This is a genomic window from Hymenobacter oligotrophus (assembly GCF_003574965.1).
GTDB classification, from domain to species: Bacteria; Bacteroidota; Bacteroidia; order Cytophagales; family Hymenobacteraceae; genus Solirubrum; species Solirubrum oligotrophum.
Genome location: NZ_CP032317.1, coordinates 1,144,519 through 1,259,861 on the forward strand (window position 1 = coordinate 1,144,519; position 115,343 = coordinate 1,259,861).

99 protein-coding genes (1 of these 99 running past the window's edge) are annotated in these 115,343 nt (G+C 61.4%); 49 read left to right on the forward strand and 50 right to left on the reverse strand.

Features of this window, described 5'->3' with window-relative positions:
* Positions 1-642, forward strand: partial view of a citrate synthase gene (locus tag D3Y59_RS04820; protein ID WP_119444018.1) — the 3' portion only. 651 nt of this gene lie to the left of the window's left edge; only the last 642 of its 1,293 coding nucleotides appear in the window; its start codon lies off the left edge, out of view; it ends in the stop codon at positions 640-642.
* A 70-nt stretch (positions 643-712) separates the two neighbouring features.
* On the opposite strand, the gene D3Y59_RS04825 is transcribed toward D3Y59_RS04820, so the two are convergent.
* The 7 genes from D3Y59_RS04825 to lepA all read right to left on the reverse strand — a co-directional run bounded on the left by D3Y59_RS04825 (position 713) and on the right by lepA (position 7,622).
* The gene (locus D3Y59_RS04825) at positions 713-1,084 is read right to left on the reverse strand and encodes a hypothetical protein (RefSeq protein ID WP_119444019.1); all 372 of its coding nucleotides are present in this window, start codon (positions 1,082-1,084) and stop codon (positions 713-715) included.
* 88 nt (positions 1,085-1,172) lie between these two features.
* Entirely contained in the window at positions 1,173-1,547 is a 375-nt protein-coding gene (locus D3Y59_RS04830) for a hypothetical protein (RefSeq protein WP_162910552.1), read from the reverse strand.
* Between the two features lie 342 nt (positions 1,548-1,889).
* On the reverse strand, positions 1,890-3,830 hold the full coding sequence (locus D3Y59_RS04835) for an OmpA family protein (RefSeq protein WP_119444021.1): 1,941 nt from the start codon (positions 3,828-3,830) through the stop codon (positions 1,890-1,892).
* 11 nt (positions 3,831-3,841) lie between these two features.
* Positions 3,842-4,423 (reverse strand): 7-carboxy-7-deazaguanine synthase QueE, encoded by a 582-nt coding sequence (locus tag D3Y59_RS04840; RefSeq protein ID WP_119446330.1) that lies wholly within the window; start codon positions 4,421-4,423, stop codon positions 3,842-3,844.
* Positions 4,424-4,640: 217 nt separating this feature from the next.
* Positions 4,641-5,552 (reverse strand): bifunctional 5,10-methylenetetrahydrofolate dehydrogenase/5,10-methenyltetrahydrofolate cyclohydrolase, encoded by a 912-nt coding sequence (locus D3Y59_RS04845; RefSeq protein ID WP_119444022.1) that lies wholly within the window; start codon positions 5,550-5,552, stop codon positions 4,641-4,643.
* A 13-nt stretch (positions 5,553-5,565) separates the two neighbouring features.
* Positions 5,566-5,742: a hypothetical protein gene (locus D3Y59_RS18205; protein WP_162910553.1), complete on the reverse strand. Its 177-nt coding sequence runs from the start codon at positions 5,740-5,742 to the stop codon at positions 5,566-5,568.
* Between the two features lie 92 nt (positions 5,743-5,834).
* Positions 5,835-7,622 carry a translation elongation factor 4 gene (gene lepA / locus D3Y59_RS04850; protein ID WP_119444023.1) on the reverse strand — a complete coding sequence of 596 codons (1,788 nt, stop codon included), beginning with the start codon at positions 7,620-7,622 and terminating at the stop codon, positions 5,835-5,837.
* Between the two features lie 245 nt (positions 7,623-7,867).
* On the opposite strand from lepA, the gene D3Y59_RS04855 reads away from it, so the two are divergent.
* On the forward strand, positions 7,868-8,734 hold the full coding sequence (locus tag D3Y59_RS04855; RefSeq protein WP_162910554.1) for a carboxypeptidase-like regulatory domain-containing protein: 867 nt from the start codon (positions 7,868-7,870) through the stop codon (positions 8,732-8,734).
* A 128-nt stretch (positions 8,735-8,862) separates the two neighbouring features.
* Positions 8,863-9,720, forward strand: coding sequence for a carboxypeptidase-like regulatory domain-containing protein (locus D3Y59_RS04860; RefSeq protein ID WP_119444025.1), 858 nt, complete (start codon positions 8,863-8,865; stop codon positions 9,718-9,720).
* A gap of 2 nt (positions 9,721-9,722) precedes the next feature.
* On the opposite strand, the gene D3Y59_RS04865 is transcribed toward D3Y59_RS04860, so the two are convergent.
* Positions 9,723-10,391 carry a 4'-phosphopantetheinyl transferase family protein gene (locus D3Y59_RS04865; RefSeq protein WP_119444026.1) on the reverse strand — a complete coding sequence of 223 codons (669 nt, stop codon included), beginning with the start codon at positions 10,389-10,391 and terminating at the stop codon, positions 9,723-9,725.
* A gap of 110 nt (positions 10,392-10,501) precedes the next feature.
* Positions 10,502-13,093 (reverse strand): non-ribosomal peptide synthetase, encoded by a 2,592-nt coding sequence (locus D3Y59_RS04870; RefSeq protein WP_119444027.1) that lies wholly within the window; start codon positions 13,091-13,093, stop codon positions 10,502-10,504.
* Between the two features lie 381 nt (positions 13,094-13,474).
* Between D3Y59_RS04870 and D3Y59_RS04875 the strand changes: the two genes are divergently transcribed.
* The 6 genes from D3Y59_RS04875 (at position 13,475) to D3Y59_RS04895 (ending at position 21,426) form a co-directional block, all read left to right on the forward strand.
* Complete coding sequence (locus D3Y59_RS04875) at positions 13,475-14,077, forward strand: Uma2 family endonuclease (RefSeq protein ID WP_240410536.1); 603 nt, start codon at positions 13,475-13,477, stop codon at positions 14,075-14,077.
* Positions 14,078-14,131: 54 nt separating this feature from the next.
* Positions 14,132-14,647, forward strand: coding sequence for a hypothetical protein (locus D3Y59_RS18210; RefSeq protein WP_162910555.1), 516 nt, complete (start codon positions 14,132-14,134; stop codon positions 14,645-14,647).
* 100 nt (positions 14,648-14,747) lie between these two features.
* Positions 14,748-18,245, forward strand: a complete 3,498-nt coding sequence (locus tag D3Y59_RS04880; protein WP_119444028.1) for a methylmalonyl-CoA mutase family protein — start codon at positions 14,748-14,750, stop codon at positions 18,243-18,245.
* Positions 18,246-18,313: 68 nt separating this feature from the next.
* Positions 18,314-18,829 carry a DUF1493 family protein gene (locus D3Y59_RS04885; RefSeq protein WP_162910556.1) on the forward strand — a complete coding sequence of 172 codons (516 nt, stop codon included), beginning with the start codon at positions 18,314-18,316 and terminating at the stop codon, positions 18,827-18,829.
* A 1,076-nt stretch (positions 18,830-19,905) separates the two neighbouring features.
* Positions 19,906-20,454, forward strand: coding sequence for an REP-associated tyrosine transposase (locus D3Y59_RS04890; protein ID WP_119444030.1), 549 nt, complete (start codon positions 19,906-19,908; stop codon positions 20,452-20,454).
* Between the two features lie 168 nt (positions 20,455-20,622).
* The gene (locus D3Y59_RS04895) at positions 20,623-21,426 is read left to right on the forward strand and encodes an aquaporin (RefSeq protein WP_119444031.1); all 804 of its coding nucleotides are present in this window, start codon (positions 20,623-20,625) and stop codon (positions 21,424-21,426) included.
* Between the two features lie 118 nt (positions 21,427-21,544).
* On the opposite strand, the gene D3Y59_RS04900 is transcribed toward D3Y59_RS04895, so the two are convergent.
* Entirely contained in the window at positions 21,545-23,185 is a 1,641-nt protein-coding gene (locus D3Y59_RS04900) for an amidase (protein ID WP_119444032.1), read from the reverse strand.
* 459 nt (positions 23,186-23,644) lie between these two features.
* Between D3Y59_RS04900 and D3Y59_RS04905 the strand changes: the two genes are divergently transcribed.
* From D3Y59_RS04905 to D3Y59_RS04940, 8 genes are all read left to right on the forward strand, one after another.
* Positions 23,645-24,127 carry a YdeI/OmpD-associated family protein gene (locus D3Y59_RS04905; protein WP_119444033.1) on the forward strand — a complete coding sequence of 161 codons (483 nt, stop codon included), beginning with the start codon at positions 23,645-23,647 and terminating at the stop codon, positions 24,125-24,127.
* Between the two features lie 213 nt (positions 24,128-24,340).
* Positions 24,341-25,777: an APC family permease gene (locus D3Y59_RS04910; RefSeq protein WP_119444034.1), complete on the forward strand. Its 1,437-nt coding sequence runs from the start codon at positions 24,341-24,343 to the stop codon at positions 25,775-25,777.
* A 138-nt stretch (positions 25,778-25,915) separates the two neighbouring features.
* Positions 25,916-27,748 carry a peptidoglycan D,D-transpeptidase FtsI family protein gene (locus D3Y59_RS04915; protein ID WP_119444035.1) on the forward strand — a complete coding sequence of 611 codons (1,833 nt, stop codon included), beginning with the start codon at positions 25,916-25,918 and terminating at the stop codon, positions 27,746-27,748.
* A 107-nt stretch (positions 27,749-27,855) separates the two neighbouring features.
* Positions 27,856-28,263 carry a hypothetical protein gene (locus D3Y59_RS04920; protein ID WP_119444036.1) on the forward strand — a complete coding sequence of 136 codons (408 nt, stop codon included), beginning with the start codon at positions 27,856-27,858 and terminating at the stop codon, positions 28,261-28,263.
* 586 nt (positions 28,264-28,849) lie between these two features.
* A complete protein-coding gene (locus D3Y59_RS04925; RefSeq protein ID WP_119444037.1) occupies positions 28,850-29,830 on the forward strand; it encodes an aspartate carbamoyltransferase catalytic subunit in 981 nt (326 codons plus the stop codon).
* A 153-nt stretch (positions 29,831-29,983) separates the two neighbouring features.
* The gene (locus D3Y59_RS04930; protein ID WP_119444038.1) at positions 29,984-31,261 is read left to right on the forward strand and encodes a dihydroorotase; all 1,278 of its coding nucleotides are present in this window, start codon (positions 29,984-29,986) and stop codon (positions 31,259-31,261) included.
* Between the two features lie 132 nt (positions 31,262-31,393).
* Positions 31,394-31,906, forward strand: a complete 513-nt coding sequence (purE, locus tag D3Y59_RS04935) for a 5-(carboxyamino)imidazole ribonucleotide mutase (RefSeq protein ID WP_119444039.1) — start codon at positions 31,394-31,396, stop codon at positions 31,904-31,906.
* Positions 31,907-31,929: 23 nt separating this feature from the next.
* Positions 31,930-33,153, forward strand: a complete 1,224-nt coding sequence (locus D3Y59_RS04940) for a 5-(carboxyamino)imidazole ribonucleotide synthase (RefSeq protein WP_119446332.1) — start codon at positions 31,930-31,932, stop codon at positions 33,151-33,153.
* A gap of 69 nt (positions 33,154-33,222) precedes the next feature.
* Here the strand turns inward: D3Y59_RS04940 and D3Y59_RS04945 are convergent, their stop codons facing one another.
* Entirely contained in the window at positions 33,223-33,795 is a 573-nt protein-coding gene (locus tag D3Y59_RS04945; protein ID WP_162910557.1) for a DinB family protein, read from the reverse strand.
* A gap of 129 nt (positions 33,796-33,924) precedes the next feature.
* Between D3Y59_RS04945 and D3Y59_RS04950 the strand changes: the two genes are divergently transcribed.
* The 7 genes from D3Y59_RS04950 (at position 33,925) to D3Y59_RS04975 (ending at position 42,923) form a co-directional block, all read left to right on the forward strand.
* On the forward strand, positions 33,925-34,995 hold the full coding sequence (locus D3Y59_RS04950) for an OmpA family protein (RefSeq protein ID WP_119444041.1): 1,071 nt from the start codon (positions 33,925-33,927) through the stop codon (positions 34,993-34,995).
* A gap of 371 nt (positions 34,996-35,366) precedes the next feature.
* Positions 35,367-37,088, forward strand: coding sequence for an OmpA family protein (locus D3Y59_RS18785; protein WP_119444042.1), 1,722 nt, complete (start codon positions 35,367-35,369; stop codon positions 37,086-37,088).
* Positions 37,089-37,289: 201 nt separating this feature from the next.
* Entirely contained in the window at positions 37,290-37,427 is a 138-nt protein-coding gene (locus D3Y59_RS18215; protein ID WP_162910558.1) for a hypothetical protein, read from the forward strand.
* A gap of 336 nt (positions 37,428-37,763) precedes the next feature.
* Complete coding sequence (locus tag D3Y59_RS04960; RefSeq protein ID WP_119444043.1) at positions 37,764-38,390, forward strand: FKBP-type peptidyl-prolyl cis-trans isomerase; 627 nt, start codon at positions 37,764-37,766, stop codon at positions 38,388-38,390.
* Between the two features lie 193 nt (positions 38,391-38,583).
* A complete protein-coding gene (locus D3Y59_RS04965) occupies positions 38,584-39,120 on the forward strand; it encodes a hypothetical protein (protein ID WP_119444044.1) in 537 nt (178 codons plus the stop codon).
* A gap of 106 nt (positions 39,121-39,226) precedes the next feature.
* A complete protein-coding gene (locus D3Y59_RS04970) occupies positions 39,227-41,197 on the forward strand; it encodes a KUP/HAK/KT family potassium transporter (protein WP_119444045.1) in 1,971 nt (656 codons plus the stop codon).
* 154 nt (positions 41,198-41,351) lie between these two features.
* Positions 41,352-42,923 (forward strand): S8 family peptidase, encoded by a 1,572-nt coding sequence (locus D3Y59_RS04975; protein ID WP_119444046.1) that lies wholly within the window; start codon positions 41,352-41,354, stop codon positions 42,921-42,923.
* A gap of 84 nt (positions 42,924-43,007) precedes the next feature.
* On the opposite strand, the gene D3Y59_RS04980 is transcribed toward D3Y59_RS04975, so the two are convergent.
* Together D3Y59_RS04980 and D3Y59_RS04985 are read right to left on the reverse strand one after the other, a co-directional pair.
* Positions 43,008-43,646, reverse strand: a complete 639-nt coding sequence (locus D3Y59_RS04980) for an NAD(P)H-dependent oxidoreductase (RefSeq protein WP_119444047.1) — start codon at positions 43,644-43,646, stop codon at positions 43,008-43,010.
* A gap of 77 nt (positions 43,647-43,723) precedes the next feature.
* The gene (locus D3Y59_RS04985) at positions 43,724-45,529 is read right to left on the reverse strand and encodes a M61 family metallopeptidase (protein WP_240410537.1); all 1,806 of its coding nucleotides are present in this window, start codon (positions 45,527-45,529) and stop codon (positions 43,724-43,726) included.
* Positions 45,530-45,750: 221 nt separating this feature from the next.
* On the opposite strand from D3Y59_RS04985, the gene D3Y59_RS04990 reads away from it, so the two are divergent.
* The 5 genes from D3Y59_RS04990 (at position 45,751) to D3Y59_RS05010 (ending at position 49,374) form a co-directional block, all read left to right on the forward strand.
* On the forward strand, positions 45,751-46,275 hold the full coding sequence (locus D3Y59_RS04990) for a C40 family peptidase (protein WP_162910559.1): 525 nt from the start codon (positions 45,751-45,753) through the stop codon (positions 46,273-46,275).
* Positions 46,276-46,432: 157 nt separating this feature from the next.
* Positions 46,433-47,098: a hypothetical protein gene (locus D3Y59_RS04995; protein ID WP_162910560.1), complete on the forward strand. Its 666-nt coding sequence runs from the start codon at positions 46,433-46,435 to the stop codon at positions 47,096-47,098.
* A gap of 583 nt (positions 47,099-47,681) precedes the next feature.
* Complete coding sequence (locus tag D3Y59_RS05000; protein WP_119444050.1) at positions 47,682-48,125, forward strand: DUF2147 domain-containing protein; 444 nt, start codon at positions 47,682-47,684, stop codon at positions 48,123-48,125.
* Positions 48,126-48,266: 141 nt separating this feature from the next.
* Positions 48,267-48,722, forward strand: a complete 456-nt coding sequence (locus tag D3Y59_RS05005; protein WP_240410538.1) for a DUF2147 domain-containing protein — start codon at positions 48,267-48,269, stop codon at positions 48,720-48,722.
* A gap of 61 nt (positions 48,723-48,783) precedes the next feature.
* A complete protein-coding gene (locus D3Y59_RS05010; RefSeq protein ID WP_162910561.1) occupies positions 48,784-49,374 on the forward strand; it encodes a hypothetical protein in 591 nt (196 codons plus the stop codon).
* A gap of 59 nt (positions 49,375-49,433) precedes the next feature.
* Here the strand turns inward: D3Y59_RS05010 and D3Y59_RS05015 are convergent, their stop codons facing one another.
* The gene (locus tag D3Y59_RS05015; protein ID WP_119444052.1) at positions 49,434-51,452 is read right to left on the reverse strand and encodes a M1 family aminopeptidase; all 2,019 of its coding nucleotides are present in this window, start codon (positions 51,450-51,452) and stop codon (positions 49,434-49,436) included.
* A 181-nt stretch (positions 51,453-51,633) separates the two neighbouring features.
* On the opposite strand from D3Y59_RS05015, the gene D3Y59_RS05020 reads away from it, so the two are divergent.
* A complete protein-coding gene (locus D3Y59_RS05020) occupies positions 51,634-53,871 on the forward strand; it encodes a gliding motility-associated C-terminal domain-containing protein (RefSeq protein ID WP_119444053.1) in 2,238 nt (745 codons plus the stop codon).
* 75 nt (positions 53,872-53,946) lie between these two features.
* Here D3Y59_RS05020 and D3Y59_RS05025 read toward each other — a convergent pair whose 3' ends face one another.
* From D3Y59_RS05025 to D3Y59_RS05035, 3 genes are all read right to left on the reverse strand, one after another.
* Positions 53,947-54,591 (reverse strand): cytochrome c oxidase subunit 3, encoded by a 645-nt coding sequence (locus tag D3Y59_RS05025; protein ID WP_119444054.1) that lies wholly within the window; start codon positions 54,589-54,591, stop codon positions 53,947-53,949.
* Between the two features lie 148 nt (positions 54,592-54,739).
* Positions 54,740-55,078 carry a hypothetical protein gene (locus D3Y59_RS05030; RefSeq protein WP_162910562.1) on the reverse strand — a complete coding sequence of 113 codons (339 nt, stop codon included), beginning with the start codon at positions 55,076-55,078 and terminating at the stop codon, positions 54,740-54,742.
* Positions 55,071-55,313 carry a hypothetical protein gene (locus D3Y59_RS05035; RefSeq protein ID WP_119444056.1) on the reverse strand — a complete coding sequence of 81 codons (243 nt, stop codon included), beginning with the start codon at positions 55,311-55,313 and terminating at the stop codon, positions 55,071-55,073. The genes D3Y59_RS05030 and D3Y59_RS05035 overlap by 8 nt, the downstream gene beginning before the upstream one ends.
* 169 nt (positions 55,314-55,482) lie before the next feature.
* Here D3Y59_RS05035 and D3Y59_RS05040 point away from each other — a divergent pair, with 169 nt between their 5' ends.
* From D3Y59_RS05040 to D3Y59_RS05055, 4 genes are all read left to right on the forward strand, one after another.
* Positions 55,483-56,304 carry a TapB family protein gene (locus D3Y59_RS05040; protein WP_162910563.1) on the forward strand — a complete coding sequence of 274 codons (822 nt, stop codon included), beginning with the start codon at positions 55,483-55,485 and terminating at the stop codon, positions 56,302-56,304.
* Between the two features lie 53 nt (positions 56,305-56,357).
* Positions 56,358-56,855 (forward strand): DUF4920 domain-containing protein, encoded by a 498-nt coding sequence (locus D3Y59_RS05045; protein WP_119444058.1) that lies wholly within the window; start codon positions 56,358-56,360, stop codon positions 56,853-56,855.
* A gap of 122 nt (positions 56,856-56,977) precedes the next feature.
* A complete protein-coding gene (ligA, locus tag D3Y59_RS05050; protein WP_119444059.1) occupies positions 56,978-59,011 on the forward strand; it encodes an NAD-dependent DNA ligase LigA in 2,034 nt (677 codons plus the stop codon).
* Between the two features lie 114 nt (positions 59,012-59,125).
* A complete protein-coding gene (locus D3Y59_RS05055; protein WP_119444060.1) occupies positions 59,126-59,506 on the forward strand; it encodes a rhodanese-like domain-containing protein in 381 nt (126 codons plus the stop codon).
* 277 nt (positions 59,507-59,783) lie between these two features.
* On the opposite strand, the gene D3Y59_RS05060 is transcribed toward D3Y59_RS05055, so the two are convergent.
* Complete coding sequence (locus D3Y59_RS05060; protein ID WP_205590873.1) at positions 59,784-60,716, reverse strand: polysaccharide deacetylase family protein; 933 nt, start codon at positions 60,714-60,716, stop codon at positions 59,784-59,786.
* 124 nt (positions 60,717-60,840) lie between these two features.
* On the opposite strand from D3Y59_RS05060, the gene dapA reads away from it, so the two are divergent.
* A complete protein-coding gene (gene dapA / locus D3Y59_RS05065) occupies positions 60,841-61,707 on the forward strand; it encodes a 4-hydroxy-tetrahydrodipicolinate synthase (RefSeq protein ID WP_119444061.1) in 867 nt (288 codons plus the stop codon).
* 131 nt (positions 61,708-61,838) lie between these two features.
* On the opposite strand, the gene D3Y59_RS05070 is transcribed toward dapA, so the two are convergent.
* The 4 genes from D3Y59_RS05070 to D3Y59_RS05085 form a co-directional block, all read right to left on the reverse strand.
* Complete coding sequence (locus tag D3Y59_RS05070; protein ID WP_119444062.1) at positions 61,839-62,576, reverse strand: (Fe-S)-binding protein; 738 nt, start codon at positions 62,574-62,576, stop codon at positions 61,839-61,841.
* Positions 62,577-62,687: 111 nt separating this feature from the next.
* A complete protein-coding gene (locus tag D3Y59_RS05075) occupies positions 62,688-63,539 on the reverse strand; it encodes a hydroxymethylglutaryl-CoA lyase (RefSeq protein WP_119444063.1) in 852 nt (283 codons plus the stop codon).
* Between the two features lie 74 nt (positions 63,540-63,613).
* Positions 63,614-64,591 (reverse strand): hypothetical protein, encoded by a 978-nt coding sequence (locus D3Y59_RS05080; protein WP_119444064.1) that lies wholly within the window; start codon positions 64,589-64,591, stop codon positions 63,614-63,616.
* 122 nt (positions 64,592-64,713) lie between these two features.
* Positions 64,714-65,334, reverse strand: a complete 621-nt coding sequence (locus tag D3Y59_RS05085; RefSeq protein WP_162910564.1) for a helix-turn-helix domain-containing protein — start codon at positions 65,332-65,334, stop codon at positions 64,714-64,716.
* Here D3Y59_RS05085 and D3Y59_RS05090 point away from each other — a divergent pair.
* Entirely contained in the window at positions 65,306-66,793 is a 1,488-nt protein-coding gene (locus tag D3Y59_RS05090) for a M23 family metallopeptidase (protein WP_162910565.1), read from the forward strand. The genes D3Y59_RS05085 and D3Y59_RS05090 overlap by 29 nt on opposite strands.
* Positions 66,794-66,875: 82 nt before the next feature.
* Here the strand turns inward: D3Y59_RS05090 and D3Y59_RS05095 are convergent, their stop codons facing one another.
* The 3 genes from D3Y59_RS05095 to D3Y59_RS05105 form a co-directional block, all read right to left on the reverse strand.
* Positions 66,876-67,481: a hypothetical protein gene (locus D3Y59_RS05095; protein ID WP_119444067.1), complete on the reverse strand. Its 606-nt coding sequence runs from the start codon at positions 67,479-67,481 to the stop codon at positions 66,876-66,878.
* 142 nt (positions 67,482-67,623) lie between these two features.
* A complete protein-coding gene (locus D3Y59_RS05100; protein WP_119444068.1) occupies positions 67,624-68,343 on the reverse strand; it encodes a hypothetical protein in 720 nt (239 codons plus the stop codon).
* On the reverse strand, positions 68,340-70,127 hold the full coding sequence (locus D3Y59_RS05105) for a S8 family serine peptidase (RefSeq protein WP_162910566.1): 1,788 nt from the start codon (positions 70,125-70,127) through the stop codon (positions 68,340-68,342). Before D3Y59_RS05105 ends, D3Y59_RS05100 begins: the two co-directional genes overlap by 4 nt.
* 158 nt (positions 70,128-70,285) lie before the next feature.
* On the opposite strand from D3Y59_RS05105, the gene D3Y59_RS05110 reads away from it, so the two are divergent.
* Positions 70,286-71,116 carry an OmpA/MotB family protein gene (locus D3Y59_RS05110; RefSeq protein ID WP_119444070.1) on the forward strand — a complete coding sequence of 277 codons (831 nt, stop codon included), beginning with the start codon at positions 70,286-70,288 and terminating at the stop codon, positions 71,114-71,116.
* Positions 71,117-71,189: 73 nt separating this feature from the next.
* Here D3Y59_RS05110 and D3Y59_RS05115 read toward each other — a convergent pair whose 3' ends face one another.
* From D3Y59_RS05115 to surE, 6 genes are all read right to left on the reverse strand, one after another.
* A complete protein-coding gene (locus D3Y59_RS05115) occupies positions 71,190-71,771 on the reverse strand; it encodes a 2'-5' RNA ligase family protein (RefSeq protein WP_162910567.1) in 582 nt (193 codons plus the stop codon).
* A 47-nt stretch (positions 71,772-71,818) separates the two neighbouring features.
* Positions 71,819-73,213 carry a M28 family peptidase gene (locus D3Y59_RS05120; RefSeq protein ID WP_119444072.1) on the reverse strand — a complete coding sequence of 465 codons (1,395 nt, stop codon included), beginning with the start codon at positions 73,211-73,213 and terminating at the stop codon, positions 71,819-71,821.
* Between the two features lie 172 nt (positions 73,214-73,385).
* Positions 73,386-74,252 (reverse strand): universal stress protein, encoded by an 867-nt coding sequence (locus D3Y59_RS05125; protein WP_162910568.1) that lies wholly within the window; start codon positions 74,250-74,252, stop codon positions 73,386-73,388.
* 694 nt (positions 74,253-74,946) lie between these two features.
* Positions 74,947-75,489 carry a SixA phosphatase family protein gene (locus D3Y59_RS05130; protein WP_119444074.1) on the reverse strand — a complete coding sequence of 181 codons (543 nt, stop codon included), beginning with the start codon at positions 75,487-75,489 and terminating at the stop codon, positions 74,947-74,949.
* A gap of 57 nt (positions 75,490-75,546) precedes the next feature.
* Entirely contained in the window at positions 75,547-76,545 is a 999-nt protein-coding gene (locus D3Y59_RS05135) for a DUF1028 domain-containing protein (RefSeq protein ID WP_119444075.1), read from the reverse strand.
* 185 nt (positions 76,546-76,730) lie between these two features.
* A complete protein-coding gene (surE, locus tag D3Y59_RS05140; protein WP_119446336.1) occupies positions 76,731-77,603 on the reverse strand; it encodes a 5'/3'-nucleotidase SurE in 873 nt (290 codons plus the stop codon).
* Between the two features lie 151 nt (positions 77,604-77,754).
* Here surE and D3Y59_RS05145 point away from each other — a divergent pair, with 151 nt between their 5' ends.
* The 6 genes from D3Y59_RS05145 to D3Y59_RS05170 all read left to right on the forward strand — a co-directional run bounded on the left by D3Y59_RS05145 (position 77,755) and on the right by D3Y59_RS05170 (position 83,520).
* Positions 77,755-78,405, forward strand: a complete 651-nt coding sequence (locus D3Y59_RS05145) for a hypothetical protein (protein ID WP_119444076.1) — start codon at positions 77,755-77,757, stop codon at positions 78,403-78,405.
* A gap of 119 nt (positions 78,406-78,524) precedes the next feature.
* Positions 78,525-78,959: a DoxX family protein gene (locus D3Y59_RS05150; RefSeq protein ID WP_119444077.1), complete on the forward strand. Its 435-nt coding sequence runs from the start codon at positions 78,525-78,527 to the stop codon at positions 78,957-78,959.
* A gap of 189 nt (positions 78,960-79,148) precedes the next feature.
* Positions 79,149-80,909 (forward strand): M14 family metallopeptidase, encoded by a 1,761-nt coding sequence (locus D3Y59_RS05155; RefSeq protein WP_119444078.1) that lies wholly within the window; start codon positions 79,149-79,151, stop codon positions 80,907-80,909.
* A gap of 100 nt (positions 80,910-81,009) precedes the next feature.
* Positions 81,010-81,921, forward strand: a complete 912-nt coding sequence (locus tag D3Y59_RS05160; protein WP_119444079.1) for an ABC transporter ATP-binding protein — start codon at positions 81,010-81,012, stop codon at positions 81,919-81,921.
* Between the two features lie 16 nt (positions 81,922-81,937).
* On the forward strand, positions 81,938-82,705 hold the full coding sequence (locus D3Y59_RS05165) for an ABC transporter permease subunit (RefSeq protein WP_119444080.1): 768 nt from the start codon (positions 81,938-81,940) through the stop codon (positions 82,703-82,705).
* Between the two features lie 38 nt (positions 82,706-82,743).
* Positions 82,744-83,520 (forward strand): tetratricopeptide repeat protein, encoded by a 777-nt coding sequence (locus D3Y59_RS05170; protein WP_119444081.1) that lies wholly within the window; start codon positions 82,744-82,746, stop codon positions 83,518-83,520.
* A 70-nt stretch (positions 83,521-83,590) separates the two neighbouring features.
* On the opposite strand, the gene D3Y59_RS05175 is transcribed toward D3Y59_RS05170, so the two are convergent.
* The 6 genes from D3Y59_RS05175 to D3Y59_RS05200 all read right to left on the reverse strand — a co-directional run bounded on the left by D3Y59_RS05175 (position 83,591) and on the right by D3Y59_RS05200 (position 90,449).
* Positions 83,591-84,361, reverse strand: a complete 771-nt coding sequence (locus D3Y59_RS05175; RefSeq protein ID WP_162910569.1) for a hypothetical protein — start codon at positions 84,359-84,361, stop codon at positions 83,591-83,593.
* Between the two features lie 122 nt (positions 84,362-84,483).
* Complete coding sequence (locus D3Y59_RS05180; RefSeq protein WP_119444083.1) at positions 84,484-85,299, reverse strand: hypothetical protein; 816 nt, start codon at positions 85,297-85,299, stop codon at positions 84,484-84,486.
* Between the two features lie 61 nt (positions 85,300-85,360).
* Positions 85,361-86,614 carry a bifunctional 3,4-dihydroxy-2-butanone-4-phosphate synthase/GTP cyclohydrolase II gene (locus D3Y59_RS05185; protein WP_119444084.1) on the reverse strand — a complete coding sequence of 418 codons (1,254 nt, stop codon included), beginning with the start codon at positions 86,612-86,614 and terminating at the stop codon, positions 85,361-85,363.
* Between the two features lie 267 nt (positions 86,615-86,881).
* Entirely contained in the window at positions 86,882-88,075 is a 1,194-nt protein-coding gene (locus D3Y59_RS05190) for a glycosyltransferase (RefSeq protein WP_119444085.1), read from the reverse strand.
* On the reverse strand, positions 88,072-89,265 hold the full coding sequence (locus D3Y59_RS05195) for a glycosyltransferase family 4 protein (protein ID WP_119444086.1): 1,194 nt from the start codon (positions 89,263-89,265) through the stop codon (positions 88,072-88,074). Before D3Y59_RS05195 ends, D3Y59_RS05190 begins: the two co-directional genes overlap by 4 nt.
* 191 nt (positions 89,266-89,456) lie before the next feature.
* Positions 89,457-90,449, reverse strand: coding sequence for a potassium channel family protein (locus D3Y59_RS05200; RefSeq protein ID WP_240410539.1), 993 nt, complete (start codon positions 90,447-90,449; stop codon positions 89,457-89,459).
* A gap of 184 nt (positions 90,450-90,633) precedes the next feature.
* On the opposite strand from D3Y59_RS05200, the gene D3Y59_RS05205 reads away from it, so the two are divergent.
* Entirely contained in the window at positions 90,634-91,809 is a 1,176-nt protein-coding gene (locus D3Y59_RS05205) for a metallophosphoesterase (RefSeq protein WP_162910570.1), read from the forward strand.
* Between the two features lie 65 nt (positions 91,810-91,874).
* Here the strand turns inward: D3Y59_RS05205 and dnaG are convergent, their stop codons facing one another.
* A complete protein-coding gene (gene dnaG, locus D3Y59_RS05210; RefSeq protein ID WP_119444088.1) occupies positions 91,875-93,914 on the reverse strand; it encodes a DNA primase in 2,040 nt (679 codons plus the stop codon).
* A 551-nt stretch (positions 93,915-94,465) separates the two neighbouring features.
* On the opposite strand from dnaG, the gene D3Y59_RS05215 reads away from it, so the two are divergent.
* Both D3Y59_RS05215 and D3Y59_RS05220 read left to right on the forward strand, forming a co-directional pair.
* A complete protein-coding gene (locus tag D3Y59_RS05215) occupies positions 94,466-95,563 on the forward strand; it encodes an Mrp/NBP35 family ATP-binding protein (RefSeq protein WP_119444089.1) in 1,098 nt (365 codons plus the stop codon).
* A gap of 59 nt (positions 95,564-95,622) precedes the next feature.
* Positions 95,623-95,952: a NifU family protein gene (locus D3Y59_RS05220; protein WP_119444090.1), complete on the forward strand. Its 330-nt coding sequence runs from the start codon at positions 95,623-95,625 to the stop codon at positions 95,950-95,952.
* 225 nt (positions 95,953-96,177) lie between these two features.
* Here the strand turns inward: D3Y59_RS05220 and D3Y59_RS18725 are convergent, their stop codons facing one another.
* From D3Y59_RS18725 to D3Y59_RS05235, 4 genes are all read right to left on the reverse strand, one after another.
* A complete protein-coding gene (locus D3Y59_RS18725) occupies positions 96,178-96,633 on the reverse strand; it encodes an agmatine deiminase family protein (protein WP_317127426.1) in 456 nt (151 codons plus the stop codon).
* Positions 96,540-96,938, reverse strand: a complete 399-nt coding sequence (locus D3Y59_RS18845) for an agmatine deiminase family protein (RefSeq protein WP_119444092.1) — start codon at positions 96,936-96,938, stop codon at positions 96,540-96,542. Before D3Y59_RS18845 ends, D3Y59_RS18725 begins: the two co-directional genes overlap by 94 nt.
* Positions 96,939-97,022: 84 nt before the next feature.
* Positions 97,023-97,589, reverse strand: a complete 567-nt coding sequence (locus tag D3Y59_RS18220; protein ID WP_162910571.1) for a hypothetical protein — start codon at positions 97,587-97,589, stop codon at positions 97,023-97,025.
* 153 nt (positions 97,590-97,742) lie between these two features.
* A complete protein-coding gene (locus D3Y59_RS05235) occupies positions 97,743-98,498 on the reverse strand; it encodes a DUF6882 domain-containing protein (protein ID WP_162910572.1) in 756 nt (251 codons plus the stop codon).
* Positions 98,499-98,621: 123 nt separating this feature from the next.
* On the opposite strand from D3Y59_RS05235, the gene fahA reads away from it, so the two are divergent.
* Entirely contained in the window at positions 98,622-99,902 is a 1,281-nt protein-coding gene (gene fahA, locus D3Y59_RS05240; RefSeq protein ID WP_119444094.1) for a fumarylacetoacetase, read from the forward strand.
* A gap of 65 nt (positions 99,903-99,967) precedes the next feature.
* Here fahA and D3Y59_RS05245 read toward each other — a convergent pair whose 3' ends face one another.
* Positions 99,968-101,563 carry a glycerol-3-phosphate dehydrogenase/oxidase gene (locus D3Y59_RS05245; protein WP_119444095.1) on the reverse strand — a complete coding sequence of 532 codons (1,596 nt, stop codon included), beginning with the start codon at positions 101,561-101,563 and terminating at the stop codon, positions 99,968-99,970.
* A 546-nt stretch (positions 101,564-102,109) separates the two neighbouring features.
* On the opposite strand from D3Y59_RS05245, the gene D3Y59_RS05250 reads away from it, so the two are divergent.
* Together D3Y59_RS05250 and D3Y59_RS05255 are read left to right on the forward strand one after the other, a co-directional pair.
* The gene (locus tag D3Y59_RS05250) at positions 102,110-103,264 is read left to right on the forward strand and encodes a zinc-dependent alcohol dehydrogenase (RefSeq protein ID WP_119444096.1); all 1,155 of its coding nucleotides are present in this window, start codon (positions 102,110-102,112) and stop codon (positions 103,262-103,264) included.
* 18 nt (positions 103,265-103,282) lie between these two features.
* Positions 103,283-103,873, forward strand: a complete 591-nt coding sequence (locus D3Y59_RS05255) for a hypothetical protein (RefSeq protein WP_240410540.1) — start codon at positions 103,283-103,285, stop codon at positions 103,871-103,873.
* A 297-nt stretch (positions 103,874-104,170) separates the two neighbouring features.
* Here D3Y59_RS05255 and acs read toward each other — a convergent pair whose 3' ends face one another.
* From acs to D3Y59_RS05290, 7 genes are all read right to left on the reverse strand, one after another.
* Positions 104,171-106,159: an acetate--CoA ligase gene (gene acs / locus D3Y59_RS05260; protein WP_119444097.1), complete on the reverse strand. Its 1,989-nt coding sequence runs from the start codon at positions 106,157-106,159 to the stop codon at positions 104,171-104,173.
* A gap of 86 nt (positions 106,160-106,245) precedes the next feature.
* Complete coding sequence (locus tag D3Y59_RS05265; RefSeq protein WP_119444098.1) at positions 106,246-108,210, reverse strand: propionyl-CoA synthetase; 1,965 nt, start codon at positions 108,208-108,210, stop codon at positions 106,246-106,248.
* Positions 108,211-108,270: 60 nt separating this feature from the next.
* Entirely contained in the window at positions 108,271-108,660 is a 390-nt protein-coding gene (locus D3Y59_RS05270) for a response regulator transcription factor (RefSeq protein ID WP_119444099.1), read from the reverse strand.
* An 83-nt stretch (positions 108,661-108,743) separates the two neighbouring features.
* Positions 108,744-111,527: a sensor histidine kinase gene (locus D3Y59_RS05275; protein ID WP_119444100.1), complete on the reverse strand. Its 2,784-nt coding sequence runs from the start codon at positions 111,525-111,527 to the stop codon at positions 108,744-108,746.
* Between the two features lie 112 nt (positions 111,528-111,639).
* Complete coding sequence (locus D3Y59_RS05280; protein ID WP_162910573.1) at positions 111,640-111,873, reverse strand: hypothetical protein; 234 nt, start codon at positions 111,871-111,873, stop codon at positions 111,640-111,642.
* Positions 111,874-112,039: 166 nt separating this feature from the next.
* A complete protein-coding gene (locus tag D3Y59_RS05285; RefSeq protein WP_119444102.1) occupies positions 112,040-113,545 on the reverse strand; it encodes an MFS transporter in 1,506 nt (501 codons plus the stop codon).
* Positions 113,546-113,632: 87 nt separating this feature from the next.
* On the reverse strand, positions 113,633-115,249 hold the full coding sequence (locus D3Y59_RS05290; RefSeq protein WP_240410541.1) for a hypothetical protein: 1,617 nt from the start codon (positions 115,247-115,249) through the stop codon (positions 113,633-113,635).
* Between the last annotated feature and the right edge of the window lie 94 nt (positions 115,250-115,343).

Genomic DNA, 115,343 nt, shown 5'->3' on the forward strand with positions numbered 1-115,343 from the left:
AACGCCTTGAACAAGCTGCTAATCCTGCACGCCGACCACGAGCAAAACTGCTCGACCTCGACGGTGCGCATGGTGGGCTCGGCCAACGCCTCGCTGTACTCGTCGGTTTCGGCGGGCATCTGCGCCTTGTGGGGCCCGCTGCACGGCGGTGCCAACCAGGAGGTTATCGAAATGCTGGAAGCCATTCAGCAGGACGGCGGCAACACCCAGAAATGGGTTGACAAAGCCAAAGACCCGAACGACTCGTTCCGTCTGATGGGCTTCGGTCACCGCGTGTACAAAAACTTCGACCCGCGTGCCACCATTATCAAGAAGGCGGCCGACGAAGTGCTGGCAGCCCTAGGCCTCGAAGACAGCCCGCTGCTGAAGATTGCCAAGGAGCTGGAGCAAGCCGCCCTCACCGACGAGTACTTCATCAAGCGCAAGCTGTACCCGAACGTAGATTTCTACTCGGGCATCATCTACAAAGCCATCGGCATCCCGACGGAAATGTTCACGGTGATGTTTGCCATGGGCCGCCTCCCCGGCTGGATTGCCCAGTGGAAAGAAATGCGCGAGAACAAAGAGCCGATCGGCCGTCCGCGCCAGATTTACGTGGGCGAAAAAGAGCGTAACTACACCCCGCTAAACCAGCGCGGCTAAGTACTGCTAGCCCCAAAACAGAAACGCCAGCCCTGCCAGGCTGGCGTTTTTGCGTTTCGGCCGGTAGCGGTTAGCGGCTCGACGACGAGTTATCCATTGCCGTCATGTTCGCCTTGGTTTGGCGGTAGGCAACCATTTGGCGCGGCCACAGCACAGAGGCCATGTCCCACTCGTAGCGGTCCTGGAGTTCGGCCAGGGCCACGTCAAGCTGGGCTGGGTCGTTGGCGTATTTCTCTTTGAGGGTTTGCGTGGCCGAAAGCATATCGAGGTTCAGGCGACGCACCTTTACAAATTGGGCTTCGTTAAGCGGCACTTTGTCGGCCAATTGGCGCGTGAGCTTGGTGGCGCGGCCATGTAGCGTGTTGTTGTCGTCGGAGGCGCTGGCCACTTGGGCGAAGCACAGCGGCAATGCAAACGCGAGCAGGTAAACAAGCTTTTTCATAACGGTGGAGATGATCGGGTTGGGAAATGCTGGGTGAGGTCGGCGGGGTGGCTCCGCCCGTGAGCGAGGCGGAGCCCTCCTGCCTGGGTTACTGTTGGCTGATGGAACCTAGGGCGGTCATGGTTTCCTGGCTTTTCTGCATCGCCGTAAGCTGAGCCGGGCGAAGCATCAGGGCCAGCTCCATGTTGTAGCTTACTTGGGCTTCGGCCATGCGCACGTCCCGGATTTCGGGGTCGGCGGCAAAGCGTTCCTTCAAGTCGTCCATGGTGGCGAGCATGCGCAGGTTCAGCTGCTTCAGCTTGACGTACTGGCCCTCGTCGAGACGAATTTTACCGGCCATGGCCCGCGTAAGGGCCGTTGCGCGCGAATTCAGCCCATTAGGGGTTTCGTGCTCCGGATCAGAGGCCCGTACGGCCAGTTGAATTCCGAATGCCAGACCCGCGAGTAAAAGGAGCTTTTTCATGTGGAGTTGGTGAAGTGGGTTTGGTGACTGTTTAAAGAGAAGTGAGTGTAGCGTGTGTGCATGTACAAGGAGTTGATTTGAAAATTCGAGGATGAAAACAGCCGTCACGGATGAGTTTCGACCTGGCCCAAATGTAGATATAAATTTAAAATAAAAAAGAAAAATTATAACTATTCTCGCGTAAGCCTTGCACGTAAGAAGTACATTGGTCTCGTTATTAGATTATTATGCAGCCTTGGTACAATGCCCACTGCAAAGCACAATTGAGCGCGTAACAAACAAAAAAGCCAGCCCCGTTTGGAGCTAGCTTTGGTACTTAACCTAGAAAGTTGAGGATATTGACTACAGAATACTGAGCTCGATGCGGCGGTTTTGTTGCCGGTTTTCTTCGGATGTATTAGGCGCTAGCGGCTTGGTTTCGCCGAAACCCTTGAAACGAAGCCTGTCGGCCTTTACCCCGTGCTCTACCAGGTAGTTATACACCGATTTAGCGCGGTTTTTCGACAGCACGAGGTTGTCCGAGTCGGTACCCACGTCGTCGGTGTGACCCGATATTTCTACCTGAATGCTTGGGTATTGGCCCATGAATTTGATGAGGCGGTTGAGCTCCGTCTTCGAGTTGGGCTTTAAGGCGTACTGCTTGGTATCGAAAAACAGGTTGTTGAGCACAATGCTGCGCCCTGCCTTCACGGGCTCGAGGTAAATATCCAGCGTCAACGGGTCGAAGCTACGCTTGTCGGAGTAGTCGAAGTTCAGGCTTTTCATGAGGTACTTGTCGGCCACGGCGTACATGCCGTACTGGTGGCCCTCGTTCAGCACCACGGTGTAATCGCCCTCAACCGGGTCGCTGGTAACGGACTGCGTTAGCTCGTCGGTGCGCAGGTCGTATAGCTGCACATCGGCTTGCAACGGCTTTTTCGTGACGGCGTCGAACACCCGGCCCTGCGCGTACGTGCTCTGCTCCTGCGAGCGAACTTGCTTGGGTACCTCAAACCCGAACAGTTCCACGGGCCGGTCGCGCTCGGCTACCGCAGCCTCGGCCGGCCGCGTGCGCGAGCAAAACCCGCGGCGGTTATCCGAAGAGATAAAAAGCGAGGCCTCGTTTTCGTAGGTGTTCAGTGGGTACCCTAGGTTTTGGGGCTCCTGCCACTTGCCACCTACCAGGCTGCTCTTGTAAATATCAAGCCCGCCCATGCCCACGAGGCCGTTGGTGACATAGTACAACGTGGTACCGCTGGCATGAATGAAGGGCGCCATGTCCATGCCAGGCGTGTTGACGGGGGCTCCTAGGTTGCGGGCCAGGCTCCAGGTGCCGTCTTCTTGCAGGGTGGTGACGTAGATGTCCTCCTTGCCCTGCCCGCCACGCCGGTCCGATGTGAAGTACAGCGTACGCCCGTCGGCCGACAATGTGGGCTGCGAGTCCCAGTTGGCTGAGTTTACGTTGCGTCCTAGGTTGCGGGGCTTACTCCAGGCGTTGCCCGTGCGCCGCGAAATGTACAAGTCGCAATTGCCGATAGACCCCGGCCGGTCGCAGGAAGCAAAAACCAGCGTTTTGCCGTCGCCGGAAATCGTACCGGCACCTTCGTTGAATTGCGAATTGATAGAAGCCGAAATCAGCGCCGGCTCGCCAAAGGAGCCATCTTTTTCCAGCTTGCTCACCACTATGTCTTCGTCGGAGTCGGCCGTTTTGCGGGCCGTATACACGAAAAAGCGGTTGTCGGCCGTGACGGCGGGGAAATATTGAAACCGAAACGTATTGAGCGGAGCTCCGAGGCGCTCGGGCACCTGCCCCACGGGATTGGCCATGGAGCCAATGGCAAACTCGCAATTCTTGAGTTGAAGTTGAGCCCGGCCAATGTAGCGCTGCCCTTTAGGCGCCGCTTTCAGGTAATTCTCGTATGCCGATTTTGCTACCTGGTACTCGCCCAGCCCAATGGCCAGTTCGCCCAGGTTGAAGTAATCGTTCATACGGGCGGGCGTAAAAGCTAATTTCTCAACGCCTTCGCGGTAAGCTTCGTAGGCTGGGCGCGTTTCGCCCATGGCCTTATACAGCTGCCCCTTCAGCAAATACCCTTCCGCCAAGGAAGGAAACTTCTGGTTCAGGGTGGTGAGCGTTTCCAGTGCCTTGGCAAAGTCCCGGTCCTTGACTTGCTGCTGCGCTTTGTCCCACAAGCTGCGGGCTTTGGTATTGGCTATGGGTACCTGAGCTTGCGCGGCAGCTTGTTGCAGGGGCAGCAGGCTACCGGCAGCTACAACCGCAAGGGGTAGCAGCAAACGGCGCATGGGCAAGGTGGCTATGGAATATCGAGGTACTTGTGCGTTTGCAACGACACCTGCCATTGCGGGTGCTGCTTCACGTAATCGATGATAAGCGGGGTGACGATTGCAGCCTTGCTCCACTCGGGTTGCAAGTACAGGCGGCAGTTGGGGCCCACCATGGCAGCGTGTTGCTCGGCCCAGGCAAAGTCGCTTTTGTTGAACACCACCACCTTTAGCTCATGGGCGTGTTGCAACACCTCGGGCAGCGGCGCTTTGAATTTTTTGGGCGAAACGCAGATCCAGTCCCAGTTGCCGGAAAGCGGATGAGCACCGGAAGTTTCAATCCAGGTTTGGCAGCCGGCCGCGTGCAAAGCCTGCGTCAGGGGGCCTAGGTCGTGCATGAGCGGCTCGCCGCCGGTAATCACCACGTTGCGGCCAGGGTGCTGCTGTACCTCGGCTATCAAGCTTTCAATGCTAAAACGCGGGTGCGCCTCAGCGTCCCACGACTCCTTCACATCGCACCAGTGGCAGCCTACATCGCACCCACCCAGGCGAATAAAATAGGCCGCCCGACCGGCGTTGGCGCCTTCGCCCTGGATGGTATAAAACTGCTCCATCACGGGCAAGGCCAGCGCGGCCGGTGCCAGCGGGGCAGGCGACAAAACGGTAAGCTGCGGGTAAGTCAAAACGGTACGGTAAGCGCAAAAGAAATAAGTCGGGCCGCTGAGTAAACGGAAATCATCCTCTGCGGGATTATCTCGCCACCAAGCGGCCCAACATTAAAATTAAAACAAGCCAACGGCTTTGGCAATTCCCGGGCAGCCCGGGCCGAAGCTATTTTTGGTAAATTTCGCCTTTTGCGGCGCGCAGAGTGTTCAGCAGCAACATGGCAATCGTCATGGGGCCCACGCCCCCGGGTACGGGCGTAATGTAGCTGGCGTGCGGAGCCACCGAGGCAAATTCAACGTCGCCGCGCAGGGCCCAGCCGCTCTTCTTGCTGGTATCCTCAACCCGAGTAGTACCTACGTCAATCACCACTGCGCCCGGCTTCACCATGTCGGCCGTTACAAAGCCCGGCCGACCTAGGGCTGCCACCAAAATATCGGCCGTGCGGGTGATGCTCGGCAAATCCTGCGTGCGCGAGTGGCATAAAGTAACGGTGCAGTTACCAGGCTCCAAGTTCTTAGCCAGCAGTATGCTTACCGGAGTTCCTACAATGTTGGAGCGGCCAATTACCACGCAGTGCTTGCCATCGGTGGTTAGCTCGTACCGACGCAAAAGTTCTACTATGCCCGAGGGCGTAGCCGGCAGCAGGGCCGGCAGGCCCGCCACCATGCGGCCAATGTTCATCGGGTGAAACCCATCGACATCCTTCTCCGGCTTAATGGCCTCTATGACCTTATTGGGGTCGATGTGCTTCGGCAAAGGCAACTGCACGATAAACCCGTCGATTTGCGGGTCGTTGTTCAGGTCGTCTACGAGGCGCAGCAGTTCGGCCTCGGTAATGTCATCCTCGAACCGCAGCAGCGTAGAAGTAAACCCAACTGCCTCACAAGCCAGCACCTTGTTGCGTACGTAGGTTTCGGAGCCGCCGTCGTGGCCCACTAGCACAGCGGCCAAATGCGGCACCTTTTGGCCGGCAGCCTTAAGCTGTTCAACTTCGGTGGCAATTTCGCGCTTGATGTTTTCGGCGGTTTGCTTGCCGTCAATCAGCTTGTAGGTAATGGCGTCGGGGGCAGTGGTCATAGCTATATCTGTACTACCGGGTTTGGGTTAGGGGTTGGTTGTTGAGGGCAATGGCTTCGCGACCGGCTTTAAGGAGGGCTTGCTCCATTACCGGCCAATCGTCGCGCCAACGAAATTTCAGCTCTTGGCCACGGCGGATGCGCTCCAGTTGGGCTTCACTCGTACAGTTCTTGATCAGTGTGTTGTTCATGATGATGGGTTGGTCACACAGCGCTTTTGCAAGAAGTGTATGAAGTGAAAAAGGAAGAAAAAACGCGCCGCAAGTGCGGCGCGTTTTCGGTATTAATCAATCTTGAGGACTGCCAGGAAGGCTTCTTGCGGAATTTCCACGGAGCCCACTTGGCGCATCCGCTTCTTACCTTCCTTCTGCTTTTCGAGCAGCTTGCGCTTACGCGAAATGTCGCCGCCGTAACATTTGGCAATTACGTTTTTGCGCAAGGCTTTCACGGTTTCGCGGGCCACAATCTTCTGCCCGATGGCCGCCTGAATAGCAATTTCGAACATTTGGCGCGGCAGCAATTCCTTAAGCTTTTCGCAGAGGCGCTTGCCCCAGTCGTAGCTCTTGGAGCGGTGCACAATGGCCGACAGCGCGTCGACCTTCTCGCCGTTGAGCATCACGTCGAGCTTCACCATGTCGGACTGGCGGAAGCCGATCAGCTCGTAGTCGAGCGAGGCGTAACCGCGCGAAATGGTTTTAAGCTTGTCGAAGAAGTCGAACACGATTTCCGACAGCGGCAGCTCAAACGACAGCTCTACCCGCTCCGAAGTAAGGTACGACTGGCCTTTGATAATGCCGCGCTTTTCCATGCACAGCGTAATGATGGGCCCCACGAACTCGGCCGCCGTGATAATCTGCGCCTTGATGTAGGGCTCCTCGATGTGCTTGATGAGGTTGGGCTCGGGCATTTCGCTCGGGGCCGATACCATTTTCAGCTCGTCGCGGTTGCTGATGACCTTGAACTGCACCGAGGGCACGGTGGTAATCACCGTCATGTTGAACTCGCGCTCCAGGCGCTCCTGCACAATTTCCATGTGCAGCATACCTAGGAAACCGCAGCGGAAACCGAAGCCCAGCGCCGCGGAGGTTTCGGGCTCCCACACCAACGAGGCGTCGTTAAGCTGCAGCTTTTCCATGCAGGAGCGCAACTCTTCGTACTCGGTGGTATCAACGGGGTAAATGCCGGCGAATACCATGGGCTTTACGTCCTCGAAGCCCACAATCGCCTCTTGGGTTGGACGGGCTACGTGGGTGATGGTGTCGCCTACTTTTACTTCGCGAGCTTCCTTAATGCCCGAAATCAGGTAGCCTACATTGCCGGCCGACATTTCGCCGCGGGGCTCCTGGTTAAGCTTCAGCACCCCGATTTCGTCGGCGCCGTACTCCTTGCCCGTGGCCAGGAAGCGCAGCTTATCGCCCTTGCGCATGGTGCCGTTCTTGATGCGGAACAGCACTTCAATGCCGCGGTAGGAGTTGAAAACCGAGTCGAAAATAAGGGCCTGCAGGGGCGCTTCCGGGTCGCCCGAAGGGGCCGGAATGCGCTCTACAATGGCGTTCAGGATTTCCTCGATGCCGATGCCGGCCTTGCCCGAAGCGTGGATGATGTCCTCGTGCTTGCAGCCGATCAGGTCCACGATTTCATCGGAAACCTCCTCCGGCATGGCGTGGGGCAGGTCGATCTTGTTCAGCACCGGAATGATTTCCAGATCGGCCCCGATGGCGAGGTACAGGTTGGAAATGGTTTGGGCTTCGATGCCTTGCGAGGCGTCGACGATCAGCAGGGCGCCTTCGCAGGCGGCAATGGAGCGCGACACTTCGTAGCTGAAGTCGACGTGGCCGGGAGTATCAATTAGGTTGAGCGTATACATTTCCCCTTTGTAGGGGAATTGCATCTGGATGGCGTGGCTCTTGATGGTGATGCCCCGCTCCCGCTCCAGGTCCATGTTGTCGAGCAGCTGCGCCTGCATCTCGCGCTGACTCACCGTGCTGGTAAATTCCAGCAGGCGGTCGGCCAGCGTGCTTTTGCCGTGGTCGATGTGGGCGATGATGCAGAAATTGCGAATGTTCTTCACTCGGCTTTAAATAAGGCTTTATGCAACCGCGAAGGTAGCGCTTTGAGGCCGCAATTGCTACGGAATGCCCCAACTAGGCCCTGGGCTGCCTGAGGGCAACCGCGTGGTACGGGCCAGAGTTCCGCATAATTGCCGTGATGCAATATTCGGGTGCCAGGGTGCGCCGAAATGCAAAAATCCATTTCGCCTTACCGCACGCAACCTTTTGGCGTGCGCCGTCACTCTTGGCAAAAACATTCCGCTGTATGCTTGGCCGTTCGATTTTGTTTGCAACCCTCCTAGGTGCCGCCATGCCCGCGCAGGCCCAGCAACTCGGGGGCCGGGTAGTGGCCGCGGCGTCGGGCCATGGCGTGGCATTTGCCACTGTTGGCGTAAAAGGCAAAGCCGTGGGCACCACCACCGACGCGGCGGGTCATTTTGCCCTGAAAACCCCAGCCGACATTGCCGACGCCGATTCGGTTATAATCTCCTGCATTGGCTACCACTCGTGCCGTACCACTGTGCAGGCCTTGCGCAACCGCTCCCAAGCGTGGGAGTTGGCGCCGCTAACCCAGCCGTTGCCGGAGGTTCGGGTAAAGCACGGCCGCGTACGCCCCGCCACGTTGGGCGGCAAAATGGAAAGCGGCATGGCCCACTGGAGCACCGCCACCCGCGACATTGGCGCGCTGGCCGACGACGAGCGCGGCTGGGAAGTGGCCACCGTGCTACCGGTGCGGCGCAACAGCTACATCGACGGCTTTCATTTTTACCTCGAGCAAAACGAGTTTAAGCTCGTGCGCCTGCGCTTTATGCTTTACGAGGTAGTCGGCGGCAAACCCACCAAACCGCTCCTGACGCAGGACGTGCAGTTTACCGTGCCCAGCGCCCAAACCGGTTGGGCCAGTGTTGATTTGCGGCCCTACAACGTGCAGCTGCGCAAAGGCCAAACCGTAGCGGCCGGCATACAGTGGCTGCAGGGCGAAAAACTGACGCCCGCAAGCACCAAGTTTGGCGGGCCGGGCGCGTTTCCGTCGGCCCTACACCGGGCCGTGGTGCGCGACAAAAGCGAGGCCACGTGGCACTCCTTTCCCATCAATGCCAGCATGTATTTGGCCGTGCAGGAATACGAGTAGGCCCGCCCCACTATTTTTCGGCGCCGCCGCTTAGGGCCGCGCCCCGGCGGGTAACTTTGCCCTAGGTGGCGCCTGGCCTGCTTACGTGGCGGGCCAGGCGCCACCTAGGGCTTACACCAACCAAGCCAATGAATCTGAGGCTGCTTGCCACCTTATTCCTAGGTGTTTTACCGCTGATGGCCCAAGGGCAGCAAGAGCCTCTCGAAGGCCAGGTGTTAAACGCGCACACCGGCCTGCCCGTGCCGTTTGCCACCCTGGGCGTGCCGCGCCGCGGCCTTGGCACGGTGGCCGACGAGCAAGGCCGCTACCTGCTGCGCCTGCCCGCCGATTTTCGCGACACGGTGGTGGTTACTAGCGTAGGGTTTACCCGCGCGTTGTTACTGCCCGCCCAGCTTGCATCTGGCCAACGCGTGGTGCGGCTCGCGCCGCAAGAGCAAACCCTCGCGAACGTAGTAGTGGCGCACCGCCGGGTAAAGCCCGCTACCCTAGGTCGGAAAAGCGCCAAGGGCGACGTGCGGTGGGTGGCAGGCTCGAGCGGCAAGAACACCGTCGACGATGAATGGGGCTGGGAGCTTGGGGCGGTGCTGCACCCCGCCAAGCCCGCCGTGCTGGAGCAGTTTCACGTGTACCTGCACGACAACAATTACGAGCTGCTGCGCTTCCGCCTGAACCTGTACGCCTACGAACAAGGCAAACCCGGCAAAGCCCTGCTGCAGCAGGATGTACAGCTGAAAGTATGGCCCAAGCAAAAAGGGTGGCTTACGGTTGATCTGCGCTCCTACCACATCAACCTTGCGGCACAACCCGTAGCGGCTACCATTCAGTGGCTGCAAAGCGAAACCGCCGAACCGCAGAAGAAATACTTTTCGGTACCGGTAAAGCGCGAAGCCAAGCAGGTGATGCTGGAGCGCGAAAACAGCGAAGCCGCCTGGACGATTCATGCCTTGCAGCCCAGCCTGTACTTTGAGCTGCTGATGGAAGAGTAGCCCTACCCCGCTGCTATATCCAGCAAGCTCGCGTCGACATCTACAAATAGCGGCGGATGGTTTGCCCACGCGGCCGTCTCGTGCGCTACCGCTGCCGCGTAGCCGGGTGCCGCCGCAAACGAATGTACGGCCCAATTGCGCCCCGCAAAGCCGGGCGAAGGCGGCAAAACCTGCGCACCATCGAGGCTTGGCAGGTGGGGCCAATGTGCGTCGATGCCGGTACCAACGGCCTTCGCCAAGGCTTCTTTGCGCGTCCAGAGTTTGCCGAATGCCTCGGCAGGCACGTCGGCTTGTTGCAACCAGGCGTATTCGGCCGGCGCAAAGCTGCGTTGGGCCACGGCCCGGCAGTGCGGGTCGTAGTCCGCGATTTGCTCCACGTCGATGCCAACAGGCCCGGGCGCCAAGGCCACCAGCACGTACTCGCCCGAGTGCGCCACGTTGAAGTGTTGCCCCTCTTGGCTTTGCTGCAGCATTGGTTTGCCGGCCCTAGGTGCCAGGGCCACGCCCCGCGCTGGCAGGCCCAGGCAATGGGCCAACAGCAGCCGGAGCAGGCCGCGCCCCACTACAAACCGGGCTGCATCGGGAGCTTGCCGGTAGCGCTGCGCCCGGGCCCGCTCGTCGGGCGACAGCACTGCCTCCCAGGCGGGCAAGTGCGGGTGCACAGCAGCCATCGACGCCCGAAAGACCACCAACCCAACTGGCCAGCCTGGCCCGGGGCGGTACGTTGTGGGCTGCCACACCGGTGGCGGCCAGGTGCCGCAGCAAACCTGGGGCGCGTGGCTTAGCACAGCACGGCCTCGGCGGGTGCAGGCACGGCAGCCAGTTGCCGCTTGCCCAGGGCCAGGTCCATCACTTTGGCAAACTCCAAGTGATTAGGCGGTAACAACATACCCTCGTGGTCGCCGCTTACCTCGTGCATGCGCACGCCGCGGCGGGAATACGGTTGCCAGCCGTAGTATCTGGGCTCGAACACCACATGAATGCGGTTTCGGGCCTTAATCACGTCGATTACGCCATCGTAAGGCTTGGGCTGGTACCGATCCCAGGCCTGGTCGTTCTGGGCCCAAATAGCATGAAAACGCTCAACCTCCGTTTCGGGGTGGTTGCTGGGCAATTGCCCTGCCACTCGCTGCATCAGCCACTTGGCGTAGGCGCCGTAATGCTGGCACGCAGCCAACGGGTAGCGCCAAAAGGAGCGTGCTACCCAGCGCAACCGGTGCCACTGGCGCTCCAAGCGGGCCCAGAAAGGCGGCGGCGCTAGCGTTTTGGGCGCATCGGCCTCGCAGTCGATAACGGCCAGCAGCACCACTTCTTTGCCCAAAGCGCGCAATTGGTGAGCCATTTCGAACGCTACCATGCCGCCAAACGAGTACCCTGCCAAGGCGTATGGGCCAGTGGGGTTGTGCTCGAGCAACTCGGCCACGTAGGCCGTAGCCATTTCCTCAATGGTGTCGGGTGGGCTAGTTACGCCGTCGAGCCCAATCGCCTGCAGGCCATACACCGGCTGATCGGGGGGCATAGCTAGCGCGAAGTGCCGGAAAATCACCACGTTCAGGCCCATGCCGTGCACCACGTACAGCGGGGGCTTATCCCCATGGGGCTGCAGCGGCACCAAGGAGCGCCAAGGGCCCGCGTGGGCCTGGGCATCGAGGACGCGGGCCAACTGGCGGGGCGTGGGAGCCTCGAACAAGGCCGATAGCGGCAGCCGGTACCCGGTTGCAGTTTCCACTTGCACCATGGCTTTCAGGGCCAGCAGGGAGTTGCCACCTAAATCGAAAAAGTTGTCATCGAGGGCCACAGCGGGCAACCGCAGCACGTGCGCCCACGCCTGGCAGATGGCTATTTCGCTGGCGCTGCCCACCACCTGCTGGGGCACCTGCGCGGGTTGGGAAGCCTCGGGTTTGGGCAGGGCCTTTCGGTTTACTTTGCCGCTCGAGGTGGTGGGCAACTGCGGCAACCAAACGTACGCGGCGGGATGCATAAAATCGGGCAGGTGTTGCTTGAGCGCAGCGCGCACGGCGGCCAACGCGGGTGGCGCCTTGGCTTCGGCGGGCACCAGGTAGGCCACCAGCTGCTTTTGGCCTGGCTCCTCTTCCAAGGCTACCACTACGGCCTGGCTAATGCCCGGCACTTGGCTTAGCCGCGCTTCTATTTCCCCTACCTCCACGCGGTTGCCCCTGATTTTTACTTGCCCGTCGGTACGCCCTAGGTATTCCAGGTTGCCGTCGGGCAGGCAGCGCACTAGGTCGCCGCTGCGGTAGCGGCGCTGGCCAGGGGCGCCCCCAAATTTGGCGGCCGTCAGTTCGGGGTCGTTCAGGTAGCCATCGGCTACGCCGGCCCCGCCAATGTACAGCTCGCCCACCGTGCCGGGCGGCACCGGCTGGCCCTCCTCGTCGAGAATGTCGAAGGTTACGTTATCGATGGCGCGGCCAATGGGCGGCAACCGCGGCCACTGAGCGGGCGGCCCTTGCAGTTGGTAGCACGAGGCCGAAATGCTGGTTTCGGTGGGGCCGTATTGGTTGTAGAAGTCGCAGCCGGGCAAGGCGTTAAAAAACCGCTCGATTTGAGGAGTGATTTTTAATTGCTCACCCCCGGTTAATACTTCGTGCAGGCAAGTCGGGTAAAACTGCTCGGCCTCGGCCGCTTCGGCCAGGTACTGCAAGACCACGCAAGGCATATCGGCGCGCCGGATGCAGGCCTGCTCCAAAAAACGAAGCAGCCGCGGGGGGTCGAGGCGCAACTCATCGTCGACGAGCACGAGCGTGCCAGCGGTATGGAAGGCGAGAAAAATCTCTTGTACCGAGGCATCGAACGTGAGGGGCGCAAAACACAGCACCGCACTGCCTCGCTGCACCTTGGTGTTGCGCGCCTGCCACAAAATCAGGTTTACTACGCCGGCGTGGCCCACGCATACGCCTTTGGGCTTGCCCGTAGAGCCCGAAGTATATATCACATAGGCCCAATGGGTGGCGGGCACAATGGGCGCCGCATTCGGCACAGCTTCTGAATCTGCATCTACGCATGCAAGCCCGAGCGACGCAAAAAAGGGGGCGTCTTGCCCGAGGGCAACGCAGGCCTGCACTTGCGTGTCGGCAATCATTTGCTGCAACCGCTGGGTGGGGTAGCCCGGGTCGAGGGGCAAATACGCCTTGCCCGCTTTCAGGATGGCCAGCATGCCCACAATGCTTTTCAGGCTGCGCCGGGTACTCAGGCCGATGAAAACGTCATCGGGGTACAAGCGAACAATGCTGCGGGCCAACGCGTCGGCCTGCTCGTTGAGTTCGTGGTAGGTTAACGCTTGGTTTCCGAACCGCACGGCGCACTCGTCCGGAAACGCCTGCGCTTGTTGTTCGAATAAGTTATGGATCAACATAAATGGCAAAAACCACCCAATGAAAGTCCCCCTCAGGGATTAAGTGAGTTTGGGTTTTAAGATATATACCTCTTGCTTTTAAACAATGTTCTTCTTGGTTAAATCTACCATAAAATTATACTCTAGGTGCCGGGGCTGCTGGCAACTGCCAGGAGGTTGCGCGGCTGTGTTAGCCCGCAGAGGGCGCGGAGGTTGGCGCAGAAGGCGCTGAGCACTTGCGCCCGCTGCGTTTCTTTGGCAGTTGGTAACGTTGTTCGGCGCCATCGGTGGGCCTAGGTGCACCGCCGCTGCGGGTGCAGCTGCCACCTAGGGATGCCGCCGCCGTGGCCCGGCCGATTGCCAATGCTGGCCAACCCTGCCTTTTCCGCGTATCTTTAGCCTATGCGTATTTCCTTGGAACATGGTGGCATTCTGCTGGGCGGCTCCTACCTGGGCCGCATGACCGACGACGAGTTCTTCGACTTCTGTCAGCAGCACCCCGACCTGCGCATCGAGCGCACCGCCCACCACGAAATTTTGCTTATGTCGCCCACCGGCAGCCGCTCCGGCAAACGCAACGCCCGCCTGAATGGGCAGCTTTATTCCTGGTTTATCCAACATGCCGAGCTCGGTGAAATATTCGACTCGAACACGGGCTTCACCCTGCCCGATACGTCCATCCTCTCGCCCGATGCTTCCTGGGTATCGGCCGCCAAGTGGAACGCCCTCACGCCGGGGCAACAGGACAAGTTTGCGCCCGTGTGCCCGGAGTTTGTAGTGGAGCTGAAGTCGAAAACGGACGTGCTGAAAGATCTGCAAGCCAAAATGCACGACTGGCTGCGCAACGGCGCCCAACTGGCCTGGCTGCTCGACCCCGACACGGAAACGGCCTATATCTACCGCCCCGGCCAGCCCGCGCCCGAAACCGTGCAGGGCTTCGATAACGAGTTGTCCGGCGAGGCGGTGCTGCCCGGCTTCCGGCTGCGGCTGGCGGAGCTGCGGTAGATTAGGGATATATTCGTGTGTTCTTTATCAACCTTTCAAGCACCCGTTTATCCGTTGTCAATCCGCATTATAAAAGGTCCTGTAACTGGCTTAAGCTTCGCTGCGCCTCTTGCCACCTTATTTGTCTCAAGCTTATTAAGCAACAGGCCATTGTTATCCGTTGGCATTGCCTTGGCCTGCTTTGGCGCGACTCGGCTTGTGCAATCGGGCTTCGAAATAGACCAAGCCCGCAGGCTTCAGCGCACCTGCATTATTGTATTGGGCCATTCTTTGGGGCGCTGGAAATCGCTCGTATCAATCGTAGGTATTACGCTGAAGCATTTCACTTCTGCTCAGCATAACAACACCCCTTCATCAAGTAGCTGGGGTATTTGGAATGATGCATACCGGGTCAAACAGGAAGTTGTCGTAATGCTATCCATTGCTCATTCCAACACGGGCATTATTGTCAAGACCCTCCCTTTGGGCGAGCTACAGGCAACCCAAACATTTGCAGCGGGTTTGGCAGAGCAGTTAGGCATCCCACTGAATGTGTATTTACCAACTTCTTTAACAACCAAGGATCGGTAATTTTTGGCTACCTGCCTAACACCCGTTAGCCCCGGACGCTACCCCCGCCGGGGCTTTTTCGTACTTTAGCCCTCCATTTCCCACTCGTCCGGATTCTACCATGCACCCTGCTCCCGTAGCTCCCTACAAACCCCAGAACCACGTTCGCATCGTAACGGCGGCGGCGCTGTTCGACGGCCACGACGCGGCCATCAACATCATGCGCCGCATTATCCAAGCCTCAGGCGCTGAAGTAATTCACCTAGGGCACAACCGCTCGGTGCAGGAAATCGTGGACTGCGCCATTCAGGAAGATGCCCAGGCCATAGCCATTACCTCGTACCAGGGCGGCCACAACGAGTTCTTCAAGTACATGCACGACCTGCTCAAGGAGCGGGGCGCCGGCCATATCAAAATTTTCGGCGGCGGCGGCGGCGTAATTCTGCCCTCTGAAATTGAGGAGTTGCAGGGCTACGGCATCACGCGCATCTACTCGCCCGACGACGGCCGCGCCATGGGCCTCCAGGGCATGATCAACGACCTGCTTGAAAAGGCCGACTTCCCGACGGGCAAAAACCTGAACGGCGAAGCCAAGCACGTAAAGGAGAAAGACGCCCTCAGCCTAGGTCGCCTCATCTCGGCTGCCGAAAACTTCCCCGAGGAATACGAGAAGGTGAAGCAGTTGTTAGTTGACAGTTATCAGTTGTCAGAACAAGGCCAGAACAACGGCCAACAGAACAACCTGACAACTGACAACTCGCAACCGGCAACTAAAAAAGCACCCATTCTAGGCATCACCGGCACGGGTGGCGCGGGCAAGTCGTCGTTGGTAGATGAGCTGGTGCGCCGCTTCCTGCTCGACTTCCCCGACAAGACCATTGCCATTATTTCGGTTGACCCGAGCAAGCGCAAAACCGGCGGTGCCCTCCTTGGCGACCGTATCCGGATGAACGCCATCAACAACCCGCGCGTGTACATGCGCAGCCTTGCTACCCGCCAGAGCAACCTGGCCCTGAGCAAGTATGTGCAGGATGCCGTGGACGTGGTGCGCGCCGCCGACTTCGACCTGATCATTCTGGAAACCTCCGGCATTGGCCAGAGCGACACCGAAATCATCGAGCACTCCGATGCCAGCCTGTACGTGATGACGCCCGAGTACGGCGCCGCCACGCAGCTGGAGAAAATCGACATGCTCGACTTCGCCGACGTCATCGCACTGAACAAGTTCGATAAGCGCGGCGCCCAGGACGCCCTGCGCGACGTGCGCAAGCAGTACCAGCGCAACCACCAGCTCTGGGACAAGCCCCTCGACGAGCTGCCCGTGTACGGCACCATTGCCTCGCAGTTCAACGACCCGGGCATGAACCGCCTGTACCGCGCCGTGCTGGCTACCATCGAGCAGAAAACCGGGGCCACGTTCAGCTCGCAGCTCGAAACTTCGGAGGCTGCCAGCGAGAAGGTGTATATCATTCCGCCCCACCGCACGCGTTACCTCTCCGAAATCACCGAAACGATTCGTCAGTATGACCAGTGGGTCGATAAACAAGCCGAAACCGCTCAGCAACTCTACGGAATCCAGCGAAGCATCGAAGCCGTTCGAAGCCTCGGCACAGGAGGAGCAGCCGCTAACGGAGCCGGGGGGAGCAGCAGCCACGGACCCCAACCAACCGAACTCGCAACCGGCCTGGAGAAAGCCTTCGAGGAAATCAAGCTCCGGCTGGACGGGCAAAACTGGCGACTCCTGGAGACCTGGCCGCAAAAAGTAGCCGCCTACAAAGCTCCGGAGTTCATCTTCAAGGTGCGCGACAAGGAAATCCGCATCAAAACGCACTCCGAAACCCTCTCCCATTTGCAGGTGCCCAAAGTGGCCACCCCGCGCTACGAAGCCTGGGGCGACTTGCTTAAGTGGATGCTGCAGGAAAACGTACCCGGCGAGTTTCCCTACACCGCCGGCGTGTTCCCCTTTAAGCGTGAAGGCGAAGACCCCACCCGCATGTTTGCCGGCGAAGGCGGCCCCGAGCGCACCAACCGCCGCTTCCACTACGTGTCGGCTGGCTTGCCCGCCAAGCGCCTGAGCACGGCGTTCGACTCGGTGACGCTCTACGGCGAAGACCCTGACCTGCGCCCCGATATCTACGGCAAGATCGGCAACTCGGGCGTGAGCATCTGCTGCCTCGACGACGCCAAGAAGCTGTACTCCGGCTTCAACCTCGCCGACCCGGTTACCTCGGTGTCGATGACCATCAACGGCCCGGCCGCTACGCTGGCTGCTTGCTTCATGAACGCAGCCATCGACCAGCAGTGCGAGCTGTACATTAAGGAGAATGGCCTCGAAGCCGAGGTTGACGCCAAAATCAACCAGATCTACGAGGCCCTAGGTCAGGAGCGCCCCCGCTACCAAGGGCAGCTGCCCGAGGGCAACGACGGCCTAGGTCTGATGCTGCTCGGCGTAACCGGCGACCAGGTGCTGCCCGCCGAGGTGTACGAGCCCATCAAGGCCCGCACGCTCTCGCAGGTGCGCGGCACCGTGCAGGCCGACATCCTGAAAGAAGATCAGGCCCAGAACACCTGCATCTTCAGCACGGAGTTCTCGCTGCGCCTCATGGGCGACGTACAGCAGTACTTTATCACGAACAAGGTGCGGAACTTCTACTCCGTATCGATTTCGGGCTACCACATTGCCGAGGCCGGCGCCAACCCCATTACGCAGCTGGCCCTCACGCTGTCGAACGGCTTCACCTTCGTGGAGTACTACGTGAGCCGCGGCATGGACGTGAACGACTTCGCGCCCAACCTGTCGTTCTTCTTCTCGAACGGCATGGACCCCGAGTACTCGGTGATGGGCCGCGTGGCACGCCGCATTTGGGCCAAGGCCATGAAGCTGAAGTACAGCGCCAACAGCCGCTCGCAGATGTTGAAATACCACATCCAGACTTCGGGCCGCTCCTTGCACGCGCAGGAAATCGACTTCAACGATATCCGCACCACGCTGCAGGCGCTGTACGCCATTTACGACAACTGTAACTCGCTGCACACCAACGCCTACGACGAGGCCATTACCACGCCTACCGAGGAATCGGTGCGCCGGGCCATGGCCATTCAGCTCATCATCAACCGCGAGCTGGGCTTGGCCAAGAACGAGAACCCGCTGCAGGGCTCGTTCATCATCGAGGAACTGACCGACCTGGTGGAAGAAGCCGTAATGGCCGAGTTCGACCGCATTACGGAGCGCGGCGGCGTGCTGGGTGCCATGGAAACCATGTACCAGCGCGGAAAAATTCAGGAGGAAAGCCTCTACTACGAGATGCAGAAGCACACCGGCGAGTTGCCCATCATCGGCGTGAACACCTTCCTCTCGTCGAAAGGCTCGCCCACGGTGCAGCCGGCCGAAGTTATCCGCGCCACCGAGGACGAAAAGCAGTACCAGATTTCAATGCTGCAAAACCTGCACGTCCGCAACCGCGATAAGGCCGAAGACGCCCTGAAGCGCCTGCAGCAAAAGGCCGTGCAGAACGAAAACCTTTTCGAGGAGCTGATGGAAACGGTGAAGTCCTGCTCGCTCGGGCAGATTACCAACGCCCTGTTCGAAGTAGGCGGTCAGTACCGGCGGAATATGTAAGCTGAGGCTGCTTGGGCTGAATGCGAACGGGTGCTACCTTGCGAGAGGCAGCACCCGTTTTTTGTTCTATGGAAACAATTGAAGTTCGTTTCGCCGACTTACGCCGGGCCGCCGAGCAAGTGACAGCCTTCGTTGAGAAGCAATTAGGCTGCGAAGCTGAATATGGCTTACGCACCGGTGTAGAGGAAGATATGGGCAGCGCTGGGCTCGATACTGAACAGTTGCTTTGCGAGTTCTCTGAGCAGTTCAGGGTTGATGTTTCCAAGTTTGATTTCACTGGCTTTATCAGCCCGGAAGGTTTTCAGGATGGAGGCACCCCGCTTTGGATCATTCTAGGGCTGTTCTTCCTGGCCGTTTACGTCATTGCTTGGACAACCAAGTTTCTGATTGGAGCTATCTACTGGCCCTTCAACCCTAAAGCGGCTACCAGTTTCATTAATGAGCCCATCGGTAACCCTTTCCACTCAACACCGGCGCCACCCCGCAAGTCCCAGCATGACATCCTGACCATCGGCGACTTCGTAGCTTCCGCAGCTGCCGGGTACTTCGTGAAGCGGGAGCGGGTACGCTTCGTGTTTATATAGCTATACGTAGCGCATACCCAGTCCTCAAGGAGCTCCAGCCTCCGCAACAGTCCCAGTGGCGTTTATTCAGCTTCCGCTAACCGCTAAGCTTCATGTTATACAAATCCGCCCTTCGATTTATAGTAAACTATATCCGTTACAAATCTCACACAGAGAGAACAATTGCTGTTATTCCCTCAGTATCTCTTTTAGCAGCTAGAACACTGCTAATCAGAATACCTACTCTAATTATTCCTGGCTAGTAATTGGTAATACTTTACCTTCTTATATTAATAGACATAGCTTGTTCATTAGAAAAAGTACTGCACGCATTACCCCCATCAAAAACTGATTTCTTTACTTATTGAAAAATGCATCTAAACGCACTGAAAATGCCTTCCGAATTGGCAAAAGCACCTACTACCGCAAGGAGCCATAACTGAGAATAAATGAAAGTTTTTCTGCTCTTACTATGCCTGTTTCTCAGTCTTGGTTGTTCAAGAAATTATACTGGTGTGTATTATGACTCTTGCTTATTATACCACAGACCGGCGGTACGTCTCACTCTTAATCCAGATAAAACGTTTCATTATAAAATGATTTATTACGATACACTCATTACGGGATATTGGCAAAACTCACATGATACTTTAACCCTGAGGTCAAAGATATTTACCATTCCAAGAAAGCCGCTTTCTCCTAAGATTAAATACATAGATTCCGATAGTGTTGATAGATTTGTAGCCAGCGGAAAAAAGCTCATTCCTATTACTAGTTCTACAGACCCAGTTAAACAGTGTTATTTAAAAAAGCATTAGTAGTAAACATAAATCTTGTACGAGACGGGCCTGCCCCACGCTGGCGCGAGTTTAGCGCAGCGTAACTCGTGACCAGCCATGAGGTGGAGGCTGTGCCTCCACTGCCGCCAACAGCGGCAAACCGGCCACGCGTCGCTCGGATAACTTGCTAATCCGGGCGGCGTTGGTCGTTCTGACGGGGGAGGCACAGCCTCCCGGCAAGGCTGGTCACGAGTTACGCTGCGCTAAACTCGCGCCAGGCAGAGCCAGGCAAAGCCGGCAAACGGCTACCTTATCGGTATGAGTGAGAAGTATAAGATTCAGGATTCGCGGCAGCTCTATTTTGTTTCCTTCGCCACCGTCAACTGGATTGACGTATTTACGCGGCGGCTTTACAACGACCTCTTCGTGGACGGCCTGCGCTATTGCCAGCAGCACAAAGGATTGGAAGTGTACGCCTGGTGCCTGATGACCAACCACGCCCACCTCATCATTAGCAGCGAACAGGACAACCTCTCGGCCATCCTGCGCGACCTGAAACGCCACACCGCCAAAACCCTGCTGCAAGCTATTCAAGAAAACCAGCAGGAAAGCCGCCGCGAGTGGATGCTGTGGATGTTCCGACGCGCCGGGCAGCGCAATACCCACAACGAGCACTACCAGTTCTGGCAGCAGAACAACCACCCCATCGAGCTTTATTCCAACGAGCTGCGCCGCCAGCGGCTGGAGTACCTGCACCGCAACCCCGTATCGGCTGGTTTTGTAGATGCGCCCGAAGACTTTCAATATAGCAGCGCCCGCAATTACGCCGGTCGGCCGGGGTTGCTGGATGTGTTACTAATTGGCTAATCACAACTGCAAGAGGCCCCAGCAGCCAGCCGGTTCCGCGCCGCTTGGTCGCCGACCGGACGGCGCGAGGCGTATACTGCGGCTGCCGCTCGCCCCTCCCCTCGCCGCCTCAGTGCGTAAGGGTGTTTGCGAGTTGAGTCCACGTACTTTTTTTTAAAGTTTCCTCGAATGCCACATCCAAACCCGGGATTCAGCCGAAACCAGCACTGGCCCTACTACCTTACCGAAGCCGCGGGCCTGGCCCTGTTCGTAATCGGAACCGGCCTGCTTTCCATCGCCTTGGAGCACCCGGACTCGGGGCTGCACCAGGCCCTGGCGGCGCGCGGCATAGGCCAGGAGCTGCGCCGAGTGCCGCTGGGCGTGGGGATGGGGCTGCTGGTGGCGGCCATTACCTATACCCCCTGGGGCCAGCGTTCCGGGGCCCACCTCAACCCGGCCATCACGCTGGCTTTCTGGCAGCTGGGCAAAATCAGCGGCACCGATGCGCTCTGGTACGCCCTGGCCCAGGCGGTAGGCGGCTTCGCGTCGGTGTGGCTGCTCAAACTCACCCTCTTCGCCTATTACAGCCACCCCCGTATTGATTTCGGCACCACCCAGCCCGGACCCGACGGCCCCTTGGTGGCCTTCGTTGCGGAATTCGTCATTGCCTTGGTGTTTATGCTGGCGCTGCTGGCGGCGCTGCACTCGGCGCAGCTGCACAAGGCCGCGGGCTGGATCGGGGCGGGGCTGCTGGCCGCGTACGTGATCTGGGAAACGCCCCTCTCCGGCATGAGCCTAAATCCGCTGCGCAGCCTGGCCTCCGCCGTGGCAGCCCGCGACTACACCGGGCTGTGGCTGTACCTGGTAGCGTCCCCGGCCGCCATGTGGCTGGCGGCCATGCTGTTTCAGCGGCTCCGGCAAGCCAGCCCGCGTCGTCGATCAGGCGCCGCAGCGACGGAGCCGCCGCATTACCCGGATGTGGCGGCCGGCTGAGGCTGCTGCGCTGCCACCGCGGCAGCCAAGGCGGCCAAAGCCTAGTGCCCGAAGGGCAGGAACACCTAGTCAAGACCGGCGTTTGGCCGGTGCCCTAACCGCTGGCGCCTGGGTGGCCCTACTGGCCCGCCAGCCCGGCCCGAAACGCCGGCGCCCGCCGGTGGCCGGTGGCCTGCTCGTAGGCGTAGCCCAGCCCCAGCAGGCGGGCCTCGCTCCAGGCCGGGCCCACGAACGAGAGGCCCACCGGCAGCCCGTGGACTTGCCCCATGGGCACGGTCAGGTGGGGGTAGCCGGCCGTAGCGGCAGGCGTGGTGAAGCTCGGGCCCGCGTCGGAGTCGCCGTGCACCAGGTCCAGGCTCCAGGCCGGGCCGGCGGTAATGCCCACCAGGGCCGCGAGCCGAAGGCCGGTAAACAGTTGGTCCAGGCCGCGGCGGCTTGCGTCGTTGGAGCGGGCCAGCGCGGCCCGGTACCGGGCGCTGCCCAGCCCGGTGGTTTGCTCGGCCCGTTCTAGCAGCTCCTGCTCGAAATACGGCATCACGCGGGCCTCGTGCTTCCGGTTGAAAGCAATGACCTCGGCCAGAGACTTTACCGGCGCTCCGGCCGCGGCCAGGTAGCGGTTCACGCTGTCCTTAAACTCGTGGAGCAGCACTTCCATCTCGGCTTCGCCAATGGGCTTGAGCGGCCGCGGCAGCTCTACTTCCACGAGGGTGGCCCCCAGCTTTTTCAGCTCCGCGACGGCCTGCCGCAGCAAGTCCCCGGCGGCGGAAGGGTCGCGCAGGTGGGACTTTTCCACGCCCAGGCGCTGGCCCTGCAGGGCGCTGGCTTGCAGGTAAGCGGTGTAGTCGGTCGGGTCCTGCCCGGCGCGGGCGGCGGTAGCCGGGTCGGCGGGGTCGGGCGCCGCCGAGGGGCCGGCCAGCGCGCCCAGCAGCAGGGCCGCGTCGCGCACGGTGCGCGCGAGCGGGCCGGCCGTGTCCTGGGTGCTGGAAATCGGGATGATGCCCGCCCGGCTCAGCAGCCCCACGGTGGGCTTGAGGCCCACTAAGCCGCAGGCCGAAGCCGGCGACACCACCGATCCGTCGGTTTCGGTGCCCACGGCGGCGGCGCACAGGTTGGCCGCCGCCGCCACGGCCGAGCCGGAGCTGGAACCGTTGGGCGAGCGGTCGAGCACGTAGGGGTTGCGCGTTTGCCCGCCCAGCGTGCTCCAGCCGTTGGAGCTGCTGGTCGAGCGGAAGTTCGACCACTCGCTTAAGTTGGCTTTGCCCAGCAGCACGGCCCCGGCGGCACGCAGCTGCCGGACGATGAACGCGTCCTGCCGGGCCCGGTGGCGGGCCAGCACCAGGGCCCCGGCGGTTGTGAACTGACTGTCGCCGGTGTCGATGTTGTCTTTGAGCAGAATCGGGATGCCGTGCAGCGGCCCGCGCACCCGGCCGGCCCGCCGCTCCTGGTCCAGCGCGTCGGCGATGCGCAGCGCCTCGGGGTTGGTCGAGAGCACGGCGCGCAGGGTGGGGCCCTTGTGGTTTAGCGCTTCGATGCGCTGCAGATACAGCTCCGTCAGCTGCCGGGCCGAGTAGCGGCCCTGCTGCTGGTAGGCTTGCAAGTCCGCCAGCGTAGCCTCATGCAGGGGGCCGCCGGACGCTTCGCCGGCGGGCGGGGCGGCTTCGGACGGGGCGCTTTCCGGGGGCGAACAGACGCTAAGCGGCAGCGCGGCCAGGGCCGTGGTGGCCAGGGCGGCGTGGCGCAGAAAGAGGCGGCGGTGCATAAGGCGGACGCGGCGGGGGCGCGTAGTAAAGCGGCGTTTGACGGATTCAACCGGCTGAGGACGGCCGAGCAAACCGCGCCAGCACCCGGCTCGCCGTAAGTTTACGAAACGCCTAACACTTCGCCGGCGCACGCTTCCGGCACGCGTCAGCGGCGTCGCGGCAAGGTCAGCATGGGTTGCGGGCTGAACGCGCGGCGGCGCTAAACTCGCGCCAGGCAACGCCCGGCCGGTCTTGCTGGATGTTTCACCGATTAGCTGGTCATAACCGCAAGCAGCTCCAGCCTCACTGGCGGCTAACCGGTACCGCGCCGCTGGGAATCGTCTGGGCGGGGCGGCTTTTTAGTGGTTATCCTTGCAGTGGTCCGCTACCCGCAGGTTTTATTCGGGTCGGATTCTGATTTCCCCAAACCTTGCCCCCCGGGGCGAGTTGCTCACTCGTCTCGTCTCTCAAACTACCTCATGATCCTGTACTCCGGCATCGCACCGCTGGCCCAGCTCGACAAGCGCAAGGGCGGCTATTACTACCTGCACTTGCCCGCCGAGCTGGTGGCGCAGTTTCCGCAGCAGGGCCGCACCCGCTTGGTGTGCACCCTCGACGGACGCGTGTCGTACAGCTGCGGCCTGAACCACTTCGGCGACGGCAGCTTTTTCGTCATTGTGGCGGGCAAGCACCTGAAAACATTGGGTAAGCAACTGGGCGACGAGATAAACGCGGCGCTGAGCCTGGATGAGGACCCGCTGGGCGTGGAGGTACCCGAGGTACTGGCCGCGCTGCTGGCCCAGGACGAAGCCTTGCACGCCCGCTTTGTGGCCCTCACCGTGGGCAAGCAGCGCAGCATCGTGCACGCTGTGGCCCGGCTCAAGGACCTGGACAAGCAATTAGCGCTTGCTACGCAGCTGGTGCACGAAGCGGCCCGCCCGCGCCCGCGGCGGGCTGGGTAGGCGTCACGGGGCCGCACCCACCACCGGGCATTTGCTTTAGGGCCTGAGCCACGATCCCGGTTCCACGGCCTAACTTCCTGGCGCATAAATCTTGCGTGCCCAAACCGGGCCGCGCCACGCGCCCGCGGCTGGCCGGTGCATAAGCCAGAGCGGCGCTAGGAGGCATTTGCCGCCCCGGCAACCCGGCAGCGGCAAAACCAGTTAGCTTGGCGCATGAACAGCCCCGAAAAACCCGCCGCGTCCGCACCCGCAACCCTAATTCGTGCCTTTGGCGCCGCGAGCGGCACTATGCTGGTGGCGGGCATCGTGATAGGCTCTGGCGTATTCAAGAAAATCGTACCGCTGGCCCAGAGCGGCTTGAGCGAGGAGTGGATACTGGCAGCCTGGGTAGCGGCAGGCGTGGTTACAATTTGCGGAGCCCTTAATCTGTCGGGCATGGCGTCGCTTACCGAGGAGTCGGGCGGGGTGTACGAGTACCTGCGGTTGTCGTTCGGCAACTTCGCCTCGTTTTTGTTCGGCTGGACGGATTACGCCATCATTGGCTCAGCCTCGGTGGCGGCGCTGGCCTTCATTTTTGCCCAATCGGTAAACTCCCTGCTGCCCTTGCCCAACCCGGCCGAGGCCTGGGCGCAGCTATCCGTTGGGGGATGGATTTACCCCTTTGCCGATTCGGGCATTAAGCTGCTGGCCATTGGCACCACGGCGGCGCTTACCTGGGTAAACTACCGGGGCGTAAGCGGCAGCGGGCGGCTCAGCATTGTATTTACGGCGGCCAAAATCATGGGCATACTCCTGCTGATTCTGGCGGGCATATTCTTGTCGGCGCCAACGCCGGATGGCGCGGCAGCGGCCGCCCCGGCGCCCGTGCGCGAGGTGTCGTTGGCCAGTGCTTTTTTGGGCGCGCTGCTCAGCGTGTTCTGGGCCTACGACGGTTGGGTGGATTTGTCCTTCGTGACGGGCGAAATTAAAGACCCGCGCCGCAACGTACCCAGGGCCATCATCGGGGGCGTAACGGTGGCCATCATCCTGTACGTGCTGGTAAACTACGCCTACCTGCGGGCCCTGCCGTTGGCCGCGCTGGCAGCGGTAGGCCCCAACGAAATAGGCGCCGCCGCGGCGGCCGAGGCGCTGCTGGGCGCGTGGGGCAAAACCGGCGTGGCGGTGCTGATTTTGGTAAGCGTATTTGGAACGCTTAATGCGGTACTGCTCTCGCACGCCCGGGTGCAGTTTCGGATGGCGCAGGAAGGCTACTTTTTTCGGGCCGCCGCCGCAGTGCACCCGCGCTACCGCACCCCCCACCGGGCCTTGCTGTTCACGATGGCCTGGAGTACCGTGCTCATTGTGTCGGGCACCTTCGAGCGGCTAACCGATCTGGTCATTTTCGCCACTTTCTTGTTTTATGGCTTGCTGGCCGTGGCCGTGGTCAACATGAAGCGCCTAGGTCGGATACCGGGCCCGGTGCCGGGGTACCCGTACGTGCAAATTCTGCTCTTGCTGTTTGCCGCTACGTTCACGCTGCACACCCTTGTAACGCAACCGGTGCAGTCGGCCATGGGGCTGGGGCTGATCATGACGGGGTTGCCGCTGTTCGTGTATTTCCGCTGGAAGGTCCGCACGCAACCAACCGAGGCCGTGCAGCAGGGCGCATAGGTCGGGTAGCTCAACGTAGCACCAGGAGCTAGTGCAGCGAAGCGTTGTGGCTGATTCCCAACTCGGCTCGGCATCGGCCGTTCGGGCTGCCTGTGTGAGGCGGTAGCGCACAGCGGGTAATTGTTTAGCTTTACCCTCATGCGCGCAGCCTTCAACTGGTCGAAAAAACGCTTGCTAGCGGTGCTGGTGGGTTTGGCCGCCTGCTCTTCGCCCGATCAGCCCACCGACCAGCCTACCCTCAACCAAAGCCCAAGCGTACGCTACACCGCCAAGCGCGTGGTGCTGCCCGATGTGCCGCAGCGCGGCCGCATTCTCGACCGCCACGACTCCGTGCTGGTTGATACCCGCACGCAGTACTTGCTGAAGCTGCCCCGCCGTGGGCAACTCGATACCCTGGCCCTAGGTGAGCTGCTCGGCTGGGATTCGACCACGGTGCGCCGACGCATTGTCGATGCCCTGTCCTACGGCCAGGCGTCGCGCGGCTACGCCGTTCAGCTTAGCTTAACCAAAGCCGAAGCCGAACGCATACGCCGCGACAGCAGCGCCACGGTGCCGCAGCTCACCTTGTGGGAGCGACCCAGGCGCACTTACACCTCCCCTGCCGCCGCTCCCGTGCTGGGCTACCTAGGGGCCGAAGCGCAAGCCTTCTATAACCAGGCCAAGCGCTACCGGCGCGGCCGGTTTTACCGGCTGCGCAACGGCGGCGTGGAGGCCTACTACAACGGCCTGCTGGCGGGGCACCGCGGCTACCTGCACCCACTGGTTGATGCGCAGGGCAAACAGCACGGCAGTTGGGCCAAGGATACCGCTTTTCAGCAAGGCCAGGATTTGCACCTGACCATTGATGTGAAGCTGCAAACCTACGCCGAGAAGCTAATGGGCGGCCGCAAAGGCTACTTGGTAGCCCTCGACCCGCGCACCGGCGAAATTCTGGCTTACGTGTCGGGGCCGGTGTACCAGGCCAGCACTATCACCGCGCCCGACCAGGCCGGCGTGCGCACGAAGCTGCTGGAGCACGAAGACCTGCCCCTGCTGAACCGCCCGGCCATGCTGGCCAACCCGCCCGGCTCGGTGTTTAAGCTGGTGAATGCGGCCGTGGCCCTGCAAATGCACGCCATCACGCCGGCCTCGGCCTTTCGCTGCGACCAGTCGCTGGTAAACTGCGTGCACCGCCACCCGCCGGGCAAAAACCTCACGGCGGCTCTCAAGTACAGCTGTAACCCGTACTTCTACCGGGTAATGGAAACGCTGATCGACTGCGTGCCCGATACCTTGGCGGGCGACACCATAGCCGCCCGCCACGCCAATTTGGCCCAGTGGCGCCGCTACGCCCGCTCGTTCGGCCTCGACTCGGCCCTAGGTGTCGATTTGCCCCGCGAAGCCAAGGGCCACTTGCCCACCCCCGCGTACTACGACAAAGCCCGCCGCACCCGCGGCTGGACGTACCGCTCCATTTACTCGCTCAGCATCGGGCAGGGCGAAATCAACCTCACGGGGCTGCAAATGGCCAACATGGCGGTCATCATCGCCAACCGCGGCTGGTACTACGCGCCCCATTTGGTGCGCAGCGTGGGCGAGAGCGGTCCGCTGCCGCGCTTCACCCAAAAGCACCGCACCCTGATTGATAGCGTGCATTTTGCCGCCCTAGTGCCGGGCATGGTGGCCGTAATGCAGCGCGGCGGCACCGCCGATGCCTCCAGCCTGGCCGATGTGGGCATTAAAGTGGCGGGCAAAACCGGCACCGTGGAAAACGACGAGGGCGACGACCACGCGGCGTTCGTGGGTTTTGCGCCGGCCGACAACCCCAAAATTGCCGTGGCCGTGTACCTCGAAAACGCCGGTTTTGGCGCTACCGCCGCCGCCCCGTGCGCCGTGTTGGTGATGGAGAAATACCTCCGGGGCAGCATTGCGCCCAAGCGCAAGCGTTGGGAGAAACGCATTCAGAACCGGGCCCGCCGCGAGGACTTTTAGGACCGATGGGAGTCGCTTGTTAAGGTGGCATCTCCGTACTTTACCGCCAAGGGGCTTTCTTTGCGCCTTCAGCATACCCAGCGCCGCGAGGCCTCGTTTTTGACTTCATGTATGAAACCCTGCGCCGCGGCGACGGCAGTATTTTTCTGACGCTTCATTACAACCACGCCGACGAATGGATTCATGCGCATTGGCGCGGCCGGCAAACGCTGAGCACCGTAATGACCGGCGGGCTGACGCACCTGGAAATGATTCGGCAACTGCCGTGCCCTAGGTTGCTAAACGACCACCGCGAGCTAGTGGGCACGTTTGTAGAAGCCAACGACTGGATTCAGCAAATCTGGACGCCGCTGATAATCTCGGCTGGCTTGCGCTCCATCGGGCAGGTTGTTTCGCCCGATGTGTTTGGGCAATACTCCATCGAGGACCTGAAGCACCGCATCAGCGACCAGCTCGACCTGTTTTTGTTCAACGACCTCGAAGAAGCCCAGGCTTGGTTACGGGCGCAGCCGTAGCAGGCAACAGGCATACGCAGCACCGCTTCGGGCCGAGCCTGTGCTGCATCTGATGTAAGAAGCCTTGTGCGAGCAGGCTTGGGTGCACTGCCGGAGCGTTGCGCGTTACTGGTTTAGGCGGGCTGGATAAATGCAAGGGAACAAAAAGATAATATTACCGGTGTGTTACGGATCACAGCAACGCCGTAGTTTTGCATCGTGCTTCAACCAAAAAACCTGTTGCTGAAGCGCGGGCCCCTGCTCGGCAAGGAACCGCGAGTAGACCGGAAGGTCTTCGCCACCGCCGGTTTTCCTGATTTCGCCGCTGCCATTTCCGTTGTTTTTTCTGGGTATTGCCCCGCTACCGTTTCGGATTCCGAAACGGTTTTTTTATGCCCGTTGCGTTCGGCTGCTCCTGCCGCCCAGCCCGTGCCTGGCCCCAATGCCGGCCAGACACCCCTGCTGCACACCGGCCCCCTCACCCTCTCTGGTGGCTCCCGGCACCCAGGCCCGCCCCGACAGCCCATTGCTTCGCTGAAGGTACTGGCAGATAAGATTTTACACCGTGCGTTTTAGCTAGACGACTTCCCTTTTCCTCAACCCCGGTATGGCACGTAAAGACCTGCTCGACATTGCATCCCTTCACCGTGAGGAAATCGAGTTTCTGCTCGACCAATCCACCTCCTTTAAACAAGTATTCACCTGCTCGGTGAAGAAAGTGCCGGCGCTTGAGGGCAAGTCCGTGCTGATGCTGTTCTACGAGCCCAGCACCCGCACGCACACCTCCTTCGAAGTCGCGGCCAAACGCCTTTCCGCCGAGGTCACTAACTTTAACGTCGCGCATTCCTCCGTAACCAAGGGCGAGTCGATCCGCGAAACAGTAGAAACGCTTCAGGCCATGCGCACCGATTACATCGTGGTGCGCCACAGCCGATCGGGCCTGCCCGGCATGATTGCCCGCCAAACCAAGGCTTCGGTTATCAACGCCGGCGACGGGGCGCACGCGCACCCCACCCAGGCCTTGCTCGACGCCTTTACCATCAAGGAGAAATTCCCCGACCCGCGGGGCAAAAAAGTGCTCATCATCGGGGATATTCTTCACTCCCGCGTGGCGCGCTCTACCAGCAACTTGCTGCAAAAGCTGGGCGTGGAGGTAGCCTACCTAGGGCCGGGCTCCTTGGTGCCCAAGTACGGCCCCGAAACCATCCGCCGCTTCACCGACTACGACGCAGCCATGGCGTGGGCCCCCGATGTGGTGTACCTGCTCCGCGTGCAGATGGAGCGCCAGGACGTGCAGTTTTTCCCCAGCCTGCGCGAATACCACCGGCTCTACGGCATCACCACCGAGCGGTTGGAGGAAATCCGCCAGCGCGGCCTCTACATCATGCACCCCGGCCCCGTGAACCGCGGCGTTGAACTGTGCGATGCCGTGATGGACTACGAGCGCAGCCTGATCAACAACCAAGTCGAAAACGGCATTGCCGTTCGAATGGCCGTGCTCGACTGGCTCACGCCGGGCGGCGAATCCCCTAGGTCGGAACCAACTTTTGGGCGCTCGGCTGCTCCGCTGCCGCACTTTACTGCCTAGCAACTAATCCAAGCCCTAGGTAGCGCGGCACCGCGCCAGCGGGCCGGTAGTGGCTTGAGCGCTCAAAACGACGGCTGATTACGTCATTTATTTGCACCTCCAATAGCCAGGTCTTCCCAACACTCCTTGCCGGTTTACAGAACTCAATCATCCATGCTTCTCCTTCAAAACGCCCGCATCGCCTCCGAAAACTCACCCACCCTGCTCGAAGGCGATGTCCTGATTGTCGAAGGAAAAATTCAGGACGTCGGGAACAACCTAGCCATTCCGGAGGGCGCCCGCGTCATCGACGCGCGGGGCCGGATTCTGATGCCGGCCATGTTCGATGCCCACGTGCATTTCCGCGCCCCGGGCTTTGAAAACAAAGAAACCATTACCACGGGCAGCGAAGCAGCCATCAACGGCGGCGTTACGGGTGTGGTGATGATGCCGAACACCCGCCCGGCCATCGACTCGGCGGCGGTGGTAGCTACCGTGCTGGAAAGCGCCGAGCGCAAGTCTCGCATTCCGGTGTACACCTCCGGCTGCGTTACCAAAGACCGCCAAGGCAAGGAGCTGGCCGAAATTGACGGCATGCGCGCGCTCGGGGTGAAAATGCTCACCGACGACGGGGATACCACCAGCGACCCGGCCGTGCTGCTGCGGGCCATGCAGTACGCCACCGAGTTTGGGATGTTTTTCGCCAGCCATTGCGAGGTGCCGGAGCTGGCCGGGCCGCGCTCCCTCAACGAAGGCGTGATGAGCTACCGGCTTGGCATCAAAGGCTCGCCGGCTTGCGCCGAGGAAATCATCATCGACCGCGACATTCGCCTGGCCCGGGCGGCGGGCGCGCACATTCACATCCAACACGTTTCCAGCAAGCTCGGCATGGAAACCATCCGCTGGTGGAAATCGCGCGGCGATGTGAAGGTAACGGCCGAAGTAGCCCCGCATCACCTGTTGTTCACCGACGAACATATCGGCGACTACGACACCAATTACAAGATGAACCCGCCGCTGCGCACGCAGGCCGATTGCGACGCCCTGCTCGAGGGGCTGAAGGAAGGCGTATTCGACCTGATTGCCACCGACCACGCTCCGCACACGCCGTTCGAAAAAGCCCAGGATTTTATCAGCGCGCCTAACGGCATCACCGGTTTGGAAACGGCCTTGGTGTCGCTCTACCACTTCTTCGTACGGCCCGGGAAATTTGGGTGGGACTTGGTGGTGAAGCGCTACTCGGCCGAGCCCCGCCGCCTGATGGGCCTGCCGGTACCCACCATCGAGGTCGGTCAGCCAGCCGACTGCGTCCTGTTCGACACTGAGGCGGAAACTACCTTCACGAAGGAGTTTATGAAATCCAAATCCCAGAACACGCCCTTCATCAACCAAACGCTGAATGGCCGAGTGGACATGGTGATTTTGGGCACGGAAATCCTGCTGGAGCGCTGATAACAATGCGCAAAACAAGAACAATGACACTATAGAACGTCATGCCGAGCGAAGCCGAAGCATCTCTACCGCTTCGTCGAACGAGCCTAGAGATGCTTCGGCTTCGCTCGGCATGACGACTAAATGAATTCAATGAGTACACCTTCCTTCCCCAATACTCTCAAGCCCCTGGTCGGCGTAGTCATGGGCTCCAGCAGCGACTGGAACACCATGCAGCACGCCGTGCAAATCCTTACGCAGTTTGGCGTGGCGCACGAAGCGCGCGTGGTGTCGGCGCACCGCATGCCCGATGACTTGTTTGCTTACGCCGAACAAGCCGGCCCGCGCGGCCTGCAAGCCATCATAGCCGGGGCGGGTGGTGCTGCCCACCTGCCGGGCATGATGGCCGCCAAAACAACTGTACCGGTGTTGGGGGTACCGGTGGCAAGTCGCCATTTGCAAGGGGTCGACTCGCTGCACAGCATCGTGCAGATGCCCAAAGGAGTGCCGGTGGCTACATTCGCTATCGGCGATGCCGGAGCGGCCAATGCTGCGCTGTTCGCGGTAAGCATGCTGGCGTTGCACAACCCAGACCTAGCGACAAAGCTACAGGCGTTTCGCGCCGAACAAACCGAGGCCGCTCGCGCCATGGAACTGCCCCTATGAACGCCGATAAGCACGTTGCAGCCATGACTTCAGTTTTGCCGGGCAGTGCGGACGCAGCTGGCCGTAGGGCCACACTAGGCGTGATGGGCGGCGGCCAGTTGGGCCGGATGTTTGTGCATGCCGCCCAGCGCCTAGGTTACTTCACCGCCGTGCTGGACCCCGACGCGCAAAGCCCGGCCGGCTTGGTAAGCCACCACCATATCCAGACTGCTTACGACGATCCGGCCGGTCTGGCGCAACTAGCCGACCTGTGCCAGGCCATTACCACTGAGTTTGAAAACGTACCCGCCGAGGCCCTGCAAACGCTGGCCCATACGCGCCCCGTGGCGCCGGGCGCGGCCGTGGTGGGCATTGCCCAAGACCGCATGGCGGAAAAAGCCCACTTTGCGGCTTGCGCCGACGTGTCGGGGGTGACGTGCGCGCCCTACGCAGTACTTGAAACGCCGGCCCAGCTGCAGGCCATTCAGGAGAACCGGGCCGATTTGCTGCCTGGCATCCTAAAAACTGCGCGCATGGGCTACGATGGTAAAGGCCAGGTGCGCGTCCGGACCGCTGCTGAACTGGCCGCCCGCTGGGCAGAGTTGGGCGGCACCGCTTGCGTGCTGGAAAAGTTGTTGCCGCTCACCGCCGAGTGCTCGGTGCTGGTGGCCCGCGGCTGCGACAGGCAAGTAGCCAGCTTCGCTCCGCAGCGCAACGTGCACGTCGGTGGCATTTTGGCCGTAACCCACGCGCACGAAGGCAATATGCCGCCTGCCCTGGCAACCAGAGCCCGCGAAGCCGCCGTTGCCATCGCCGAGCACCTAGGCTACGTTGGGGTGCTGTGCGTTGAGTTTTTTGTGGTGGATGATGGCAGCGAGTACGGCAGGTTGGTGGTCAACGAAATGGCCCCGCGCCCACACAACAGCGGCCATTACACCCTCGACGCCTGCGACGTATCGCAGTTTGATTTGCAGGTGCGTGCCATGGCCGGCTTGCCCTTGCCGCAGCCGCGTCAGCATTCGCCGGCCATCATGCTCAACTTATTGGGTGAAGTGTGGTTTGACGCCAACGGCCAAATGCAAGAGCCGGATTGGCACACCGTGCTTAGCCTGCCTGGGACGCACTTGCACCTGTACGGCAAAATGCATGCGCGAGCAGGCCGCAAGATGGGTCACCTCACCATCACGGGCCCTGATGTTGTCAGTGTCAAACGTGTAGCGCGGCGCGCCGCAGAGCTGCTCGGCTTGCCGGGATTGGACGCCATCTAGTTGTCATCTGCTCGACTTGAATAAGCGGCAATCCACTGCTCCTCAACTTTCTGATAGCCAGTAAGCAGGCTACAGTTTGCTTTGCGGCGTTAAGGGCAGCGTTCCGGTTTCGTTATGGGCGCGCTGCAGCTTTAGGAGCAAGCTAATTTGGCCGCGGTGGTAAATCTCGTCCTCAGCAAGGTGAAACAAGACCCAGGCCAGGTTGCAACCGTGTACCGGGTCGTAATCCTCGATGCGGCGGGTGAGTTGCTCTTCGCTGACGCCCTCTAGGGCCGCCAACAGTTGGTGCCGCGACTCGGCCAAGCCGGCTTGGTAACTGGCCAGGTCTTGCCCAGTAATCAATTGCGGCACGTGCACGCCTAGGTCCAGCGCAGGGAGCCAGTGCTGGTTTTCGGCATCGGTTAGGGCCCGGCCTTCCACGTATACGATGCGAAAGTAGTGTTCCAGCGCCGTGAGGTGCGCGAGCAATGCCCCCACCGTGTTCCAACCGGGTTGGTACTGCCAGTGCAACTGCTCGGAGCTAATCCGGGCAATGTGCTGCAGCGTGGTTACGCGGGTATCCTCCAACATGGAACGCAGCAGGTTCAAAGCCTGATCTGGTGCGGAGCCCAGGGTTAGGTGAAAGGTACGCTGAAGAATCATGTCTCGTGAAGTGCAAAGTCCTGTTGCGCCTGGAGGGTAGCGTCGCATCACTGCCCGCACAGTTCACAATACTACACTTCTGACCCGGCATGGCTTGAACCAAACCCCAAACACGGCATACATTGGGGTATGAAACACGGCATGTGGATAGGCTTGCTGGGTTGGTTGCTAGCAAGCAGTGCAAACGCCCAAACGTTGGCAGGCATTTGGCAAGGCGTCGAAACCGACCCCGGCGAGCCGGGTGCTACCTGGCCTGCCCTGCTGCGCGTGCAGCAAGGCAAGGGCAACGCCCTATTTGGCGTATTGTACCAAGAGGCCACCGGCCGCCCCAACGTAACCGTCACGTTTCAGGTACGGGCCACGCGCACGGCCACGGGCATGGCCCTGGAACACGTGCGCAAGCTCAATGAAACCGGTGCCACGCCGTTCAGCTACTGGTGCGATGGCACCATTGCCTTTACTTATGATGCCAAGGAAGAAAAGCTGACCGGCCGCGCCGCCTACGAGCCCGTAGGCGACTGCGACAACGGCAGCTTTACGCTTTACCGCGTGAAGTTGAAATCGGCAGCCAAGGTAACGGCCGGTACGCTTACCACCATTCGGGTATCGGGGCGCGACGTGCGCTGGTACGCCGATGCCGACCTGAAGCAGCTCGTGAACACCGGCAACAGCTACCGTACCAAGCTCAGCAAAACCACTACTTTTTACCTCACGCAAGGCTTTTACCGCACGCGCGAAAGCGCCGTGGTACCCATTACGGTGCAGGCAAGCGGGGCGGCACCCAAGCCTAAACCCACGCCCGCCCCGGCGCCCAAGCCCACCCCGCCCGATACCACCCGCGCCGCCCCAGCGCCGCTTGTCATCAGCCCGAAACCGGTGGTGCTGCCGACGGTGCTGTTTAAACTGGGCACCCCCGAGCTGTTGCCCGAAGCCTTGCCGGCCCTAAACCAGCTCGCCGCCGAATTGCAAGCCCGCCCTACCCTGCGCCTGCTGGTGGCCGGCCACACCGACCGCATCGGTGAGCCCGACAAAAACCAGGCGCTTTCGGAGCAACGGGCCGAGGCGGTAAAGGCATATTTGCTGAAGGCTGGCGGCGTGGCACCGGAGCGCATCAGCACCGTGGGCTACGGCGACACACGCCCGCTTTACCCCTCGCCCGATGCCCGCAACCGCCGCGTGGAAGTATCGGAGGCGCCGTAAGCGCGGGTACTGCGTCTCGGGCAGCCCACCGCATTGGTATTTGGAGCCCAGGGTATTACCCGAGCGTGAGTCGGCTTTCTACTACTTGTTCTGGGCATTCAGCTTAGCGCAACAACAATGTAACGCACTCCCCAAAAAATTACAGAGCCCAGGCGGTAATCAGATCAACACTATCTGCATTTTACCAACTTGTTATTGCATATTATTTATATAATATGTAACATTACTTTCCGCCGCGTGATTTTGCGGCTGGTGGCCGCATTACCTGATGCCTTCCGCACAGTTGGCCGCCCGCTAACCTTTCGCGGTTAGGCGGGTATACGTGCCTACTCGCCATTGCCCAGCCTACTCCTTCACCCCGACCTCCACCGATGAAGCAGTTTGTACAAACAATTCGGTTGCTTGCGCTGCCTGTGGCATTGCTGCCCGCGCTGCCGCACGCGGCCCATGCCCAAACGCCCGACCGACGGGCCAGCCTAGGGCTCAACCTCAGCGCGCTTCAATACCAAGGCGATTTCGGCTCCGATTACTGGAAATTCGACCGCAGCTCGTACGCGCCGGGGCTGGCCGTAAACCTGTACCTCACGCGCGGCCTCGACCTGAACACGCAAGTGTTTTTTGGGGAGCTGACCGGCAACCGCAACCCCCAAACCCGCTTTACCACCACCTTGGTAAATGCCAACCTAGGGTTCAAGCTGAAGCTAAACAACGGCTGGGCCTTAAAGGAAAACGCCTTTTTTCAGCCCTACCTGCTGGTGGGCTCGGGGTGGTCGTATGCTAGCCGCACGGGCCTGAACGACGGCAACCGCATCGACGAAGACAAGGGCTACGTTGATGTGATGGGCGGAGCGGGCATTAACCTGCGCCTAGGTGGCGGCGTGGGCTTGTTTGTGCAGAGCACCCAGCACCTGCCTATGGAGGCCAATTTCGACGGCGTACCCGAAAGCAACGTGCCCCGCTGGGCCGACCGCTTTTTGCAGCACACCGTGGGCCTGACGTTTAACCTGGGCCAGGCAGCCGATGCCGACGAAGACGGCGTAACCGACCGGCAGGACCGCTGCGCCAATACGCCACCGGGCGTGGAAGTAGACGAAAACGGCTGCCCGCCCGATGCCGATCAGGACGGCTTGGCCGACTACCGCGACAATTGCCCCAACGAACCCGGCACCGCCGACCTGCAAGGTTGCCCCGATAAGGACGGCGACGGCGTGGCCGATGGCAACGATACCTGCCCCGACGTGGCGGGCACCGAGGACCTAGGCGGCTGCCCCGACGCCGACCGCGACGGCGTAACCGACCGCGACGACAAATGCCCCGACACGCCCGTGAGCACCCAGGTTGACGCCAACGGCTGCTCGGCCGCTGAAACCCGCAGCACGACCGAACCCGACTCGGACGCCGACGGCGTGCCCAACAGCACCGACCGTTGCCCCAACAGCGCCGGACCGGCCGCCAACAACGGCTGCCCCGAGCTAAAGGCCGAAACCCGCCAGCGCCTGCGGGAGGCTACCCAATTTATCGGGTTCGAGCGCAACAAGGCCACGTTGCTGGCCTCGTCGTACGCTACGCTCGATACCGTTGCTCAAATCCTGAACCAGTACCCCGATTACACGCTCAGCATAACGGGGCACACCGACAAGCAAGGACCGGCCGCCTTTAACCTGCGCCTTTCGCGCGAGCGGGCCGGTGCTGCCCGCAACTATTTGGTGGGCAAAGGCGTGGCCGAAGGCCGCATCCAGCAGCGCGGCTACGGCCCGCTCCACCCCGTGGCCGACAACGCCACCGAAACCGGCCGCGTGCGCAACCGCCGCGTTGAGTTCGACATGTTCCTGAGCAGCTCGGCCAACCCCGCCGACGCCAAATACGGCCCCGAGCCTACCGCCGTAGCTCCGGCCAAACCTACGAAAGCAGCACCAGCTAAAAAGGCTACCATTCGCAAGGCGCCGGCCCGCAAAGCACCGGCCCGGAAGCCTGCCGTTGGGCGGCCGGCTGCCCCGGGCAAAGCGGCACCTAGGGCCAGCGCACCCCGCAAACCGGCTGCCAAGGCTCCGGCCCAAGCGCCCGTTCGCAAGGCCACGCCGCGCAAGCCGTAAGCCACTTGTTAGCACCCAAGCACGGGAGCGAAGTACCAGGGCCGCCAATCAGCGGCAACTGGGTGCTTCGCTCCCGTTTGCATTCAGAGCTTGCGGCACCTAGGGCGTAAGCAAAGAATGATGCATGCATAACAACTAATTAACATTAATGCCGTATCTTTGCACCAAAAAACTGATCATCACTTACATACAACATAGGCTATGAAAAAGACCACCGCCGTTTCGACGTTGTTGCTGCTGGGTGGCCTGGGGTCCTTGGGGCTGTGGGCGGCCCGCGCGCTTAAGTTCAACCTCCACATTGATTCGCTCGACGAAGACCTGAGCGACTACTGCTGCTAGTCGGCCGTACTTTTTGGGTTTGCTACTACTACAAGCCGGCCCCGCATTGCGCGGGGCCGGCTTTTTGTTTTGCTCCGCCGTAATAGCGTTTCGAAGTGGTAGCAACTAGTTGGCGCAGTTCAGAAACTGCGCCGGGCGGGCGCAAAAAGAGGAAATTCAGCTTAGCCTTTCGGCCGACATCATCGTTGATTTTCAAGTTGTTGCTGCTCGCCATTGTGTGTACCAAGCCGCGCTACTTGTGCTTCGGCCCGCACTACCTGCAATTTTTCTGCACCTTCGCCCCGGCAGTCGTATAACGGCTTTTGGCCCGAGTGCCGCTTTACCCAAACCCATACCATGGAACTGACCTCGCTTAAGCAGCAAATCAGCTACATCATTGGCCGCGACCTGGCCCGCAACTTCGCCCAGCAAGGGCTCGACCTCGACATTGAAACGCTGGCGCAAAGCCTGAAAGAAGCCCTCAGCGGCCAGCAAAGCCGCCTTTCGCCGCAGCAAATGCAAGCTGCTATGCAGCAGTTTCAGCAGCAAATGGCCGAGCAGGAGCCCCAGGGCGGCGGTGGCCAATCGGCTGAGCAAAACAAGGAAGAAGGCGCCGCTTTCCTGGCCCAAAACAAAAACAAAGCGGGCGTGCAAACCCTGCCCAGCGGCCTGCAGTACGAAGTGCTGCAGGAGGGTTCGGGCAAAAAGCCTTCGCTGAAAAGCTCGGTAACCACGCACTACCACGGCACCCTCATCGACGGCACCGTGTTCGACAGCAGCTACGAGCGCGGCCAGCCGGCCACTTTCCCGGTGAACGGCGTAATTGCCGGCTGGACGGAAGCCCTGCAGCTGATGAGCGAAGGCGCGAAGTACCGCCTCTACATCCCCTCGGAGCTGGCCTACGGCACGCGCGGCGCCGGTTCGGACATTGGCCCGAACGCTACGCTCATCTTCGACGTGGAGCTGCTGAAAGTAAACAACTAGGTGATTTTTGGAGGTAACGCGTGACGGGTAACAGATAGCAAGTGCCCAGCCCTAGGTGCAGACGAGTGTGCTCAACCCATACCGGCGATGAGCAAGGTTGATTAGCTTAACTGCTTCGGCCGCACTAACTGCCCCCAGCAAACGGCCGCTTTCCGCCCGTTACCTGTCACGCATTACCTGTCGCCTGCTTCTCATGGAACCCGTTTCGCATCCCGGTTTCGCGCCGCCCCAGCTGCCGCCAGCCCGGCCGCCCATGCAGAGCCCGGATGGCCGCTGGCTTCTCACCGACGACGAACTCACCCTGGAGGGCCGCAGCTACAGCCTGTTGGAGTTGGAGCGCGTTTCGGTGCAGCCGGTGCGTTGGCTGCTTTGGATTATGCTGGGCGCGTTGGTATTGGGCGGCTTCACGCTGGCCTTTCTGCAAAACTGGATCCGCACGCCCACGGCCATGCTGGGCATGGGCATTGGGGCCTTGCTGCTGGCCTGGGGCCGGCGCGGCGCCATGCGGGTGCGCTTGCACCACTTGGGCCGCGAGGAAGCCCACCACGCCCTGGGTGGCGAGCTGCAAATCTGGCAGCCCTTGGCCACCGAAACCAACGTGCGCATTTACCTGCGCCACCAACGGGCCGCCGCCGAGGCCATGGCCCTGCTGGCGGCCGAGCAAGCCGCCGCAGCTCCCGCCCCTACCGCGCCCGATGCGGACCTAGGCCCCGGCCCACCCCACTCCTGACGAAAGCCTCCCGCGCAGCAACGTTCTTACGCGGCTGCCCGGCGCTTACTACCTTTGCCCGCCTCTTTTTGAGGGGGTGTATGTTTATCCATGTTGTCGCGATTGTATGAGTGACACCAAAACTTTGTCCGAGGCTCCGACCACAACCTCGCACCACGCACACACCGCCGTATCCACGGCGGGCTTGCTAATTGCCCTAGGCATCATCTACGGCGACATCGGCACCTCGCCCTTGTACGTAATGAAAGCCGTGGTACCGGGCCGCATCACCACCGACCTGGTGTACGGCGGCATTTCATGCGTGCTCTGGACGCTCACGCTGCAAACCACCATCAAGTACGTGCTGCTCACCCTCAACGCCGATAACAACGGCGAAGGCGGCATTTTCTCGCTCTACGCCCTGGTGCGCCGGCGCGGGGGCTGGCTTTCGGCCGTGGCCATTGTGGGCGGCGCCGCCTTGCTTGCCGACGGCGTAATTACGCCGCCCATTTCGGTGTCGTCGGCCATTGAGGGGCTCGAGCGGGTGTACCCCGAAATCCAAACGGTGCCCATCGTTATTGCCATCCTGGTGATGCTGTTTCTGCTGCAAAGCTTCGGCACCCAAATCGTAGGCAAAGCGTTCGGGCCCATCATGTTCCTGTGGTTTTCGATGCTGGCCACCCTGGGCGTGCTGGGCATTGTGCAGCACCCCGAAATTTTGCGGGCCGCCAACCCCTACTACGCCTACAATCTGCTCGTGAACACGCCGGGCGGTTTTTGGCTGCTGGGCGCCGTGTTCCTGTGCACCACCGGGGCCGAGGCCTTGTACTCCGACCTAGGGCACTGCGGCAAGGGCAACATCCGCATCAGCTGGGTGTTCGTGAAAACCTGCCTGCTGCTCAACTACTTCGGGCAAGGCGCATGGCTGATCACCCACCAGGGCGAAATGCTCAACGGCCGCAACCCCTTCTTCGAGATGATGCCCTCCTGGTTCCTGCTCATCGGCATTGGCATTGCTACCGTGGCAGCCATTATTGCCTCGCAGGCGCTCATCACGGGCTCGTTTACGCTGGTAGCCGAGGCCATTCGCCTGAACATGTGGCCCAAGGTAAAGCTGAACTACCCCACCGACGTGAAGGGCCAGCTGTACGTGCCCAGCATGAACCGCCTGCTGCTGCTGGGCTGCATCGCCGTGGTGCTGTACTTCCGCAAGTCCGAAAACATGGAAGCGGCCTACGGCCTGGCCATTACCGTTACCATGCTCATGACTACCCTGCTGCTCTCGATGTGGCTGCGTACCAAGCGCGTGGCCATGCCGCTGGTGGTGTTGTTTTTGGTGGTGTACCTGGCCATCGAGGGCTCGTTCCTGGTTGCCAACCTCATCAAGTTTCCGCACGGCGGCTGGGTATCGGTGGCCATTAGCCTCTGCTTGATTGCGGTGATGTACGTGTGGATGCGCGCCTTCTACATCAAGCGCCGCCTCACCGAGTTCGTGAAAGTTGAGCCGTACATGGATGCGCTCAAGCAGCTTTCGGGCGACGAATCGGTGCCGAAATACGCCACACACCTGGTGTTTATGACATCGGCCGAGCGCCAAACCGAAATCGAGTCGAAGATCATCTACTCCATCTTCCAAAAGCGCCCCAAACGCGCCGATATCTACTGGTTTGTGCACGTGGATACCACCGACGAGCCGTACACCATGGAGTACAAGGTAACCGAGTTGGCCAACGACGACGCCTACCGCATTACCTTCCGTTTGGGCTTCCGGGTCGAGCAGCGCATCAACCTATACTTCCGCAAAGTGGTGGAAGACCTGGTGCGCAACAAAGAAGTGGACATCACCTCTCGCTACGAGTCGCTGAGCAAGCAGCACGTAACCGGCGACTTCCGCTTTGTGGTGCTCGAGAAATTCCTCTCGGTTGAAAACGAGTTCCCCTTCGTCGAGAACCTCGTGATGCAGGCCTACTTCTACATCAAGCAGTTTATCGCGTCCGAAGACAAGTACTTCGGGCTCGATACCTCGTCGGTGAAAATCGAGAAGGTGCCGCTCATCATCACGCCCCCGAAAACCGTCGATCTGAAGCGCGTGTACTAACGCCTACGCTCCCTAGGTACTTGAAAGCCGCTCCGCCTGCCGGAGCGGCTTTTTTGTTTTGCAGCGCAGGCCAAGGCTGCACACAAATCCAACATTACCACGTGTTTATACGTTGCGGCTGATATGTACTTCTTACTTAACCAAACCCTATTCTATGCCCAAATTTACTCTTATAGCGGCTGCGCTTTTGGCGCTGGCTGCCTGTGCCCGCACGCCCGATGCCGAGCTGGCACAACCCAACCCCGCCCTAGGTGGCGAAGCCCTCAGCACCCAACAGCTTGACGAGCAGATTTGGGAAAAGGTGAAAGCCACCAACGCGCCCTTCGACTGGAGCCAGGCCACCGACCACGTGGTGTGGAGCGCCTTGCAGCGCTCTGACCAGGTGCTGAGCGTGGGCTACGCCCCCGCCGACAAATGCAGCCCGCAAGCCGCTTTGCCACCTAGGGCCGGCGCCGATGCTGCCTACCAGCAAGCCCGCGAACAAGTGCTGCGCCTGATCATCAGCAGCGAGCAGCAAGCCGACCCCAGCCTTGCCGCCGAACAAATTGTGGTGTTTGGCGAAGAAACCCTGCCCGTGCTCAACGTGCGCGTGCGGCAGCTGAGCACCGTGCAGCGCCTGCGCCGCTCGCCGCTGGTTCGCTACGCCGAGCCCATGGGCTTCGACCCCTATCGGCCGCGCACCAGCACCGCCGCCCAACGCAGCCTGAGCAGCAGCGGCTGCGGCTCCAACACCGCCACGCCCAACCTAGTAGCCGGCTCCGACTACACCGTGCTCAGCAACGGCAGCAAATCCTCCTGGAACCAGGCCGATGTGTACCACGGCGTGCGCGCGGCGTGGTCGCAGAGCACGGGCCAGGGCGTAAAGCTGGTGGTAATTGACACGGGCGCCTCGGATGCGCAGGAAAACCTCGGCAGCGCATTTAACCAGGGCCTAAGCGAGGGCCGCACCGTGGAGCGGCTGGTAACGCTGCCGCGTACTACCTTTTTCGGCATACCCACGGGCCCGGTAGAAACGCCCAACGACCCGTGCGGCCACGGCACCAGCATGGCCGGCGCCGCCGCCGCCCCGCGCGGCACCGATGGCGCCTCGGTGGGCATTGCTTACAACGCCAACCTCGTTTCTATCCGGGCCGCGGCCGACGTGTTTTTGGATGAAAGCCGCGAGGTGAAGGGTGTATCGGATGCGTTTGTGCTTGCCGGCAACCGCCCCGATGTGCGCATCATCAGCATGAGCATGGGCCGCGTCACGAGCAGCTCGCAAATGGCCGATGCCATTCGGTACGCACATGCCAGAGGCAAGCTGATCTTCTGCGCCGCCGGCACTTCGTTTGATTGGTCGGCGGGCTGGGTTGGGGTAATATTCCCGGCTAGCCTGCCCGAGGCAGTGGCCGTAACCGGCATGAAGGACAACCTTGCCTCGCGCTGCGACGAGTGCCACGTGGGCTCCGATGTAGAGTTTACCGTGGTAATGCAGCGCAGCAACAACCTTCGGCCCCTGTCGCTGGCCATGAGCGGCGATGCACCTAGCACCGTGGGCGGTTCGTCGGTCTCAACCGCCTCGATGGCCGGCATGGCGGCCGTGGTGTGGAGCAAGTACCCCACCGAAACCCGCGAGCAAATAAAGCAGCGCCTGGTAGCCGCCAGCACCAACGCCACCAACCGCAGCCCCAGTTTTGGCTACGGGCGCGTAAACCTCGCCAAGGCCGTGGGCGTGCTGGTGCAGTAGCGCAGGCACCTGTCGTTAATGGCCACGGCCCGCCCCGATGTGTCGGGGCGGGCCGTGGCTTTTGTGCGGGCTGTACCTAGGGCGTTAGAAGATGCGCTTGCGGGTGTCGAGCTCTTGCAGCATGCGCACGAACTCGGCATCGGCCGCGGCGCGCTGCTCGGCCCCTAGGTGCTTGGCGCTGCCGATCATAAATGGCTCGTACACCTCCATGCCGCAAAAAGCAAACGTGCCGCGCAGCAAGTGGCTCAGGGTCGATTCGAGCGTGGGAAGCGTTACGCCGTCCCACAACTCGTTGGGCGTACCCGAGGTCAGCGACACCAGCGCCTTTTTGCCGGCCAGCTCTTTGGTGCCACCGTAAGCAAAGCCCACGGCCAGCACGCGGTCGATCCAGCCTTTCAGGATGGCCGGCACCGAGTGCCACCACAACGGAAATTGCAGCATCAGCAAATCGGCACGGCGCAGCTTATCCATCTCAGCGCTAATGGCCGGCTCGAAACTATCGGCCGCCACGCCTGCCCGTTGGGCGGCCTGCAAGTCAAAGAAATCGGCCGCGTAAGCTGGCTCCAGGTCGGCGGGGCCCGCAATGGCGGCAAAGCGCTGTTGGTACAAGTCCGATACTTCAACGGTGTGGCCGGCAGCGGTTAGGGTTTCAACCGCCAAGCGGGCCAAGTGCCCGTTGTACGACGCCGGCTCGGGGTGAGCCAGCACAAGCAGAACGTTCATTATCAGTGCAATAAACCCGCCGGTACACCCAAGGCGCACCGGCGGGCAGGTATGCGGTGTAGGTTAGGCTAAGCCGCTTAGCTCGGCAATTGCAGCCACTTGCGGCGCACCACCAGCTGCTCGGAAGTGGCGTTGTCGGCCATTTCGATGCGGTATTTGGCAGCCGTGCTGGCCAGCAGCGGGAACGACAACTCGCGCAGCTGCCCATCGCGGGCTACGAGCAGGCGCACGGTGCTGCCCACCGGCCGCGCGGCCATGTAGCGGTTAATGTCGTCGGTTACGCGCATGCCGTCAAGGGCCAGGAGTTCGTCGCCCACGTTCAGGCCGCCCTGCCAAGCGCTGCCGTCGCGCAGCACAGTGGTTACCATGGGCCGCCCGTTGTTGGCCGAAACGCTGGCACCTAGGGCCGCTTCGGGTTGGCCGGTGGTGTTTACGAGGCGCAGGCCGGCGTAACCTAGGGCGCCTTCGTAGTCGAGGCGTACGGTGCCGTACACCGAGCGTTTAAAGAAATCGTCGAAGCGGCGGCCGGCTACCTTGGCCACGGCATCCTGAAACTCCTCGTCGCGGAAGCCGCGCTTTTGCTTCACGTAGTACTCGTCGTAGAGGTAGCGCATCACGTCGTCGAGGCTCTTTTGGCCTTTGGTGGCGTTGATGATCATCAGATCGAGCACGGCCCCGATAACCTCGCCTTTGTCGTAGTAGCTAATGCCCGTGTTGACGGAGTTTTCGTTGGGGCGGTAGTACTTAATCCAGGCGTCGAAGCTCGACTCGGCCGCCGATTGCTCGCGGTTGCCGGGCGTGTTTTCCACGCGCGTAATGCCGGTCGCCAGCTGATCGAGGTACTGCTGCGGCTTCTGGAAGCCAGCGCGCTGCACAATCACGTTCGAGAAGTACTCGGTGCCGCCCTCGCTCAGCCACAGCATGCGCGTGTAGTTTTCCTGGTCGTAGTCGAACGGACCTAGGGCAATGGGCCGAATACGCTTTACGTTCCAGAGGTGAAAGTACTCGTGCGCCGCCAAGCCCAGCAGGCCCATGTAGCCGGCTTCGGAGTTGTAGGCGTTGCGCGACACCTGCAACGTAGTGGAGTACAGGTGCTCCAGGCCTCCGCCGCCGCGCTCCAGGTTGTGCACGATGAACAGGTAACGATCGAGCGGATTGCGGCCCACCACTTTCTGGGAGGTTTCGCAGATGCGCTTGAAATCCTGGGTGATGCGCTGCTCGTCGTAGTTGCCGGGGCCGTACATGGCAATGCGGTGCGGAGTGCCGTTGGCCTCAAATGTCAGCTCCTTGTGGTTGCCAATTTCGATGGGCGAATCGGCCAGCTCGTCGTAATTGCTCGATTGGAACGTGAACGTCGGGCCGTTGCCGGCGGGCTTTAGGCTGGTCGATACTTTGCTCCAGCCCTGCGCGGGGCGCACCTCCAGCGTGCTCGGCAGTTGCTGCAGCTGCGCCGGGTACATAAACACGCTCGAGCCGTTGAGGTAGCCGTGCGAGGCATCGATAAAGCTGGTGCGTACGCTTAGCTCGTTGGCGTACACGCGGTAGCGCACCGTAAAGTTCTTCTGCCCTTGGTGCTCAATGCGCCAGGTGTTCTTGTCGATTTTAGTTACGCCGAGGTTTTTGCCGCCCGCGCTAGCCGCAAAGCCCTCCACGTTTTTGGCAAACTCGCGCACCAGGTACGAGCCCGGCGCCCACACCGGCATTTTCACATCGGTGGTGCGGCCGCCAAAGCCGTTGAGCTGCATTTCTACCTCGAAGTAGTGCGTTTGCGGCGCCGGCATGGAAAGCACGTAGCGCAGTGCCGGCGCAGCCAGCACGGGCGCGCTGCCCAGCAGCACCACAAAGGCGGTGGCACCTAGGCGGCGCTTGGTTGATTGAAGCATGCGTTCAGGGAAAGGTGAGTGAAGTGCGTGCGGAAAGCGAAATGTGCTACAGACAACCCCACGCGTTCGGGGGCTGCAATGCCGGCGTGAATATACCCCAGCTCGGCCGTGCGAAACGCACATTGCCCTTACTCCGTTAGCAACTTCAGCCGCCGCACTTGCAACAACCCCAGTCGGTTGGCACGATTATGCGTTACGTTTGGCTGATGTTTGGAATTTGCATGACCTTGCTGCTAGGCCTGTGGGCTTGGCCGCGCCTCAGCCCCACGGCCCCCGTACCCGCGTCCGGCGATTTGCCCCGCGTGCGCGCCGTGGTATACCGCGCCACCACCGGCGCCACGCCCGTTACCCGCCCCGATAGCGTGGTGCGCTTTGCCCTGCGCCAACTCGGCAAGCCCTACTGCTACGCCGGCACCACGCCCCAAGGCGGCTTCGATTGCTCGGGCTTTCTTACCTACGTGTACAACCAGTTTGGCGTGGCAGTACCGCACTCCTCGGCCATGCAGTACAAAATTGGCCAGCCGGTAGCGCGGCCGCAAGCCCGCAAAGGCGACCTGATCATTTTTACGGGCACGGCACAGGGCAGCACTACGCCTGGGCACGCCGGCATTGTTATTTCGGAGCCCGGCCAGCCGTTGCGCTTTGTGCATTCGTCCTCGTCGCGCCGCGACCCAGGCGTGAAAATCAGCCAGGTCGACGGCACCGATTACGAGCGGCGCTTTCTGGGGGTGCGGAGGGTACTGTAGCCGGCTGCATGCGTAAGTCCTCTCTGGGGGTTGGAATGCGTAATTTACCTCCGTGAAAAAACTGCATGCTTTATGTGTGCTCTTGGGGTTAGCCTCTTGGTCGGCACGCGCGCAGCAAGCTCGCCCTGCAGGCAAGCCTCAGCGTTTGGTGCTACCCGTGTCCCCAGGTACCGGGCGCGTTACATATTCTGACACCGTGCGCGTACCCAACGCTACGGCCAAAAACCTACTCAACGCAGCTGCTGACACCTACGCCAAAAACTTTGCTTTCGCCGATTATCAACCTGGTCTTCCAGACTCGGCTCAGGTGCTGCGCACGCGGCAAAAGGCCGACCCGGGCGAATACCTGATGCTCGGTACGGCAATGATGATGAAACCCGGCGAAGAAATCGTGTACGTAGCTGGGGTAAGTCCTTTGGCCAATTTAGAAGCCCCTACACCCGTTCGTTACTTGCACTTCGTGTTGCGGCTGCGCGCCGAGCCTGGGGTGTGTTACCTCTCCATCACCGAGCTGCACCAACGCACTACCACCATGAAGCGCGAGATGGAGCGGCGCATGGGCGGTTATTCCGCCATGACTCAAGGCCACAAACCAACTACGCCAACGCGCCCTCCGGCCAGCACACCCATCGAAACGCTTTATGAGACTTGGCTACCCGGCTACAAAGTAGCGCCGGCCAGCAAAACGCCCCCTCAGGCTGGCAAGCCCACTTTGCAAGACGCCCAGCTGCTGGACCGCACTGCCCGTGGGGTATTGGCTGAGCTTCGGCGGAACCTCATGCGGCAAGGGCGCTCAGCTCCTGCCAGCGACACGCAAAAATAAGCGCATTGGTGAAGTGGGTAGAAACAGCGAGGCCCGGTTGCCTTCACAGGTAACCGGGCCTCTAATCCTGTGGCCATCTTACCAAGCGACCAGCCCGGGGACACCGGAGTGGTCATCTTAGGCGAAGACCTGCCGTAATGTGGGAGTGCATACGCATCCCCACGACACTTGAGTGTTACGCGCGTCCGGCGGTGAGGCGGACAACATTACTCAGGCTTGGCAGGATGGATTTGGGACTACTGGACATTGTACACCTCCTTTCTCGTTCGTTAAACATCTCCCCAGGGGCGCTACCGACGACATGGGTCCGCTAGCCAGGGGCTGTAGCACTCGCTACGGTCATTAAAGTTATATGTCATACGTTTGGTTCAAAATAAAAAGCGGTTTTTTTGAAGCCCTGGGCAGCTTTTCGCAGCATAAGGCTGAATGTCAGCCGATTTATTTTGCCCGCTTGCCAGCTCGCTCCCGCCGGCCCTAGGTATTGGTACGCTACTTGTCTGGGTAAGCCTAGCCTGCATATTGCAGAGTTAAGTTGCTTTTGTATATTTTTCCCTCCCAACCTCTTTTCACCCCCTATTTAACGATGAAGAAACTGCTCCTGTGCCTAGCGCTCCTGCTGGGCTTTGTAGGTTTAGCCTCGGCGCAAACCCTCTCCCCGCTTGGCGTGTGGACGAACAGCGAGAAAAAGGCCACCTTCGAAATTTACCAGTGCGGCAACGGCAAAAAGCTGTGCGGCAAAATTGTTTCGCTGACCACGCCCAACGACCCCAAAACCGGCAAGCCCAAAACCGACTCGCAAAACCCCAACCCGAAGCTGCGCACCCGTCCGCGCCTGGGCTTGGTTTTTATGGAAAGCTTTGAGTACGACGAGGACAATAAGTGGGACGACGGCAAGATTTACGACCCCGAAACGGGCAAAACTTACTCCTGCTACATGAAGATGCTGAACGCTAACACCATGGAAGTGAAGGGCTACATCGGCATTTCGATGATTGGCCGCTCGCAGACCTGGACGCGCGTGAAGTAAGCCCGCTGAACTTACGGCCCTAGCCGCCCGTTTCGGAGTACCGAGGCGGGCGGCTTTTGCTTTCCGTAGCCCCGCCGTATCTTACCCTTCGCCTTTGACCAAAGCCCTACCCGCGTGAAAGCCTTTTGCCGTGTACTTGCCTTGCTGCTAACTGTAGCGTTGGCACCGTGGGGGCCGCTGTTTGCCCAGCCGGCCACCATGCCCCTAGGTGTGTGGGCTGATGAGCAGGGCGAGAGCCACATCGAGCTGTACCGCTGCGGCGAGCAGCTGTGCGGCAAAATCGTGAATCTGCAGCGCTCCACCGATGCCGAGGGCCACCCCCGCCTCGACGTACACAACCCCGACCCCAAAAAACGCAGCCAGCCACACCTAGGGCTGGTGGTGCTGCAAAAACTTACCTACGACGCCGGCAGCAACCGCTGGGACGGCGGCGAAATCTATGACCCCGAGAACGGCCGCACCTACTCCTGTTTCGTGCGCCAGCTCGGCCCCGATAAGCTCGAGGTAAAAGGCTACATCGGATTTGCCCTGGTGGGCCGTTCGCAGTACTGGACGCGCGTGCGCAAATCGGGCGCCGAAGAAGCCGCCCCGCGCTAAGCCGCCAAAACTATTTGGCAGAGCGGGTGTTTTTGGCCTGTTCGACGTGCTTTATACCAGCTTGTTCCGCTTCCTCCAACAACTATTACACGGCCAGCCTTCGCCTACCGACTGGCACCCGCTCCAACGCTCGGCCGCGGAGCTAAAGGCCTATGCCCAGTGGGTGCAGCAGCAAGTTTACCTCAACTGGCTCAACCCCTACTTCAAAGCCTACCACTACACCAAGGCCGGCCTGCCGCCCGGGCCCCAGGGCTTGCGCGTGCAGTTGGTTGAGGGGTGCGGACAGCACGGCGCCTTGCTGTTCTACGACCCCAGCATCGGACCGCACAACTTTCGGCACTTGTTCGATCTGATCCGCGACCGGACCCTGCCGCTCGGCTACCACCTTGCCACCTCCGACGAGCGCGTGCGCAAGCACCCCCGGTATACCGAAACCATCGCCAAGCACTTCCTAAAGCCCAACCCCACCAGCTGCCCCGCCACCGGCCGCTGCGAGCAGCGCTTTGGCACCGTTGCCGTCGATTTGATTAGCCTGAACGGGCATCCGGGGTTTATTCGGGTGGTGTGCAACCCCATTCAGGACGCCATGTTTTGCCCAGCCGAGTCGTTCGATAAGCTGATGGAGGACGTGTTTCACGTGCCCCTGGCGTAACTAGGCTGGCGCTTACTGGCCCTAGGTGCCGCTTTGGCCCGGAGCCGGACCGGGGCCGATTACTCGACTTTCAGGAAGCGCGCCCACTGGCTGCCAGTGCTCAGGCGCACAAAGTATACGCCGGCTGCCAGGCCCCGCACGTTCACAACGGGGTTGCCGGGCTGCAGCGTTTGGCGCAGGGCTACCCGTCCGCGGGCATCCACCACCAGCACTTCGGCGGGTTGCCGCAACCCCGCTTGCACCACCAGGTTATCGGTGGCAGGGTTGGGCAACAGTTGCAGGCCGTCGGCCTCGGGCTCGGCGGTGCTGGCGTGGTCGAGTATCCACTGGTTGGGGTCTACCTCAACGCCCGTAACGAGCTGGCCGGCGGGTACCGGTACCTCAAAGCTTTGCACCGGCTGGGTTTGGCGCAGTCGTACTACCCCCGATTGCCCCGAGGCGTAGCGAATAAGGTAGTCTACCTCGGTGTCGAAAAACGGCGTTACGCTGGCCATGCTAACGGTTTCGGTTACGCGCAGCGACAGGGTGCTGCCGGCTTGGCGCCACGTGGCCCGGAACGTGGGGTAGCCCTCGCCGCGGTACCACTGGTCGAAAAAGAATTGCAGCGAGCGGCCGGCTTCCTGCTCAAAAACGCGCTGCAAGTCGCGGGTACGGGCCGTGCGGTTGGCGTAGGTGCTTTGGTAAGTGCGCAAAGCCCTGAAAAACTTGGCGTCGTCGTTGAGCAGGTAGCGCAGCATGTGCACCACCATCGCGCCTTTTTTGTAGCTCAGGCGCGAGCTGAAGATGCGGCCGACATTGGTGGTGTCGTTGGCGCGCACCGAGCCGCCGGGCTGAAACACGTTGGCGCGCGTAACCGGGTCGAGGGTAAAGCGGGCGGCGGTGCTGGCCTGGTCGATCCACTGGCGGGCTTCGGCGGCCGAGGCAAAGCGCGACAAGGCCAGGTATTCGCCGTAGCTAGCAAAGCCTTCGTTTAGCCAAATATCTTCCCAGGCGCCGCAGGTTACGTTGTCGCCAAACCACTGATGAAACAGCTCGTGGGCCGTGAGCGTGAAGTTGAAGCGGTCCTGCGTGGTCATGGTTTGGTGCTCCATGCCCCCGCCGATGGGCGCCATGGCGTGCCCGTACTTTTCGGCGGCAAACGGATACAAGCCCACTAAGCCCGAGAAGTGCTCGATGAATCCCGGTGTGCGGTCGATTTCGGCCCTGAAGTTGTCGAGCGTGGCTTGGTTGTAGACGTAGTTGACAACCGGAATGCGCGGCCCGCCCACGGGGTTGGCGTAGTTTACGTACTCCACGTAAGGCGCCACCGCCACCGAAATAAGGTAATAAGCAATGGGGTAGCGCGAGTGCCATTCGTAGCGGCTGCGGCCGTTGGGCAAGGGCGTGATGCGCTTCAGCAGCCCGTTGGAGCCCACTTTGTTGGTGCTGGCCGTGGTAACCCACACCGCGCACGAATCGGCCTTATCGGTGAGCACCTGCTTGCACGGAAACCACTCGTGCGCGCTGTACGGCTCTGATAAGCTCCAGGTAACCCCCGCGCCCGCCACCACGGCCGTGTTCAGGGCGTTGCCAATGGCGGCGGTGTTGCCGTTGGGGGCCGTGCCGCGGTAGTAAATGCGCGCCTCGAACGAGGCGCCCGGCGCTACGGCCTGCGGCAGGGCGGCAGTTACGTCGTGGCCGGCGCGGCGCCAGCCCGCGCTGCGCCGGCCCACCACCACCGAGTCGATAAGGTAGCCGCTGCCGTTGGCGTTGCGGTTGTAAAGCTCAAAGGCCAGCGAATCGAGCGGCTGCGCAGTTTTGTTGCGGGCCCGCAGCACCACATGGCCGCTCACGTCGCGCGAGTTGTTTTGCAGGGCTAGGTCGAGCTTGTAAAACGCCACGTCGTATCGCTCCATTTTCTCGCGGTGGCGCAGCGTGGCGCTCGGCCGGCCGAGCGCGGTGCTCGTCAGGCGCGTGCGTGCGCATGCCTCGCCGCCCGCGGCCAAATCGGCCGCGCTCAGGCGCGTGGCGGCTGTTTGCGCGCCGGCTGGCACCGCAACACCTAGGGCCAGCAACATCAGGGTAGCGGATATGCGCATAGCGTGTGTGAATTAGCGGCGGCGCGGTTGCCGCCCGTTTTCCAACCAATGACCCGCCTCGCCGCGGCCGGGCTGCAATCTTAACGCTCTTAGGCTACGCAATAAGCCACTGATTGTGTTATCTTTTGCTACGCAAGCCGGTGCTGGCCGGCGTTTCGCCACTACCTATTCGCCGCTTTGTATGATCTGGTACCGCTACGCATGGCTTGGGTTGTTGCTGCTGCTGCTGGCACCTAGGGCCAGGGCCACGCATATTGTGGGCGGCGAGCTGGATTTGCAGCACCAATCGGGCAACCAATACCGCCTCACGCTCACGTTGTATTTCGACGCAGTAAATGGCAGCTCCGGAGCGCTCGACAACGACGCCACGGCCGGCATTTTTGAACGCGGCACCAACCGGCGCGTGCGCGACGTGACCCTGCCGCTGGTAGGCAACACGTTTGTGCCGTACACCAGTGTGGCCTGCGCCATTGGCTCGCTCAGCACGCGCAAGCTGGTCTACTCCAGCCTCATCGAGATGACGCCCGCGCAGTACGGCGCAGCCAGCGGTTACTACGTGGCCGTGGAGCGCTGCTGCCGCAACGGCGTCATCAACAACATTGTGCTGCCCGGCGACGCCGGCCAAACCTACTACCTCGAGTTTCCGGCGGTGGTGCGCAACGGGCAAGCGTTTCGCAACTCGTCGCCGCGCATCTTTCCGCCCCTAAGCGACTATGCCTGCATCAACGAGCTGTTCTACTTCGACTTTGGCGGGCAGGACGCCGACGGCGACTCGCTGGTGTACGAAATGGCCACGCCCCTCAACGGCCACGCCAACACCCTTACGCCGCGCCCCGGGCAGGCCCAGCCCGCCCCCTACCGCGAAATAACCTGGCAAACAGGCCTGAGCGTGAGCAACCAAATGCCCGGCGCACCCACGCTCTCGGTTGACCGCAGCACCGGCCGCCTCACGGTGCGGCCCACGCGCCAGGGCTTGTTTGTGTTTGCCGTGAAGTGCCTGGAGTACCGCCGCGGCGTGAAAATTGGCGAAGTGCGCCGCGATTTTCAGCTGCTGGTAATCAGCTGCCCGCGCAACCAAACCCCGCAGCTTACGGTGCGCCCGCCCGGCCCCCCCCGCGGCACCTACCGCGAGGGCCGCGACACGCTGCGGCTGCTACCGGGCCAAAACCGCTGCCTTCGCCTCAACTTCACCGACATCGACCCCGCCTCGGCCCTGCAGCTCGAGTTGCGGGCCATAAACTTTGCCCAAAACCTGGTGCCGGCGCCCACCTTGCGGCAGGGTACAGTGCGGGCGCCGGGACAGCCCGATACGCTCACGTCCGAAATTTGCTTTCCGGCGTGTTTCAGCAGCGGCGGCAAGGTGTTTCTGCTCGATGTGATTGTGGCCGACAACGGTTGCAGCTTGCCCCGCCGCGACACCGTGCGCGTGGCTTTTACGGCCGATGCCCCGCCCAACCAATTGCCCACCGTAGCGCTGGTGGGCGGCCCCGCCACGCTGCCGGTGCAAGCCCAAGTTGGCGACGTGCTGGAGTTTGAGGTGCAGGGCCTCGATGCTGACCTCGACGCCGTAACCCTGGAGCTTACCGGCCGCGGCTTTACGCCGGCCCAGGTAGGCGCGCAGCTGGTGGCCGTGAGCAGCGCCCCCGGGCGCACCGTGGCCCGGTTTCGGTGGCAGGTTGATTGCCGGGCCGTGGAGCGTGGCCTGCACGAGTTTCAGCTGGTGGCCGCGGCCAACCCCTGCCAGCAACGGCAAGCCAGCGCCACCTTGCTGCTGCCGGTGCAGGTAAATTACCGCAACACCGCTCCCAGGCTGGCTAGCACGTTTCCGCCGGCCTCGCCCAACCCCGCCGACCCGCCCGTGCTGATACGCCTGCCCATAGGTGGCGTGTACGAGGCCACCCTCGACGGCACCGACGCCGACCTCGACGGGCTTACCCTTACGGCCGTGGGCACCAACTTCGAGCTGGCGGCCATGGGCATGAGCATGAGCAGCCGCGGCGCGCCGGGCTCGACCACGGGCAAGTTTGTGTGGCAGGCAACGTGTGCCGGCGTGGGGCAAGAGCCGCTGGAGGTTACGTTTACGCTTGCCGACAACACCTGCCGCCCGGTGCCGCAGCAACGGGTGGTGCATTTTGCGGTGGAGCGCCCCACGGCACCCGAGTTTGTGCCGCCCAACGTGTTCACGCCCAACAACGACGGCCGCAACGACTACTTTGAGTTGCCCACCTTGCCCCCCGATTTCTGCGAGCAGCGCTTTGCTTCCGTTTCGGTGTTTAGCCGCTGGGGCAACAAAGTGTACCAGTCGGCCGACCGCGCTTTCCGTTGGAACGGCAAGGGCGTGCCCGAAGGCGTGTACTACTACCTGGTGGAGTACACCGACGGGCGCTCCTTTAAGGGCACCGTTACGGTAATTCCCTAGGTGCCCAAAGCCGCAAACAGCCAAAAGGGCCGCCGGCACACGCCGGCGGCCCTTTTGGCGCAGCCCAAGGCCGCGCTAAAACAAAAATAGAAACAACATAAACAGCGCCACCCACAAGCCGTCGATGAAGTGCCAGTAGGTGTTCAGCAAACGCAGTTGCAGGCGGCGGTAGGGGTTGCGGATAAACACCAGCGTGCGGACGCCGTCGCGGGCGGCGTACACGGTGCGCACCAGCAGCACAAGCAAAAACAGCATGCCTCCGAGCAAGTGCACAATGTGCAGGGCCGAAATCAGGTACACGTACGTGCCCGACGGCTCGCCCGTGAAAAAGATGCCTTGCTGGTTGAGCTCGCGCCAACCCAGCAACTGCAGGCCGGCAAAAATGCACCCCAAAATAAGCGTCGAACTCAGGCAGCGCGTCAGGCCGGCCACGTTGTCCTCGCGGTAAAGGCGCTGGGCTTGGCTGAGCACGTAGCTGCTGGCCACCAGCACCACCGTGCTCAGCGAAAACCACCTAGGGAACGGGTGCACACTGCCCACCGAGCCGTTGTTGGCCCTGTTTTGAATGTAGAGCGCCACCAAAATGGCAAACAGCACCGTTACGCCCACCAGGCTTAGGTACAGCAGCATCATCAGCGGAGGCACTTTTTCGATGCGTGCGAAGGCCGGCGCTGGCCGCCCCGCTCCCACTTTGTCCTTACGTTCCTTGTCTGAATTCATGGCCTGAAGCAGTGGCTAATGCACCGCCTGCCTAAGACCGCCAGAAGCGCAAATGGTTTTGCGGGCGTTTTGCGAGAGGTGCTTCTAACAAGGTACGCAAAAACGAGGGCGGCGGCCAGCCGATTCGGCGCTTTTTCGCCCGGCCGCCTCAGCCCCTGAAAAACGCGCCAATCTTCCCCAGAACGGCGTTTAGCGTGATTTTTGGGCCGCGCCCGGCGCCAAACGTTACCCAAGTTTTGCCCGCCACGCGCAAATCGAGCACCAGCCCAAGGCGCAGCATCAAGTCGTTGAGCTGCTGCAAGGGGTCGGGCGCGCCGGGCGGTTTGGGCTTTTTGGGCCCGCTATTTTTGCCCGCGCCCGTAAGCTCGTCGAGCACCTGCGCGCTGGGTAAGTTGAGGATGATGTACGTGCCGGCGGCGGCCAACTGGATGTCGTTGCCGTTCCAGGTTATCACCAACCGGGCCTCTAGGTCGAGCTCCTTAGCCACCAATGCCGGGGTTGGGGTTGGCGGCGGGCAGCTGCGCAGGAGGCGGGTTGTCGCCTTTGGTGCGGATGCGCACCGAGCCGTTGATGCGCAGCGTGGTGGTGGCGGCGGGGTTTTTGGGGTTGGGCAGCTGCACTTCCATTTGCTCGAAGGTACAGGCCAGCTCTACCCCGCCCGAAAGCTTGGAGAGCAGCGAAGCGGCCATATCGGCCCAATTGGATTGCGAAGAATCGGCCATGCGAAGCGGCAAAAATTAAATGCGTTGATGCGAAACAGCCGCAAGAAAGGAACTGGGCCGCAGACCACCATACGCAAGCCCCGGCCCGAGTGGTGCATTATCCTAGGTCGCGGATTTGCGTATGCAGGCTGGGCCCCAAGCCCATCCGTTGTACCCCACAGCCCCAACCATGCCAAACAACCTATTGCGCCAGCTGCTGTTGCCCGCGGCGGCGCTGGGCCTGCTCGCCGCCTGCACCCGGCCCGATACGGCGCCGCCCGTTGAGGCTGCGGCTGCGTCCCCCGCCGCCGAGGTGCAAACCGCCTCGCCCACTGCCTCGCCCGATTGCGGCCACCCCTTTGGCTTGTACCCCGAAACCGAGCTTACGTACCAGCTCACCAACGAAAAGCGCCAGCCCCAAGGCATTCAGATATTGAAGGTGGCTACGATTGGTGAGAAACCCGCGGAGAAAAAAGCACCGGCTTATACGCAAGTGCTGCTCAAAAGCACGCTCTACGACAACAACAACCGCCTGCAGCTCAACGACGAGTTTCAGTACCTGTGCCGCAACGACACCGTGCTGACCGATGGCCGCCTGCTGCTTGACCCCGGCATGCTGCGCTCCTTCCGCGACCGGCGCTTTGCGTTTGAGCCGGTGCCGCTGGCCTGGCCCAACCAGCCCACCGCCGGCGCGCTGCCCGGCGGCAGCCTTACGGTACAGGTAAGCAGCCCCAGCGTGGACATTGCCAAGGTGATGACCAGCGTTACGAACCGCCGCGTAAGCGGCCCCGAAAACGTAACCGTGCCCGCCGGCACCTTTAGCTGCTACAAGGTGGAGTCGCGCTACGAGTACGTAACGCAAGCCCGCCCCGACCTGATCCGGCGCACCGTAAAGCAAGTTGTGGATTACTACGCGCCCAATGTGGGCATTGTGCGCACCGAAATGCGCGACCCCGACGGCGAACTGGACCACTCGGCCGAGCTGATAAAGCGTGCCCCCGGCCGCCGCTAACGTGCTGCAATTGCGTATGTTTGCGGCACGTTGCTAACCCTTAGTTGCTGCCCATGAAACGCACCCTTTCGGCCCTTGCCATTACCCTGCTTGCCCTAGGTACCTGCCAGGCCCAAACCGCCCCCAGCAAAGCCACCGCCAGCAAGGCGGGCGCTGCAGCGGGCAAAACCTACGGCGCGGCCACCACTGCCGAGGGCGCACAGCCCATTGCGGCGCTGCCCACCGTGCTTGGCACCCGCGACTCGGTGCAGGTAAAGCTGGTAGGCCAGATTAGCGAAGTGTGCCAGAAAAAGGGCTGCTGGATGAAAATGCAGACCGCCGACGGCAAGCAAATGCAGGTGCGCTTCAAGAATTACGGCTTTTTTGTGCCCGCCGACCTGAAAGGCAAAACCGTGGTGGTAGACGGCTGGGCCCGCCGCGAGGTGATGCCCGTGGCCAAGCTGCAGCACTACGCACAGGACGCCGGCAAATCGGCTAAAGAAGTGGCCGCCATTACCAAAGACGAGCAGCAAATCAATTTTGTAGCCACCGGCGTACTCGTGAAAGAGTAAGTACCTGGCCGCCCGGTTTTTGTAGATGATTGTAGCGGTGCCACGGCTTTTACGCCGTGGCACCGTTATTTTTACCCCGGCCCGCCCCGCGCGGCCTTTGCGCCCCAGCTCCCCTAGCGTTTATGACCGATCTGTTCGCCGTTCAGGACAAAATTCGCGCCCTTACCGAGCGCCTCCACTACCTCAACCACCAGTACTACCAGAACGACGTGTCGGAGGTGCCCGACCAGGAGTTCGACCGCATGCTGCACGAGCTGCAGGATCTGGAAAAACAATACCCCGAGTACGCCCAGCCCAACTCGCCTACCCAGCGCGTGGGCGGTACCATCACCAAGCAGTTCCCCACGCAGGAGCACCGTTACCCCATGCTCTCGTTGGCCAACACCTACTCGGAGGCCGATTTGCGCGAGTTCGACGAGCGCGTGCAGCGCGGCCTGGAGGGTGCCGAGTACCAGTATGTGTGCGAGCTGAAGTTCGACGGCGTGGCCATGAGCCTGACCTACGAAAACGGCCAGCTAACGCGCGGCGTAACCCGCGGCGACGGCACCCGCGGGGACGTGGTTACCAACAACGTGCGCACCATTAAAACGCTGCCGCTTCACCTGCGCCCTGCATCAGACCAGCCCGCCGACTTTGAAGTGCGTGGCGAGGTATTCATGCCCCTATCGGTGTTTAACGACCTGAATGCCGAACGCGAGCAAAACGGCGAACCGCTACTGGCCAACCCGCGCAACGCGGCCTCGGGCACACTCAAGCTGCAGGACTCGGCCCTGGTGGCGGCGCGGCGCCTGCGGTTCTACGCCTACTCCTTTCTGAGTTCGCGCCGCGATTTTCCGACCCACAGCGCGGCCCTGGAGGCCCTCAAGCGCTGGGGTTTGCCCGTGTCGGATACGTGGCGGCTGTGCGGCAGCATCGAGCAGGTGCTGGAGTTCATTCATCACTGGGACAAGCGCCGCTTCGAACTGCCCGTAGCCACCGATGGCATCGTAATTAAGGTTGATGACCTGCGCCAGCAGGAGCTGCTGGGCTTCACGGCCAAAAGCCCTAGGTGGGCCATTGCCTACAAGTACCCGGCAGAGGCTGGCCGCACCCGGCTGCTGCGCATCGAGTACAACGTGGGCCGCACCGGGGCCGTTACGCCCGTGGCACACCTCGAGCCGGTGCCCCTGGCCGGTACCGTGGTAAAGCGCGCTTCGGTGCACAACGCCAACCAAATTGCGGCCCTCGATTTGCGCCTGGGCGACATGGTATTTGTGGAGAAGGGCGGCGAGATTATCCCCAAGATTACCGGTGTCGATTTGCTGGCCCGCCCCGCCGATGCCCAGCCTATAGCCTACCCCACCACGTGCCCGGCCTGCGCCACGCCGCTGGTGCGGCCCGAAGGCGAAGCCCACTACCGCTGCCCCAACGAGCGGGGCTGCGCCCCCCAGCTCAAGAGCAAGCTCGAGCATTACGTATCGCGCAAGGCCCTGAACATCGACGGGCTAGGTGCCGAAACCGTGGGCCGCTTTTTCGACCTAGGGTTGGTGCGCACTGCCGCCGACTTGTACGACCTGCCCCAGCGCCGCGACGAGTTGGTAAACCTCGACCGCCTAGGCGAGAAATCGGTGCAGCGCATGTTTGCCGGCCTCGAAACCAGCAAGGAAGTCCCCTTCGATCGGGTGTTATTCGGGCTGGGCATCCGGTACGTGGGCGAAACCGTGGCCGAAAAGCTGGCCGCGCATTACCGTACCATCGACGCCATCCTAGGTGCCTCGGCCGCGGAGTTGGCCGCGGTGCCCGAGGTGGGCGGCGTAATTGCCGACAGCGTGGCCTTGTGGGCCCAAGACCCCGCCAACCGCGAGCTAGTAGCCCGCCTGCAGGCCGCCGGCGTGCAAATGCAGCTTACCGGCGAGGCCCCGCAGCCCCTCAGCGACCGGCTCAACAGCCTCACGTTTGTGCTTTCGGGTGTGTTTGAGCAGCATTCGCGCGAGGAGCTGGAGCAAATCATCGAGCGCAACGGCGGCAAGCTCAGCTCCTCCATCAGCAAGAAGCTCAGCTACCTGGTAGCCGGCGACAAAATGGGCCCGGCCAAGCGCGAAAAAGCCACGGCGTTAAAAGTGCCCATCATCGGGGAGACGGACCTGCTGGCCATGGTGTCGGACGGCGGGCTTTAACGATTAGTTGGTGACGCCACCTGCTGCGGACACAACTTAATATAGCGCGGCACGAATTTGTGCGCCCGCGTTGTTTACCTTGGCAAAGCCTCACTTTCCTTTCCAACTACGGCCATGCAAAAGCTGTTCTCCCTTGCCTTGTTGCTGCTGGTGCTGGGTTGCTCCAGCCCGTCGTCGGCGCAGGCACCGCGCACCACCACGCCCCAAGAAACCCAGCAACTCCTCGCGCAATCGGGTGTGGTGCTGCTCGATGTGCGCACGCCCGTTGAGTTTGGCGCCGGCCACCTCAAAGGGGCCCGCAACGTCAATTTCCTATCTACCGACTTTCCCGATGTGGTAGCTAAGCTCGATCCCAACGCCACCTACGTGCTGTACTGCGCTTCGGGCAACCGCTCAGGCAAAGCCGCCGCCCTGATGCAGGAAAAAGGCTTTAAGAACGTGGTAAACGCTGGCGGTTTTAATTCGCTGAAAGAAGCCGGCCTGCCCACCGAGTAACCCAAGCCTTTGCCCATCTGTCATGTCGAGCAAAGCGAGACATCTGACGGGCTGACGCATAAAACTACCGTCATCCTGAGGCGCCAGCCGAAGGACCTTCCCACGCCTGCTGACACCGGATAGTATCCACTCACCTTCTCCTTATGGGGAAGGGGTCACCACGTGATAAGCTCCTTCCTTCGTCAGGATGACAAGAACAAGCGTTGCCGACGCTGCCTGCCGCACAAAAAAGCCCGGCCACCTAGGTGGCCGGGCTTTTTTGTGCGATGCCCGTAGGCTATTTACCGTCGAAGCTTTGCACCATGCTGTTGTGCAGGGTTTTGGGGCTCCAGTAACCCGAGGCGATAATGCGGCGGATGGTGAACAGCGGGTCTTGCTCGTCGCGCTTTTCGGCCAGCACAAACGCCGACACCATGCCGCGCTTTTTAAGCTCCGGAATGGCTTCCTTGTTCCAGAGGCCGAAGGGGTACGCGAAGTACTTGATTTCCTTGCCGGTAATTTCCTGCAGGGTTTTGGTCGGCTTCTCAATTTGCGTTACCCAATCCTCGCCCTGGTACTTCTTCACGTTGTGGTGGTCCCAGGTGTGCGAGCCGATAACGTGGCCTTCGTCGGAGAGCTGCTTTACCTGCGCCTTGCTCATGTAGTTCGGCCGACCTAGGCTCACCGTCATCACGAAGAACACGCCCTTAAAGCCGTGCTTGTCCATCTCGGGCTTGGCCACGGTAAACTGGTCGAGGTCGGTGTCGTCGAAGGTCAGCATCACCGGTTTTTCGGGCAGCTTGGCGCCGGTGGTCAGGTAGGCGTACAGCTGATCGGGCAGAATGGTGTGGTAGCCCGAATCGGCCAGCATCTGCATCTGCTTCTTGAACTCCGCTACCGGAACAATGTAATCCTTAGCGCCTTTTGAATCCTTGGCGCGCCAGTCGCGAATTTGGTGGTAGCACAAAATTGGCACCTGCGGACGGGCCAGAATTTCGGTTGCCGAGGCAATTTTACCGGCCGGAATGCTACTGGGGTCGGGGGCGGTGGTTTGGGCTGCGGCCTGCTCGGCCTCGGTGGTAGCGGCAGCGCCCGACATGGCCGTGGCCGCGGCCTCGTTCGTGGGCGAAGCACCTTCGGTGGCCGAAGCTTTTTCGGTGTTACAGGCGGGCAAGGCAATGCCAGCGGCTACGGCGGCGCCGAGCAGAAGTGAGGAGAAGCGGTGAGACATGCGGAGGAAAAGCGACCCAGAAGGCCAGAATGGAGGAAATCAAACCCGGAAACCAACCGAACACGGCCGCTTTTGTACCTTCGCGCGGCCGGTTCTACTTACAAAACAACGGTTTCTGCTCCTCATGGACAAATTTCGCGGTACGGGCGTTGCGCTCGTTACGCCCTTCGCTCCCACCGATTTCTCGGTTGATTACCCCGCCCTGCGTCGTCTGCTCGATTTTGTAATCGAAGGCGGCGTCGAGTACATCGTTATTAACGGCACCACGGCCGAGTCGCCGACTACCTCGGCCGAAGAAAAGGCCGAAATCCTGCGCGTAGCCAAGGAGCACGTAGCCGGCCGCGTACCGTTGGTGTACGGCATCGGCGGCAACGACACCGCCGCCGTGGAGCGCACCATCCGCAACACCGACCTTACCGGCGTCGACGCTATCCTGTCGGCCTCGCCATACTACAACAAACCCTCGCAGCGCGGCATTGTGGCACACTACCAGCGCCTGGCCGATGCCTCGCCGGTACCGGTTATCCTTTACAACGTTCCCGGTCGCACGTCATCGAACATGACGGCCGAAACGACCCTTACGCTGGCCCAGCACCCGAACATCATCGGCATCAAGGAAGCCAGCGGCAACATGGAGCAGTGCATGCAGATAGCCGCCGGCAAGCCCGCCGACTTCTTGCTCATTTCAGGCGACGACGTGCTGACTTCCTCTTTGGTGAGCTTCGGCGGCGTGGGCGTCATCTCGGTACTGGCCAACGCCTTCCCCAAGCCCTTCACCGACATGGTGCGCCAGGCCTTGGCCGGCGACTTTGCCGCTTCCACCAAACGCCTGTTTGAGCTGCTCCCGCTGAACCCGCTCATGTACGAAGAGAGCAACCCCGTTGGGGTGAAGGCGGCGCTGGAGTTGCTGGGCATCTGCTCGGGCGCCGTGCGCCTCCCACTGGTAGAGGCTTCGGAAGGTTTAAAGCAGCGCATCAAGCAACTGTTGTAGCCCTCCCTTACTGCCGTTGAGCACCTGTCATCCTGACGAAGGAAGGACCTTATCACGTGAGATAGAATTTTACTATCTGGCGCGATAAGGTCCTTCCTTCGTCAGGATGATAGGCCTGTTGTGTCAGCTGATTACCACCCACTAGCCAGCACATCAGCTACGTGCAGCGTGCGCAGCGGCAGCTTTTCCTTCCGAATGTAGGCATCCAGGTGCATTAGGCAGCTGGTATCGGTGCTGATTAGGTACTCGGCGCCGGTAGCCAGCGCGTGCTCTACTTTTTGCTGGGCCATGGCTACCGAAATCGGCTCGAACTTAACGGCGAAGGTGCCGCCGAAGCCGCAGCAGGTTTCGGTTTCGGCCATTTCGAGGCGCTCCAAGCCGGCTACCGAGTCGAGCAGCTGGCGCGGCTCCTCGCGGATGTGGCACTCGCGTAGGGCCGAGCACGAATCGTGGTAGGTGTACTTGCCCGCTAGCTCAGCCCCCGCTATGCTGGTAACACCCAACACGCCAACCAGAAACTCCGTGAACTCAAACACCCGCCGCTGCAAGGCCGGGAACTCGCCGCACTGCTTCGAGCCTTCGAGCAGCTCGCCGTAGTGGTTGCGCACCATGCCCACGCACGAGGCCGACGGGCCCACCACGTATCGCTCGGGCGCGCCGGCAAAGTCGTTCAGGAATTTTTCGGCTACCTGCTGGCTCTCCTGGCGGTAGCCCGCGTTGTAGGCCGGCTGTCCGCAACAGGTTTGGTTAGGGTTGTAGCTTACCTGGCAACCAACGCTTTCCAACACTTTCACCATGTTCATGGCGGTTTCGGGGAAAAGCTGATCGACAAAGCAAGGCACGAAAAGGTCGACGAGGGCAGCGGGCATAGGTGGTAAGTAGGAAAATCGGTAGGTAAGGGTCTGCCTCACCTAGGGCGCCGCAACTCATGAAGGCATGGGTTGCGCAACGCACGGCAGGTGCAAACGCTGGTTTACGGCTTAATGCCCAACAAACACCCGCTGGCTGAGGCGCTGGGCTTCGCGGAAGGCTTCCATGTGTAGGCCCGTGGGCACGCCGGCGGCTTCGAGGTAAGTCACCAGGTTTTCGGTGGCCATGTTGCCGGTGAGCTGGTCGGCCGCCATGGGGCAACCGCCAATGCCACCTAGGGCGCCGTCGAAACGGCGGCAACCGGCCTCGAAAGCGGCATCTACCTTCTCGCGCCAGGTTGTGGGCGTAGTGTGCAGGTGGGCGCCAAACTCGATGTTGGGGAAAGCCGGTATCAGCTCGCGGAACGGCGGAATGATGGTTTCGGGCGTGGAGGCCCCGATGGTGTCGGACAACGCCACCACGCGCACACCTAGGGCGGCCAGTTTTTCGGTGAACTCGCCTAGCACTGCGGGGTTCCACGGGTCGCCGTAGGGGTTGCCGAAACCCATGCTCAGGTATACCACCAGCGTTTTGCCGCCTTGCTCGCAACGGTTCTGCATGTCGGCCACTTCGGTGAGGGCCTCGGCAATGCTTTTGTTGGTGTTGCGCTGCTGAAACGTTTCGGATACCGACAGCGGAAAGCCGATGTATTGAATTTCGGAGTAGCCCAGAGCGGTTTCGGCGCCGCGCAGGTTGGCCACAATGGCCAGCAGCTTGGTGCGGGTGCTACTCAAATCGAGGCCGGCCAGCACCTCGGCCGTGTCGCGCAGCTGCGGAATGGCTTTCGGCGACACAAACGAGCCGAAATCAAGCGTATCGAAGCCCACGCGCAGCAGAGCGTTGAGGTACTCGGTTTTGGTTTCGGTCGGGATAAACTCCGTCCAGCCTTGCATGGCGTCGCGGGGGCACTCGATTAATTTCATGGGTAGCAGAGCGGGTAGGAAACGTGGGGCAAAGGTAACGGCCCTCCCGACATCTGCCCGCCGCTTTGCCGCCCCTACCGGCGCACCACCCCGAAGCGTTGGCCCTGCACGTCGAGGATAATGGTGCGGCCGGCAAAGGGTTCGTTGCCCAGCATCCCGCCCATGCCGCTGAAGCGCATCAGTGCCGATTGCCACCAGCTGGTGCCCTCGATGTATGTAACTGTGCCGAGCGGCAATGCGGCGGGCCCTAGGTGCAAACGGGCAAGGGTGGGCGCGGTGTAGGCGGTAAGCGTTTTGCCCCACGAGCTTACCGCGCGGGTTTGTACCGGTGCCGCGGGTTGCGCCAACTGTTGCCAGCGGCTTTGGCTGGTGAGCAATGCAAAAGCACTCGTGCCGGTGTCGAAAAGCAGTTTGCTATTCTCGCTCCGCAAGCCCGCGTTCAGCAGCACGCGGCGGCTGTCGAAAGCCAACGGAACGAAATCGGCGCGGCGAGCCAGGCTATCGGGGGTGCGCGGCAGCAGGCTAAACCGCTGGCGGGCATAATCCACGACCAGCACCCTGCCTTCGAGCACGTCGGCCCCGAGCGTACCGATGATAAACGGCTGGGTGCTGTCGGGGGGCAAGGCGCGGGCACCGTAGCGCAGCACCGGCAGCCGGCGGGCCAGCACTTGTCCGTCGCCTAGGGCAAACCGGAAGTTCCGGACCGAATCGGCCTGCAGCAATAGCGCCCGACGCGTGGCGGGGTAACGGGCGCGTAGGGCGGCCAGGGGGTGTTGGTACAGTACCGTGTACGGCGCGCCCGTATCGAATTGCAGGTAGCACGTGCGGGCGCAGCCGGGCAGCCGCACTGGCACCAACTGGTAGGCGTGCGCGGCCACGGGCTTGGCCGAGCTATCGGCCCGCCACACAAACGTGCAGCTTGCCGGCAGGCCGGTTACGGCCAGTTGGTTGGCCCCCGGCTCAAATTTGCTGCGGAAGTACAAGTAGCCGGCCCCACCGCTCGCCAGGAGCAGTAGGGTTAGCAGCAGTAAGGCGGTGCGAAGGGTTTTCATCAGGAGGCAGGCGCTGGTTGTTTGTTGGCCAAACGTACCGGCCCGCCCCGTTCATGCTTGCGTCATTTACCCGCCATTTCGCCGCCACTACTCTTAACTAGCTGAGGAACTTTAATTTGCATTCACAAACCAACAGGGTAAACATCCAGCCGGCCCTGCCGGAGACGCCGGGCGTAGTAGGCTACCACCGTCACATTGAGGACGTAGGATAGCACGAACAAGGCCACAAACCCACCGGCAAAAACCGGGCGCTGGTAGTGCGCCGCTACCCAATTGCCGAACGCCAGCAGCAGGTAGGCAAAAAAGCACCCCACCTGCCACAACAACTGAAAGCCGAGTACGCGACTTCCTACCTCGGCCACGTGGAGAATGTGGTGGCGGCGGGCACGCCAGAGCAGCAACGGCACCACCACATTGAGCAGCGGAAAGATGAGCAGGCTAAGGGCGCTCAGGTTTAGCAATTGCAGAAATTGCGGGTCGGCGCGCAGGGCTGCGGCGGCCGGGGCCGGCTCCCTAGGTGCGTGGCTTGGCGGCGTGGGCAGCAACTGCGGCTCCGAGCAAAAGTCCTCGAGGCTTACGCCCAGCGCCGCGGCCAGGGCCTGCAGCGTGTGGCCCCGCGGCACGGTGTCGCCCTGCTCCACCCGCTGAATGGTGCGCAGGCTCACGCCCGAGTGCTCGGCCAACACCTCTTGCGAGTAACCTTTGCTTTTGCGAATGGCAGCAATGCGGGCGGCAGAAAACATAGCGGGCGGTGAATGGGCCATTAATATTACCGTTTCGGCTGCTGATAACCGCCAACTCAACAGCCGCCGAACCCTGCGCCCGGCTCCGGTGTTGATTTCGGATATGGATATGCGCGCCTTAACCACGCGCCGGCTTTCGGGCTGGCTTTTCTACTGCTGCCTCTCGATCGGGCTGGTTTCCTGCGGCAAGCAGCAAACGCTGCAAGGCATCTTCAGCCAGCCCCGCACCCCCCACGAGGCCTACGCCCGCAAGCTGCGCCAAGCCCGCCTCGACCAAACCGCCCTGGGCAAAGATTGGCTGACCGCTGCCGACCGGGCCCTGCGCGACTCGCTGGTGGTAAGCCTGCCGTTTAAGGAAACCGGTATTTTTCGGGCCGATCAGGCATATGCCGCGTCGTACCGCTACGCCGTGCGGGCCGGCGAAAAAATCAGCATCACGCTTACGTTGCAGCCGGCCTCAGCCGATGTGCATGTGTTTTTGGATGCCTTTGAGCTTGACCCCGACGACCGGCGCCTGCGCCCCTTGGCCTCGGCCGATACCGTGGCGCGCTCCTTTAGCTACGTAGCCGAAGACGACCGCCAGCACTTGCTGCGGGTGCAGCCCGAATTGCTGCGCAGCGGGCGTTTTACCATCCGCATTCAGCGGGCGCCCTCGCTGGCTTTCCCGGTGCAGGGCAAAAACGACGTGGCCGTGGGGTCGTTTTGGGGGGCCGAGCGCGACCGGGGTGCGCGCCGCCACGAGGGCATCGATATTTTTGCTAAGCGCGGCACGCCTGCCGTAGCCGCAGCTCCGGGCATGATTACCCGCGTGAACGAAACGCCCCTAGGTGGTTTGGTGGTGTGGCTGGCCGATGCCCAGCACGGGCAGCACATTTACTACGCCCACCTGGATAAGCAGCTGGTGCAACCGGGGCAGTTGGTAAAAATCGGCGACACGCTGGGCCTGGTGGGCAACACCGGCAACGCCCGCGGCACCAAACCGCACCTGCACTTTGGCGTGTACCGCAGCGGCCGCGGCGCCGTGGACCCCTACCCCTTTGTGCGCCGCCCCGACGCCGAGCCCGCCGCCCCGCGCACCGCGCCCGAGCGCCTAGGTCAGTGGGTACGCCTAACGGCCGGCAACACCGCCCTGCGCCCCGTGCCCACCGAGGCGCGTGCCAAGCAGGCCGCCATGCCCAAAAACACGCCGCTGCTGGTGGTGGGCGCCACCGCCGGTTGGTTGCGCGTGCAGGCCCCAAATGGCAAGCTGGGCTACGTACCCGCCAAAGCCGTAGCCACCGAGGCTCTGCGCCGCGAGGCCCTGGCCACCCACGCCGACTTGCTTACGCACCCCACCCCGGCCGCGGCTCCGCTCGATACCTTGCCGGCCAACACCCGCGTAGCGGTGCTGGGCGAGTGGAGCGGCTACCGCTTGGTGCGCAACGCTGCGGGGCAAATTGGCTGGGTACGGCCTACTTAGGTGGCGAGCTGCTGCCAACGCCAAACGGCCCGCTCCACAACCTAGGTGGGGCGGGCCGTTTGGCGTTGGCAGGGCCGAATAGTTACTCGGCAATTACCACGGCTTTGTTGAGTTTGCGGGCGTAGGCAATGCGTTTTTCGCGGCCCGAAGCATCGGTGTAATCGAAGCCCACGGCGCGCTTGTCGGTTTGCACGGCGCTCCAGCCTTCGGCATCTATCTCGGAGGGCGGAGCGGTAACGGTGCGCGGAATGGCGGGCGAGGTGAATTTGTCTTCGGCGAAAAACATATTCATGCCCTGCAGTATGGCCAGTTCGCGGGCCCGTACCGAGCCGGCCTGCGGGTCGTCTTGCAAGGTGCGCTCATCAATAAGCGACTTGGCCGGCATGATTTCGTTGCGCAGCGTGTCGCCCTTGGCCGAGATGATCAGGAAGCGGGCGTTGGCGTCTAAGATCTTCGGGCCTTGCAGCAGCAGCACAAAGTTGTCTTTGCTTTTGGGGTCGGAAAAGCTGCGCTGCACGGCCACCGTGCGCAGCACCGTGCGGCTGTTGAGGCGGCTACGGCTGGCTTCGGGCTTGGGCGTGTACAGCTTGTCGGCGTTGCTGGAGGTGCCCACTTCGCGGTCGGTCGTGACGCACGAGGCTTGCACCAGCAGCAGCAGTAAGGCAATAGGAGCGACTATTTTTTTCATGGGTGTGGAGTAGAGAGAAGGGAGGCAAACGAAAGTAGGAGCGCCAGGGCCTCGGCGGGCGTCGTAAGCCGAAAATTTCATACCGGCTTTGCTTGCTCCACGTACGCAGGCACGGGGGGGCATGGTTGCACCTCAACAGCTATTAGAAGAGGCCTATTTCGAGGCCCGCCTGCCACGGGGGCAACTCGGGGTATCTGGCTGCCCGCTCGCCCCGGAAAGTACCCGACAGGCGGTAGCGCACCACGGCGGCGTAGCGGTTGGCCCCCACCCGCCCCGCCAGCCCGAAAGCCCAAGGCTGCACGTACGGCAGCCCGTGCGCTACCGCATTCAGGCGCCTCGCGGTGCTGGCGCTGGGTTTGTCCTCGGTACGGTGCGCGGTGCCGATTATGCGCCCGCCCCAGGCACCCGCATCCAGGTACCGGCCCACGATATTACCCCGCCGCCCGGCGTTCAGGCGCAACCAGGCTTCGAGGTCGGCGCGCTGCAGCACCAACGATTCGCGGTGGTGCAGTTCGGGCGTGGGCAGCACTTTATCGGCGTTTTGGGCGAGGCTGTACTGCAGGCGGGCATAACGCGCATCAAAGCCCAAGGCCAGGTGCTCGGCCAGGCGGTGCTTTTGCCGCAAGCCCAAGGTGAGCTCGGCCGAAGCGGCCGGGCGCAGCTCGGCGCCCTGCTGCGCGGGTTGGCCCAGCACAAAGGCGTAGCCCACGTACAGGTGGCGGAAAAGCTGGCGGTTGGGCCCGTACCGTTGCCGCACCGTATCGGCGGCTACATCGGTGCTGAGCAGCGGCCGTTGGGCGGCGGCCGAAAACGCGGCGCCGAGCAGCAGGCCGGTTAACAGCCCGGGTAAAAGGTGCCTCATGGCAAAGGGTAATGAAGCGTGAAGCCGCGGTAATGCACGCGCAGCACGTCGCCGGGTTGCCAGGCACCGGTGGGCAGTTGCAGCACGGCGCGCTGGCTTACCTCCAGCACCTCGTAGCGGCGCAGGCGGCCGGCGGCGTCGGCTAGTTGCCAGTAGCAGTATTCGGGGTTGGGCGGGGGTAGCGGAATGCCATCGGGCGCGGCCGGAGCGGGCTGCGCGGTGGCGGTGCGCTCTTTGCCTGCCCGCGGCACTTCCAGCCGCCCATCGGCCGTCGCGGCCCTAGGTGCCGCGACGGCCGAGTCGGTGCGCAGCGGCAAAGGCCGGAGCACCAGCGTGGCCTCAGGCCGGATAACTACCTCAACGCCCTCGGTCGTGGTTACCGCATCGAGCGTGGGGCGGGCAGTTGCTGCGCTGGGCTGCAGGCATTTGACGGCTTGCGGCAAACCGTAGCCGTGGGCGTAGTCAAAATACGGGTACAACCGCCCCGACTGCTCCAGCACGTGAAACAGCTCCATGGCTTTCAGGCCGCGCTGCTGCTGCCACACGCAGGCGGCCAGGCCTGCCACCAGCGGGCTGGCAAACGAAGTGCCTTCGGTGCGCTCGTAGCGCCCACCCGGCACGGCGGCTACCACGCTGCCAAAGGCCGCCACGTTGGGCTTGCGGCGGCCCCCGGCGGCAGGCCCGCGCGAGCTGTATTCGGTGGCCAGCCAAGTGTCGGCATCGAGGCCGCCCACGGCCAATACCGAGTCGGCATCGGCGGGGGTGCCTACCGTGCGCCAGCGGGGGTCGTCGCCGTCGTTGCCGGCGGCGCACACCACCAGCATGCCTTTGCGCACGGCCATGGCAGCGGCCCGCGCTACCAGCGAGGTGCGCCCGTTCATTTGCTCCCGGAAGTAACGGGTATCGGTGTAACCTAGGGAGGAGTTTAGGATATCCGCCCCGTTGCGGTCGGCCCACTCGGCGGCGGCCAGCCAAGCTTCTTCCTCGCCAAAGGTTTCGCGGCCGGTGCGCTCGGTGCGGGCCAGCAGGTACTCGGCTTGCGGTGCCAGGCCCAGCGGCGTGCCATCGGGCAAAGCCCCCGCCAGGCACGAAAGCACCTCGGTGCCGTGCATGCCGCCGCCGTACACAAACTCGCTTTTTTTGATGAAATCGTAGGTAGCCACCACGCGGCGCTCCTGCTGCAGGTGCGCCAGGCCGGGGTGGCGGCTGGCCCCCGTAAACCCTACATCCAGAATAGCGACCCGAATGCCGCGGCCATTGAGGCCGGCCTTGCGCAGGGCTTCGGCACCTAGGGAGCTGGTTTGGCGGTGGGCCAGCTGCCGGTCATCGGCCGTTAGCTCATCGGCCAAGCCCACTGTGGGCAAACGCCGAGCAGCAGGCCGCAACTCGGCGGCGGGCATGGGCTCTACGGCGCGCACCCCCGGCAAGCGCCGCAGCGCCGCTACTTGGTGGGGCTTGGCCCAGCAGGCCACCGCATTAAACCATCGGCTGCTGCCGGCTACCGAATCAACGCTTTGCTGCACTTGCCGCAAATAGTCGGGGCGCAGCGGGAAGTCGGTGGAGTCGGACAGCGGCAGGCCCTGGCGGCGGCGGCGCGCCAAAGCCGGGGCCGAAAAGTATGCCTCGGCCCGAAAGCTAACGCCCCGTTTGTCGCGCAAAAACACCCAATACTTAGCGGGCTGGGGCGTGGCGGTTTGTGTTGCTGCCGGCTCCGGAGCCGATGCCCCCGGCAGGACCAGCGGCGCGGCGCCAAGCAGGGCAGATAACAGTGGGAGTAGCAGCAACGGAAATGCAGTAGTTGAGGCCCGAAAAATACAGTAGTTCGGGGCTCCCGGCAAACATCGGCCCCTGCGCGGCCATAACAACTTGCCGCGGCCGGGCTGCGTACGCTGCGGCAAGCGCATTGCTGCCGAGCTGCGCTTGTGCCTAAACCTACTCCGCTATGAAAACCACCCTTCGCAACCTATTGCCGGCCACCGCTTTGGTAGCCGCGCTGGCCTTTACCCCGGGCTGCGTTTCGCAGAAAAAATACACCGCCCTGCAAACCCAAAATACCGAGCTGACCCGCTCGCGCGATCAACTTCAGGCCGAAAAGAACGCCTTGGAGCAGGAAAAAAACCGTTCCGAAGAAGAATTGCGCCAACGCCTGGTATCGCGCAGCCAGCAAGTAAACCGCCTGAACGAAACTTTGAGCGGCGCCGAAAAGGAAAATTCCCAGCTTTCGGCCGATTTGAAAGAACGCGAACAACGGCTGGCCGAGCTGCAAACCAAGCTGGCCGAGAAAGACCGCGCCGTGCAAGCACTGCGCAAGCGCGTAGCCGATGCGTTGCTCGGCTTCAACGCACAGGATTTGCAAGTAAACCTGCGCAACGGCAAGGTGTACGTGTCGTTGTCGGAGCAGCTGCTGTTTAAGTCGGGCTCTACCAAAGTCGATCCGCGCGGGCAAGACGCCTTGCGCAAATTGGCCACGGCCCTGAAGGGCAACCAAGACGTAAACGTGCTCGTGGAAGGCCACACCGACAACGTGCCCATCCTGAAAGGCACGGCCGGCATTCGCGACAACTGGGATTTGAGCGTGCTGCGCGCCACCGAAATCACGCGCATTCTCACCGAATCGGGCATGGCTCCGGGCCAGGTTACGCCCTCGGGCCGTTCGCAATACGCCCCCATCGCCCAAAACGACACGCCCCCCAACAAGGCCCTAAACCGCCGCACCGAGATTATTCTCACGCCCAAGCTCGACGAGCTGTTTCAGATTTTGGAGCAAAACTAACCTAGGCAGCTGCCGCAAAAACGCCGCGCGTCCGACAAAGGCGCGCGGCGTTTTTGTGTACCGACCTCCGGGCCTACGGTTGCCCTTGCCCTAGGTGAAACTCCTGCACGGGCTGCCATTGCCGCCCATCGTGCCGAAACAGCACCAGCGCGGTAACCGCAAAGGTGGCCGCGTAGCTGCGCTGCTCGAAATCCTGCTTGAGCGCGGGCACTTGCTCCGGCGGCAAGTCGCGGGTGGCAAGCGTCATGTGCGGCGTAAAGGGCCGCTTTTCGTGCGGAATGGTTGGCAGCTCGGCCTTGCAGAAGCGCACCAACGCGGCGTGCAAATGCTTTAGCGCTTCGGCCTCCGACACGTGCACAAACAAGGTGCGGTTGCCAAACCAAGCAAAATTGTGCAGCCCCACCTCTACCGCCTGGTGCTCGGCCGCGAAGCGGGCCAAGGCCGGCAAGGCTTGGGGCTCGAACTCGGCCGGCACCAGCCGAAAAGGCGGAATAAGCGTGATGTGCGGCGGCAGGCGCACGGCGTTGCGCGAACCGGTGCGGCGGTGCACCTCCTGCTTCAGGGCCCACACTTCCGAAAACACGGGCTCGGGCGGCAAGGTGGCCAGCAGGTAAAGCGACGGCGGCGTGCGACTGGATGTTTGCTGTTCGTTCACAGCCTCTCCAACGCACGCCGCCGGCTTGGGGGTTACAGCCCTAGGTGCTACAGGCCGTATTTGCTCAGCAGGTAAATAAGGCTGGCCATGGCCGCGCCGCCCAGCTCCAGCTCGCGCTTGTGCACCTTGTCAAAGTTATCGGCGGCGGTGTGGTGGATGTCGAAGTAGCGCTGCGAGTCGCAGTCGTAGCCGATTAACACCTTGGCTTGGTCCTTCAGCGGGCCGATATCGGTGCCGCCGTGGCCGGGCTGCAGGTTGCCGGCGTTGTAGGGCTGCAGCAGCGGGCTCCACTTTTGCATTTGCGTTACGGTGGCCTTGTTGTTGGTTTCGAGGCCGAAGCCGCGCGGCGTAAAGCCCCCACCATCCGACTCGATGGCCGCCAGGTGCTTTTCGCCGGCAGCTTTGGCCAGCTCGGCGTACTTAATGCCGCCGCGGTTGCCGTTTTCTTCGTTCATGAACAGCACAGCGCGCACCGTGCGCTCGGGGCGCAGGCCCGAGGCCAGCAGCAGGCGCAGCGCCTCAATGCTCTGCACGCAGCCGGTGCCGTCGTCGTGGGCGCCCTGGGCCAGGTCCCACGAGTCGAGGTGGCCGCCAACGGTGATGATTTCGTCGGGGTATTTGCTGCCCTTGATTTCGCCTACCACGTTGTAGGATTTTACATCGGGCAGGGTTTGGCAACCCATTTCCAGCTCAAACGTCAGGCCGGGGGTTTGCTTTAGCTGCTCGCTGAGGCGGTTGGCGGCCAGGGTGCTCAATGCTGCGGCCGGCACCTGGGTTACGCCGTCTTCGTAGCGCATGGTGCCGGTGTGGGGGTTGTCGTCGAGGGCGCTGGTGAGGGAGCGTACCAATGCCCCTACCGCACCGCGCTTGGCGGCCTCCACTGCGCCGCTGCGGCGCTGGTCGCCGGCGGCGCTGTACGCGGCGCCGGGCTCGATGAGGCGGTCGTCGAAGGGCCGGTTGAAAAACACGAACTTGCCCTTCACCTTTTCGGTGGGCAAATCGCGCAGCTCCTGCATGCTGCGCACCTCAATTACCTCCGCCTTCAGCTTGCCCTTGGTACCCACCGAACCACCTAGGGCGCACACGGCTACGCTTTGGTTGCCTTTGCCGGCCTTAAAGCTACCCTTCTCTTTAGGGCCGCGCACCCAGTGCGGCACCATTACCTCTTGCAGGTACACGCGGTCGAAGCCCAGCTTCTCCATGGTTTGCTTGCCCCACTGCACGGCCTGCTCGGCCTGCGGCGAGCCACTCAGGCGCCCGCCGATGTTTTGGCACAAGTAGCGCAGGTTTTCGTAGCTCTGGCCGCGGAGCAAGGCCTCGTCGTAAATTTTGCGGATGTTGGCCGAGTCGGATTTGGCATCGGCGGTTTGGGCCGTAGCCGGCGCAGCCAGCCCGGCTGCAAGCAGCACGGCCGCCGCGGCGGTAAGAAAACGGTGGAGCATGGAAAGTACAGTGGATGGAAACGCCAACCGGGCGCCACGGGCACAGACACCTTACACACCACCGCAGTTGCGCAGCTGGAGCGGTGGCAGCGGCGGCAACAAATAAAAGCCCGGCGCGGCTCCCAACCAAACCGGTGGGAGCCGCGCCGGGCGCCGGGCAAAGCCGCGTGGGCTATACCAAGGGCACAAACAACTCGTCGGCGGGCTGGGGCTTGCCGGCCACGGCCGCCTCGGTATCGGCGGCGGGCAGCAGCAGCACGGGCACGGTGGTGTTGCGCAGCACGCGCGCCGTAACGCTGCGGTGAAAGAGCTGGCCCAACAAGCTGCGTCGGCGGGCTACCATCACCAGCAGGCTGCCGCGCTGCTCGTTTAGTACGCGCAGAATGCCATCCTCGGGCGCGCTCACCACGGGTTGCTGAAAGCTAAGGCGCTGCTCGCCGCGCAGCAAGCCGCTGGCCTGCACTTGCTGAAGGGCTGCTATACTGGCTTTGGCCGCCGAGCCAACTGTGTTGACCACCGCCAGCTCGGGCGCCCAGGTGCTGAGCACCTCGTTAAACAAACCCGCTGCGGGCGCCGGCACCGCAAAGGCTTCGCCGTCGACGGCCAGCACCACGCGGTACGGCGGCGCAAGGGCCGCCGAGGCCGGCACCAGCATAATGGGGCAGGTGTTGTAGCGCAAGGTGTTCAGGGCGCGGTTGGCCAGCAGCGCCTCGAAGTAGCTGTTGGTTTGGGTGAGGCCCAGCACCAGCAGCATGGGGTTGTAGCGCTCGATGATGGCGTCGATGTCCTCGTCGAAATTGCCGTCGATAATGGCCGCGGAAGTGGGCACCAGCATGTCGTCGGCCAGGGCTTGCAGCTTAGCGGGCAAGGTGCGGCGTACTTCGGCCGAGGTTTCGGTGGCGTTGCTGGGCAACGTCAGCTCTTGGCTAAGGTGCAGCAGCACCACGCGGGCGCCCAGCGGGGCAGCAACTTGGGCGGCGTAACGGCGGGCCTGCTCGGCGGCCGGCGACAAATCGGTAAGAACAACGATGGTGTCCATGGCGGGGTAGTTCCTGGTTTCAGGTATGCCCCAAAGGTGCGGCTCCCGCCCAGCTTGCCCCATGACGGATATCAGCCCCGCGGCATGACATTTCTCAACCGGGACATAGTATCCGCAAGCCCCCAGCAACTTGCCTTTATCGGTCCTGCTTCAGTTGAGTGGGAGTAGAAGTTAGGAGAACGAAGCAATTGGTTAAAAACGCCTCCCCAGAACCGTCATGTCGAGCTTGTCGAGACATCTCGCCGGATGGCATTGTCATCCTGAGGCGTCAGCCGAAGGACCTTATCACGTTGGAACCCCATCCCCCAACCCCTTCCTCAAAAGGAGAAGGGGAGTGGATACTATCCAACGTCAGCAGGCATGAGAAGGTCCTTCGCTTTGCTCAGGACGACAACGCTATGCGGCGTCAGCACGCGAGATGTCTCGACAAGCTCGACATGACATTCAGAGGGTCGGCATGACGAGTAGTAAGGCCAGCTGCTTCAACTGCGCCAAGCAAAACCACCTACGGAAGCTGTGTTTTAACAGCCCCACTCTTCATCCGCCGCTCCCCGCAAGGCAATGCCGGCCAAGCATTCGCACAGCCAATCATGCAAGTACAAAAACAAGAGGCCGCAGATCGGGCATCCCGATCCGCGGCCTCTGCGCTGCTTGGCTCCTTACCCCTTGGCTGACCTAGGGAATTGCTTACAGTTTATTTGCCTCCGCCGTAACGCTTGGCGGTAGCCGTGGCTGGGCCGCCGCTGGCGGGCATTTTCACCTCGAGCAAGTAGCTAAACTCGTCGTCGGCGATGGCGGGCACGGGGCGCGGGGCACCTAGGGCTTCCACGGTTTCGAGGATGGTATTGGAGTGCCCCACTACCAGCACGGCTTTGCCCTGGGGCGTTTGCCGAATGCGGGCTGCCAGCGCAGCCAAACCGGGTCCGTTGGCTTCGTAAGGCTCGATGGTGCGCTTTTTCGCTTCGGCCAGCGGAGTGGCGGTGTCCTTGGTGCGGCGTGTGTTGGTTGAGTACACGGCCACGATGGGCGCTTTGCGCAGCACCTCGGCCAAAGCGCGGGCGCGGGCTTGGCCAGCTTCCGTCAGGGGCGGGTCTTGCGGGTTTTGCTCGGTGGCTTTTTCGGCGTGGCGCACCACGTACACCGTGGTGATTTTGGGCTTGGCTGCCTCGGGGGCGGTAGAGGCTACGGTGCCAAACAGCAGCGGCAACAGGCACAGGGTGCGGAGCGCAGAGAACATAAACGTGGGTTTTCGGCAGTGGAACTCAACAGACGCAACTGCCTAGCGGAAGACGCATTACTTTAAGCTCAAAATTTGTTGCAGCTCCGGCGCCGATACCGTCAGCAGGCCCACTTTAGGCAGGCGCGCGGTGAGGGTGCGCCAGTTGGGGTCTTGTTTGAAAATGGGTTTCAGCATCTTTTTGGCCTCGGCTACCTGGCCTTTGTTGGCCAGCGTAATGGCGTGCCAGTAGCGCATTTCGAGATTTTGCGGGAAAGCCTGCTCGGCCGTTTGGTACTCGCGCACGGCCGTGGGCATGTCGTTTTTCTCCACGGCCAGGTCGCCGGCGTTCATGTGGTCGTAGGCGCGGTGCAGCTTCAGCAGGCGGCGCAGCTCTTTCAACGGCTCGGGGTTGTCGTCCACGCGCAAATCCACGAGGCGGTCGTCCCAGGGCGTTTGGCTGGCACTGGCGCCCACCACCAGCAAAGCAGCCGATTGCCGGCCGCGAATGTCGCCACCTTGGGCCTGGGCAGCATCGAGGGCGGCCAGTACGCGCTCGGCCAGCGGCTGCCCTTCGCTTTGCTCAAAGGCTTTCGCCATGGCTGGCCATACCTTGTCCGAAACCATCATGTTGGCTTGCACCGAAAACTGCTTGCCCGTAATGTGGCCGGCCATATCGACGCACTTTTTGCCGGTGTGCGCGGCCACGTTGCCTTTGCTATCCACGATGGCCACCTGGCGCACGTCGCGGCCTTCGTCGGTCGAGAGCAGCTCGTCGAGGGCTTGCTGAGCCGTTTTGCCGCTCTTCAGCAACGCCAACCCGCGCATCCCGAACGACTTGTTGGTGAACGACTGCGTAGCTACAGCCCCCACCCCAGCCTCGGCCCACGATACGGCCGTGCCCACCGAAAACCAGTGGCTTTGCACGGCCACAGCCATTTCGCCGGTTTTGGGGTCGCGGGCTACAATGGAGTAGGTGTACGCAAACGGCTCTTGTTTAGAGAAGACCTGCTGAGCGTAGCCGGCTACGCTCAGCAACAAAACGCCAAATAAGGTAAGTAAGCTGCGGTGGAACATGGTTGAGGCTGATGAGGGAATGAGGAGGTAAAATGGTAGTTGATGCGGCGCTGAAGATAGAAGCCCGGCGCTCATCGGCAATTACAACGTTGCCTAGGTACCAATCCGGGCCGAAAGCAAGAACACGCGCCTGCCAAGTAAGCAAGCGCGTGCAGTGCCCGAAGTGGCGCGGCCCTAGGTGCCGCTTAGCCTTGCGGGTTGGCCGGGCCGTAGTCGCCGGGGCTCACGGGGTGCGGGTGGGCCGGCTCGGCGGGTGTGGGGCGGCCTGGCAGCTGCATTTCCCAGGCCGAGTTCAGGCTTTGCAGGTGCTGGTGCGCGGTGAGGTCGAATTGGCAAGGCACAATGCTGATGTAGTTATGCGCCAGCGCCCATTCGTCGGTATCCTCGCCTTGGTCTTGGTTGAGGAAGTTGCCAAGCACCCAGTAGTACGGCCGGTTGTAGGGGTCCTGGCGGGTGTCGAACTCTTCCTGCCACTTGGCTTTGGCTTGGCGGCACAGCCGGGCGCCCACAATCGGGTCGTCAGATTTTTTGGGGATGTTCACGTTCAGGGCCGTGCCAGCCGGAATACCCTTAGCTAGGGCTTCGCGGGCAATGTGTTCAATCCACGGCTCGGCGTGCGAGAAGTCGGCCTGATGCGAGAAGTCGCATAAAGAGAAGCCAATAGCCGGCAGTCCTTCAATTGCCGCTTCAATAGCCGCCGACATGGTACCGGAGTAGATTACGTTGACGGAAGCATTGGAGCCGTGGTTAACTCCCGACACCACCAAGTCGGGCCGGCGGTCTTTCAGCACCAAGTGCTTGGCAATTTTGACGCAGTCGGCGGGGGTGCCCGAGCAGGTGTAGGCTTCCAGGCCCGCGAACAGGTAGCTGCGGTCGAGGCGCAGCGGCTCGGCCAGGGTAATGGCGTGGCCCATGCCCGATTGCGGCGAGGCCGGTGCTACCACCACCACTTCGCCCAAGCACTGCATTACGCGCACCAGCACGGCAATGCCGGGCGCGGCGATGCTGTCGTCGTTGGAAATCAGAATCAGAGGGCGAGAAGAGGCATCGTTACTCACGGCAAAGGCTTGGTTGGTCGGCACTAAATACGGCGGCAAAGGTAGGCGCGGCTACCACAACGCGGCATTAAGGCTGGTGTACCGGGCCTAGGTAGTTGCGCGCAGGATGGCCGCAGGCAGGGTAAAGGAGCGGGTTGTGTAGGTTTGCGCCATGCTACGTACTACCACCTACGCTGCAGCGGCGGCGCTCTTGCTCGCCTCCTGCCAGCCCGACCGACAACCCGCCACCGAACAAGCCACGGCGCCTGCCCAGCCAACCGCCCCCAGCCCTACTGCCGATTCGGCCACCGCACCCGCCGGTAGCCTGCCCGCTGCAGCGCCCACGGATAGCTCTTTCCTGATTCGGCGCGGCTACGTGGGCCCCTTGCGGCTGAACATGAAAGAAGGGGCGCTGCTGGCCGCCGTACCCGCGCGCAGCCTCCGCAAAACCACCCGCACCCTCGAGGGCATTACCTACCCCGTGTACGAGTACCGCCCCCCCGGTACGCCCGCCTCCGCCGAGCCCCTGCTGCTCGAAATGGTAGGCGACGAGGAAGAAGGCTACCGGCTGTGGCGCGTGCAGGTGCGCGATGGGCGCTACCGCACGGCCGAGGCTATTGGCGTAGGCGGCACCTACGGCGAGGCGCGCCGGGCCTACGGCATCCAAACCATCGAGCGTACGGAGGCGGGCTTGGTAGCGGTTTCGGAGCGGCTGAACGCCAGTTGGGTTCTCGACGCGAAGAACCTGCCGGCCAGCGCTCAATTGCGCAAAGACGATATTCCGGCGGCTACACCAATCGTCGGGGTTATACTTTTCCGCTAGGGTGCTAGGCCAGGGCGTGAGATTCAGCAAACGATTATGTACTTTGGCGGCGAAGGCTCTGCTTACAGCACGCACAGTCGGGCAGCGCCAACCGTCTACCACACCGCTATACTCCCCTGATGCCGCTGTTTGAAAACCGTTACCGCTACGCCGACCTAGGGTTGCTGATCCTGCGCGTGGGCTTGGGCGTGATGTTCACCATACATGGCTACCCCAAGCTGATGGGCGGCCCCGAAAAATGGGTTGCCGTGGGCGGTGCCATGAAGCATTTTGGCATTACGGTGGCCCCGGCCGCTTGGGGCTTTGCCGCCGCCGTTGCCGAAACCATTGGCGGGCAACTGTTGGCGCTGGGGTTGCTGTTTCGGGTGGCCTGTGCCATGCTGTTCCTTACCATGGTGGTGGCCGCCTTTTCGCACATTGCCACGGGCGAAGGCTTCGGGGGGTACTCCCACGCCGTCGAGTCGGGGATTGTATTCCTAGGTCTGCTGTTCATCGGCCCAGGCAAATACAGCGCCGACCAGGTGTTGTTTCCGCCGCGTCGTCGCTTGTACTAATGCTTGATACCAAAAGCACCAGCTTGTTGCTTTACAAATAATTAAAACTCAACAAAGCCTGCGCGCCGCGTAGGCTTTGTTGTTTCACCGGCCCACGCCATCGGCCACCGAGTTGCTGCACTAGCTGCACTATGTGCATCTGGTTTCGTGCAAGCTTGGCATCTTGCCGCCTCCAACCTCCACTGCCCAATGCTCACCACGCTGCTACTGGCCGCTAACCTACTGGCCTCCTCCCCTGCCGATACCAAGCCCGACTGGCGCACCCCCTTCGAAAAAGGCAACGGAAACACCACCACTACCCACGCCGAGTGCATTGCTTACTACCAGCGGCTGGCAGCGGCCTACCCCGAAATTAAGGTGCGCGAAACGGGCTCGACTGATGTAGGCCTGCCCCTGCACGAGGTGGTGATTTCGGCCGACGGCGACGCCGACCCGGCCAGCACCCGCCAGAAAAACCGGCGCGTGCTGCTCATCCAAAACGGCATTCACCCGGGCGAGCCGGAGGGCATTGATGCGTCGATGATGCTGGCCCGCGACCTGGTGCAGCAGAAAAAGCTACGCCCCTTGCTTCAGAACGTAACGGTGGTCATCATCCCGATCTACAACGTCGATGGGTCATTGAACCGCAACTCCACCACCCGGGCCAACCAAAACGGACCTAGGGAATACGGCTTCCGCGGCAACGCCCGTAACCTCGACCTCAACCGCGACTACATTAAGCAGGATTCGCGCAATGCCCGCTCCTTTGCCGAGCTGTTCCGGAAGTGGCAACCCGAGGTGTTCGTGGACACCCACACCTCCAACGGCGCCGACTACCAATACACCATGACGCTGATTGCCACGCAGAAGGACAAGCTGCACTCGGCCGTAAGCGAGTACCTAACCAAGCGCCTGCTGCCCGCGCTGTACGGCGGCATGGAGAAGAAAAAGTGGCCCCTTACGCCCTACGTCGATTTTGAGGGCCGCACGCCCGATGCCCGCGGCTTGCAAGGTTTTCTGGAAACGCCGCGCTACTCCACCGGCTACACCACGCTCTTCAATACGGTTGGCTTCGTGACGGAAACGCACATGCTGAAGGCTTATAAACCGCGCGTACAGGCCACCTACGACTTCCTGCACTTGCTGCTAAGCCAAGTGAACACCGACGCGGCCGCCATTGCCACGGCCCGCGCCGAAGCCGACCGCCAAACCGCTGCCCAACGGCAATTCGCGCTGGCCTGGCAGCTCGACACTACCCAAGCCGAAACCTTCACCTTCCGGGGGTACCAAGGCAAAACCAAGCCGAGCGAGGTAAGCGGCCAACCGCGCCTGTACTACGACCGCCAAGCGCCCTTCACCAAAGCCATACCCTACTACAACACCTTCCGGCCCAGTGTGCAAGCCAGCGCACCTAGGGCGTACTTGGTGCCGCAGGCCTGGGGCGAGGTAATTGAGCGGCTCCAACGCGGCGGCCTGCGTTTGCAACGCCTCACCCGCGACACTACCCTCACCACCGAGGTGTACTTCATCGAGGACTACAAAACCGGCCAGCGCCCCTACGAGGGCCACTACGTGCACAACCAGGTGCGCGTACGCCCCGAGCAACGCAGCGTGGCCTTCCGCCGCGGCGACTACGTGGTGTGGCTGAACCAGCCCCAAAACCGCTTAGCCGTGGAAACCCTGGAGCCGCAAGCCACCGACTCGTACTTCGCCTGGGGCTTTTTCGACAGCATTTTGCAGCAAAAGGAGTATTTCTCGGATTACGTATTTGAAGACGTAGCCGCCGAGCTGCTGCGCCAAAAGCCCGAACTACGCCAACAGCTCGAAGCCCGCAAAAAGGCCGATCCGGCCTTTGCCAAAAGTGCCGCCGCTCAGCTCGATTGGGTATATCGGCAGTCGGCTAACTACGAGCCTACGCACCTGCGCTACCCCGTAGCCCGTTGGCAAGGCGGCAACCTGCCCGTCGAATAACCTCCTAACCCGCGGCGGTACGCTACTGCCCCACAAGTAGTTAGCTAGCCAGGCTTAGCAGCTCCGAGTTACCTCAACTTACCCTTTCAATTCTCCACCCGTGGTTGCCGAATCTGTTCTTGAGCTCCAGCAGCTTAGCAAGCGTTACGGCCGCACCAAGGCCGTGCAAGATCTTACCTTATCGGTGCCGCGGGGCAGCGTGTACGGTTTGCTGGGGCCCAACGGCAGCGGCAAAACCACCACCCTGGGCATTGCCCTAGGTGTGCTGCATGCCACGGCCGGCACGGTGCGCTGGTTTGGCCAGGCACCCAGCGCAACCGCCCGGCGCCGAATTGGGGCGCTGCTCGAAACGCCCAACTTCTTTCCGTACCTGAGCGCCCGCCAAAACCTTCAAATCGCGGCCGACATCAAAGGCGCTGATGAAGCGGCGATTCAGGCCGCCTTGCAAACCGTAGAACTGGCCAACCGCCAGCACGAGCCGGTACGCGGGTTTTCGCTCGGCATGAAACAGCGCCTTGCCTTGGCCTCGGCGCTGCTCGGCCAACCCGAGGTGCTGGTGCTCGACGAGCCCACCAACGGCCTCGACCCCACCGGCATTGCCGACGTGCGTGCCCTAATCCAACGCTTAGCTGCCCAAGGCAAAACCATTATCCTGGCCAGCCACTTGCTCGATGAGGTGCAGAAGGTGTGTACCCACGTGGGCGTGATGCACCAGGGCCAGCTACGTGCAGCTGGCGCGGTCAGCGCTATTCTGGCTGCCACCGACCGCGTGCACCTGCGCCTAGGTGCCGAGGCTGCACCTGGGGTGTTGGCCCAAGCCCTTGCTGCCCTGCCCTTTGTGCACGATGTGCAAACGTTGGCCAACGGCGCCTGCAGCCTCGCACTCGCCAGCGGCCACTCCGCTGCCGACGTCAATCGGGCCCTTTTTGCGCAGGGCTTGGCACTGGCCCACCTCAGCACCGAGCAACGCAGCCTCGAAGCCGAGTTCCTGCAGATCATCCAGAAATCCTAACCCGGCACCGCTTCCCATGCTCCGAACCGAACTCCGCAAGCTGCTACCCTACCGCACTGCCTGGGTTATTATGTTGCTGTTCACGGCTTTGCTAGCGGCTACCATAGCCGGTGCGGGCGGCGTAACGGTAAATGGCCAAACCCTAGGTGCTGCCCTGTATGCCTTGCCGGGCATGTGGGCCAAGCTTGCCTACATAGCGGGTTATTTCTCCTTGTTGCCCGCTTTCCTGCTGATCATGCTGATTACCGACGAGTTTCAGTACCGCACCTTCCGGCAGCAGCTCATCGATGGCACCCCGCGCGAGCAGTTGTTGCTTGATAAGCTGGTGGTGGCGCTGCTACTCACGCTGTGGGGCATGCTGTCGGTGCTGGTGGCGGGGGTATTCTTCGGCCTAACGCGCAACCCCGAGGCAACTTTTGGCAATGTGTTTAGCGGGGCTGCCGAGCCCCTGCTGCTCTACGGCATCCAACTGCTGGGTTACCTTTCGATTGCGGCGGTGCTGGCCTTGCTCATCCGCAAAAGCACTCCGGCTATTGTGGCGCTGCTGCTGTACGTATGGGTAGTAGAGCGCCTGGTCCGGTACTTTCTGCCCGATGCCATTGATCGGTTTTTGCCGATCAAGGCGCTTGATATGCTCACGCCCTCCCCGTTTGCGCAGGCTCTCGATACCATGCTTGGGCCCACGGGCGCCTTGCCTCCGGCGCAGGCAGCGGTGGTGGCCCTAGGTTATATTGGGCTGTGCTGGCTGCTGGGCGCATTTTTACTGCGCACCCGCGACCTTTAGACCCTACCTTTACGGCCTCACTATTCCTTTTTGTTGGTATGCGTTTAGCAGCTTTACTCACGGGCACTTTGCTCTCCGTTTCGCTTGCAGCGGCTGCGCAGGCCCCCGGCACGCCCGAGGCCGACCTGAGAGCGGGCCGCGAACTGCTGGCTGCCAAAAACTTCGACAACGCGGCCCGCCGCTTCGAAGCCGCGAGCCGTAGCTCGCCCAACAACGCCGAAGTGCAGCTGCTCTTAGGCCAGTGCTACACCGAGCTCGGCCGCTACGCCGAGGCCCGCACGGTGCTTAGCAAAGCCACGGCCCTCGACGCCGCCCTTAAACCCCGGGCCGAGGAATACCTAGCCTTGGCCGACACCCGCGAGAAGGCCGCCTTGGGTGCGCGCAGCAAGGCCGAAACCGAAGCCGCCGCCGTGCGGGCCCGCGCCGCCGCCGCCCTCAAGGCCCGCGCCGAAGCCGAGTCAGCCGCCAAAAATGCGGCTTTCAGCGCCCCGGTGGCCGCGGCCCCGCTGGTGTACGGCGTGTACACCTGCTCCTTCGATAACTGGGACGCCGCCAGCCAGCGCTTCACCTCCGTGCCCAAGGGCGCTTTCGAGCTGAACGCCAACGGCACCTACCGCTACCTCGATGGCAGTGCCAGCGGCCGTTACACCTACAACGCCCAAACGCGCCAGCTTAGCTGGATAACCGGCTACTTTGCCGAAGCCGGCAAACCCAAAACCACCTTCGCTCCCGGCGACAAGGTGTCGCAGCTGAACATTGAGTTCGGTGCCGACAAAGGCTCGCAACGCTGGTCGTGCGGGTGCAACAGCAAGTAGCCCCCAATCAAAAGCCCTAGGTTATTTACCTAGGGCTTTTGATTGGGGGCTACTTGCTTACTAGCTTTTGCTAATCGTTCTTGGCGCTGGCTGCCAGCGAGTTCGAGTAGGCTATGATTTGCGCCAGGTGGTGCGGGAATACAAAGGTTAGTTTGTTGGCCCGGGCGTACTGAATCAGCTGCTTGGCTTGCTGGCCGTAGTGTTTTTTTAGTTGGCTTTTGGGGTGCACCAGCTGCACAAATTTATCCTTGGTGTAGAGGTACAGCTTGGGCCTAGTACCGCCGGCCAGCGCCAGAACGCCGCGGGCATTTGTTCCGGAGAGGCCCGGGCCACCAAGCACCAACGTTTCGCGCTGCAACAAGCTTACCGGGCCGGTCGTCAGCTCCTCGAAAAACATGGGCATGGGCCGCGGGGAGTACGCCGTTGGCTTTTTTTGCCAATAATACGTGCGGTAAATGCGTACCTGCGTAGTATCAAACTTGCCCAAATGGTGCCTCGGTATGAATGCCGAATGGGCAACCCCCATCCCCCACTGCGAGCCACCAAATGCCGGCCGGTTAATCTGGGTGCCAGTCCGACCGGGGGCGTAATGCGACAGGTTACCCTTTACCGCAAATACCGAAATGGAAGAGGCCGGAAAGGTTTTGATGGCACCGTCGGGCATGGTTACCATCAGCACATTTTTGTCGACGTGCAGCACCAACGGGCCGCGCAGGGTGTCGCCGGTGGTGGTGATTACCGTGGAGCCGGCAAAGTGCTGTATCAGCTGCGTTTGGGCATAAACCCGAGCGCTGCATAAAGCCAAACCGCTAAGCAATAATAAAGTAACTATTTGACGCATACGCTGGCTTGGTATTGAGGTATTGAAGGTAAAAACGTAATTATACCAAGCTCAACAATAATGCCATACCGCGTGGCGGTAAGCTTTGCGCGGCTGCTGCGTTGCCAAATGGCAGTGTGCACCTAGGGAGCCGGCTGCCGCAGGGCGTTGGCGTAATTTACAATAAACGCCAGTTCGTGCGCATCGCCGAAACTGAGGCGGTGCTCCTTGGCATACCGCTCGATGCGCTCGGCCTCGGGCTTGAAATACGCCAGCAAATCGCGCTTCGGGTTGCGCAGCATCAGCAGGTTGCCCTCGGGCGTGCCCAGAAAGAACTGGTCGCGGATGGTGGTGTAATAGCCCATGGTGCCGCGCGGCAAAGCACCAATGGGCGCGTTGGCATAGTACGGCCGAAACATGGGGTCGGCGGCCGATACGGGCCGTTCCATCAGCGATTCGCGGCGCAACAGCAGCACCGGCCCGCGGCTTAGCTGCTCGAAAAACGCGGGCGAGCGGAAATCGGAGTAGTCGTTGCCGCGGTTCCAGCGAAACGTACGGAACTCGCGCACCCGGGCGGTATCGGGGCGCTGGCGGCGGGCTTGCATGGGCAGCGGCCCCCAGCTCGGGTTGCCGAAGAAATACCCCCGCCGGGCGTCGTAAAAATCGTAGTACTGATCGAAATAGCCGGCCGGTTGCTGTTTTTCGCCGCGGGTGGCAAAGCCGGCCACCGCCAGGGCGGGCACGGTGCGCACGGAGTGGTCGGGCAGGTTCACGAGCAGCACGTCGCGGTCGGTGTGCAGGGCGGCGGGCCCGCGCAAGGTGTCCCCCGACGTGAGTACCACTGTGGCGGCCTCGAACTGCTGCACCAAATTGCGTTGGGCCTCTGCGCCTTGCGCAGCAAACAAGCCAACGGCACTAAGCGCCCCCAACAGGCGCGCGGGTAGGCGAAGCGTTTTCATAGCCGTATTAAGATACGCAGAAAATGCTTCGCCTACCCGCGCCGGGGTTGCTTGCTCGGGCTTACTCGGCCGGCAGTGCCTCGGCCGCCGTTTGGGCCGGGTGCGGGCCGCGGTCCTTGGTCAGGATGGTGTGGCCGAGCTTGTCGCGCTTGGTGGTGAGGTACCGCTCGTTGTGCTCGTTGGGCGCCACTTCAATGGCCACGGTATCCACAATCTCGAGGCCGTAGCCGATAAGGCCGGTGCGCTTGCGCGGATTGTTGGTGAGCAAGCGCAGCTTGTGCAGCCCTAAGTCGCGCAGGATTTGGGCCCCCACGCCGTAGTCGCGCTCGTCCATGCCAAAGCCCAGCTCCAGGTTGGCCTCCACGGTGTCGCGGCCTTGCTCCTGCAGCTTGTAGGCCCGCAATTTGTTGAGCAGGCCAATGCCCCGGCCCTCCTGGTTCATGTACAGCAGCACGCCCTTGCCCTCGCGCTCAATTTGCTGCATGGCGTGGTGCAGTTGCGGGCCGCAGTCGCAGCGGCACGAGCCGAAGATGTCGCCGGTTACGCACGAGGAGTGCACGCGCACCAGCACCGGCTCATCGCCCGAAATATCGCCTTTTACCAGCGCCAGGTGCTGGGCGCCGGTGCTGCGCTGGGTGTAGGCAATCAGGTCGAAGTCGCCCCACTGGGTGGGCATCTTCACCGAAATTTCGCGGTCGATGAGGCTTTCCTGCTTGAGGCGGTACTGAATCAGGTCTTGCACCGAAATCAGCTTGAGGCCCCAGCGGTTGGCAATTTCGCGCAGCTCGGGCAAGCGGGCCATTTCGCCGTCTTCCTTCAGAATTTCAACCAGCACGCCGGCCGGCTCAAACCCAGCCAAGCGGGCCAGGTCGATGGCTGCCTCGGTGTGGCCGGCGCGGCGCAGCACGCCGTCTTTGCGGGCTTTCAGCGGAAAAATGTGCCCCGGTTTGCCCAGCTCCTCGGGCTTGGTGTCGGGGTCGATGAGGGCCAGAATGGTTTTGCTGCGGTCGGAAGCCGAAATGCCGGTGGTTACGCCGTTTTTCAGCAAATCGACCGAAACGGTGAAGGGCGTGGCGTGCAGGGCCGTGTTGCGGCCCACCATTAGCTCAAGGCCCAGCTCTTCGCAGCGGTCTTCGATAAGCGGGGCGCACACCAGGCCGCGGCCGTGGGTGGCCATGAAGTTGATGACTTCGGGCGTGGCGCAACGGGCCGCACAAATAAAGTCGCCTTCATTTTCGCGGTCTTCGTCGTCCACAACTACTACCACTTTACCGGCGCGGATGTCGGCAATGGCGTCTTCGATGGGGTCAAGCATGGCTTGCTAAATATGAGCGGCCGGCCTCGGAGAACCGGTCGGAAGTTGGTTTCGGGCTGACAACTATCAGCGGCCGGGCGAAGTTACACAGGCGCCGCCTTTGTCATCGTTTGCCGCCTGGTTTCGGTTCCCGAAAACGCCTCGGGGCGAGGCTTTGCTTAGGAGCGTGTGGGCTGTAGCGCGAAAATCCGTTGCCTACGCCGACCTTCGGTACCGCGCCACTTCTTCGCGCCCTAGGTGCCCGGCAGCTTGCCACCGCAAACACCCTCAGCGGGCCTGCTGAAAGCGCTGCGTAGGCTGCCACACCGTGGTGCGAATGCCGCGCAGGTAGCGCCAGAAACCCAAAGCCAGCGCGGCGTTCATGCTGTAGAAGTGCGTGATAAAGCGCAACAACCGCAGGTGCACGCCCGCGCGTTTCAGGGCTCTGTCGAGCAGCAGCAAGGTGGGCAGTGCCAGTTGCCCCAGCAGCATGAGGGCGTAAACCCAATGTGCCCCCCGGGCCACCAGCAGCGCGTTGGCACCTAGGGCCAGCAACAGCAGCAGCGGCGTAAGCCAGCGCAATACTTTGTGCGACCAGAACGCAAACGGAACACCGCGCCACACCGGCCACAGCAAACTGGCAAACTCGCCTAGGTTCTGAAAGTTGCCGGCTGCAATGCGGGCCTTGCGCCGAAACTCCTCGGGCAGGTGGTCCGACACGTCCTCGTAGCACACCGCGTTTAGCTCGTTAATGGCTTGGTACCCATCGCGCAGCACGGCCATGGTAATGTAAAAGTCATCGACCAGAAACGCCGCCGGGGCTGGGTGGTAGCAGGCGCGGCGCACAGCAAAGCAGCCGCCAAATGCCCCCATCATGCCGCCCCACACCACGCCCTCTTGGTACTTGATGAGGTTTTCGCGCTCGAGGTACGCCTTCTCCTGGCCCGAAATACCCTCGGCGTGGTGCTCGGGGTTGATGATGTTGCCGCCCACTAGCCCGATGCGCGGGTTGTGAAAATGCTTTACCAGGTGATAGAGCGTGTCGGGGGCAAAAAACACGTTGGCATCGGTGAGCACCAGCACGGGCGCCGTGGCCTGCCGCGACAGGGCATCGATTACGCCGGGTTTGCCTTGCCGTTGGGTGTACGCTTCGAAGCGCAGCTGCGGAAATTCACCTTGAAGCTGCCTTACCAGGGCATTGGTGCGGTCGGAGGAGCAATCGGAACCGATGTAGAAGGTGAGCCGATCGAGCGGATACGTGGTCCGGAAGGTACTGCGGATCTTTTCTTCGATTACCTGCTCCTCGTTGTGCACGGCCAGCAGCACATCCACCGCCGGCAGCTCGTGGCTTAGCGGAGCATACACCTCTTGGTTTTGCTTCCGGCCTTTAGCGAAGCGGTTCAGCAGCAACGGAAACAGCACGTAGGTGTGCGCCACCAACACGATGCTCGCCCACAACAGTATGGCCAGGGCTAGGTTCATGCCGGAGTTACGGGCGCAAGCACGCGCTGGTACAGCTCCACAAAACGCTGTACCACGCGGTCGTTGTCGTAAATGGTGGTGGCGGTGCGGCGGGCTTCGGCGCCGATGCGCTGGTGGTCTAGGTTGCCTTCGGCGTACCGGCCAATGGCTTCAATCCATTGCTGCGGCGTGTCGCACACCACAATGTCGTGCTCGTGCTGGCAGGCAATGCCCTCGGCACCTAGGCCGGTGCTCAGGATGCACTTGCCCATGGCCATGCCCTCGATAATTTTCACGCGCATGCCGCCGCCCGAGAGCAAAGGCACAATCATCAACTCGTGCTCCTGCATAAAGCGCGCCGCCGAATCGACGAAGCCGCGCATGTGCACGCCCGGCAGCTGCCGCCGCATTAAGGGCTCGGGGGCATTTTTGCCGGCTACGTGCAGCTGCAGCGCGGGGTAGCGGCGCTGTACCTCGGGCCACACCTGCTCCAAAAACCACAGCAGCCCCTCCTGGTTGGGCATCCAATCGAGCGAACCTAGGAAAAACAAGGTGTTGGCGGCGGGCCGAATGCTGGCATCGGGGTTGAGGCGCAGCAGGTTTACGCCCGCCGGCACAAAGACCACCGGCTCGGGGCAGCCCAGTTGCAACAGGCGGTTGCGGTCGGGCTCGGTAATGGAGGCAATGGCCGAAAACCGGGGCAGGTAATTTTGCTCGAAGCGGCGCAGGCGGCGGGCCAGGTGGCGCAGGTAGCCGGCCTTTAGCGTCGAACGCTCGTTGGTGGCCAGCTGGTGCCAGATTTCGTGCTCCACGTTGTGGGCCCGCAGCACTACCGGCACCTGCGGCGCCACGCGCCGCACGGCCTCCACGTACCACGACACGAACGTGCCTTCGATTTGCACCACATCGAACTGCTCTTGCAGAAGCAGCTGGGTTAGGCGCGCTTCCAGATCGGGCGAAATAAACCGCTCTACGTTGTAAGGATTGCGGCTGAACAGCAGGTTGCGCAGCGCCGCCACCGGCGAGAGGCGCGTATCCACGTCCACCGTTACCAAACGCACGTTGGGCCCTAAGTGCTCCAGCACGTTATCGGGCTGGTGGTGCTTGGGAGTGTTAGCTGCCAGCACCGTTACGCGGTGCCCCGCCCGCGTAAGCCCGGCCGCCACGTCGTACATGGCAATGGCGCCGCCGTCGGTGGGCGGAAAAGGCACTCGCGGACAGATTTGCAGGATATTCAAAATTAGGCACAGCGGTTCAGCTGCCAAAGGTAACGAGCCAAAGCGAACGGAAGCGCCCAGCCGGTGCCAGTGTAGCCACTCGCCGACACACCGCGAAAAATGTACCGCTCGCCTCACGCGTTATGCCAGCGGCGGCCATTTGTCCAAAACCGCCGCCCCCACGCCTAACCCCGGTACTCGATTACGGAGCGCCGAATTTGCTCATCGGTACCAAGGAGCAGCAGCACGTCGCCGGGGCCGGGGCGCGTATCGGGGCTGGGGCTTACCAGAAATTGCCCGGCCGAGTCTTTCAGGCCAATAACGGTGGCACCGGTACGCGAGCGGATGTCCAGCTCGCGGATGGAGCGGCCACGCAGCTCGGTGCGTAAGTCGGTAAACGTGAGCTCCTCCAGGCGCAGGCGGTTTGGCCCGAGGCCGTTGATCATGTCCAAGAACCGGATGACCTCGGGGCGCATCACCAGGTTGGCCATGTGCGAGCCGCCAATCTCGTCGGGCATTACCACGGAGTCGGCACCGGCGCGCAGCAGCTTGCTTTCGGAGGTTTTCAGCGAAGCGCGCGAAATGATTTTCAGGCGCGGGTTCAGCTCGCGGGCCGTGAGCGTCACGAACACGTTGTCGGCATCTTTGGGCAGGGCCGAGATCAGGGCGCGGGCCCGCTCGATGCCGGCCTGGCGCAGGGTTTCATCCGCGGTAGCGTCGCCGAATACCACCGGCACGGCAATGTCGCCCAGGGCTTCCACGGCTTGGCGCATCAGCTCCTGGCTTTGCTCCACCACCACTACCTTGGCGCCGCTGGCGCGCAGCTCATGAAACGCCTTGCTGCCGTTGCGCCCAAAGCCACACACTATTACGTGGTCCTGAAAAGCGCGAATTTCCTGATCCGTCATAAACATCTTGAACAAGTTGCGCAGCTCACCGTCGAACAAGTACTGCGTGAGCACCGACACCAAGTAGGCCACCACCACCAGGTTGTACAGGATGTAAACCGACACAAACAGCCGGCCGTCGTCGGACATGGGCCGCACCTCCCCAAACCCGGTGGTGGAGATGGTGATGATGGTCATGTAAAACGCCTCGAGCCAATTGTAACGCTCGATGAGCATGAAGCCCGCCATGCCCATGCCCAAACTGAGCACCGACAAAATGACGGCGAGCATAAGGCGGCTTAGGTTAGCGCGTTTCCACATAATGCGTGGCACGAAGGTAGCGGGCGGCGCGGCTTGTGCGTACGCGCGGCCGTTGGGTTTTGGGTTCTCGCAGAGGTGCGCTGAGGCAGGGAGTACTCGCCGCAATTTGCTTATCTCGCAGCCGCGTTCCGATTTGTATCAACCCGTTATGCTAATGGCACTCAAACCACAACGCGCCCTGCTTGCGTTGGCCGGCTTGTATGTTCTGTACCTGGCCGGTGGGCTTGTGCTAGCCTCGCAAGCGGTTATCGACCGGGTGTATTTTTTTCCTGGCTATTCTATTAAACGCCCGATGCCCGATGAATCGGGTTTTTCGCCCGACGGGCCCGTGGTGCAAAACTTGTCCGGGGGTGTGGCCCTTAGCCGCCGCATTGTGCCCGGAAACCTAGGCAGCGTGGTACGCATCGACACGCTGCGCTCGGCCTCCGACTCGCTTACCTGCTTTGTGCAGGAAACCGGCCTGGCATTCCGTTTCCCGCGGCACGCGTTTCCGGCTGCCGAACCGGCCGAGTACCCCGCGCCCGCCCGCATGCTGGTGGTGTCGGATATCGAGGGCAACTTCAAAGGGTTGCAGCAGTTGCTGCAGGGCGCCGGCGTGGTGGACGCGCAAGCCCGCTGGCGCTTTGGCGCGGGCCACCTCGTATTTGTGGGCGATATGTTCGACCGCGGCCTGCAGGTAACCGAGTGCCTGTGGCTGCTCTACAAGCTGGAGCACGAGGCCGCGCAGGCCGGCGGCAAGGTGCACTTCATCCTGGGCAACCACGAGGTGATGAACCTGACCGGCCACTACAAATACCTGCGCCGCAAATACCGCCACAACGCCGATTCGCTTGGCCTCGACTACGCCCGCTGGTACGCTCCCGATACCGAGTTAGGCCGCTGGCTGCGCTCCAAAAACGTAGTGGAGCGCATCGGGCCCACGCTGTTCGTGCACGGCGGCCTCAGCCCCGAGGTTGCCGCGCTACGCCTGCCCCTTGTGCAGCTCAACGCGCTTACGCGCCGTAGCCTCGATGCATCTCAACACGCCGCGCCCCGCCCCGCCGAGCAGCTGGTGCGCAACCCCAAGCTCAGCCCCGATTGGTACCGCGGCATCGCGCAGGAAGAAGCCCCGGCGGCGCACGTAGCGGCGGTGCTGCGGCAATACGGCGCTACGCGAATGGTTATTGCCCACACGCCCGTCGAAGAAATTACCCCGCTTTACAACGGGCAGGTTGTTGCTATTGACTTACCGCACCAAGAGCATACGAAACAAGGATTTGGGCAGGCGCTGTGGGTCGAAGGCGGAAGGTTTTCGGTCGTCGACAACCTAGGGCGCAAGCAGGCATTGTAGGCACCTGCGGCAGGTTCTCACGCAGGTTGCGCGGAGGTTCGCAGAGGCGGGCCCGCGCAGTGTTTCTACCGCGATATAATGGTACCCAGCAGCCCCGCCAGCTGCATATCCAATTGCTTCAGGCTCTTAAAAATCGACATCTGCGCGAAGTATTCCTCCACGTTGTTCGGGTCGAGCGAGTTCATGGTGTTGAGGCAGTCGGTCAGCTCGCGCTCCACGTTGCACTTGTTCAGGCGCAGAATGGCGTTGTCGCAGGCTTCCTGCAGCATATCCAGCTCGCGCGGCACGTAAATGCTGTGCGTAATCCAGTTGGGGCTCAGTTCGTGCGGCTCGGTCACCAAATCGGTAATCACGGCCCGGATGTCGCTGCGCTCGTGGCGCACCAGCTCCCGGGCATCGGGAAAGCGCCCCGCACCTAGGGCTTCGCGGCACAGATGCATCAGGTCGGCGTAAATGGGCGTCCGGAAGGGCGTTTCGTCGGTTTGGCTTAGCAGGTACTCGGCCACGGTGTGCTCGTTGGCCAGCTGCTGCGCCGGGTAGTTCAGGATGAGGCGTACCACCTCCTTCTCGCAGGCTTGCTGAACGTCGGGTATCGGCTCGGCCTCCACCACGTCCTCCGTAGGCTCGTCGCCCATGAAGCCATATGCCTCGTCGGGCATGGCATCGTCGGGCTGCGGGCGCGGCGGTTGCTGACCCAGGCCCGTAAGCTGGCCGCCGGGCTGCACGGCCGCGGTGCTGCTTTGGCTGCGGGTGCTGCTGGCAGCTCCGCCCCCCGACGACCTAGGCACTCCCTGCTTCACGAGCTTGTTGTACTCGGAAATCAGCACCTGCTCGTCGATGTGGAAGGTGCCGGCGGTTTGCTGCAAAAACACCTGCCGCTTCAGCGGGTCGGGCACTTTGGCGATGCTCTGCAGCACGTCGCGAATGGCCTCGGCTTTCTTTACCGGGTCGTTGGCGGCTTCGCGGGCCGCGAGCTTGGTTTTAAAGGAGATAAAGTCCTGGCTGTTGGCCTCCACGAACTCCTGGAAGCGCTTGTCGCCCACCTTGCGGATGTAGCTGTCGGGGTCGTCGCCGTCGGGGAACAACACCACGCGCACGTTCAGGCCGTTCTCCAGAATAATATCGAGGCCGCGCAAAGCTGCCCGAATACCGGCCGCGTCGCCGTCGTACAGCACCGTTACGTTGTCGGTGTAGCGGGCAATCAGCCTGATCTGGCCTTCGGTGAGCGAGGTGCCCGACGAGGCCACCACGTTTTTGATGCCGCCTTGGTGCAGGCTGATGACATCGAGGTAGCCCTCCACGAGGTAGCACAGCTCCTCCTGCCGAATGGCCTGCTTGGCCTGGTACAGGCCGTACAGCACGTCGGATTTGTGGTAAATCTCCGACTCGGGCGAGTTCAGGTACTTGGCCCCGGCTTTTTCGTCGCGGCGCAAGGTACGGGCACCGAAGCCCACCACGCGGCCCGAAATGTTGTGGATCGGGAACATCACGCGGCCCCGGAAACGGTCGTAGCGGCGGCCGTCTTCCTCGCGCTTAATCACGAGGCCGGTTTTTTCGAGGTACTTCGCGTCGAAACCCGCTTTCTGGGCCTCGTTGAGCACGTCGTCCCACTTATCGAGCGAGTAGCCGAGCTCGAAGGTCTCGATGGTAGCCTGGTTCAGGCCGCGCTCCTTGAGGTAGGCCCAGCCGATGCTCTCCCCTTCTTCCGACTCCTGCAGCAGCTTTTTGTAGCGGTTTTTTGCCCAATCCGACACGATGTACTGCGAGTCGCGTTCGTTTTGGGCCAGCTGCTGCTCCGGCGTCTTTTCTTCTTCCTTAATCTCGATGCCGTACTTCTTGGCCAGCCACTTAATGGCCTCGGGGTAGCTCACCGATTCCACGTCCATCACGAAGCGCACCACGTCGCCGGCTTTGCCGCAGCCAAAGCACTTGTAAATGCCCTTGGCCGGCGCCACCGAAAACGACGGCGACTTTTCGTGGTGAAAAGGGCAACAGGCCCACAAGTTCTGGCCTTTTTTCTTGAGCGTGACAAAGTCGCCTACTACCTCCACAATGTCGGCGTAGTGCAAAACTTGGTCGATGGTTTCTTTCGGAATGAGGGCCACGGCAGAGCTGAGCAATAAGGCCTGCGAAGGTACGAATGAACTCCCCTCCTCAGATGAGGAGGGGACGCGGCAGCTTTAGCTGCCGCTGGGGTGGTTGACAATCGTTGCTGACGTTGGCCGCCTTTGTTTAACCTGTCATCCTGACGAAGGAAGGACCTTATCACGTGGGGTAGAATTTACTATCTGGCGCAATAAGGTCCTTCCTTCGTCAGGATGACAAGTAACACTTAGCACCAGCACGCATGATGTTTCGGCATGCTCGACAGGACAGGGCCTAGGAAAATCGCGCGGACGCAATAAGGTCCTTCGGCTAGCGCCTCAGGAAGACAACGTAAGCAGTTTTTGTCCACGTTTTTAACAACGTCAGCAACGATGGTCAACCACCCCAGCCGCCGCTAAAGCGGCGGCATCCCCTCCTCATCTGAGGAGGGGAGTTTGTTGTTCTTGGCCGTCGAGCAAACTCTGGCCGGCTTTTGCGGGTTTTCCGCATTAGCCCACCGATTCGGAATTACCTTTGCCGACGCGGCGGCCAAGCCCGCCCCTCTACTCCCATGAGCATTACCCAAGAAGCTGTACTGAAAGCCCTGAGCTACGTGGAGGAACCCGACCTAGGGAAAGACCTCGTGACGCTCAATATGATTGAAGACGTGCAGATTGACGGCCAGAAGGTTTCCTTCACCGTGATTCTGACCACGCCCGCCTGCCCGCTCAAAGACCTCATCCGCAACGCCTGCGTGCGCGCCATCCAAACGATGGTTGACAAGGACGCAGAGGTGACGGTGAACATGACCTCGCGCGTGACGACCATGCGCCAGAACCGCGACATCCTGCCCGGCGTGAAGAACATCGTGGCCATTGCCTCGGGCAAAGGCGGCGTGGGCAAAAGCACCGTTACGGCCAACCTGGCCGTGGCCCTGGCCCGCTCGGGTGCCAAAGTAGGCATTGTGGACGCCGATATTTCCGGCCCCTCGATGCCGGTAATGTTCGGCGTGGAGGACGCCCGCCCGCACGTATTCCAGACCCCCGACGGCCGCAACCTCATTGAGCCCATCGAGCGGTTCGGTGTGAAAATCATGAGCATTGGCTTTTTGGCCCCGGCCGAATCGGCCATTGTGTGGCGCGGCCCCATGGCTTCGTCGGCCCTAAAGCAGTTTATCACCGAAGTTGATTGGGGCGAGCTGGACTACCTGCTGCTCGATATGCCGCCCGGCACCTCGGACATTCACCTGACGATGGTGCAAACGGTGCCCGTTACCGGCGCCGTAATTGTAACCACGCCGCAAAAAGTAGCCCTGGCCGACGCACAGAAGGGTTTGCAGATGTTCCGCCAGCCGCAAATCAACGTGCCGGTGCTGGGCGTTATCGAGAACATGGCGTGGTTTACGCCCGCCGAGCTGCCCGAAAACAAGTACTACATCTTCGGGCAAGGCGGCGGCCACGAGCTGGCGCGCAAGCACGATGTGCCGCTGCTGGGCGAAATTCCGCTGGTACAGGGCATTCGCGAAAACGGCGACGCCGGCATTCCGGTGGTGTTGCAAAGCACCTCGGCGGTGGCCCCGGCGTTCGAGCAGCTGGCCGAAAATCTGGCGCAGCAGGTGTCTATCCGCAACAACATCGCGCCGCGCACGCAGGTAGTTGAAGTAAAGTAAAGCCGACCCGTTTGCGGCGAAAGTGCGAACTTCGCAATCAGGTCAAGTGTCTAGTAACTATGTCAGCGTCTGCCACTCTCCTCGAACATCCCTTGCTGCCCCGCATCGAGCAAGCCCTCGACAGCATCCGGCCGTACCTCGAAGCCGATGGCGGCAACGTGCGCGTACTCGAGATTACCGACGATATGGTGCTCCGCTTGGAGCTGATGGGTGCCTGCGGTACCTGCCCCATGTCGCCCATGACGCTGAAAGCCGGTGTTAGCGAATCGGTTAAAAAGGCCGTACCGGAAATTGTGGCCGTGGAAGCCGTAAACGGCATTACGGCACCGCAGCCAGCCGGCCAGGTTGGCCGCCCTGTGCAGCCGAACCCGGTGCCTACGCCTAATTAATATTCGTTTTTCGGAAGTACTAATAGAAAAGCGCCCCGCTTCTGCCGATTTCGGCGGAGGCGGGGCGCGCTCGTGTTAGTGAATTTAGTCAACGGATTGCGGCAAGGCGTTGTGGGAGATTTTTAGCACTACTATCCATACGAAGCACTAATGTTGAGTCTTGCACAAATGTCCCTACGAAGCACGTCAGCCCCCATAACGCCAAACCGCTGTTACCTGCTGTTTTTATTTGTCTGTCTTTATGTTCCAAGTTATGCAGTTCAGTATTCCTCCGTCATAAGCTATTTCGTTGCTTTCGATAGTCTGAATGTTTTGTCCTGCGAAAATCGTCTCAAGTTGTTTTACGGCTAAGTCATCCTCTCTGATGCCAAAGGTTGGAATGATTACCGTATTTTCCATTTGCAAATAGTTGATGTAGCCGCCATTTGCGTGGTCTATACTTTCATTGTCATATACTTTATAAGGAATTTTTATGTACTCAAGTCCTGTGTTGTGAATAGCAATTTCAAAAGCTCTATAAAACCATTCTTTCTCTTTTTTATGTTTATAGTTATTGATGACAACCGTATTTTCGTTTATAAACCGAATCATACCGTCTGAATGACCTGTGAAGTCGCCCGGTTGTTGGGAAACAAAGTAGAGTTTGTAATCTGTAAGAGTTCGTATAGCTTTTTTATCAATTGCTTGCGTTCATACTGTGGATTGTCAACAAAAATACGGTCAGTCATAATGACTTTATTTGTCCAATGTGTTACGTTACCACCGTCAAGGATGATATCTGTTTTTATTGTGTTAATACAGATATGACTACAAATTGCATCAACGTCTGAAATTGTTTTTAGAAGTTTCTTTGTCTGTAAGTATGAAGGATTATAAGTGAACCGAGCAAACTTGTTCAACTCGGTCTGAATAGGCATATAGTCAACCGCCCACACATCTTTTGTTTTAGGAAGCAGCGCAAAATTGATATTGCAATCGGTCAGCACCTTTTCAAACCGATTGTAAAAGTCGGGATATTTTTTTTGGTAAAGTGTCCGCTAAATATAGAAAATTAGTTTGGCTGTCAATTATCATTTGCCTGGGTTAATTAAGAAAGCATAGTTTAGTTGATCAGCTCCGTTTTCCTTTGCGTTTTTTCCTAAGCCTATACGGGTTCTTTTAATAATTTGTGATTTCGGAAAATTATGTTCAACAATTTGTGTTTTTATCGATTGAGTGAACGCATTATTTTCACTGAAAAGCTTCATAGCACAAACCATCGGTCCTTTTATAATTGTTTTCCTGTCAATATCATATATACTTCTTAGCAAGATGCCACCATAACCTCCTGTTTCGTCATTTTTGAGAGCAATGTCAACCCCTGAATAATGAAAAAACCAATCGCCCGCTTTGGGGTCAACGTGTCTACGCTTGTATGTACTGTTGTCAGCATGATTTGGTGAATTCCAATAAAATTCAATTTCTATTAACCTATATAAAGCGTTATTTGTCTGAATGGCATAACTATCAAATAATTTTTGAGCTATGCTCTCAAATTCGCTTTCTGTTTCTTTTTTTATTGACAAAAATTCCATAGTTGATGTGTGCCGTACTAAAATGGCAGGTAACATTCCTATCGCCGAAACTGGCAGCAGCATATTGGCTTGGGTTATATCTACTTAGTCCGCAAGCGAGTTTCGGCTACAAGTAGACCGTTGGCACGATAACCGAAACCCGACGACTTCCAAGCCGCTTCTACTGATTTTGGCGGAGGCGGGGCGCGGTGGTTTTTGGTTTGGTAGCTGTAAGATTTACTTACGTCTTATGTTAACTTCTTTCATATCGAAATAGCACTGCTCACATACGAGTTTGATGTTAGCAAAAGCCATTGAGCTGTCATTCCACTCACCTTCTCGCTCCCTTACCTTTTCGCATTCATCACACCATGCTTGAAGATCATCTTCGATGTCTAATTCCATGTTTACATGCGTTACAAAAGCCTCCTCAAATCCAACTTTTGAAGCACGATTCAGGTGTTGGCAAACAAACGCTCTTCTTCGGCATTCGTGTAAACCACACTCCACATACTTGTCTTTAATTTCCTGAGCAGTTTCATTATCGACCACGTCTAGCACTACCAAAAAACATAACAGATGCTCAGATACTGGCCTATATACCCCTATGCCATTAAGTAAATAGACTGCTATTGCACTTAGTTGCCATGCTTCCTCTTCGGAGCTTTCGAAGTATCCAGTAATAAGCTTATCAAACGCGGTTTGCTCTCCAAAGTCTTTTATAGCTTCAATTTCTCCTTTGCCCTTCGAAAAAACGGATTCTTTGTCCCACGCCCATTTCCAAGTATTAGTGTTTGTCGAATAAGTACCCGCTAGCACGAATCGCAAATTGATTTCTTTCTCTCCCGTCGAAAAGGTTAATAAGCCTGTAACATTATTATAAAACCAGTTCTCATAAGAATCGATATCATAGTCTGTTATGAATTGTTCTTGTAATACTTGCAAGTCGTGCAGGCATTGATCAGCAAACACGCTGTATTTTAATTTATTCATGATTTCATGTGAATTGGGAGCCTGAAGGTAGCCAGCGCAGTGTAAGCTGGCAAACTGCTCAGATACCCTGCTTTTGCGCTTGCACCTATACCTTTGCCCGCAATCCACCCTGCTTTCAAACATATGGCCAACCCGAACGACCCTTCCCTGCACTCCTGGATTGACATTGCGCCCAACAGCGACTTTCCCATCCAGAACCTGCCGTTTGGCGTGTTCGAAACGGAGGAACGCGGAACGCGGGTGGGCGTGGCCATTGGCGAGTACGTGCTCGATTTGTACGCCGTAAGCCAGTTCGGCTTGTTCCGCGGGCTCGATCTACCTTCGGAGCCGCGGGTGTTCCGGCGTCGTTCGCTCAACGGGTTTATCAAGCTGGGCCGGCCGGTGTGGCGGGCGGTGCGGCAGCGCATCAGCCAGCTGCTGCGCCACGACAACCCCGAGCTGCGCGACAACGAGGAGGCCATGCGCAGCTGCTTGGTGCGCCAGCGCGATGTGCGCATGCTGCGCCCCGTGAAGCCCAACAACTACACCGACTTTTACAGCAGCATTGAGCACGCTACCAACGTGGGCACCATGTTCCGCGACCCGGCCAACGCCCTGCTGCCCAACTGGAAGTGGATACCCATTGGCTACCACGGCCGCACGAGCAGCATCGTGGTAAGCGGCACCGATATCCGGCGGCCCCTAGGTCAAAGGAAGGCGCCCGATGCGCAGGTGCCCACCTTCGGCCCCTCGCAGCAGCTCGATTTTGAGCTGGAAGTGTCGATGGTAGTGGGCCAAGGCACTGCGCTGGGCGAAACCGTGCCGTTGGAGCAAGCCGAAGACCACATTTTCGGCCTGCTGCTGTTCAACGACTGGAGCGCCCGCGACCTGCAGAGCTGGGAATACGTGCCCCTAGGTCCGTTTTTGGGCAAGAACTTCGGGAGCAGCCTGTCGCCGTGGGTGGTTACGCTCGATGCCCTGGAGCCCTTCCGGGTAACCGGACCTGAGCAAGACCCCGAGCCCCTGCCCTACCTGCACCAGGTGGGTGCGCGCAACTTCGATATTCAGCTGGAGGTAAGCCTGCAGCCGCAAGGCGGCGAAGAAAACGTGATTTGCCGCTCAAACTTTAAGTACATGTATTGGAGCATGGCGCAGCAGCTTACGCATCACGCCTCCAACGGCTGCCCGCTGGAGGTGGGCGACCTGTACGCCTCGGGCACCATCAGCGGCCAAAGCCCCGACTCGTACGGCTCGATGCTGGAACTCAGCTGGCGCGGCACCAAGCCCCTGACGTTGTCGGACGGCTCGCAGCGCAAGTTTATCCAGGACGGCGACACCGTGATTATGCGCGGTTTCTGCGAGCGAAACGGCCTGCGCATCGGCTTCGGCGAGGTGCGCGGCACTGTGCTGCCAGCTGTAGAGTAGCCGTCGGGTCATTTGTAGCGCGGAACCACAGGTCGGCGTAGCCAACGGATTTCCGCGCTACATTTTTACGGCAACAGGTAGCCTTGCGCCAATTCCGTAAAGCTGGCTACCTGCTCGCGCTGCCATGCTTCGGGGCGACCTAGCTCCTGCGCAAGCAAGGCCGCAACCCTCGGTGCCATGCGCTGGGCGGCGCGGGCATCGAGGAAAAGCACGCGCAAGCGGCGCGCCAGAACATCCTCCACGGTTCGGGCCATTTCGTGGCGGGCGGCCCATACTACTTCGCCCTGCAAGTACGCGAAGGCAGCATCCAGCGGGTCGGCCCAGGATGGGTTGTCGGCAAGTAGCTGCTGCAAAGCGGGCAAGTCGGTGCCGTAAACGCCTAGGTGCCCGGGGGCTTCGGACTGATGAGGAACCGGCGGCGCGCCGTGGATGGGCAGCGTGGCGCTGCCGCTCGGTCGGTGGGGCAGCTTGCCTAAAGCAGTGGCGCGGCCGAGCACGACTTCGCCCATCTGGCGGAAGGTCGTCCATTTGCCGCCGGTAATGGTATACAGCCCCGACGCCGAAACGCGCAGGTAATGCCGCCGCGAAATGTTTTTGGTAGCGCCGGCGCCGGAGCTTGTTGCTGCGAGGGGCCGCAGCCCGGCAAACACGCTCAGCACATCGGCGCGGGTGGGCGCGGCCTGCAGGTAGCGGGCGGCGGTGGTCAAAATAAAGTCGACTTCTTCGGGCAGGGCCCTCGGTTCGGGGCTGGCTTGGGGCAGCGGGGTATCGGTGGTGCCCAGTACCACGTGGCCGTGCCAGGGCACGGCAAAGAGCACCCGGCCATCGGAAGTGCGCGGGATGAGCAGCGCCGCCGAGCCCGGCAGAAACCGCCGCGGCAGCACGAGGTGCACGCCCTGGCTGGGGCGCACGAGCGGGGCTTGGCGGGGTTCGTCGAGGCGCAGCACCTCATCCACGAACACGCCGGTGGCGTTGACGACCACGCTGCCCAGCGCGCGGTGGCGCTGGCCGGTTTCGCGGTCTTCGAACTCAACGCCTTGCACTTGCCCGTTGGCGGCTTTCAGCAGGCTGCGCACCGCGGCGTAGTTGAGCACGGCGGCGCCGTGCGCGGCGCAGGTTTGCGCGAGGTTTAGGGCCAGGCGGGCATCGTCGAACTGGCCGTCGTGGTAGAGCACACCGCCGCGCAAGCCAGCCGTGCGCAGGTTGGTCCCTAGGTAAGCCCGGGTTTGCGCCGCCGAAAGCATCCGCGAACTGCCCAGCCCCAGGCGCCCGGCCAGCCAGTCGTATAGTTTCAGGCCGAGAGCGTAGTACGGCCGGGCAAAGCGCCCGTAGGCCGGAATAACGAAGGTTTGGCTATGCGCCACGTGCGGGGCGTTGCGCAGCAACAAACCTCGTTCGCGCAGGGCTTCGCGCACCAGCCCTAGGTTGCCTTGCGCCAGGTAGCGCACGCCCCCGTGCACCAGCTTGGTGCTACGGCTGGAGGTACCTTGAGCGAAATCGGCTTGCTCGAGCAAAAGCACCGAAAAGCCGCGGCTCACGGCATCGAGCGCCACGCCCAGGCCAGTGGCCCCGCCCCCAATCACCACCACGTCCCAATGGGATCCGCCGGCCACGAGCCGCAATTGCGCATCGCGTTGAAAGGCGGTGGTAACTGACTTCATAAAACAACTGAACTGCGTGGTGTGCTGAAGTTTGAAGTAGCTTCCGGCATTTTCGATAACGCTTGTCTGAATGTGAACTGCGAAGTATGATGCTTTACAAAGTCGCCTCCAATAACAAACGAAAACCAGGAATCGAAGGTCAACGTGCGTCGTTAGTAAATCAGTTTATTATGTGCAATTCTGGAACACAAGACTCTTAACGATAATAGTAAACTGGTTTATCATATGTTCAATAAATCCATTGTGTGCTTTGTAAAGGCTATTACCATTATGGGTTGCTTGTCATTTTGGAGTTGGTAAGAGTTGGGGAGGCCTAGGTCGGAAGTATTGGCTGATAAGCAATCAGCAGGCGTGAGCTGACGCGCGGCCATTAGCTTTATATCAGGATAATTACAGTCTAAATTAGGACTTCTCCGCAACCTTAACCGCGCATGGCAGTACTCTATGCTTGTCTGCTGCGGGGCGGCCTAGCGCTGGCCGGGCCGTGCGCCCCGCCGGCAGGCCTGTTTACCCACGCACTTCCATGCACCTAAAAACCCGATTCGTATGCTAGCTATGGACTACCGGGGCCCCAAAAGGGTCCGCGTTACGCAAAAGCCGATGCCCGAAATCAAGCATCCGGAGGATGCGATTGTGCGCGTAACGCGCTCCTGCATTTGCGGTTCCGATTTGCACCTTTATAACGGCAACGTGCCCGATACGCGCGTGGGCACCACCTTCGGCCACGAGTTTGTTGGCGAAGTGGTGGAAATCGGTTCGGAGGTGACCAAGCTCAAAGTGGGCGACCACGTGATTGTGCCCTTCAACATTTCCTGCGGCAAGTGCCACTTCTGCAAGCAAGGATTGTACGGCAACTGCCACGAATCGAACCCCATGGCCACGGCTGTAGGGGCCATTTACGGCTACTCGCACACGGCGGGCGGCTTTCATGGCGGGCAGGCCGAGTACGTGCGCGTGCCCTACGCCAACCTAAACCCCACCGTCATTCCGCCGGGCATGGACCTCGACGACGCCGTGCTGCTCACCGACGTGGTGCCCACGGGCTACCAGGCCGCCGAAATGGCCGGCATTCAGCCCGGCAACACGGTGGTGGTGTTCGGGGCCGGGCCGGTAGGCATCATGGCCGCCAAATCGGCGTGGCTGTTCGGAGCCGGGCGCGTAATCGTGCTCGACAAGGAGGATTACCGCCTCGAATTCGTGCGGAACTACGCGCCCTGCGAGGCCTACAACTTCGAGAAGGACATGCAGGACCCGGTGCTGTTCATCAAGAAAATTACCGACTGGATGGGCGCCGACTGCGTGATTGACGCCGTGGGAGCTGAGGCCAGCGGCGACGTGATGCAAACCATAACGGGCCGCAAGCTGCTGCTGCAGGCCGGCTCGGCCACGGCCATTCACTGGGCCATCAACTCCGTTAAGAAAGGCGGCATTGTGAGCGTGGTAGGCGTGTACGGCCCCACCGATAACCTGGTGCCCATCGGCAACGTGCTCAACAAGGGCCTCACGATCCGGGGCAACCAAACCGCCGTGAAGCGCCACTTGCCGCGCCTGATCGAGCACGTGATGAACGGCGTAATCAAGCCCAAGGAAATCATCACGCACCGCATTCCGCTTGAAGACATTGCCGATGGCTACCGGATGTTCTCCGACAAGCTCGACAACTGCATCAAGCCTGTACTGATGATGCCGACGGCCCGCTAACCCCTAAGCTCCTCAACCATGCAAAAGCACGTAATCGACCCCAAAAGCGTCCCGGGCTGGGGCATCGACGCCGACCCGGAAAACGACCCCACCTACCCCATGAAGCCCCACCGCACCGACTTGGAGGAGCAGGGCTACAACTGGGAACGGCCCACGCAGCAACCCATCGACGTGGAAATACTGCACTCCAACGAGCGCCCCAACGTTACGGCCGTGTTCGGCACGGCCTCGCCGCCGCAAGGCCTGAGCGGCATTATCCGGCGCTGGGCGTTCCGGTGGAGCGAAAACGAATACAACCACTGGCTGCCGCTCATCCTGGCCGACCGCGTAAACGTGGTGGAAGGCGTGTTGGAAGACCTGGCGCACGGTAAATTTCCGAACATCTGGAAGGAAAAAGGCTACAACGCCTCTTGGAAGCACGACCGCACCAGCCTGATTTTGCGACTATCGGCGTTTACGGCCGTAACCGCCGGTCTGGTGCTGTGGCTCACTTCGGGCGACGACGACAAAGGCTCGCGCAAGAAGAAAAAGAACAAGAAGAAGGCCCGGTACTACGACGAGAACGAGTACTACGCCGACGACCGGTACTACGACGAGAATCAGTACTAGGCAAGCCCTAGGTGCCAAACCGCACATCAACACAAAGGCCGCCCCCAACCAGGGGCGGCCTTTGTGTTGATTGGCCTGGAGTAAGGCAGAATCAGCCGCTGCCAGGCGACATTTCAAGTGGCCCCTAGGTGGCGTCATGTCGCGCCCCCGAACGGGCATGTCGAGCCCCGTCGAGACATCTCGCCGGATAGTGATTATCCTCGGACGTCAGAACACGAGATGTCTCGACAAACTCGACATGACGTGCCATGATACGACGTTGCATAACACGACTTGCCATGGCCCTCTGAACTGGGCTTACTTCCGCCCTGCAATAATTTCATCCACCACCTGCGGGTCGAGCAGCGTGGTGGTGTCGCCTAGGTTGCCGGTTTCGCCTTCGGCTACTTTGCGCAAAATGCGGCGCATGATTTTGCCGGAGCGCGTTTTGGGCAAGCCCGATACAATCTGGATTTTATCGGGCTTGGCGATTTTGCCAATTTCGGCCACTACGGTTTCGATGATGCTGGCTTCTAAATGGTTTCGCTCGGCCTCGGTACTGCCCTCGCCCTGGTGGCAAATCACGTAGGCGTAAATGCCCTGGCCTTTCACGTCGTGCGGGTAGCCCACCACGGCCGACTCCACTACGTGCGGGTTTTGGTTGATGGCGTTTTCGATTTCGGCCGTGCCGAAGCGGTGACCCGAAACGTTAATCACGTCGTCGACGCGGCCGATGATTCGGTAGAGGCCGTTCTCGTCGCGGCGGGCCCCGTCGCCGGTGAAGTAGTAGCCAGGGTACGGCGCAAAGTACATTTGGCGGGCGCGCTCATGGTCGCCGTAGGTGGTCCGGATAACGCCCGGCCATGCGGCCTTCAGGGCCAGGTAACCTTCCTGGTCGTTGCCTTCGATTTCCTGCCCTTCTTGCGTGAGCAACACGGGCTGCACGCCGGGCAGCGGCAGGCCGGCGTGGGCGGGCTTGCTGGGGGTAATGCCGGCCAGCGCCGAAACCATGATGCCGCCGGTTTCCGTCTGCCACCAGGTATCCACCACCGGGCAGCGTTCCTTGCCCACGTGCTGGTAGTACCAGTACCAGGCCTCCTCGTTGATGGGCTCCCCTACCGAACCTAGGACGCGCAACGAATCGAGGGAGTAGCTGAGCACGTTGTCGAGCGGGGCGGCCATGAGCGAGCGAATGGCCGTGGGCGCCGTGTAAAAGATGGTGACCGAGTGCTTATCACAAACTTGCCAGAAGCGGCCCGCATCGGGGTACGTGGGCACGCCCTCGAACATAAGCGTGGTGGCGCCGGCCAGCAGCGGGCCGTAGAGCAGGTACGAGTGGCCCGTTACCCAGCCCACGTCGGCGGTGCACCAGTACACATCGTTTTCCTCTACCTGAAACACGTTGCGGAAAGTGTAATCGGCCCATACCATGTAGCCGGCGGTACTGTGCACCACGCCCTTGGGCTTGCCCGTAGAGCCCGAGGTGTACAGGATGAACAGCGGGTCTTCGGCGTCCATTTCCTCGGCCGTGCAGGTTTTACCGGCTTCTTTTACTTCCTCGTGGTACCACACGTCGCGGCCTTCGTGCATGTGCACGGGCCAGCCCAAGTGCTCAATCACCAGCACCTTGCGCACCGAGGGGCAGTGCTCCAGGGCTTCGTCTACCACGCGCTTCACGGGGATTTGCTTGGCGCCGCGGTTGAGGCCGTCGGCGGTTATCACGAAGGCCGCCTCGGCGTCGTTCACGCGGTCGGCAATGGCCGTGGCCGAAAAGCCAGCGAAGATGACCGAGTGAATGGCCCCGATGCGGGCGCAGGCCAGCACGGCAATGGCCAGCTGCGGAATCATGGGCATGTAGAGGCACACCCGGTCGCCCTTCTCCACCCCTAGGTTGTGCAGCACGTTCGAGAACTTGCACACCTCGTTGTACAGCTCGCGGTAGGTTAAGCGCAGGTGGCGCTCCTTGGGGTCGTTGGGCTCCCAAATGATGGCCAGCTTGTTGCCGCGGGCGGCGAGGTGGCGGTCGAGGCAGTTTTCGGTGATGTTGAGCTTGGCTCCTTCAAACCACGTGGAGCTGCCCTCGGGCGAAAAAGCCCCGCCGCGCACCTTGTTCCACTTGCGGCGCCAGGTAAAGGGCTCGGCTACCTCAGCCCAGAAAGCATCGGGGTCTTCCACACTTTTGCGGTACGCCTCGTGGTAGTCTTCGAGGGAGCGGATGCGGGCGTGGCTCGCCACGGCAGCGGGCGGCGAGGGTTTGGCGGTAAGCGCACCGTTTTCGGAGGCGCGCGCGGCGGGGGTGGTGAGCATCGGAGTAGGGTATTTTGGAGTTGAAGAGGAAGCGAAAAGAGCGGGAGGCCAACCCCGCCGACGGGCCGCGTACCCGGCCAGCTGACCTAGGCCGATGGCGTCGACGCGGGCACCGATTCGGTTGTAGGCTCGAAAGCACGGCCAATGCCCCGGGCAGCCAGGGCGGTTCGAATTTCAACCAGAATCTGCGGGTCGTCGATGGTAGAGGGCGTGCTGAACGCTTCGCCATCGGCGAGCTGGCGCATGGTTTTGCGCAGGATTTTGCCCGAGCGGGTTTTGGGCAGGCGCTTTACCACCAGGGCTTGCCGAAAGCACGCCACCGCGCCAATTTGCTCGCGGATACGCTGCACCAGCTCGTTTTCCAGCTGCGCTTCGCCGATGGTTTGTCCGTCCTTCAGCACCACCAAGCCCACCGGCCGCTGCCCGCGCAGCTCGCAGGCAATGCCCAGCACGGCACACTCGGCCACGGCAGGGTGCGCGGCCAGCAGCTCTTCCATTTCGCCGGTGCTCAGGCGGTGGCCGGCCACGTTAATCACGTCGTCGACGCGGCCCATGATGTAGAGGTAGCCTTCGGCATCCTGGTAGCCACCGTCGCCGGAGAGGTAATAGCCGGGAAAGGTGCTCAGGTAGGATTGCCGGAAACGCTCGTCGTCGTGCCACAAGGTGGGCAGGCAGCCGGGCGGCAGCGGCAGGCGCACGGCCACCAGGCCGGTGGTGCCGGCGGGCACCGGTTGGCCGGCCTCGTCGAGTATTTGCACCTCGTAGCCCGGCACGGGGTGGCCCGCCGAGCCGGCGCGCGGCGCCGGCATATCGGCCAAGCCTGCCATAGTTGCCAGCATGGGCCAGCCCGACTCCGTTTGCCACCAATGGTCGACAACGGGCACGCCTAGGTGCTGGCCGGCCCACTCGTAGGTGGCAGGGTCGCACCGCTCGCCGGCCAGAAACAGGTGGCGCAACGAGCCGAGGTTGTAATGTTTCCGCAGCAAGCCTTCGGGGTCTTCCTTCTTGATGGCCCGAATGGCCGTAGGCGCCGTGAACAGCACGCTTACCCCGTGCTCCTGAATTACGCGCCAGAACGCGCCGGCATCGGGCGTGCGTACGGGCTTGCCTTCGTACAGCACCGAGCTGCAGCCGTGCAGCAATGGCCCGTACACGATGTAGCTGTGCCCCACGGCCCAACCAATATCCGAAGCGGCCCAAAACGTTTCGCCGGGCTGCACGCCGTAAATGGCACTCATGCTGTACCTAAGGGCCACGGCATGCCCGCCGTTGTCGCGCACCACGCCCTTGGGCTTGCCGGTGGTGCCGCTGGTGTACAGGATGTACAACGGGTCGGTGGCCTCGACGGGCACGCACTCCACGGGCTCGGCCCGCAGCAGCGCGTGGTAGTCTACGTCGCGGCCGGGCAGCATGCGGGCGTGCACGGCGTGGGCAATAGCTTCGCGTTGCAGCACCACCACGTGCGCGGGCTGGTGGCTGGCCTGCTCGATAGCGGCATCAACCAAGGGCTTGTACGGAATGATTTTGTCGATTTCGATGCCGCCCGAAGCCGCAATAATCACCTTGGGTTGGGCATCGTTGATGCGCACGGCCAGCTCGTGCGGCGCAAAGCCCCCAAACACTACCGAGTGCACGGCACCTAGGCGGGCGCAGGCCAGCATGGCCACCACGGCCTCGGGCACGTTGGGCATGTAAATGACAACCCGGTCGCCGTGGCTTACGCCTAGGTTGCGCAGGCCGCCGGCAAAGCGGGCCGTGAGGTCGAGCAGCTCGCGGTAAGTAAACCGCCGCACGGTGTTGGTTACCGGCGAATCCTGAATAAGCGCCACTTGCTCGGCCCGCCCATTGGCCACGTGGTAATCGAGGCACAAATAGCAGGTGTTCAACCGCCCGCCCCGAAACCAGCGGTACAGCCCTTTTTCGAAGGCAAGCGGCTGCACGGGTGGCGTAAACCACTGAAGGGCCTGCGCCTGCTCGGCCCAAAATCCGGCCGGATCGGCGAGGCTGGCGGCATGCGCCGCAGCGTAGGTTGAGGCAGGAACAGGTTTCATGGCGCAGGTTGTGGGAAAGAAGCTTGGCCGGCGAGCAGTAGCGGCGGTTAGTGCAGGGCCCTAGGTGGTTATGGGTGCCAGCTCGCGTACTTTTTCGAGCAGCTGGCGCGTGGAGAAGGGCTTGGTGAGGTACAAGTCGGCGCCGGCTTCGTAGCCCTTCTGGATGTCGGCCTCGCGGCTTTTGGCCGACAGAAAAATCACCTTGGTTTCGTGGTGGGCGGGCAGCTGGCGCAGGTGGCGGCACACGTGGTACCCGTCGACGTCGGGCATCATAATATCGAGCAGTACTACATCAAACGGCCCCCGCTCGATGGCCTCGAGGGCCTCGGTACCGTTGCGGGCTATGCTCACGGCGTAGCCGGCTTTGCGCAGCAAAAATTCCAGCGACATCACGATGTTCGGCTCGTCGTCGACTACCAGTACTTTATGAGCAGATTCGGTTGTTTTCATGGGGTATGGGGTAAGCGGCAGTGGCGGCAATTGGCGCAAAACATGAGCATGGCGCCGCGCTGCCCTGCTAGCGGGCATTGGCCCTAGGTACTCGGGAGCGGCGGCGCCACCGGCAGCTCCACCCAAAAGCGGGCGCCCTGCTGCAGGGCGCTTACCACGCCCATGCGGCCGGCGTGCAGCTCCACAATTTTTTTGGTTATGGCCAGGCCCAGGCCCGAGCCTTCGGGTTTGCGCATGGTTTGGTTTTTGGCCTGAAAGAACTTGTCGAAAATCAGCTCGTGGTAGGCCGGGTCGATGCCCTTGCCGTTGTCGCTTACGCTGATGCGTACCAGCCCGCCCGCCGCGGCCTCGGCCGCAATGCCAATCCGCCCCTCGCCCGGCTTGCACGATTTCACGGCGTTCGAGAGCAAGTTCACGAGCACCTGCATCAGCCGGTCGCGGTCGGCGGATACGCGGGGCAGGCCCGGCGGCACCGCCACATCCAGCACCAACTGCTTGTCGCGCACGAGCTGGCCCACGGCCTCGGTGGCGTCGTTGATTATTTCGGCAACGTCGACGGGCGTGCGCTCCAGTGTTGCCTTGCCCGATTCAAATTTCTCCAGATCGAGCACCAGCGTAATCAGGCGGCTCAGGCGCTCGGCTTCTTTGGTGATGGTGCTCTGGAAGCGGAAGCGTTCTTCCTCGTCGATGTCGGGGTTGTCGGCCAGGATTTCCGACAAGGCCCGGATGCTGGTGAGCGGCGTGCGCAGCTCATGCGTAACGGTGTACAGAAACTCATCCTTTTGCTGGTCCAGCTCGCGCAGGCGGTCGTAGGCGTCTTGCAGCTCCTCGGTGAGGCGCTGCAGCTGCTGCGATTGTTTGCGCAGCTTGCGGTTGGCCTCCAGCAGTTGCTGCGACTCGCGCAGCACGCCCACCACGCTGTCGAAGCTCATTTCCTCGGCTCCTACCGAGGTAGCCAGCAGCAGCCGCGCCGATGCGGGCCCGATGGTACCGGCCAACAGGGTTTCGGCGTAGGCCAGCAACCGCGGGTCGGCGTGGGCCGCGGGCGTGCCGTCGGCGGCGTGCACGGCGGCATAGGGGTAACGCTCTTCAAACTGCCGCAGGGCTTGCGCGGCGCGCTTCCGACCCAGGAAACCCACCAGCAAAGCGCGCAAATCGGGCAAGGGGGCGGCGCCTTTCCAGGTGGCTGGCGCGTCGGCGGGGCTGCCCAACCGAAACACGTCCACAAACGCATCGGCCTGGCGCTGCTCGGTGGCCGAGGGCCGCCCCGCCAGCGATACGCCCACGTACAGCCCGATGTTCAGCAGCCAGCTCCAAAACAAGCCGTGCGGCAATGGGTCCAGGCCCTCGAGGCCCAGTAAGGCGTGGGGGCGCAGCTCGGCCACGGCCCCGGCGCCCTGCGTAAGCACCGAAGCGGGCACCATATCGGTACCGCCTACGGTGGGCAGCACCAGCGTAAAAAACCAGGCCGCAAACCCGCCGATTAGCCCGGCCGTGGCGCCTAGGCGCGTGCCGCCTTTCCAGTAAAGCCCACCCAGCACGGCGGGCGCCAGCTGCGCCACCGCCGCAAACGACACCAGCCCGATGTTGACAAGCGGCAGCTGCCGCCCCACCGTGGCGTAGTACACGTAGGCCAGCACCAACACCAGCACCACGGCTGCGCGGCGGCTGTGCAGCACCACGCGCCCTAGGTAAGCAAACCAACGCGGCTGCACCTGGGGGCGCGCGGCGGGTATGCGCACCAGCAGCGGCATCAGCAAGTGGTTGCTGATCATTACGCTCAGGGCAATGGTTTCCACGATGATCATGGAGCTGGCCGCCGACACGCCCCCTAGGTACGTGAGCAGCGCCAGGCCCGTGTGCCCGCTGCTGAGCGGCAGGGCCAGCACAAACGTGTCGGCATCGGGGGCGCCGGGGCCCAGGCCAAAGCGCAAGGCACCGCCCAAAGCCACCGGCAGCACAAACACGTTGATAACGATGAGGTACAAGGGAAAAAGCCACATGGCTTTGCGCAGGTGGTCTTCGCTGGCATTCTCCACCACGGCCACCTGAAACTGCCGGGGCAGCAGCAAGATGGCCGCTCCGCTGAGCAACAGCAACGCAAGCCACTGCGAGGGGCTGGTGCCGGCGCCCTGCAGCGTAAACAGCCGCTGCAGGGCCGGCACGGCCTCGGCCTGGTCGAACACATCCGCGAAGCCGCCAAACAAGCCGAACGTTACAAAGGCCCCCACCGCCAAAAACGCCACCAGTTTGATAAGCGACTCCAGCGCAATAGCCAGCACAATGCCCTCGTGCCGCTCGGTGGCCTCTACCGAGCGCACCCCAAAAATGATGGTAAAGAAGGCCAGCGCAGCCGTGGTGTAAAAAGCCGTGCCCTGGGCCAAGGCTCCGCCCGCGGCGGGCAGCGCCGCCAAGGCCGCGGTGCCGCGCGTCAGGATATCAAACGACTGCGCAATGGCCTTGATTTGCAGCGCAATGTAGGGCACCACGCCCAACACGCAGAGCACCGTTACCAAAGCACCTAGGGAGGCGCTCTTGCCGTAGCGGGCCGATACAAAATCGGCCAGCGAGGTGAGGCTTTGCTGCCGGCAAATGCGGATGATTTTGCGCAGCACCAGCCACCACACCGGGGCCAGCAAGGTGGGCCCTAGGTAGATGGTTACAAACTCGAGGCCGGAGTGTGCTGCCCGCCCCACCGAGCCGTAGTACGTCCAAGCTGTGCAGTATACGGCCATGCTCAAGGCGTACACGTAGGGGTTGCTCACCAGGCTGCGCCGCCGCGCCGAGCTGTGCTCGGCGGCGTAGGCTACCGCAAACAGAAGCAGCAGGTAGCCAAACGAACAGCCTATGACGAGCAGTTTAGACATCAGGGGTTAAGGAGGAAGGAGGAATGTACTCGAAAAAGATAGTCAAACAGAAAGCCGGATGCGGCGCGGTGGAGAATGCTGGGGTGCAAGCCAGTGAAGAATTATTTCCTCCTCATTCATCACTCTTCATTCCTCTTCGCCGCACCAGCCAGCCCGTAAGTAGCACCACCAGCAGCCACACGGCCAGCACGTAGAGGTACAGCGCCGGCATCCCGGCCAGGCGCAAGGGCTTATCGACAATGGCCAGGAAAGGAAACGTGAGCAGCACCGCGCACAGCACGGCCACAAACAGCAGGCGTTGGCCGCGGCGTTGTTCGGCTTGCTCGGGGGCGGGCGGTGGTTGCATGGGCATGGGCGAAAGCGCCTACAAAAGCTACCAAAAATCCTAGGTAAGGGAAAGTCCGCCGCCCCAACGGAACGGCGGACAATGTTTCCAAACCAACATTCAACTAAGCGGGGCGCCTGCGGGGCCCAGCAGCAGGCCTGCCCAACGCCGCGGTGGGCCTGGCGACCTAGGCCTTTTCGGGCTGCTCTTCAATGAGCTTCACGTTGCGCACGTCTTTCATCAGGGCCATGCCGATAAGCCAGCAGATGAGCGCAATACCTATTGGGTACACCAGGCCGGCGAGGAAGCTGTGCTCCTTGATGAAGGGTACCTCCGAGGCGGCAGCGCGCAGCGTAAGGGCGGTGGCAATTAGGGGCACAAAGCCGCCGAACACACCGTTGCCGATGTGGTACGGCAACGACAACGAGGTGTAGCGCACCTTGGTCGGGAACAGCTCCACCAGGTAAGCGGCAATGGGGCCGTAGGCCATCGTCACGAACAGCACCAGGCAGAACACCAAGGCCGTCATGGGCAGAATTTGGGGCGTAAGGGCTTTCATCACGGCCGGCACGGCTTTACCGGCGGCATCAATGGTGGCCGGCGTTACCTCCGTAATGGGGCCGGCAAACTGCTTGAGGCCGTAGAAGATGGGCACGGTAAACAGGGCCCCGCACAGCAAACCCATCATGATGATCTTTTTGCGGCCGATGCGGTCCGACATCGAGCCGAAGTACACGAAGAACGGCGTGGCCAGCAGCAGCGCAACGCACAACACCAAGCTGGCATCCACGATGTCCATCTTCAGCGTGTTTTGCATAAACGAGTAGGCGTAAAACTGGCCCGTGTACCACACCACGCCCTGGCCCATGGTGGCGCCAAACAGCGAAATGAGCACCAAGCGGCGGTTTACGGGGTTCAGGAACGACTCCTTCAGCGGGTTTTTGGTGGTTTTGCCCTCGGCTTTGGCCTTGGCAAACAGCGGCGACTCGTGCAGCTTGCGGCGGATGTAGTACGAGGCAATTACCAGGAAGCCCGAGAGCAGAAACGGAATGCGCCAGCCCCACTCCTTAAACTCTACCTCGCCCATGATTTTGCGCGTGGCAATGATGACCAAAATGCTCAGGAACAGGCCCGCCGTGGCGGTTATCTGAATAAACGAGGTGTAGTAGCCGCGCTGCTTGTCGGGCGAGTGCTCGGCCACGTAGGTGGTGGCGCCGCCGTACTCGCCCCCCAGGGCCAGGCCCTGCAACAAGCGCAGCACCAGCACAATAAGCGGAGCGGCAATGCCAATTTGGTCGTGGCTCGGGATGAGGCCCGTAATGAAGGTGGCCCCGCCCATGATGAGCAGCGTGAGCAAAAAGGTGTACTTGCGCCCGATCATGTCGCCGATGCGGCCGAACACCAGCGCCCCAAACGGCCGCACCACAAAACCGGCCCCAAACACGGCCAGCGCCCCCAAAATGGTATCTTCGATTTTGCCCGCCGAGCCGAACAGCACCGGCCCAATGATGGCCGCCAGCGAGCCGAAGATGTAGAAGTCGTACCACTCGATGACGGTGCCGACCGAGGAGGCCGTAATCACCTGCCAAATTTTGCTTTTCGACACCGTGTTGTTGTCGTGGGCTACGGCGTCGGTGGCTGCGCCGCCCGCATAAGAGGCCGCCACCGCACGGTTCGGAATGTTCTCTGCCATGGTTGTAGGAGTTTTGGGCTGTGAGTTTCGGGATGTTGATGCAACTGGGGCCTGGCGCACCTAGGGCGCCGGCGGCACCGGCAGCGCTTACAAGAAAACCTGGGTTTGCAGGGTAATTTCGGGGCGGTACTTCACCTCGTTCACGCGGGCGGGGCCCTCGGGCGTGGCGGTTTGGTTGCTGAAATCGGGCCGGTGGCGGTAGTTCAGCGTAAACTTGGCGTTGTGCCCGTCGAGGTAAAAGTTGGCGCCCGCGTCCAGAATGTTCACGTTCTGGATGTTGCCGTTGGCCTTGCGCAGGCCTTCGTAGCTAGCCAGCAAATACGACGCGTAGGGCTGCAGGCGCACCTTAGGGCCGAGCGTGTTTTTGGGCAGCAGGTAGCCCGTTTCCACAAAGCCGATGTTGCCGGTGCCCGAGTGCGGCACGGCGTTGCCGCGCAGCGCAGCGGCCCCGTAACCGGGGTTGGAGGCCCCGATGTAGCGCAGGTGGTTGGGCCCGAAATTGTAGTTGTAGTACACGCCGTACACGGTAAAGGCCGTGCCCTTGTCCTTGTTCAGGGGCGTGTCGAAAAACACATCGGCCGAAAGCAGCGCGATGTCGTGCTTGCGCGTCGGAATCAGGGCAAAAAGGTTGGCCCCGGGCTGGGCAGCGGCCGTTAGCACCGGCCCGTTTACCACGCTGGTGGTGGCGCGCGAGTACATGCCGTCGGCGTTGTACAGGAAGCCGGCCCCTAGGTTAAACACCCGCTTGGTGCCCAGGTAGGTACCCACGTTAAAGGGCAGCAGGTTCGACTCCTGATCCAGAAACTCCCAGCTCACGTAGCCCTGGTAAATGTGCTTGGTGCTCTGCGGGTTGTACTGCGCCACGTTGGTACCGGTGCTGATGGCCGCCGCCCCCGTACCCGTGGTGATGCCCAGCGCCAGCGGCGTGCTGCCCTGGTTGGTCAGGAAGGTTTCGTTGACGGAAAAAGCGTAATCGAGCTTGCTGACGCGGCCCTTCGCATAGGCCCCGATGCCGCGGGCAAACTGGTCGGCCGTTTCGATGATGGGCCAGTTGGTAAGCGGCGCATCCAGCGTGAGGAAGTTGAGCGTGCTGGAGCGCGTGAGGCGCGAGAGGCCGTTTTGGTAGTGCATGCCCGAGCCCACGCTCAGGTACTTGTTTACTTTAAACTCCACCACGGCCTCGTGCACAAACAGCTGCGGCTTTTTGCCATCGGTGGTCGGGTTTACGCCCCCGCTCACGGCCGTTTGGTTGTTGATGCCGATGTGCGTATAGATGAGGAAACGCGGGTTCAGCTGCGACAGAATGATGAGGCGCGAGCGGCGCACGGCAAAATCAACCTGCTCGGATTGGGGCTTGCCCGGCGCCCGCAGCGTGCCGGTGTTGTTTTGGGTGTAGCGCGACCAGATCTGGTGCCAGGTGATAAACCGCAGGTACTTCGAGCCGTCGGGCGAGAGGTTCACCTTCATGCCCGCGCCGTACGGCACCGACTCGGCCGGCGGCGGGGGCGGCACCACCGGCTGCTGCGACTGCGCAGCCGGCGCGGGCACGCCGGCCGAAACCGGTTGCGGCGTTGAGGCCGGCACCGACTCAGTGGGGCTTGCGGGTGCCGTTGGGGTTGGCGTGGGTGCCGGCGGCGTGGCAGGCGGCACGGCCGGCCGCGTAACCTGCGCCGAGGCACCTGCGCTGGCGAGCAAGGCGCTCAAAACCAATGCGTAACTGGTTTTTTGCATGATGTTTTGGTTGGTTGATGTGGGATTACGAACACACAAACCGTACACCGTGGTAGCACTCCCGGCG

Coding starts and splice junctions, on each gene's coding strand:
- D3Y59_RS04825 (WP_119444019.1), bottom strand. CDS start 1,084: ATGAAAAAGCTTGTTTACCTGCTCGCGTTTGCATTGCCGCTGTGCTTC.
- D3Y59_RS04830 (WP_162910552.1), bottom strand. CDS start 1,547: ATGAAAAAGCTCCTTTTACTCGCGGGTCTGGCATTCGGAATTCAACTG.
- D3Y59_RS04835 (WP_119444021.1), bottom strand. CDS start 3,830: ATGCGCCGTTTGCTGCTACCCCTTGCGGTTGTAGCTGCCGGTAGCCTG.
- D3Y59_RS04840 (WP_119446330.1), bottom strand. CDS start 4,423: ATGGAGCAGTTTTATACCATCCAGGGCGAAGGCGCCAACGCCGGTCGG.
- D3Y59_RS04845 (WP_119444022.1), bottom strand. CDS start 5,552: ATGACCACTGCCCCCGACGCCATTACCTACAAGCTGATTGACGGCAAG.
- D3Y59_RS18205 (WP_162910553.1), bottom strand. CDS start 5,742: ATGAACAACACACTGATCAAGAACTGTACGAGTGAAGCCCAACTGGAG.
- D3Y59_RS04855 (WP_162910554.1), top strand. CDS start 7,868: ATGCTTGGCCGTTCGATTTTGTTTGCAACCCTCCTAGGTGCCGCCATG.
- D3Y59_RS04860 (WP_119444025.1), top strand. CDS start 8,863: ATGAATCTGAGGCTGCTTGCCACCTTATTCCTAGGTGTTTTACCGCTG.
- D3Y59_RS04865 (WP_119444026.1), bottom strand. CDS start 10,391: ATGGCTGCTGTGCACCCGCACTTGCCCGCCTGGGAGGCAGTGCTGTCG.
- D3Y59_RS04870 (WP_119444027.1), bottom strand. CDS start 13,093: ATGTTGATCCATAACTTATTCGAACAACAAGCGCAGGCGTTTCCGGAC.
- D3Y59_RS04875 (WP_240410536.1), top strand. CDS start 13,475: ATGCGTATTTCCTTGGAACATGGTGGCATTCTGCTGGGCGGCTCCTAC.
- D3Y59_RS04880 (WP_119444028.1), top strand. CDS start 14,748: ATGCACCCTGCTCCCGTAGCTCCCTACAAACCCCAGAACCACGTTCGC.
- D3Y59_RS04885 (WP_162910556.1), top strand. CDS start 18,314: ATGGAAACAATTGAAGTTCGTTTCGCCGACTTACGCCGGGCCGCCGAG.
- D3Y59_RS04890 (WP_119444030.1), top strand. CDS start 19,906: ATGAGTGAGAAGTATAAGATTCAGGATTCGCGGCAGCTCTATTTTGTT.
- D3Y59_RS04895 (WP_119444031.1), top strand. CDS start 20,623: ATGCCACATCCAAACCCGGGATTCAGCCGAAACCAGCACTGGCCCTAC.
- D3Y59_RS04900 (WP_119444032.1), bottom strand. CDS start 23,185: ATGCACCGCCGCCTCTTTCTGCGCCACGCCGCCCTGGCCACCACGGCC.
- D3Y59_RS04905 (WP_119444033.1), top strand. CDS start 23,645: ATGATCCTGTACTCCGGCATCGCACCGCTGGCCCAGCTCGACAAGCGC.
- D3Y59_RS04910 (WP_119444034.1), top strand. CDS start 24,341: ATGAACAGCCCCGAAAAACCCGCCGCGTCCGCACCCGCAACCCTAATT.
- D3Y59_RS04915 (WP_119444035.1), top strand. CDS start 25,916: ATGCGCGCAGCCTTCAACTGGTCGAAAAAACGCTTGCTAGCGGTGCTG.
- D3Y59_RS04920 (WP_119444036.1), top strand. CDS start 27,856: ATGTATGAAACCCTGCGCCGCGGCGACGGCAGTATTTTTCTGACGCTT.
- D3Y59_RS04925 (WP_119444037.1), top strand. CDS start 28,850: ATGGCACGTAAAGACCTGCTCGACATTGCATCCCTTCACCGTGAGGAA.
- D3Y59_RS04930 (WP_119444038.1), top strand. CDS start 29,984: ATGCTTCTCCTTCAAAACGCCCGCATCGCCTCCGAAAACTCACCCACC.
- purE (WP_119444039.1), top strand. CDS start 31,394: ATGAGTACACCTTCCTTCCCCAATACTCTCAAGCCCCTGGTCGGCGTA.
- D3Y59_RS04940 (WP_119446332.1), top strand. CDS start 31,930: ATGACTTCAGTTTTGCCGGGCAGTGCGGACGCAGCTGGCCGTAGGGCC.
- D3Y59_RS04945 (WP_162910557.1), bottom strand. CDS start 33,795: ATGATTCTTCAGCGTACCTTTCACCTAACCCTGGGCTCCGCACCAGAT.
- D3Y59_RS04950 (WP_119444041.1), top strand. CDS start 33,925: ATGAAACACGGCATGTGGATAGGCTTGCTGGGTTGGTTGCTAGCAAGC.
- D3Y59_RS18785 (WP_119444042.1), top strand. CDS start 35,367: ATGAAGCAGTTTGTACAAACAATTCGGTTGCTTGCGCTGCCTGTGGCA.
- D3Y59_RS18215 (WP_162910558.1), top strand. CDS start 37,290: ATGAAAAAGACCACCGCCGTTTCGACGTTGTTGCTGCTGGGTGGCCTG.
- D3Y59_RS04960 (WP_119444043.1), top strand. CDS start 37,764: ATGGAACTGACCTCGCTTAAGCAGCAAATCAGCTACATCATTGGCCGC.
- D3Y59_RS04965 (WP_119444044.1), top strand. CDS start 38,584: ATGGAACCCGTTTCGCATCCCGGTTTCGCGCCGCCCCAGCTGCCGCCA.
- D3Y59_RS04970 (WP_119444045.1), top strand. CDS start 39,227: ATGAGTGACACCAAAACTTTGTCCGAGGCTCCGACCACAACCTCGCAC.
- D3Y59_RS04975 (WP_119444046.1), top strand. CDS start 41,352: ATGCCCAAATTTACTCTTATAGCGGCTGCGCTTTTGGCGCTGGCTGCC.
- D3Y59_RS04980 (WP_119444047.1), bottom strand. CDS start 43,646: ATGAACGTTCTGCTTGTGCTGGCTCACCCCGAGCCGGCGTCGTACAAC.
- D3Y59_RS04985 (WP_240410537.1), bottom strand. CDS start 45,529: ATGCTTCAATCAACCAAGCGCCGCCTAGGTGCCACCGCCTTTGTGGTG.
- D3Y59_RS04990 (WP_162910559.1), top strand. CDS start 45,751: ATGACCTTGCTGCTAGGCCTGTGGGCTTGGCCGCGCCTCAGCCCCACG.
- D3Y59_RS05000 (WP_119444050.1), top strand. CDS start 47,682: ATGAAGAAACTGCTCCTGTGCCTAGCGCTCCTGCTGGGCTTTGTAGGT.
- D3Y59_RS05015 (WP_119444052.1), bottom strand. CDS start 51,452: ATGCGCATATCCGCTACCCTGATGTTGCTGGCCCTAGGTGTTGCGGTG.
- D3Y59_RS05020 (WP_119444053.1), top strand. CDS start 51,634: ATGATCTGGTACCGCTACGCATGGCTTGGGTTGTTGCTGCTGCTGCTG.
- D3Y59_RS05025 (WP_119444054.1), bottom strand. CDS start 54,591: ATGAATTCAGACAAGGAACGTAAGGACAAAGTGGGAGCGGGGCGGCCA.
- D3Y59_RS05035 (WP_119444056.1), bottom strand. CDS start 55,313: ATGGCCGATTCTTCGCAATCCAATTGGGCCGATATGGCCGCTTCGCTG.
- D3Y59_RS05040 (WP_162910563.1), top strand. CDS start 55,483: ATGCCAAACAACCTATTGCGCCAGCTGCTGTTGCCCGCGGCGGCGCTG.
- D3Y59_RS05045 (WP_119444058.1), top strand. CDS start 56,358: ATGAAACGCACCCTTTCGGCCCTTGCCATTACCCTGCTTGCCCTAGGT.
- ligA (WP_119444059.1), top strand. CDS start 56,978: ATGACCGATCTGTTCGCCGTTCAGGACAAAATTCGCGCCCTTACCGAG.
- D3Y59_RS05055 (WP_119444060.1), top strand. CDS start 59,126: ATGCAAAAGCTGTTCTCCCTTGCCTTGTTGCTGCTGGTGCTGGGTTGC.
- D3Y59_RS05060 (WP_205590873.1), bottom strand. CDS start 60,716: ATGTCTCACCGCTTCTCCTCACTTCTGCTCGGCGCCGCCGTAGCCGCT.
- dapA (WP_119444061.1), top strand. CDS start 60,841: ATGGACAAATTTCGCGGTACGGGCGTTGCGCTCGTTACGCCCTTCGCT.
- D3Y59_RS05070 (WP_119444062.1), bottom strand. CDS start 62,576: ATGCCCGCTGCCCTCGTCGACCTTTTCGTGCCTTGCTTTGTCGATCAG.
- D3Y59_RS05075 (WP_119444063.1), bottom strand. CDS start 63,539: ATGAAATTAATCGAGTGCCCCCGCGACGCCATGCAAGGCTGGACGGAG.
- D3Y59_RS05080 (WP_119444064.1), bottom strand. CDS start 64,591: ATGAAAACCCTTCGCACCGCCTTACTGCTGCTAACCCTACTGCTCCTG.
- D3Y59_RS05090 (WP_162910565.1), top strand. CDS start 65,306: ATGGCAGCAATGCGGGCGGCAGAAAACATAGCGGGCGGTGAATGGGCC.
- D3Y59_RS05085 (WP_162910564.1), bottom strand. CDS start 65,334: ATGTTTTCTGCCGCCCGCATTGCTGCCATTCGCAAAAGCAAAGGTTAC.
- D3Y59_RS05095 (WP_119444067.1), bottom strand. CDS start 67,481: ATGAAAAAAATAGTCGCTCCTATTGCCTTACTGCTGCTGCTGGTGCAA.
- D3Y59_RS05100 (WP_119444068.1), bottom strand. CDS start 68,343: ATGAGGCACCTTTTACCCGGGCTGTTAACCGGCCTGCTGCTCGGCGCC.
- D3Y59_RS05110 (WP_119444070.1), top strand. CDS start 70,286: ATGAAAACCACCCTTCGCAACCTATTGCCGGCCACCGCTTTGGTAGCC.
- D3Y59_RS05120 (WP_119444072.1), bottom strand. CDS start 73,213: ATGCTCCACCGTTTTCTTACCGCCGCGGCGGCCGTGCTGCTTGCAGCC.
- D3Y59_RS05125 (WP_162910568.1), bottom strand. CDS start 74,252: ATGGACACCATCGTTGTTCTTACCGATTTGTCGCCGGCCGCCGAGCAG.
- D3Y59_RS05130 (WP_119444074.1), bottom strand. CDS start 75,489: ATGTTCTCTGCGCTCCGCACCCTGTGCCTGTTGCCGCTGCTGTTTGGC.
- D3Y59_RS05135 (WP_119444075.1), bottom strand. CDS start 76,545: ATGTTCCACCGCAGCTTACTTACCTTATTTGGCGTTTTGTTGCTGAGC.
- D3Y59_RS05145 (WP_119444076.1), top strand. CDS start 77,755: ATGCTACGTACTACCACCTACGCTGCAGCGGCGGCGCTCTTGCTCGCC.
- D3Y59_RS05150 (WP_119444077.1), top strand. CDS start 78,525: ATGCCGCTGTTTGAAAACCGTTACCGCTACGCCGACCTAGGGTTGCTG.
- D3Y59_RS05155 (WP_119444078.1), top strand. CDS start 79,149: ATGCTCACCACGCTGCTACTGGCCGCTAACCTACTGGCCTCCTCCCCT.
- D3Y59_RS05165 (WP_119444080.1), top strand. CDS start 81,938: ATGCTCCGAACCGAACTCCGCAAGCTGCTACCCTACCGCACTGCCTGG.
- D3Y59_RS05170 (WP_119444081.1), top strand. CDS start 82,744: ATGCGTTTAGCAGCTTTACTCACGGGCACTTTGCTCTCCGTTTCGCTT.
- D3Y59_RS05175 (WP_162910569.1), bottom strand. CDS start 84,361: ATGCGTCAAATAGTTACTTTATTATTGCTTAGCGGTTTGGCTTTATGC.
- D3Y59_RS05180 (WP_119444083.1), bottom strand. CDS start 85,299: ATGAAAACGCTTCGCCTACCCGCGCGCCTGTTGGGGGCGCTTAGTGCC.
- D3Y59_RS05185 (WP_119444084.1), bottom strand. CDS start 86,614: ATGCTTGACCCCATCGAAGACGCCATTGCCGACATCCGCGCCGGTAAA.
- D3Y59_RS05190 (WP_119444085.1), bottom strand. CDS start 88,075: ATGAACCTAGCCCTGGCCATACTGTTGTGGGCGAGCATCGTGTTGGTG.
- D3Y59_RS05200 (WP_240410539.1), bottom strand. CDS start 90,449: ATGCTCGCCGTCATTTTGTCGGTGCTCAGTTTGGGCATGGGCATGGCG.
- D3Y59_RS05205 (WP_162910570.1), top strand. CDS start 90,634: ATGGCACTCAAACCACAACGCGCCCTGCTTGCGTTGGCCGGCTTGTAT.
- D3Y59_RS05215 (WP_119444089.1), top strand. CDS start 94,466: ATGAGCATTACCCAAGAAGCTGTACTGAAAGCCCTGAGCTACGTGGAG.
- D3Y59_RS05220 (WP_119444090.1), top strand. CDS start 95,623: ATGTCAGCGTCTGCCACTCTCCTCGAACATCCCTTGCTGCCCCGCATC.
- D3Y59_RS18220 (WP_162910571.1), bottom strand. CDS start 97,589: ATGCTGCTGCCAGTTTCGGCGATAGGAATGTTACCTGCCATTTTAGTA.
- D3Y59_RS05235 (WP_162910572.1), bottom strand. CDS start 98,498: ATGAATAAATTAAAATACAGCGTGTTTGCTGATCAATGCCTGCACGAC.
- fahA (WP_119444094.1), top strand. CDS start 98,622: ATGGCCAACCCGAACGACCCTTCCCTGCACTCCTGGATTGACATTGCG.
- D3Y59_RS05245 (WP_119444095.1), bottom strand. CDS start 101,563: ATGAAGTCAGTTACCACCGCCTTTCAACGCGATGCGCAATTGCGGCTC.
- D3Y59_RS05250 (WP_119444096.1), top strand. CDS start 102,110: ATGCTAGCTATGGACTACCGGGGCCCCAAAAGGGTCCGCGTTACGCAA.
- D3Y59_RS05255 (WP_240410540.1), top strand. CDS start 103,283: ATGCAAAAGCACGTAATCGACCCCAAAAGCGTCCCGGGCTGGGGCATC.
- acs (WP_119444097.1), bottom strand. CDS start 106,159: ATGCTCACCACCCCCGCCGCGCGCGCCTCCGAAAACGGTGCGCTTACC.
- D3Y59_RS05265 (WP_119444098.1), bottom strand. CDS start 108,210: ATGAAACCTGTTCCTGCCTCAACCTACGCTGCGGCGCATGCCGCCAGC.
- D3Y59_RS05270 (WP_119444099.1), bottom strand. CDS start 108,660: ATGAAAACAACCGAATCTGCTCATAAAGTACTGGTAGTCGACGACGAG.
- D3Y59_RS05275 (WP_119444100.1), bottom strand. CDS start 111,527: ATGTCTAAACTGCTCGTCATAGGCTGTTCGTTTGGCTACCTGCTGCTT.
- D3Y59_RS05280 (WP_162910573.1), bottom strand. CDS start 111,873: ATGCAACCACCGCCCGCCCCCGAGCAAGCCGAACAACGCCGCGGCCAA.
- D3Y59_RS05285 (WP_119444102.1), bottom strand. CDS start 113,545: ATGGCAGAGAACATTCCGAACCGTGCGGTGGCGGCCTCTTATGCGGGC.